General features: G+C 72.0%; 98 protein-coding genes and 1 riboswitch (2 of these 99 cut by a window edge). Of the genes, 68 read left to right on the top strand and 30 right to left on the bottom strand.

The window, feature by feature from the left end; genetic code table 11:
- The 10 genes from OG598_RS11185 to OG598_RS11140 form a co-directional block, all read left to right on the top strand.
- Positions 1 to 1,146 carry the 3' portion of an acetyl-CoA carboxylase carboxyltransferase subunit alpha gene (locus OG598_RS11185; protein WP_328654349.1) on the top strand. Its footprint begins 603 nt before the window's first position, so only the last 1,146 of its 1,749 coding nucleotides appear in the window; the start codon falls outside the window, past its left edge; the stop codon is at positions 1,144 to 1,146.
- The gene (locus OG598_RS11180) at positions 1,143 to 1,673 is read left to right on the top strand and encodes an acetyl-CoA carboxylase biotin carboxyl carrier protein (RefSeq protein WP_328654348.1); all 531 of its coding nucleotides are present in this window, start codon (positions 1,143 to 1,145) and stop codon (positions 1,671 to 1,673) included. The genes OG598_RS11185 and OG598_RS11180 overlap by 4 nt, the downstream gene beginning before the upstream one ends.
- A 19-nt stretch (positions 1,674 to 1,692) precedes the next feature.
- Complete coding sequence (locus tag OG598_RS11175; RefSeq protein WP_328654347.1) at positions 1,693 to 3,138, top strand: acetyl-CoA carboxylase biotin carboxylase subunit; 1,446 nt, start codon at positions 1,693 to 1,695, stop codon at positions 3,136 to 3,138.
- Positions 3,135 to 3,890: an SRPBCC family protein gene (locus tag OG598_RS11170; RefSeq protein WP_328654346.1), complete on the top strand. Its 756-nt coding sequence runs from the start codon at positions 3,135 to 3,137 to the stop codon at positions 3,888 to 3,890. The genes OG598_RS11175 and OG598_RS11170 overlap by 4 nt, the downstream gene beginning before the upstream one ends.
- On the top strand, positions 3,883 to 4,287 hold the full coding sequence (locus tag OG598_RS11165; RefSeq protein ID WP_112587250.1) for a cupin domain-containing protein: 405 nt from the start codon (positions 3,883 to 3,885) through the stop codon (positions 4,285 to 4,287). The genes OG598_RS11170 and OG598_RS11165 overlap by 8 nt, the downstream gene beginning before the upstream one ends.
- Positions 4,284 to 5,558, top strand: a complete 1,275-nt coding sequence (locus OG598_RS11160) for a beta-ketoacyl-[acyl-carrier-protein] synthase family protein (protein WP_328654345.1) — start codon at positions 4,284 to 4,286, stop codon at positions 5,556 to 5,558. The genes OG598_RS11165 and OG598_RS11160 overlap by 4 nt, the downstream gene beginning before the upstream one ends.
- Positions 5,555 to 6,829 (top strand): beta-ketoacyl synthase N-terminal-like domain-containing protein, encoded by a 1,275-nt coding sequence (locus tag OG598_RS11155; RefSeq protein WP_328654344.1) that lies wholly within the window; start codon positions 5,555 to 5,557, stop codon positions 6,827 to 6,829. The genes OG598_RS11160 and OG598_RS11155 overlap by 4 nt, the downstream gene beginning before the upstream one ends.
- Positions 6,826 to 7,143 carry an antibiotic biosynthesis monooxygenase family protein gene (locus OG598_RS11150; protein ID WP_328654343.1) on the top strand — a complete coding sequence of 106 codons (318 nt, stop codon included), beginning with the start codon at positions 6,826 to 6,828 and terminating at the stop codon, positions 7,141 to 7,143. The genes OG598_RS11155 and OG598_RS11150 overlap by 4 nt, the downstream gene beginning before the upstream one ends.
- Before the next feature lie 83 nt (positions 7,144 to 7,226).
- Positions 7,227 to 8,054: a M55 family metallopeptidase gene (locus OG598_RS11145; protein WP_328654342.1), complete on the top strand. Its 828-nt coding sequence runs from the start codon at positions 7,227 to 7,229 to the stop codon at positions 8,052 to 8,054.
- A 325-nt stretch (positions 8,055 to 8,379) separates the two neighbouring features.
- Entirely contained in the window at positions 8,380 to 9,729 is a 1,350-nt protein-coding gene (locus OG598_RS11140) for a class I adenylate-forming enzyme family protein (RefSeq protein WP_328654341.1), read from the top strand.
- Here the strand turns inward: OG598_RS11140 and OG598_RS11135 are convergent.
- Positions 9,657 to 10,343: a 4'-phosphopantetheinyl transferase family protein gene (locus OG598_RS11135; protein WP_328654340.1), complete on the bottom strand. Its 687-nt coding sequence runs from the start codon at positions 10,341 to 10,343 to the stop codon at positions 9,657 to 9,659. The two genes, OG598_RS11140 and OG598_RS11135, sit on opposite strands and share 73 nt — an antisense overlap.
- A gap of 15 nt (positions 10,344 to 10,358) precedes the next feature.
- On the opposite strand from OG598_RS11135, the gene OG598_RS11130 reads away from it, so the two are divergent.
- From OG598_RS11130 to OG598_RS11075, 12 genes are all read left to right on the top strand, one after another.
- Entirely contained in the window at positions 10,359 to 10,625 is a 267-nt protein-coding gene (locus OG598_RS11130; protein WP_203119726.1) for an acyl carrier protein, read from the top strand.
- Complete coding sequence (locus tag OG598_RS11125) at positions 10,625 to 10,870, top strand: acyl carrier protein (RefSeq protein ID WP_328654339.1); 246 nt, start codon at positions 10,625 to 10,627, stop codon at positions 10,868 to 10,870. Before OG598_RS11130 ends, OG598_RS11125 begins: the two co-directional genes overlap by 1 nt.
- Positions 10,863 to 12,002, top strand: a complete 1,140-nt coding sequence (locus tag OG598_RS11120) for a beta-ketoacyl synthase N-terminal-like domain-containing protein (RefSeq protein WP_328654338.1) — start codon at positions 10,863 to 10,865, stop codon at positions 12,000 to 12,002. The genes OG598_RS11125 and OG598_RS11120 overlap by 8 nt, the downstream gene beginning before the upstream one ends.
- Before the next feature lie 131 nt (positions 12,003 to 12,133).
- Positions 12,134 to 12,589 (top strand): beta-ketoacyl synthase chain length factor, encoded by a 456-nt coding sequence (locus OG598_RS11115; RefSeq protein ID WP_328654337.1) that lies wholly within the window; start codon positions 12,134 to 12,136, stop codon positions 12,587 to 12,589.
- Positions 12,586 to 14,202 (top strand): class I adenylate-forming enzyme family protein, encoded by a 1,617-nt coding sequence (locus OG598_RS11110; protein WP_328654336.1) that lies wholly within the window; start codon positions 12,586 to 12,588, stop codon positions 14,200 to 14,202. Before OG598_RS11115 ends, OG598_RS11110 begins: the two co-directional genes overlap by 4 nt.
- A 22-nt stretch (positions 14,203 to 14,224) precedes the next feature.
- On the top strand, positions 14,225 to 15,463 hold the full coding sequence (locus tag OG598_RS11105; protein ID WP_328654335.1) for a beta-ketoacyl-[acyl-carrier-protein] synthase family protein: 1,239 nt from the start codon (positions 14,225 to 14,227) through the stop codon (positions 15,461 to 15,463).
- 75 nt (positions 15,464 to 15,538) lie between these two features.
- A complete protein-coding gene (gene hppD, locus OG598_RS11100; protein WP_328654334.1) occupies positions 15,539 to 16,630 on the top strand; it encodes a 4-hydroxyphenylpyruvate dioxygenase in 1,092 nt (363 codons plus the stop codon).
- A complete protein-coding gene (locus OG598_RS11095) occupies positions 16,627 to 17,556 on the top strand; it encodes a phytanoyl-CoA dioxygenase family protein (RefSeq protein WP_328654333.1) in 930 nt (309 codons plus the stop codon). The genes hppD and OG598_RS11095 overlap by 4 nt, the downstream gene beginning before the upstream one ends.
- A 1-nt stretch (position 17,557) precedes the next feature.
- Positions 17,558 to 18,349, top strand: a complete 792-nt coding sequence (locus OG598_RS11090; RefSeq protein ID WP_328654332.1) for a DUF3050 domain-containing protein — start codon at positions 17,558 to 17,560, stop codon at positions 18,347 to 18,349.
- Positions 18,346 to 19,317 (top strand): thiamine pyrophosphate-dependent dehydrogenase E1 component subunit alpha, encoded by a 972-nt coding sequence (locus tag OG598_RS11085; RefSeq protein ID WP_328654331.1) that lies wholly within the window; start codon positions 18,346 to 18,348, stop codon positions 19,315 to 19,317. The genes OG598_RS11090 and OG598_RS11085 overlap by 4 nt, the downstream gene beginning before the upstream one ends.
- Position 19,318: 1 nt before the next feature.
- Complete coding sequence (locus OG598_RS11080; protein ID WP_328654330.1) at positions 19,319 to 20,287, top strand: alpha-ketoacid dehydrogenase subunit beta; 969 nt, start codon at positions 19,319 to 19,321, stop codon at positions 20,285 to 20,287.
- Complete coding sequence (locus OG598_RS11075; protein ID WP_328654329.1) at positions 20,284 to 21,642, top strand: hypothetical protein; 1,359 nt, start codon at positions 20,284 to 20,286, stop codon at positions 21,640 to 21,642. Before OG598_RS11080 ends, OG598_RS11075 begins: the two co-directional genes overlap by 4 nt.
- A 73-nt stretch (positions 21,643 to 21,715) precedes the next feature.
- Here the strand turns inward: OG598_RS11075 and OG598_RS11070 are convergent, their stop codons facing one another.
- Positions 21,716 to 22,399, bottom strand: coding sequence for an SGNH/GDSL hydrolase family protein (locus OG598_RS11070; RefSeq protein WP_328654328.1), 684 nt, complete (start codon positions 22,397 to 22,399; stop codon positions 21,716 to 21,718).
- A 39-nt stretch (positions 22,400 to 22,438) separates the two neighbouring features.
- Positions 22,439 to 23,377, bottom strand: a complete 939-nt coding sequence (locus tag OG598_RS11065) for a sialidase family protein (protein WP_328654327.1) — start codon at positions 23,375 to 23,377, stop codon at positions 22,439 to 22,441.
- Positions 23,378 to 23,598: 221 nt separating this feature from the next.
- Between OG598_RS11065 and OG598_RS11060 the strand changes: the two genes are divergently transcribed.
- Entirely contained in the window at positions 23,599 to 24,174 is a 576-nt protein-coding gene (locus OG598_RS11060; RefSeq protein WP_328654326.1) for a hypothetical protein, read from the top strand.
- Positions 24,175 to 24,195: 21 nt separating this feature from the next.
- Here the strand turns inward: OG598_RS11060 and OG598_RS11055 are convergent, their stop codons facing one another.
- On the bottom strand, positions 24,196 to 24,948 hold the full coding sequence (locus OG598_RS11055) for an aminoglycoside phosphotransferase family protein (protein ID WP_328654325.1): 753 nt from the start codon (positions 24,946 to 24,948) through the stop codon (positions 24,196 to 24,198).
- A 99-nt stretch (positions 24,949 to 25,047) separates the two neighbouring features.
- Between OG598_RS11055 and OG598_RS11050 the strand changes: the two genes are divergently transcribed.
- On the top strand, positions 25,048 to 26,262 hold the full coding sequence (locus tag OG598_RS11050) for a pentapeptide repeat-containing protein (protein WP_328654324.1): 1,215 nt from the start codon (positions 25,048 to 25,050) through the stop codon (positions 26,260 to 26,262).
- A 25-nt stretch (positions 26,263 to 26,287) separates the two neighbouring features.
- Here the strand turns inward: OG598_RS11050 and OG598_RS11045 are convergent, their stop codons facing one another.
- Positions 26,288 to 27,511, bottom strand: a complete 1,224-nt coding sequence (locus OG598_RS11045; RefSeq protein WP_328654323.1) for an MFS transporter — start codon at positions 27,509 to 27,511, stop codon at positions 26,288 to 26,290.
- Positions 27,508 to 29,073 carry an AMP-binding protein gene (locus OG598_RS11040; RefSeq protein WP_328654322.1) on the bottom strand — a complete coding sequence of 522 codons (1,566 nt, stop codon included), beginning with the start codon at positions 29,071 to 29,073 and terminating at the stop codon, positions 27,508 to 27,510. The genes OG598_RS11045 and OG598_RS11040 overlap by 4 nt, the downstream gene beginning before the upstream one ends.
- A gap of 313 nt (positions 29,074 to 29,386) precedes the next feature.
- Between OG598_RS11040 and OG598_RS11035 the strand changes: the two genes are divergently transcribed.
- The 6 genes from OG598_RS11035 (at position 29,387) to OG598_RS11010 (ending at position 35,698) form a co-directional block, all read left to right on the top strand.
- On the top strand, positions 29,387 to 30,664 hold the full coding sequence (locus tag OG598_RS11035) for an SGNH/GDSL hydrolase family protein (RefSeq protein ID WP_328655314.1): 1,278 nt from the start codon (positions 29,387 to 29,389) through the stop codon (positions 30,662 to 30,664).
- 69 nt (positions 30,665 to 30,733) lie between these two features.
- Entirely contained in the window at positions 30,734 to 31,945 is a 1,212-nt protein-coding gene (locus OG598_RS11030; RefSeq protein WP_328654321.1) for a cytochrome P450, read from the top strand.
- 7 nt (positions 31,946 to 31,952) lie between these two features.
- Positions 31,953 to 32,945 carry an alpha/beta hydrolase gene (locus OG598_RS11025; RefSeq protein WP_328654320.1) on the top strand — a complete coding sequence of 331 codons (993 nt, stop codon included), beginning with the start codon at positions 31,953 to 31,955 and terminating at the stop codon, positions 32,943 to 32,945.
- Positions 32,938 to 34,041, top strand: coding sequence for an alpha-hydroxy acid oxidase (locus tag OG598_RS11020; RefSeq protein WP_328655313.1), 1,104 nt, complete (start codon positions 32,938 to 32,940; stop codon positions 34,039 to 34,041). Before OG598_RS11025 ends, OG598_RS11020 begins: the two co-directional genes overlap by 8 nt.
- A 3-nt stretch (positions 34,042 to 34,044) precedes the next feature.
- Positions 34,045 to 35,370 (top strand): aminotransferase-like domain-containing protein, encoded by a 1,326-nt coding sequence (locus OG598_RS11015; RefSeq protein WP_328654319.1) that lies wholly within the window; start codon positions 34,045 to 34,047, stop codon positions 35,368 to 35,370.
- 67 nt (positions 35,371 to 35,437) lie between these two features.
- A complete protein-coding gene (locus OG598_RS11010; RefSeq protein ID WP_091397680.1) occupies positions 35,438 to 35,698 on the top strand; it encodes a hypothetical protein in 261 nt (86 codons plus the stop codon).
- A 102-nt stretch (positions 35,699 to 35,800) separates the two neighbouring features.
- Here OG598_RS11010 and OG598_RS11005 read toward each other — a convergent pair whose 3' ends face one another.
- Positions 35,801 to 37,237, bottom strand: a complete 1,437-nt coding sequence (locus tag OG598_RS11005; RefSeq protein ID WP_328654318.1) for a glycine hydroxymethyltransferase — start codon at positions 37,235 to 37,237, stop codon at positions 35,801 to 35,803.
- Between the two features lie 19 nt (positions 37,238 to 37,256).
- A riboswitch (ZMP/ZTP riboswitch) is annotated at positions 37,257 to 37,346 on the bottom strand.
- A 149-nt stretch (positions 37,347 to 37,495) separates the two neighbouring features.
- Here OG598_RS11005 and OG598_RS11000 point away from each other — a divergent pair.
- Positions 37,496 to 38,302, top strand: coding sequence for an SDR family NAD(P)-dependent oxidoreductase (locus tag OG598_RS11000; RefSeq protein ID WP_328654317.1), 807 nt, complete (start codon positions 37,496 to 37,498; stop codon positions 38,300 to 38,302).
- Between the two features lie 60 nt (positions 38,303 to 38,362).
- Here the strand turns inward: OG598_RS11000 and OG598_RS10995 are convergent, their stop codons facing one another.
- The 3 genes from OG598_RS10995 to OG598_RS10985 form a co-directional block, all read right to left on the bottom strand.
- The gene (locus OG598_RS10995) at positions 38,363 to 38,863 is read right to left on the bottom strand and encodes a hemerythrin domain-containing protein (RefSeq protein WP_238685752.1); all 501 of its coding nucleotides are present in this window, start codon (positions 38,861 to 38,863) and stop codon (positions 38,363 to 38,365) included.
- A 79-nt stretch (positions 38,864 to 38,942) separates the two neighbouring features.
- Positions 38,943 to 39,812 carry an NAD(P)H-hydrate dehydratase gene (locus tag OG598_RS10990; RefSeq protein WP_328654316.1) on the bottom strand — a complete coding sequence of 290 codons (870 nt, stop codon included), beginning with the start codon at positions 39,810 to 39,812 and terminating at the stop codon, positions 38,943 to 38,945.
- A complete protein-coding gene (locus OG598_RS10985; RefSeq protein ID WP_328654315.1) occupies positions 39,796 to 40,527 on the bottom strand; it encodes a histidine phosphatase family protein in 732 nt (243 codons plus the stop codon). Before OG598_RS10985 ends, OG598_RS10990 begins: the two co-directional genes overlap by 17 nt.
- Positions 40,528 to 40,650: 123 nt before the next feature.
- On the opposite strand from OG598_RS10985, the gene OG598_RS10980 reads away from it, so the two are divergent.
- Positions 40,651 to 40,977 carry a hypothetical protein gene (locus tag OG598_RS10980; RefSeq protein WP_328654314.1) on the top strand — a complete coding sequence of 109 codons (327 nt, stop codon included), beginning with the start codon at positions 40,651 to 40,653 and terminating at the stop codon, positions 40,975 to 40,977.
- Positions 40,978 to 41,074: 97 nt separating this feature from the next.
- On the top strand, positions 41,075 to 42,046 hold the full coding sequence (locus OG598_RS10975) for a DNA polymerase domain-containing protein (RefSeq protein ID WP_328654313.1): 972 nt from the start codon (positions 41,075 to 41,077) through the stop codon (positions 42,044 to 42,046).
- A gap of 9 nt (positions 42,047 to 42,055) precedes the next feature.
- Here the strand turns inward: OG598_RS10975 and OG598_RS10970 are convergent, their stop codons facing one another.
- Positions 42,056 to 42,562, bottom strand: a complete 507-nt coding sequence (locus tag OG598_RS10970; protein ID WP_124854498.1) for an Lrp/AsnC family transcriptional regulator — start codon at positions 42,560 to 42,562, stop codon at positions 42,056 to 42,058.
- Between the two features lie 105 nt (positions 42,563 to 42,667).
- On the opposite strand from OG598_RS10970, the gene pdhA reads away from it, so the two are divergent.
- The 4 genes from pdhA (at position 42,668) to OG598_RS10950 (ending at position 48,022) form a co-directional block, all read left to right on the top strand.
- Complete coding sequence (gene pdhA, locus OG598_RS10965; protein WP_442931468.1) at positions 42,668 to 43,834, top strand: pyruvate dehydrogenase (acetyl-transferring) E1 component subunit alpha; 1,167 nt, start codon at positions 42,668 to 42,670, stop codon at positions 43,832 to 43,834.
- On the top strand, positions 43,831 to 44,835 hold the full coding sequence (locus OG598_RS10960) for an alpha-ketoacid dehydrogenase subunit beta (RefSeq protein WP_328655311.1): 1,005 nt from the start codon (positions 43,831 to 43,833) through the stop codon (positions 44,833 to 44,835). The genes pdhA and OG598_RS10960 overlap by 4 nt, the downstream gene beginning before the upstream one ends.
- A complete protein-coding gene (locus tag OG598_RS10955) occupies positions 44,832 to 46,178 on the top strand; it encodes a dihydrolipoamide acetyltransferase family protein (RefSeq protein ID WP_442931467.1) in 1,347 nt (448 codons plus the stop codon). The genes OG598_RS10960 and OG598_RS10955 overlap by 4 nt, the downstream gene beginning before the upstream one ends.
- 164 nt (positions 46,179 to 46,342) lie before the next feature.
- Positions 46,343 to 48,022, top strand: a complete 1,680-nt coding sequence (locus OG598_RS10950; RefSeq protein WP_328655309.1) for a right-handed parallel beta-helix repeat-containing protein — start codon at positions 46,343 to 46,345, stop codon at positions 48,020 to 48,022.
- A gap of 104 nt (positions 48,023 to 48,126) precedes the next feature.
- Here the strand turns inward: OG598_RS10950 and OG598_RS10945 are convergent, their stop codons facing one another.
- A complete protein-coding gene (locus OG598_RS10945) occupies positions 48,127 to 50,226 on the bottom strand; it encodes a PQQ-dependent sugar dehydrogenase (RefSeq protein ID WP_328654312.1) in 2,100 nt (699 codons plus the stop codon).
- A gap of 23 nt (positions 50,227 to 50,249) precedes the next feature.
- Positions 50,250 to 51,215, bottom strand: a complete 966-nt coding sequence (locus OG598_RS10940) for a sugar phosphate isomerase/epimerase family protein (protein ID WP_328654311.1) — start codon at positions 51,213 to 51,215, stop codon at positions 50,250 to 50,252.
- Positions 51,216 to 52,454: 1,239 nt separating this feature from the next.
- Here OG598_RS10940 and OG598_RS10935 point away from each other — a divergent pair.
- Positions 52,455 to 53,723: a L,D-transpeptidase gene (locus tag OG598_RS10935; RefSeq protein WP_328654310.1), complete on the top strand. Its 1,269-nt coding sequence runs from the start codon at positions 52,455 to 52,457 to the stop codon at positions 53,721 to 53,723.
- Positions 53,724 to 53,843: 120 nt separating this feature from the next.
- Here OG598_RS10935 and OG598_RS10930 read toward each other — a convergent pair whose 3' ends face one another.
- Positions 53,844 to 54,860: an SMP-30/gluconolactonase/LRE family protein gene (locus tag OG598_RS10930; RefSeq protein ID WP_328654309.1), complete on the bottom strand. Its 1,017-nt coding sequence runs from the start codon at positions 54,858 to 54,860 to the stop codon at positions 53,844 to 53,846.
- A 182-nt stretch (positions 54,861 to 55,042) separates the two neighbouring features.
- On the opposite strand from OG598_RS10930, the gene OG598_RS10925 reads away from it, so the two are divergent.
- Positions 55,043 to 55,429 (top strand): STAS domain-containing protein, encoded by a 387-nt coding sequence (locus tag OG598_RS10925; RefSeq protein WP_328654308.1) that lies wholly within the window; start codon positions 55,043 to 55,045, stop codon positions 55,427 to 55,429.
- Between the two features lie 78 nt (positions 55,430 to 55,507).
- On the opposite strand, the gene OG598_RS10920 is transcribed toward OG598_RS10925, so the two are convergent.
- On the bottom strand, positions 55,508 to 55,900 hold the full coding sequence (locus OG598_RS10920; RefSeq protein ID WP_238685740.1) for an FKBP-type peptidyl-prolyl cis-trans isomerase: 393 nt from the start codon (positions 55,898 to 55,900) through the stop codon (positions 55,508 to 55,510).
- Between the two features lie 302 nt (positions 55,901 to 56,202).
- Here OG598_RS10920 and OG598_RS10915 point away from each other — a divergent pair, with 302 nt between their 5' ends.
- Entirely contained in the window at positions 56,203 to 57,159 is a 957-nt protein-coding gene (locus OG598_RS10915; protein ID WP_442931466.1) for a TerC/Alx family metal homeostasis membrane protein, read from the top strand.
- An 86-nt stretch (positions 57,160 to 57,245) separates the two neighbouring features.
- Here OG598_RS10915 and OG598_RS10910 read toward each other — a convergent pair whose 3' ends face one another.
- Genes OG598_RS10910 through OG598_RS10890 form a run of 5 tightly spaced genes read right to left on the bottom strand, consistent with a single transcriptional unit; the run spans position 57,246 to position 59,680 of the window.
- Positions 57,246 to 57,971, bottom strand: coding sequence for a helical backbone metal receptor (locus tag OG598_RS10910; protein ID WP_328654306.1), 726 nt, complete (start codon positions 57,969 to 57,971; stop codon positions 57,246 to 57,248).
- Between the two features lie 60 nt (positions 57,972 to 58,031).
- On the bottom strand, positions 58,032 to 58,592 hold the full coding sequence (locus OG598_RS10905) for a hypothetical protein (RefSeq protein WP_328654305.1): 561 nt from the start codon (positions 58,590 to 58,592) through the stop codon (positions 58,032 to 58,034).
- Positions 58,589 to 59,110 (bottom strand): DUF6286 domain-containing protein, encoded by a 522-nt coding sequence (locus OG598_RS10900; protein WP_328654304.1) that lies wholly within the window; start codon positions 59,108 to 59,110, stop codon positions 58,589 to 58,591. The genes OG598_RS10905 and OG598_RS10900 overlap by 4 nt, the downstream gene beginning before the upstream one ends.
- A 1-nt stretch (position 59,111) precedes the next feature.
- Positions 59,112 to 59,492 (bottom strand): Asp23/Gls24 family envelope stress response protein, encoded by a 381-nt coding sequence (locus tag OG598_RS10895; protein WP_328654303.1) that lies wholly within the window; start codon positions 59,490 to 59,492, stop codon positions 59,112 to 59,114.
- Positions 59,489 to 59,680, bottom strand: a complete 192-nt coding sequence (locus OG598_RS10890; protein WP_146754562.1) for a hypothetical protein — start codon at positions 59,678 to 59,680, stop codon at positions 59,489 to 59,491. The genes OG598_RS10895 and OG598_RS10890 overlap by 4 nt, the downstream gene beginning before the upstream one ends.
- A gap of 164 nt (positions 59,681 to 59,844) precedes the next feature.
- Here OG598_RS10890 and OG598_RS10885 point away from each other — a divergent pair, with 164 nt between their 5' ends.
- Both OG598_RS10885 and OG598_RS10880 read left to right on the top strand, forming a co-directional pair.
- The gene (locus OG598_RS10885) at positions 59,845 to 60,720 is read left to right on the top strand and encodes a hypothetical protein (RefSeq protein ID WP_328654302.1); all 876 of its coding nucleotides are present in this window, start codon (positions 59,845 to 59,847) and stop codon (positions 60,718 to 60,720) included.
- Positions 60,721 to 61,015: 295 nt separating this feature from the next.
- Positions 61,016 to 62,305 carry a hypothetical protein gene (locus OG598_RS10880; protein WP_328654301.1) on the top strand — a complete coding sequence of 430 codons (1,290 nt, stop codon included), beginning with the start codon at positions 61,016 to 61,018 and terminating at the stop codon, positions 62,303 to 62,305.
- Positions 62,306 to 62,431: 126 nt separating this feature from the next.
- Here the strand turns inward: OG598_RS10880 and OG598_RS10875 are convergent, their stop codons facing one another.
- Positions 62,432 to 62,779: a histone-like nucleoid-structuring protein Lsr2 gene (locus OG598_RS10875; RefSeq protein ID WP_210784867.1), complete on the bottom strand. Its 348-nt coding sequence runs from the start codon at positions 62,777 to 62,779 to the stop codon at positions 62,432 to 62,434.
- Between the two features lie 144 nt (positions 62,780 to 62,923).
- Positions 62,924 to 63,532, bottom strand: a complete 609-nt coding sequence (locus OG598_RS10870; protein WP_328654300.1) for a response regulator transcription factor — start codon at positions 63,530 to 63,532, stop codon at positions 62,924 to 62,926.
- A gap of 98 nt (positions 63,533 to 63,630) precedes the next feature.
- Here OG598_RS10870 and OG598_RS10865 point away from each other — a divergent pair, with 98 nt between their 5' ends.
- From OG598_RS10865 to OG598_RS10845, 5 genes are all read left to right on the top strand, one after another.
- On the top strand, positions 63,631 to 64,362 hold the full coding sequence (locus OG598_RS10865) for a sensor histidine kinase (RefSeq protein ID WP_328654299.1): 732 nt from the start codon (positions 63,631 to 63,633) through the stop codon (positions 64,360 to 64,362).
- An 83-nt stretch (positions 64,363 to 64,445) separates the two neighbouring features.
- Positions 64,446 to 65,315 carry a manganese catalase family protein gene (locus tag OG598_RS10860; protein WP_328654298.1) on the top strand — a complete coding sequence of 290 codons (870 nt, stop codon included), beginning with the start codon at positions 64,446 to 64,448 and terminating at the stop codon, positions 65,313 to 65,315.
- 141 nt (positions 65,316 to 65,456) lie between these two features.
- Positions 65,457 to 67,787, top strand: coding sequence for an endopeptidase La (gene lon / locus OG598_RS10855; protein ID WP_328654297.1), 2,331 nt, complete (start codon positions 65,457 to 65,459; stop codon positions 67,785 to 67,787).
- A 131-nt stretch (positions 67,788 to 67,918) separates the two neighbouring features.
- Positions 67,919 to 68,323, top strand: coding sequence for a DoxX family protein (locus tag OG598_RS10850; protein ID WP_328654296.1), 405 nt, complete (start codon positions 67,919 to 67,921; stop codon positions 68,321 to 68,323).
- 88 nt (positions 68,324 to 68,411) lie between these two features.
- Positions 68,412 to 69,611 carry a right-handed parallel beta-helix repeat-containing protein gene (locus OG598_RS10845; protein WP_328654295.1) on the top strand — a complete coding sequence of 400 codons (1,200 nt, stop codon included), beginning with the start codon at positions 68,412 to 68,414 and terminating at the stop codon, positions 69,609 to 69,611.
- Between the two features lie 93 nt (positions 69,612 to 69,704).
- On the opposite strand, the gene OG598_RS10840 is transcribed toward OG598_RS10845, so the two are convergent.
- Positions 69,705 to 71,438, bottom strand: coding sequence for a DEAD/DEAH box helicase (locus tag OG598_RS10840; protein ID WP_328654294.1), 1,734 nt, complete (start codon positions 71,436 to 71,438; stop codon positions 69,705 to 69,707).
- A gap of 105 nt (positions 71,439 to 71,543) precedes the next feature.
- Positions 71,544 to 72,473, bottom strand: a complete 930-nt coding sequence (locus OG598_RS10835; RefSeq protein ID WP_328654293.1) for a hypothetical protein — start codon at positions 72,471 to 72,473, stop codon at positions 71,544 to 71,546.
- A 131-nt stretch (positions 72,474 to 72,604) separates the two neighbouring features.
- Here OG598_RS10835 and OG598_RS10830 point away from each other — a divergent pair, with 131 nt between their 5' ends.
- The 4 genes from OG598_RS10830 to OG598_RS10815 all read left to right on the top strand — a co-directional run bounded on the left by OG598_RS10830 (position 72,605) and on the right by OG598_RS10815 (position 76,243).
- The gene (locus OG598_RS10830; RefSeq protein ID WP_328654292.1) at positions 72,605 to 73,759 is read left to right on the top strand and encodes a sensor histidine kinase; all 1,155 of its coding nucleotides are present in this window, start codon (positions 72,605 to 72,607) and stop codon (positions 73,757 to 73,759) included.
- Positions 73,756 to 74,361 carry a response regulator transcription factor gene (locus OG598_RS10825; protein ID WP_112673405.1) on the top strand — a complete coding sequence of 202 codons (606 nt, stop codon included), beginning with the start codon at positions 73,756 to 73,758 and terminating at the stop codon, positions 74,359 to 74,361. The genes OG598_RS10830 and OG598_RS10825 overlap by 4 nt, the downstream gene beginning before the upstream one ends.
- 102 nt (positions 74,362 to 74,463) lie before the next feature.
- Positions 74,464 to 75,663 (top strand): low temperature requirement protein A, encoded by a 1,200-nt coding sequence (locus tag OG598_RS10820; RefSeq protein WP_328654291.1) that lies wholly within the window; start codon positions 74,464 to 74,466, stop codon positions 75,661 to 75,663.
- A 61-nt stretch (positions 75,664 to 75,724) separates the two neighbouring features.
- Positions 75,725 to 76,243 (top strand): 2'-5' RNA ligase family protein, encoded by a 519-nt coding sequence (locus OG598_RS10815; RefSeq protein WP_328654290.1) that lies wholly within the window; start codon positions 75,725 to 75,727, stop codon positions 76,241 to 76,243.
- Positions 76,244 to 76,267: 24 nt separating this feature from the next.
- Here the strand turns inward: OG598_RS10815 and OG598_RS10810 are convergent, their stop codons facing one another.
- Both OG598_RS10810 and OG598_RS10805 read right to left on the bottom strand, forming a co-directional pair.
- A complete protein-coding gene (locus OG598_RS10810) occupies positions 76,268 to 76,912 on the bottom strand; it encodes a hypothetical protein (RefSeq protein ID WP_328654289.1) in 645 nt (214 codons plus the stop codon).
- Between the two features lie 197 nt (positions 76,913 to 77,109).
- Positions 77,110 to 79,080, bottom strand: coding sequence for a tachylectin-related carbohydrate-binding protein (locus OG598_RS10805; protein ID WP_328654288.1), 1,971 nt, complete (start codon positions 79,078 to 79,080; stop codon positions 77,110 to 77,112).
- A gap of 731 nt (positions 79,081 to 79,811) precedes the next feature.
- Here OG598_RS10805 and OG598_RS10800 point away from each other — a divergent pair.
- The 10 genes from OG598_RS10800 to OG598_RS10755 all read left to right on the top strand — a co-directional run bounded on the left by OG598_RS10800 (position 79,812) and on the right by OG598_RS10755 (position 101,689).
- Positions 79,812 to 89,309, top strand: a complete 9,498-nt coding sequence (locus OG598_RS10800; protein ID WP_328654287.1) for a LamG-like jellyroll fold domain-containing protein — start codon at positions 79,812 to 79,814, stop codon at positions 89,307 to 89,309.
- Positions 89,306 to 90,004 (top strand): hypothetical protein, encoded by a 699-nt coding sequence (locus OG598_RS10795; protein WP_328654286.1) that lies wholly within the window; start codon positions 89,306 to 89,308, stop codon positions 90,002 to 90,004. The genes OG598_RS10800 and OG598_RS10795 overlap by 4 nt, the downstream gene beginning before the upstream one ends.
- Before the next feature lie 254 nt (positions 90,005 to 90,258).
- Complete coding sequence (locus tag OG598_RS10790; RefSeq protein WP_328654285.1) at positions 90,259 to 92,532, top strand: hypothetical protein; 2,274 nt, start codon at positions 90,259 to 90,261, stop codon at positions 92,530 to 92,532.
- A gap of 139 nt (positions 92,533 to 92,671) precedes the next feature.
- Positions 92,672 to 95,035, top strand: coding sequence for a hypothetical protein (locus OG598_RS10785; RefSeq protein WP_328654284.1), 2,364 nt, complete (start codon positions 92,672 to 92,674; stop codon positions 95,033 to 95,035).
- 96 nt (positions 95,036 to 95,131) lie between these two features.
- Positions 95,132 to 95,875 carry an ArsR/SmtB family transcription factor gene (locus OG598_RS10780; protein WP_328654283.1) on the top strand — a complete coding sequence of 248 codons (744 nt, stop codon included), beginning with the start codon at positions 95,132 to 95,134 and terminating at the stop codon, positions 95,873 to 95,875.
- Positions 95,876 to 95,947: 72 nt separating this feature from the next.
- A complete protein-coding gene (locus OG598_RS10775; protein WP_328654282.1) occupies positions 95,948 to 96,982 on the top strand; it encodes a cytochrome P450 in 1,035 nt (344 codons plus the stop codon).
- Positions 96,979 to 97,776 (top strand): isocitrate lyase/PEP mutase family protein, encoded by a 798-nt coding sequence (locus tag OG598_RS10770; protein WP_328654281.1) that lies wholly within the window; start codon positions 96,979 to 96,981, stop codon positions 97,774 to 97,776. Before OG598_RS10775 ends, OG598_RS10770 begins: the two co-directional genes overlap by 4 nt.
- Before the next feature lie 461 nt (positions 97,777 to 98,237).
- A complete protein-coding gene (locus OG598_RS10765; RefSeq protein ID WP_328654280.1) occupies positions 98,238 to 99,206 on the top strand; it encodes a DUF5715 family protein in 969 nt (322 codons plus the stop codon).
- Between the two features lie 4 nt (positions 99,207 to 99,210).
- Entirely contained in the window at positions 99,211 to 100,800 is a 1,590-nt protein-coding gene (locus OG598_RS10760; RefSeq protein WP_328654279.1) for an asparagine synthetase B family protein, read from the top strand.
- Between the two features lie 61 nt (positions 100,801 to 100,861).
- Positions 100,862 to 101,689, top strand: coding sequence for a MerR family transcriptional regulator (locus OG598_RS10755; RefSeq protein ID WP_328654278.1), 828 nt, complete (start codon positions 100,862 to 100,864; stop codon positions 101,687 to 101,689).
- Positions 101,690 to 101,693: 4 nt separating this feature from the next.
- Here OG598_RS10755 and OG598_RS10750 read toward each other — a convergent pair whose 3' ends face one another.
- Complete coding sequence (locus OG598_RS10750; RefSeq protein WP_328654277.1) at positions 101,694 to 102,905, bottom strand: SLC13 family permease; 1,212 nt, start codon at positions 102,903 to 102,905, stop codon at positions 101,694 to 101,696.
- A 247-nt stretch (positions 102,906 to 103,152) separates the two neighbouring features.
- On the opposite strand from OG598_RS10750, the gene OG598_RS10745 reads away from it, so the two are divergent.
- The gene (locus tag OG598_RS10745; protein ID WP_328654276.1) at positions 103,153 to 104,169 is read left to right on the top strand and encodes a linear amide C-N hydrolase; all 1,017 of its coding nucleotides are present in this window, start codon (positions 103,153 to 103,155) and stop codon (positions 104,167 to 104,169) included.
- A 75-nt stretch (positions 104,170 to 104,244) separates the two neighbouring features.
- Here OG598_RS10745 and OG598_RS10740 read toward each other — a convergent pair whose 3' ends face one another.
- Entirely contained in the window at positions 104,245 to 105,690 is a 1,446-nt protein-coding gene (locus OG598_RS10740) for an LVIVD repeat-containing protein (RefSeq protein ID WP_328654275.1), read from the bottom strand.
- Positions 105,691 to 105,830: 140 nt separating this feature from the next.
- Between OG598_RS10740 and OG598_RS10735 the strand changes: the two genes are divergently transcribed.
- The 4 genes from OG598_RS10735 to OG598_RS10720 all read left to right on the top strand — a co-directional run bounded on the left by OG598_RS10735 (position 105,831) and on the right by OG598_RS10720 (position 111,082).
- Complete coding sequence (locus tag OG598_RS10735) at positions 105,831 to 106,538, top strand: DUF305 domain-containing protein (RefSeq protein WP_328654274.1); 708 nt, start codon at positions 105,831 to 105,833, stop codon at positions 106,536 to 106,538.
- Positions 106,539 to 106,577: 39 nt separating this feature from the next.
- Positions 106,578 to 107,798, top strand: a complete 1,221-nt coding sequence (locus tag OG598_RS10730) for a sensor histidine kinase (RefSeq protein ID WP_328654273.1) — start codon at positions 106,578 to 106,580, stop codon at positions 107,796 to 107,798.
- The gene (locus tag OG598_RS10725) at positions 107,795 to 108,460 is read left to right on the top strand and encodes a response regulator (protein WP_091397823.1); all 666 of its coding nucleotides are present in this window, start codon (positions 107,795 to 107,797) and stop codon (positions 108,458 to 108,460) included. The genes OG598_RS10730 and OG598_RS10725 overlap by 4 nt, the downstream gene beginning before the upstream one ends.
- Before the next feature lie 147 nt (positions 108,461 to 108,607).
- Entirely contained in the window at positions 108,608 to 111,082 is a 2,475-nt protein-coding gene (locus tag OG598_RS10720; protein WP_328654272.1) for an ABC transporter permease, read from the top strand.
- 107 nt (positions 111,083 to 111,189) lie between these two features.
- Here OG598_RS10720 and OG598_RS10715 read toward each other — a convergent pair whose 3' ends face one another.
- On the bottom strand, positions 111,190 to 112,452 hold the full coding sequence (locus tag OG598_RS10715; protein ID WP_328654271.1) for a nucleotide sugar dehydrogenase: 1,263 nt from the start codon (positions 112,450 to 112,452) through the stop codon (positions 111,190 to 111,192).
- Positions 112,453 to 112,564: 112 nt separating this feature from the next.
- Complete coding sequence (locus OG598_RS10710) at positions 112,565 to 113,929, bottom strand: serine/threonine-protein kinase (RefSeq protein WP_328654270.1); 1,365 nt, start codon at positions 113,927 to 113,929, stop codon at positions 112,565 to 112,567.
- Between the two features lie 538 nt (positions 113,930 to 114,467).
- Here OG598_RS10710 and OG598_RS10705 point away from each other — a divergent pair.
- Positions 114,468 to 115,100 (top strand): RNA polymerase sigma factor, encoded by a 633-nt coding sequence (locus tag OG598_RS10705; RefSeq protein WP_328654269.1) that lies wholly within the window; start codon positions 114,468 to 114,470, stop codon positions 115,098 to 115,100.
- Positions 115,101 to 115,116: 16 nt separating this feature from the next.
- Positions 115,117 to 115,343 carry the beginning of a hypothetical protein gene (locus OG598_RS10700; RefSeq protein ID WP_328654268.1) on the top strand. The gene runs 601 nt beyond the window's last position, so 227 of the gene's 828 nt are visible here — the first part of the coding sequence; its start codon is at positions 115,117 to 115,119; the stop codon falls past the right edge of the window.

Here is a 115,343-nt window from a genome sequence, read left to right as displayed (position 1 = left end):
ACCGATCTGGTGCTCGCCGAGAGTGGCGCCCGGATGGGCTTCGCCGGCCCTCGGGTGATCCGTCAGATCACCGGGCGGGCCCTGCCGGAGGGCTTCCAGACCGCCGACTTCCTGCTCCGACACGGGCAGGTCGACATGGTGGTGCAGCGGCGGTCGCTGCGCGGACGGCTGGCGGCGCTGCTCGCCGCGACCCGCGCCGGCCGTCCGGCGCGTCCGCCCGTACCCCGGCAGGAGCCGGCGTCGCACCACGAGCGCCTCGCCGACGACGGCGCGGTCCTGGCGCGGCCGACGGACCCGGCGGCCGAGGGAGACGCCGGCACCCCGGCGGTACGCGACGCGTGGGACACCGTCCGGATGGCACGGCACCCGGGGCGGCCCACCACACTGGACTATCTGGACTCGGTCTTCGACGGGTTCGTGGAGCTGCACGGCGATCGGCTCGGCGCGGACTGTCCGGCCATCGTGGGTGGGGTGGCGCGGTTGGCCGGCCGGCACGTGATGGTCATCGGTCACCAGAAGGGGCACACCACCGCCGAGTTGGTCGCCCGCAACTTCGGCATGGCCAGCCCGGCCGGGCACCGCAAGGCGCTGCGGCTCATGCGCCTCGCGGCCCGCCTCGGCCTGCCCGTTGTCACCCTGGTGGACACCCCCGGCGCCGACCCCGGTGTGAGCGCCGAGGAGCAGGGCCAGGCGGCGGCCATCGCCGAGAACATCCTCACCCTCACCGTGCTGCCCACGCCCGTGCTCGCGGTGATCACCGGCGAGGGCGGCAGCGGCGGCGCGCTGGCGCTGGCGGTGGCCGACCGGGTGCTGATGCTGGAGAACGCCGTCTACTCGGTGATCAGCCCCGAGGGGTGTGCGGCGATCCTCTGGCCGGACCGGTCCGCGGCGCCGCAGGCGGCTCGCGCGTTGCGACTGACCGCTCCCGACCTGCGCCGGCTCGGGGTGGTCGACGAGGTCGTGTCGGAGCCGTCGAGTGCCGCGCACGACGACCCGGCGGAAACCGCCCACCGCCTGCGTGCGGCCCTGCTGGCCAACCTCCTGCCGCTGTTGGACGTGCCGCCGGCCATGCTGGTCCGCCTGCGCCGGCAACGCTTCCGACGGTTCGGCGCGAACCGCGTCGGCGCTCGGGCAGGCCTGCGATGACCGCCGGCGACGGGGCGCTGTCGACAGTCGACGCGTCCGATGAGGTCGGGGTGGACGGCGAGGAGGCGCTGGCCGGGCTGCGTCGGCAGGCGCAGCACCTGATCGCCGAGCTGGCCGGGCCGGTGCGCCGGATCCGGTTGCGCAGCGGGCCGGCGGTGCTGGAGGTCGAGTGGCACCCCGAGGACGCGACCCGACCGGACGTACCAGTGCCCCGGGCCGAGGCGGCACCAGCGGTCGGGCCGGCGCCCGGTGCCCCACCTGCGGTGCTCCGGCCGCCGGTGCCTGGGCGCGTCGCGGTGCGGGCACCGATCGTCGGCACCTTCTACCAGGCGCCGGAGCCCGGCGCGCGGCCGTTCGTCGCGGTGGGCGACCTGGTCCGCCCCGGCCAGCCGGTGGCCATCGTCGAGGCGATGAAGCTGATGAACGAGGTGATCGCCGACCGGGCCGGCCGGGTGGCCGCGATCCTCGTCGAGGACGGCCAGCCGGTCGAGTACGACCAGCCGCTCGTCGAACTGGACCCGGCGTGACGGCGCGGGGTGGTTGATCATGTTTGAGACCGTGCTGATCGCCAATCGGGGCGAGATCGCGCTGCGGGTGCTGCGCGCCTGCAAGGAGCTCGGCGTACGAACGGCGGTGGTCTACTCCGCCGCCGACGCCGACTCGGCGGCGGTCCGCCTCGCCGACCAGGCCGTCCGGATCGGACCGGCGTCGAGTCGGCGCAGCTACCTCAACGCCGCCGCCATCGTGGAGGCGGCCCGTCAGGTGGGGGCGCAGGCGGTGCACCCCGGCTACGGCTTCCTCTCCGAGGACGCCGACTTCGCCGAGATCTGCGCCGACAACGGGCTGACGTTCATCGGCCCGCCACCGGCGGTGATGGCCGCGCTGGCCGACAAGTCCTCGGCCCGCGCACTGATGAGCCGCGCCGGCCTGCCGCTGTCGCCGGGCAGTGTCGCCCCGGTGCCGACCGCCGCCGCGGCGGCCGAGGTGGCCGACGCCGTCGGCTACCCGGTGATCGTGAAGGCCGCCGCCGGGGGCGGGGGCCGAGGGATGACAGTGGTGCACACCCCGGGCGAGCTACGCCGTGCGTACACCCGGACCCGGGCCGCCGCGCAGGCCGCCTTCGGCGACGACCGGGTGTACGTCGAGCGTTACCTCACCGAGGCGCGGCACGTCGAGGTGCAGGTGCTCTGCGACGCCCACGGCAACGGGGTGCACCTGGGCACCCGGGACTGCTCGGTGCAGCGCCGGCACCAGAAACTGGTCGAGGAGGCGCCCGCGCCGGCGCTGCCCGCCGCCGTTCTCGACACCATCGCCGAGACCGCCCTGCGGGGCGCGCTCCAGGTCGGCTTCGTCGGTGCCGGCACGTTGGAGTTCCTGGTCGACGCCGAGGAGAAGTTCCACTTCCTGGAGATCAACTGCCGGATCCAGGTGGAGCATCCGGTGACCGAGATGGTCACCGGGATCGACCTGGTGCACGAACAACTGCACATCGCCGCCGGCGTACCGCTGCGGTGGCGGCAGCAGGAGATCCGCCTGCACGGCGTCGCTGTGGAGTGTCGGGTCAACACCGAGGACCCCGACCGCGGCTTCGCCCCCACCCCCGGCCGGTTGGAGCGGTTCACCCCACCCGGCGGCCCGTTCACCCGCGTGGACACCCACGCCAGCGCCGGTTACCTGGTCGGCCCCTGGTACGACTCGCTGCTCGCCAAGGTGATCGTCTGGGCGCCCGACCGGGAGTTGGCCCTCAACCGGCTGGAACGTGCCCTGGACGAGTTCGACATCGCCGGTCCGGGCGTGCACACCACCATCCCGTTCGTCCGGCGGGTGCTCGACGACGCCGCATTCCGCAAGGGCCGCTACACCACCGGCCTGGTCGACCGTCTGCTCGCCGCGCCCGCGCCCGCGCCGGCACCGCCGGCACCGCCGGCCACTCCCGCACCGCGTACCGCGCCCGCCGCAGATCCCGATGCAACCCACAGGAGGACCCGATGACCGTCACCCATGGTCGCCCGATGACCACCGAGATCACCGACATCCTGGTGGCGCACTGCGGGCTGGACGCCGACGCCGCCGCCCGGGCGCCCGCCGCGTCGCTGGAGGAGCTGGGCATGGACTCGCTCGCCCTGCTGGAACTGTCGGCTGTCGTCGCCGACCGCTGGCAGGTGGCCATCCCCGAGCAGGCCGGACAGTTGAGCATCCCGGCGGTGGCCGACCTGGTCGCCCGCCGCGCCGACCCACCCGGGCACACCGAGAACAGCGTGGTCATCGACGCGCCGCTGGGGCTGGTCTGGGAGGTCACCAACGACGTGGCGAACTGGACCGAGCTGTTCACCGAGTACGCGGTGGTGGAGATCCTGCCCCGCGAGGGGCACACGGTGCGGTTCCGCCTCACCATGTACCCCGACGAGAACGGGGTGTCCTGGAGCTGGGTCAGCGAGCGCACCGCCGACCCGGTGAGCAGGCAGGTCCGGGCGCACCGGGTGGAGACCGGGCCGTTCGAGTACATGCGCATCCACTGGCGCTACACCGAGGAGGCCGGTGGCACCCGGATGACCTGGACGCAGGACTTCGCGATGAAGCCGACCGCGCCGGTCGACAACGCCGCGATGACCGAGCGGATCAACACCAACAGCGTGATCCAACTCGCGGTGATCAAGGACCGGGTGGAGCGGATCGCCTGGCAGCGCGCCGACCAGGGCAGCCCGACCGCCAGCGACGCACCGACGGAGGCCGACGATGAGTGACCTGAGCACCCGCCCGATCGCCGCCCGGGACGTACCCGCCGACCGCCGTCGCGGTGGTGAGCTGCGGGTGCTGCTCGGCCCCCGCACCGTCGGCAGCACCTCGGGTTTCCTCGGGGTCGCCACGCTCGAGCCGGGGGAGCGGATCGCCGAGCACTACCACCCGTACAGCGAGGAGTTCCTGTACCTGGTGCGGGGCGCGATCACCGTCGACCTGGACGACCAGCCGACGCTGCTGGCCGCCGGTGAGGGGCTGTTCGTGCCGGTGAACGTGCGGCACCGGCTGCGCAACACCGGCGTCGAACCGGCCGAGGTGGTCTTCCACCTGGGCCCGCTCGCCCCCCGGCCCGAACTGGGCCACGTCGACACAGAGTTGGTCGAACAGCGGGGCGGGTCATGACCCGACGCCGCACGGTGGTGACCGGGATCGGGGTGGTCGCCCCGGGCGGCGCCAGCCGGGACCGCTTCTGGAAGACCATCACCGAGGGGCGGACCGCCACCCGGCGGATCAGTTTCTTCGACCCGTCGGCGTTCCGGTCGCAGATCGCGGCGGAGTGCGACTTCGACCCGGTCGCGGCGGGGCTCAGCGAGGCCGAGCGACGCCGGGCCGACCGGTACGTGCAGTTCGCGCTGGCCTGCTCCGCCGAGGCGGTGGCCGACGCCCAGTTGGTGCTCACCGACGCGGAACGGGACCGGGCCGGGGTGGTGCTGGGCACGGCGGTGGGCGGCACGATGGCGTTGGAGCAGGAGTACGTCACAGTGAGCGAGCACGGCCGACGGTGGCTGGTGGACGGGGCGCGCGGTGGCCCGTACCTCTATCAGGCGCTGGTGCCCAGCAGCCTCGCGGCCGACGTGGCCTGCCGGCACGGGCTGCACGGCCCGGCGCAGGTGGTGTCCACCGGCTGCACCTCCGGCATCGACGCCATCGGGTACGCCCACCAGATGATCGTGGACGGTGAGGCGGACGTGATGCTGGCCGGCGCCGCCGACTCGCCGATCTCGCCGGTCACTGTCGCCTCGTTCGACGCGATCAAGGCGACCAGCCCGGACAACGACGACCCGGCACACGCCTCCCGCCCGTTCGACGCCGACCGGCACGGGTTCGTGCTGGCCGAGGGCGGGGCGGTGCTGGTGCTGGAGGAGGCCGGACACGCCCGGCGGCGGGGAGCGCACATCTACTGCGAGGTGGCCGGCTACGCCAGCCGCAGCAACGGCTTCCACATGACCGGGCTGCGGCCGGACGGGCTGGAGATGGGCCTCGCCGTCACCGACGCGCTCCGGCAGGGCCGGATCCTGCCCGAGCAGGTCTCCTACATCAGCGCGCACGGCTCGGGCACCCGGCAGAACGACCGGCACGAGACGGCCGCGTTCAAGCGGGCGCTGGGTCAGGCCGCGTACCGGATACCGATCAGCTCGATCAAGTCGATGGTCGGGCACTCGCTCGGCGCGATCGGGTCGATCGAGATGGCCGCGTGCGCCCTCGCCATCGAGTTCGGTGTGGTGCCACCGACGGCGAACTGGAGCACCCGGGACCCGGAGTGCGATCTGGACTACGTACCCAATGAGGCACGGGAGGTTCCGGTGGACGTGGCCCTCTCGGTGGGCAGCGGGTTCGGCGGTTTCCAGTCGGCGATGGTCTTCCGTCGGATGCTCGGCGCGGTGGCGGCGTGAGCGCCGCCTCGCACAGTGGCGGCGCGACGGCCCGGGCGGTGGTGACCGGCATCGGGGTGGTCGCACCGAGCGGCATCGGCGCGGACGCGCACTGGCGCACGGTCCTCGCCGGCACCCGCCGGACCGGGCCGATCACGTTGTTCGACCCGGCCGGCTATCCGACCCGCTTCGGCGGGGAGGTGCCCGGCTTCACCGCCGACTCCTACGCCGACAGTCGGCAGTTGGTGCAGACCGACCGGTGGACGCATCTCGGCTTCGCCGCCACCCGGCTGGCGCTGGCCGACGCCGGCCTGCCCGACCGGGCCCCCGACCCGTACGGCTACGCGGTGACCCTGGCCAGCTCGTCCGGGGGCAACCTGTTCGGTCAGCGGGAACTGCAACGGCTGTGGGGCGGCACGTCGCGGACGGTCGGGGCGTACCAGTCGATCGCCTGGTTCTACGCGGCCAGCGTCGGGCAGCTCTCCATCCACCACCAGTTCAAGGGTCCGAGCGGGGTGCTGGTCGCGGAGTCGGCCGGCGGGCTGGACAGCCTGGCGCACGCCGCCCGCGCGGTGCGCCGGGGCACCCCGGTCGTGATCGCCGGGGCCACCGAGTGCCCGTTGAGCCCGTACGCGCTCGCCTGCCAGCTGCGCTCGGGGCTGCTCAGTGACGTCGCCGACCCGGAGCGGGCGTACCGGCCGTTCGACGCCACGGCCAGCGGTTATCTGCCGGCCGAGGGCGGAGCGGTGTTCGTGGTGGAGGAGTTGGGGCACGCCCTGGCGCGGGGTGCCCGGGTCTACGGCGAGGTGAGCGGGTGGGGCTCCACCCACGACGCCGCGCACACCACGGCGGAGAGCAGCGGCGACCCGGCCCAGTACGCGCGGGCGATGCGGCTGGCTCTGGACCGGGCGGGCGTCGCCGCCGCCGGAATCGACGTGGTGCTGCCCGACGCTCTCGGCGTGCCCCGCTACGACCGCAGCGAGGCCGAGGCGTTGCGGGCCGTGTTCGCCGACCGGCCGCCCCCGGTGACCACCCAGAAACCGCTGACCGGTCGGGCGTACCAGGGCGGCTCGGCGTTGGACGTGGCCACCGCGCTGCTCGCCTTCGCCCACGACACGTTGCCCGCGTCGGCCGGACCGGACGAGGTGGCCGAGGGCTGCGAGCTGGACTTCCTGCGCGAGCACCGCCGACCGCGAAGCCGACTCGCCCTGATCTGCGCGCGGGGCTTCGACGGGTTCAACAGTGCGCTGGTCCTGCGCGGGGCCGCGCCGATGAGGGGAGAGGTGTCATGAGCGACAAACGAGCCCGGGTGGTCTTTCTGGTACGGGTGCCGGTGCCACGCACCGAGCAGTTCCTCGCCGCGTACGAGCAGGTGCGGCACCTGGTCGCCGGCGGTGTGCCGGGGCACCTGGTCGACCAGGTGTGCCGGTCGTCCACCGATCCGGAGCAGTGGTTGATCACCAGTGAGTGGGCGAGCCTGGCCGACTTCGAAGACTGGGAGCGCAGCCCGGAGCACCGGGAGTTGGTGCGCCCGATGCGGGAGTGCTTCACCGACGCCCGTTCGCTGCGCTTCCACATCCACGCCCAGACCCCGGCCCTGGCCTGACGCTCCGCGCTCGCCCCGCTTTCCGCGAGCGGTGGGGCGGGCGGGGTCGACATCCCGTCCGGGGCGCGTAGGGTCCTGGAGCCATGAAGGTACTGATCTCGGTGGACCTGGAAGGCATCTCGGGGGTCGTGCACCCCACCGAGACGAACCCGGATCGGTACGACTACGAGCGCGGTCGGGCGCTGATGACGGCCGAGGCGAACGCGGTGATCGCCGGGGTTCTCGATGCCGAACCCGACGCGGTGGTGTGGGTCGCCGACGCGCACGGAACGTTTCGGAACATCCTGCCGGAGGACCTCGACCGGCGTGCTCACCTCGTGCGAGGCAAACCCCGCCCGCTGGGCATGCTCGCGGGGCTGGACGAGCAGACGGATGCCGTTCTGCTCATCGGCTATCACGCTCGGGCCGGTGCCGGGCCTGCCGTGCTGGCCCACACGATAAGTGACGCCGTCCTCGACGTGCGGGTGGCCGGCCGGTCGTTGGGCGAGATCGGCCTCAACGTCGCCATGGCGGGACACCTGGACGCGCCGGTCGTCCTGCTCAGCGGAGACGACACGGCCTGCACGGAATTCAGTGAGCTGGTGCCCTCGGCAGTCACCGTCGCCGTCAAGCAGACCCTGGGGCAGGCCGCCGCGGTGGCACTGCATCCGCAGGAGGCACGGGAGCGGCTGCGTCGCGCCGCCGCCGACGCGATCGCCCGGCGCGCCTCGATCCCGCCGGCGAAGATGGCCGGGCCGTTGGACGTCGAGGTCGACCTGTACGGCCCGTACATGGTCGACCTCGCGACTCTGGTGCCGGGTGTGACCCGCGTCGGCGGCGGTCGGACGGTCGCCTTCCACGCCGCCGACGTCGCCGAGGCGTACCGGCTGGTTCAGCTGCTCGTCCAACTCGCCAGCATCAAACCGAGCTAGCGCCCGAGAACCCTCGGGCTCGGCCGACAACCGCGACGCCATCGGCCGTCCGGCTGGCACCGCGCGACGGTTGTACGAGGGGTCATGTCTCGGTGACGTTCTGCCAAATCGCCCGCCCGATCCTGTCCGCCGAACGGGCTGTCGGCAATCCGGCTGGCCGCTGCTTTTGATCCATCCATTCGCATCTAGCAATGGCCCTGTGGGCGTCGTATGGTTCCCCGCAGCACCCCGACAAGCGTACGTGATGGGCGGATTCGCCCTCTTTCATGCTGGGCGGTGAACGGCAGTGACGGCAGAAGATCCTACGGCGACCGACCCCGGCTGGGTGGACGAAGTCCTTTTCGCCGGCCACCCGACCGACGTTTGTCTCCGTCTGCCCGAGCCCGTCGACCGGGCCACGCTGCACCGGTTGGTCACCGCCGCACAGGACCGGTTGACCACCGTCGGACTGCGCCCCGGAGGTGCTGCGGCGCTGCGACTGCCACCGTCGCTGGCGTACGTGGTGAACCTGCTGGCCACCTGGCGCGCCGGGGGACAGGCCATCCTGCTCGACCACCGCCTCACCGACCACGAGGTGGACCGGGCGCTGGCCCGGTTGACCCCCCAGGTGGTGGTCGCTCCGGTGCGGACCGGTGGCGGCGCGCTGAAGATCTTCGTCGACGTCACCGAGGGCGTCACCCGGTACGCCGACGGCCCCGCGGTCAGCGGCCACGCCGTGATCCAGCTCAGCTCCGGCTCCACCGGCCCGTCCAAGGTGATCGGCCGCACCGCCGCCGACCTGGTCGCCGAGGTGCACCGCTACACCCGCATCGACGGGGTGGCGCTGCCCGGCGAGCGGATCATCCTGCTGCCCTCGATGGTGCACGTGCTCGGCCTGGTCGGTGGCCTGCTCTACGGGCTGCACGCCGGGGTCGAGCTGGTGCCGCCGGAGCGGCTCAGCGGCGACGCCGTGCTGGCCGCGATCAGCGCCGGCACCACGCCGGCCACCGTGCTCGGCGTGCCGTTCCACATCGGACTGCTCGCCTCCACCCGCCCGACCGGTCCACTGCCGCAGCTGCGGCGGATGACCACCGGGGGCGAGCTGGTCCCGGCCGCCGTCGCCCGGGCGTTCACCGACCGCTACGGGGTGCCGCTGGGCAACATGTACGGGATGACCGAGGTCGGGGTGATCGGCACCGACCTGCACGGGTCGCACCGACCGTCGATCGCCCCCGCGCCCGGGATCGAGGTCCGCGAGTCCGGCGGCGAGCTGTGGGTGTCCTGCCCGGCGTCGCCGTACGTCGGCCTGAGCGACCCGACCCGCTGGTCCGACGGTTGGCTGCACACCCGCGACGCCGGCACCGTCGATGAGGACACCGGCCTGGTCACGGTGCGCGGTCGACTCGACTCGCAGGTTTCCGTCGGCGGGATGAAGGTCGACCTGACCGAGGTGGAGGCCACCGTCGCCGAGCTGACCGGGGTCGCCGCCGCGGTGGTGGTCTGGGACGACGGCATCACCGCGTACGTCCAACCCGACGGTCCCCTGTCGGAGGAGACGCTGGACAAGCTCCTCGCCGAACGGTTGGCCGGCTACAAACGGCCCCGAGCGCTGCACCTGCTCGATCAGTTGCCCCGTACCACCACCGGCAAGCTGGTTCGCTCGACCGACGCGCTGCGCTCGGCGGTCACCCCGTGACCGGGCCGCTGCACCACCTCGACGTCGACCTGCGCGCTCGCCCGCGCGGCGACCGCCAGGACGAGGCCCCCGCCCAGCCGTGGGTGACCGACCCGCAGGAGCTCGGCGCCGGGAACCGGCCGCAACGGCAGCCCCGGTGGCGGCATCAACCGGCGCAGCCCGCCGCCGCGCAACCCCCGCCCGAGCGCCTTGCCGACCGCCTCCTTGGCGGTCCACAGGCGCAGGAAGTCCACCGTCCGGCCGGCCTCGGGCCGATCGCCCAACCAGGCCAGCTCGGCGGGCGCGAACCAGCGGCGGGCCAGCGCGAGCGCCGGCAGCGGGCGGATCCGCTCCACGTCCACCCCGACCGCGCCGGCCCGACGGGCGGCGACCACCACCAGCCCGGCGGTACGGCTGACGCTGACCGCCAACTCGACCGACCCGGCCACCTCGTCGACCCGGACGACCGGCCGTCCCTCGCGGTCGTGCGCCAGCACCAGCTCGGCGTCCGCGCGACCGAGCAGCAGGGCACCCGCCCGCCGCACCAGCACAGCGGCCCGATCCGGCTGACCGCCGGTGTCCCGGCCGACCCACACGTAGACGGTGTCCCGACCGGACACCGTCAGCTGAGCCACGCAGAGAGGGTATCCATGAGAGCCGAGGTCCGCGCCTTCGTCGTCGAGCAGCTCGCCGACATGAACTACGACGTCGAGGGGCTCGACGACGACACCACGCTCGGCCCGTCCGGCGTCGACCTGGAGTCTCTCGCCCTGGCCGACCTGTCCGTCCGGGTCGAGGACCGGTACGGCCTGACGTTCGCCGACGACGAGTCGGAACAGCTGGCCCTCATGACGGTCGGCGAGTTCACCACGATGGTCGCCAATCGCGTCACCGAGGCGACGAGCGACAAAGGCTGATGAGCGGTCAGCCCGATCTGGGGCGAGCTGACCTGATGACCATGCTCGCCGAACTCGCCGCGAAACCGGCTGCCGAGGTGTCCGACCGGATCGGCTCGATGGAGCTTGCCTGGCTGGTGCACCTCGTGGAGCAGCGCTACGAACGCCGGCTCGACCTCACCGACGACGAACTGGCCGGCATCCGCACCGTCGACGACGCACTGGTGGTGTTCCGGGCGTCGCTGACCGCCTCCGCAGATGGTTGAGGCGCGCGTCGCCCAGCTCACCGGTGTGTACGCGGTCAGCGCCCTGGGGCGGGGCGCCGACGCGCAGCTCGCCGGTGTGTTGGCCGGGGTGCCGGCGTTCGGACCGGTGGGCCGATTCGACACCGCCGCCCGCCGGGTCACAGTGGCGGCCACAGTGCCCGAGGTCGCTCCCCTCGCCGACGAGTTGGCCGCCGCTATCGACGCGGCCTGCCGGGCAGCCGGTCTGGACCGCGCGCAACGCACGGGGTGCGCCCTGCTGCTCGCCGTGCACGGCGGCCCAACCCTCGGTGCGGGCCCGGCCGCCGGCGCAGGCCCGGCCCTCGGTACGGCGCCGGCCGTGCTCGCCGGTCAGCTCGCCGCCCGATGTGGACTCTCGGGTCACACCCGGGTCTACACCAGCGCCTGCGTGTCGGCGAGCACGGCGGTGGCCGACGCCGCCGCCCGGATCACCCGGGGTGACGTCGAGCGGGTGGTGGTCGCGGCCGGCTACCTGGTGGAGTCGGACCAGTTCGCGCTCTTCGACGCCGGTCGTGCCCTCGCTGTCGACGGGGCGGTCCGTCCGTTCAGCGCCGGCCGCCGGGGGTTGCTGCTGGGTGACGGCGTGGCCGCTGTGGTGCTGGAGTCGAGCACCGTCCGACGACGCGGTGTCGATCCGGTGGCCACAGTGCTCGGTTGGGGGCGGGCCGGTGACGCGTTCCATCCCTGCCAGCCGGAGCCCGGTGGCACCGGGCTGGCCCGCGCGGTGGACGGCGCGCTGCGCCGGGCCGGGCTGCCACCACAGGCCGTCGGCTACGTCAACGCCAACGCCACCGGTACCGCGCAGAGCGACGCCGCCGAGGCGGCCGCCCTGCGTCGGGCCCTCGGCGGGCATGGCACCCGCGTCCCGGTCAGCTCGACGAAGTCGGTGCACGGGCACGCGCTGGAGGCGTCCGGGTTGCTCGAACTGGTGGTCACCGCGCTCGCGCTGCGCCACGGCGACCTGCCGGTCAACGCCGGCTGGCTGGGCCCCGACGACTCCTGCCCCCTGAACGTGGTCAAGGACCGTCCCCAGAAGACCGGAGCCACCCACGCCCTGACCCTGAACGCCGCCTTCGGCGGCGCCAACACCGCTCTCCTGGTCGGCGTCGGATGACCACCCCCCACTCCCCGCGATCGTGCACTTTCCGCCCCGACGAATCCGACCACGCACCCGGACCGACGACCGAAACCGCAAGATCGCCGGGGGAGAGGGCTCGGGCCTCCTGGCCCGAGGGTGAGGACGTCGTGGGCAGCGCGGCGGGGGTGCCGGGGTTCGTGCACTCGGACTTCGCGCCGGTGGTGGTGGCCGTCGCGGAACGGTGTCTGCGGCGGGGGTACGGGCCGGCGGGAGTACCCGCCGGGGTGCGGACGGGGATCGTGCTGGTCAGCGCCAGCGGTGATCTCGCCAGCGCCCGGCACGTACGGGCCACCGTCGAGGCCGGCGGGCGGATCGGCCCGCTGTTCTTCTTCCAGTCCGTGCCCAACAGCGTCGCCGGGCACCTCGCGGCCCGGTGGGACCTGCGCGGCCCGGTGGTCTGCCTCAGCCCGACGGGCGACCCGTACGCCGACGGCGTCGCCGAGGCCGACCTGCTGCGCGACGACGGCGACGCCGACGAGGTGTTGCTGATCCTGATCGAACAGGCACCCGACACGCCGACCGAGGCGGTCGCGGTGCTGCTGGGGGGAGGAGCACGACCATGAGGACACGGGGACTGCGCGGCGCACTGGCCGCCGACACCGAACTGGGTGCGGGCAACGTCCTGGCCCGGGTGCTGGCGCACGGCGCCGACCCGGACGGGCCCGGCCTGACCTTCGACACCGCCGTCGACGGGCACCCCGCCGAGACGCCACTGACGCTGGGGCGGCTCGACGAGCGGGTCGCCGCCCGCGCCGCCTGGCTGCACGAACAGGGGGTACGCCCGCGCGACCCGGTCGCCGTCTGGGCCACCGCCGCCGCCGACATGGTGCTCAGTTACCTGGCGCTGGCCCGGCTCGGGGCGATCCCGGCGCTGATGAACGGCAAACTCCGCCCGGAGATCGCCGCCGAGTACATCCGCCGCCTGCGGGGCGTCGGTGTGCTGGCCGACGACGAGCACACCACGCTGCTTGCCGGGCACGACCTGGGCGTACCCGTGCTCGGCACCCCCGCGCAGGCCGGCGCGGGCGATCCGGCCACGGCCCCGGAGCACTACCGGCACCACCCGGACGACCCGATCGTGATCACCCACACTTCCGGGACGACAGGGGTGCCCAAGGCGGTGCTGCACTCGCACGCCAGCCTCTTCGCGGCCACCCGGCACCTGCTCACCATGCCGCAGGCGCAGGGCACCACCCGGATCCTCAACGCGCTGCCCGCACCGCACACCGCAACGGTGCTGATGGTCAACCAGGCGCTGGGCAACCGCGCGCAGATGTTCCTGCTCTCTGAGCAGGGCGGCGAGCGGGTGCTGGACGCCATCCAACGCTGGCGCCCCGACGGGGTGTTCGGTTTCTCGGTCACCTGGGCGGAGTTGGCCCGCTTCGACCTGTCCGGGTACGACCTGGACTCGGTGCGGCTGTGGTTCAACACCGGCGACGCCTCGCACGAGCCGCACATCCGCCGCCTGGTCGCTGTCGGTTGGCACGACACCATCACCCGAGACGGGGTGGCGAAGGTGCCCGGCTCGGTCTTCATCGACGGGTTGGGCTCCAGCGAGATGGGGCACTCGATGTTCCACATCACCCACCGCGCCGACACCGACCGGTACGGCCGCTGCATCGGCCGCCCGTACCGGTTCGCCACTGTCGCGGTGCTCGACGCCGACGGCGAGCCGGTGCCGGTCGGCGAGGTGGGTTTCCTGGGCATCAACTCACCGTCGCTGTTCCGGGGCTACTGGAACGACTCGGTCACCACCTACCGCTTTCGCCAGCGCGGCTGGTACCTCACCGGTGACCTGGTCCGCGCCGACACCGACGGTCGCTACTACCACCTGGACCGGGCGGTGGACTCGGTCGACGCCGGTGACGGGCGGCGCTTCTACACAGCGCTGTCCGAGGAGCGCATCCTCGCCGCGTGCCCCGACGTCACCGACTGCACCGTGGTGATCGTCGCCGAGGCCGGCGCGGTCGTCACCGACGTGCTGCTGGAGTTGGCCGCCGGCGTCGACGAGACCGAGGACCGCACCGAGCGGGTGCGCGCCGCCCTCGGCCCGGACGTCGGCGCCACGCTGCGCCGGGTCGTGCCGGTGCGCTCCGCCGACATCCCGGTCACCGTGACCGGCAAGGTCCGCAAGGTGGTCCTGCGCGAGCGCTACCTCACCGAGGCCACGTCATGAGCGAGCGAAGCGGAGCGGCGGCGTGACCGCGTTGATCACGGGGATGGGTCTGTTCACACCGGTCGGGCGGGGTGTCGAGGAGACCTTCGACGCGCTGACCACCGGCCGGTCCGGGCTGACCCGCCCGCCCGAGGGGCACCCGGTGAGCACGTCGCTGGACGTCGCCGGCCTGCTGCCCGACATCGACCCGCGCACCGTCGCGTCCGGGCCGGAGACCCGGGTGCTGGACCGGGTCGTCGTCCTCGCCCTGCTCGCCGCCGCCGACGCTCTCACCGACGCCGGCATCGAGGTGGGCCGCGACGTCGAACCCGACCGCATCGGTGTGATCGTCGGTGGGGTCGGCGGGATGGCCACCCTGGAGTCGCAGGTGCTGGCCCGGGCGGCCCGGGGTCGGGCGGCGGTCAGCCCGTACCTGCTCACCGGGATCCTGCCGAACATGCCGGCGGCGCGGATCGCCATCGCGCACGGCATCCGGGGCTACAGCTCGTCGGTCGGCACCGCCTGCGCCTCCGGCGCCCAGGCGGTCGCCGACGGGGTGCGCCTCATCGCGACCGGAGAGGTCGACGTGGTGCTCTGCGGGGCCAGCGAAGCACCGCTCTTCCCGACCTTCGCCGACACCTTCGGCAACGCGCGGGCGTTGGCGCGCGCCGGCACCGACCCGGGCCGGGCGAGTCGGCCGTTCGACACCTCCCGCAGCGGGTTCGTCCTGTCCGAGGGTGCCGCGCTGCTGGTGCTCGAACGCGCCGAGCACGCCGCGGCGCGCGGCGTCGCCGGGTACGCCGAGGTGGCCGGCCACGGCGCGACGACGGACGCGTACCACCCGACCGCCCCCCGCCCGGACGGCGCGGGCGCGGCGGCGTGCATCCGCCGGGCGCTGCGCAGCGCCGGTGTGCCGGCGGCGGCGGTCGGTTACGTCAACGCGCACGGCACCGGCACGAAGCTCGGTGACATCGCGGAGACCACCGCGCTGGCTGACGTCTTCGGCGTCGGCGGTGTGCCGGTCAGCTCCACCAAGGCGCTCACCGGTCACCTGCTCGGTGCCTCCGGGGTGCTGGAGGCGGCGGCCACCGCGTTGGCGCTCGGTCGGGGGCTGCTGCCGCCGACGTACCACCTCGACGATCCGGATCCGGCCTGCCCGGCGGACCACATCCGTGGCACGCCCCGCAAGGCCGACCTGGAGTACGCGGTCACCAACTCGTTCGGGTTCGGCGGCCAGAACGTGAGCCTGCTGCTGGCCCGCGTCGCCGAGCCGAGGGGGTGATCGAGGCGGCATCCCGGGCGGGGTGTGCCCGGACGGCAACACAGGGGGAATCGGGTGGGAAGGGTTTCAGGGGACATGGACATCCGTGGTATCGACCACATCGAACTCTACGTGGGGGACGCCCGACAGGCGGCCTTCTACTTCAGCACCGCCGTCGGCTTCGAGATCTGTGGCCAGGGTGGTCCGGAGACCGGGCTGGCGGGACAGCGCTCGCTGCTGCTCTGCCACGGCGACATCCGGTTGCTGCTCACCTCCGGGCTGAGCGCCGAGCATCCGGCGGCGCGGTACGTGCAACGCCACGGTGACGGCATCGGCGTCGTCGCCGTCGAGGTCGACGACGTGCCGGCCGCGTACGCCGAGCTGGTGGGTCGGGGCGCGACCGGGGTGACGCCGCCGACCACCCACACCGGGGCGGACGCCGAGGTGGTGATCGCCGAGGTGGACGGCTTCGCCGACGTGCGGCACCGGCTGGTGCAGCGCCGTGGCGCGGGGCGTGCGTTCCTGCCCGGCGCCATCACCGCGGCGACGTCCACGACGGACGGTCACCCGCCGGTGCTCGCCGAGATCGACCACCTGGCGGTCTGCGTGCCGCCCGGCCAGCTCGACGAGACGGTCCGGCACTTCGAGGCGCTGTTCGACTTCGCGCAGATCTTCGAGGAGCACATCGAGGTCGACGGGCAGGGAATGAACTCCAAGGTGGTGCAGAGCCCGTCCGGGCGGGTCACAGTGGTGCTGCTCGAACCGGACCGCACCCGGCGGCCCGGGCAGATCGACGCGTTCCTCGACCAGCACGCCGGCGGGGGAGTGCAGCACCTGGGGCTGCGCACCGACGACATCGTCGGCGCGGTCGAGGCGCTGGGCCGGCGCGGGGTGCGCTTCGCCGGCACCCCCGCCAGCTACTACGACGCCCTGGAAGCGCGGGTCGGTCGGATCGACGCCCCACTGCACCGGCTGCGCGAGCTTGGTGTGCTCGTCGACTCCGACCACGACGGCCAGCTGTTGCAGATCTTCGCCGAGTCGATGCACGTGCGTCGCACGCTCTTCCTGGAGCTGATCGAGCGACGCGGCGCGCGCGGCTTCGGCAGCGGCAACATCAAGGCGCTCTACGAGGCCAAGGAACGGGAACTGGCCGCCGTGGCGGCCACACCACAGGGGGTGGGGGCATGACCGCGACCGACTACGAGCCGACGTTGACCGCCGAGGAGCAGGCGCTGCTGCCGTCCGACGACGACGTGCGGCACTACGCCGAGCACGGCTGGTACCTGTCGAAGAAGGTGTTCACCGACGACGAGGTGGACGCCCTCGCCGCCGCCACGCAGCGCTACTACGACGGGGAGCGGGACCGGCGGCTGCCGGTACGTCCACCGAAGCTGGCCTACTGGGAGCAGTCCAAGGGCCCGGTGCAGCGGCACAACGACTACGTCCACCACGAGCACGACGGGCTCGGCGCGATCCTGCGCAAGCCGCTGCTCGGCGCGGTCGCCGCCCGGCTCGCCCAGGCCGACGAGATCCGGGTCTTCCAGTCCACGCTGATCTACAAGCCGCCGATCTCCGGCGAGCCGAGCAACATCGTGCCCTGGCACTTCGACAAGCACTACTGGGCGTCCTCGTCGTCGGAGAAGATGCTCACCGCGTTCATCCCCTTCCACGACTGCGGGGAGGAGATGGGCACCATCACCATGGTCGACGGTTCGCACCGGTGGAAGGAGATCGGCGCGGACGACACGGTGGTGCGGCACTTCGCCGACCGGGACCGCAGCCAGCTCGAGGAGATGCTGGCCGAGAACGCCGCGTACAACGGCGCGGAGATCCGCAAGATCCCGATGGTGATCCCCAAGGGACACGTGAGCTTCCACCACTGCCGCACCTACCACGGCAGTGGCCCCAACGTCAGCGGTCGTCCCCGACAGGCGATCTCGCTGCACCTGCAGGACGGCGACAACGCCTGGCGGGAGTATCCGCTCTCCGACGGCACGCTCGCCGCGTACAACCACGACGTGTTGGTCCGCCGCACCCACGACGGGCGGCCGGACTACGCGGACCCCGACTACTGCCCGGTCATCTGGCGCCACCGCGCCCAGCAGGGAGGCTGACATGTCACGGTACGACTGGGGTAAGACGCACCCGGGCATCGAGCGGTTGGAGCGGGCGGTGACCGACCGGCGCGACGCCGTGGTCAAGCACCCGCTCTACGCCAACCTCGACACCCACGAGGCGCTGGTCACCTTCATGCAGCACCACGTCTTCGCGGTCTGGGACTTCATGTCCCTGCTGAAGTCTCTGCAACGGCAACTGACCTGCGTCACGGTGCCGTGGATCCCGACCGGCCCGACCGGTAGCCGCCGCCTCATCAACGACATCGTCATGGTCGAGGAGAGCGACGAACTGGGCGGCGGCTACATCAGCCACTTCGAGCTGTACGTGCAGGGCATGGCCGAGGCCGGCGCGGACACCACTGCGGTGAACGCGCTCATCGACCTGCTGCGCGCCGGCCGACCGGTCACCGAGGCGCTCGCCGAGGCCGGGGTGCCGGCCCCGTCGGCGAGGTTCGCCGCGACCACCTGGCAGATCATCGAGTCCACCCCGGTGCACTGCCAGGCGGCGGCCTTCGCGTTCGGTCGGGAAGACCTGATCCCGGACATGTTCACCCAGGTCGTCTCGGTCAACGAGCACAGCAACCGGCTGCACACGTTCGTCGACTACCTGGAGCGGCACATCGAGGTCGACGGCGAACAGCACACCCCGATGGCCATGCAGATGCTCGCCGACCTGTGCGGCGACGACGACACCAAGTGGCAGGAGTGCGCCGACACCGTCAACACCGCCCTCGCCGCCCGGGCTCGGCTCTGGGACGACATCCTGGCCGCCATCAAGGGGCCCGCGTGACCGACGCCGACCCGGTCCGGCTCTACCGCACGGTCCGGCTGATCCGCCGGTTCGAGGAACGGGCGGTGGAGCTGGTCCACGGCGGGCAGATCGTCGGCGGCATCCACCCGTACCTCGGTCAGGAGGGGATCGCCGCCGGCGTCTGCGCCGCGCTGGACGCCGACGACGTGCTCGCCGGCACCCACCGCGGGCACGGGCACGTCCTGGCCCGCGGGGCCGACCCGGCCCGGATGCTCGCCGAGCTGTGCGGCCGGGTCACCGGCCTCAACGCCGGCCGGGGCGGTTCGATGCACGCCGCCGACCTGAGCATCGGCGTGCTCGGCGCCAACGCGATCGTCGGCGCCTCCGGGGCGATCATCACGGGCGCGGTCTGGGCCCACCGCCGCCGGGGCCGCGACACCGTCGGGGTGAGCTTCTTCGGCGACGGCGCTGTCAACGAGGGGATGCTGCTGGAGGCGTTCAACCTGGCCGCCCTGTGGCGGGTGCCGGTGCTGTTCGTCTGCGAGAACAACGGCTACGCCACCACCATGCCGGTCGCCGGCGCGGTGGCCGGCAGCATCGCCGGCCGGGCCGCCGCGTTCGACATCCCGGCCGTGCAGGTCGACGGCCAGGACCCCGAGACGGTACGCGTCGCCGCGTGCGCCGCCGTCGACCGGATGCGCGCCGGCGGCGGCCCCGAGCTGATCGAGGCCCGGACCTACCGCTTCGACGTCCACCACACCTTCGAACACGCGGTACGCCTCGACTACCGGCCACCCGACGAGGTGACCCGTGGTCGGGCCCGGGACCCGGTGCGCATCCAGGGCGAACGCCTCACCGACACCGACCGCGCGGCAGTGGACGCCGATGTCGAGTCGACCCTCGACGCGGCGGTGCGGTTCGCCCTGGCCAGCCCGGAACCCGACCCGGCCGACGCGTTGACCTACCTGTACGCCAGCGGCATGACCGCCCGCACCGGAGGTGGCTGAGGTGCCCCGACTGTCGTACCGTCGGGCACTGACGCGGGCCCTCGGCGACGAGTTGGCCCGCGACGAGGCGGTGTTCCTGCTCGGCGAGGACGTCCAGGTCGGGGCGTCGCTGGTGACCACCGGGCTGGCCAAGCGGTTCGGCACCGAACGGGTCCGCGACACCCCCCTGTCCGAGCAGGCGTTCACCAGCTTCGCCACCGGGGCGGCGCTGGCCGGGCTGCGGCCGGTGATCGAGTTCCAGATCCCGTCGCTGCTGTTCCTGGTCTTCGAGCAGATCGTCAACCACGCGCACAAGTTCCCGTTGATGACCGGCGGGCAGTGCCGTGTCCCCGTCACCTACCTGGTGCCCGGGTCCGGTTCGCGTACCGGGTGGGCCGGGCAGCACTCCGACCACCCGTACAGCCTCTTCGCCCACGTCGGCGTGGTCACCGTCGTGCCGGCCACCCCGGCCGACGCGTACGGGCTGCTGGTCACCGCGATCCGCCACGACGACCCGGTGGTGGTGTTCGCGCCGGCCGGTGCAATGGACGTGCGGGACGACGTCGACGACCTGGCGCCGGTGCCGCTGGGTCGGGGCCGGATCCACCGCTTCGGCGACGACGTGACGGTGGTCGCGATCGGGCACCTGGTGCACGACGCGCTCGCCGTCGCCGAGGAGTTGGCCGAGCAGGTCTCGGTGGAGGTGTTCGACCCGCGCACCCTGTACCCGTTCGACATCGACGGTCTCACCGAGTCGGTGGCCCGCACCGGACGCCTCGTGGTGTTCGACGACGGCAACCGTTCCTGCGGGATGGCCGCCGAGATCATTGCGAGCGTGGTGGAGCGGGTCCGGCTGCTCGCCCCGCCGCGCCGGGTCACCCGCCCGGACGGGGCGGTGCTGCCGTTCGCCCCCGCACTGGACCGGGCCGTACAGCCCGGCCGGGACCAGCTCGCCGCCGCCATCCACCTGACACTGAAGGACGGATCATGAGCGACCCGAACTATCCGTGGCCGGCGGCCGACCGGGCCTGGACCGACCTGCCGGAGTCTGGCCGACGGGCCATGGTGGCCAGTGGGGCGGCGGCCTGGGAGCAGGTGTTCCACGGTCGGGCCACCTACAACAAGCAGTGGCGGTTGGCCCGCCCCCCGGTGCTCGCCGCCGACGCCTGGCGGCAACTCAACGAGGTCTGCGACCGGCTCGCCCAGCTCATCCTCGACGCCTGCCGTCGGCGGGCCGGCACCGCCGGTGAGCTGCGCCGCCTGCTCGGCGTACCGGCGGGGGAGACCCGGCTACTGGACGAGGCCGAGCCGCTGACCGAGGCGCTGCTGGCCGCGTACCGCCCGGACGTGATCTTCTCCGCCGGGGTGCCGAAGTTCGTCGAGTACAACATCGACAGCAGCCTCGGCGGCGGGTTCGACGCGGACACCGTGATCCAGCGGTACGAGGGCCTCTACCGGGAGCACGGCATCCTCGACGACCTGCCGGTGCGGGCCGCGCCGTCGCTGCTGGACCAGCGGTTCGTGGCGATCCGCGAGGAGCTGCGGCTGCCCGAGGGCGCCCGGGTGGCGCTGCTGATGGACTTCGACGGCGACTACCCGGGCCTCGACGACCCGCAGACGTTCATCCGGATCCTCGACCCCCTCGCCGTACGGGCCCGGGACTTCGGCATCGACCTGGTCATCGCGCCGGTCGCCACCGCCACGGTGGACGTCGACAACCGCCTGGTCGTCGACGGCGCGCCGGTCGACGCGCTGTTCCGGTTGTTCGTGCCCAACCGGGTCACAGCGACCGCCGGTCTGGACGCGGTGGCAGTGGCCCTCGCCGCCGGCACCCTACCGATGTTCGTGTCGGCGGCGGCCTGGCTGCTCGGCAACAAGACCACGTTCGGTTGGCTGTGGGAGGACGTGGACGGGCTGCCCGCCGACGACCAGGCGCTGATCCGCCGGCACGTGCCGTACACGGTGCCGTTGACCGCCGCGGTGCTCGACCGGGCCATCGCCGAGCAGGCCACGCTGGTGGCGAAGCCGGCCGACGGTTCGGCCGGGCACGGCGTGCTGCTCGGCCCGGAGTTGAGCGCGGCGGACTGGGCCGACGGTGTGCGGGCCGCCGTCGACCAGGGCGGCGCCATCCTCCAGGAGTACCTGCCGACCGACCGGGTGTCGATGGACTTCGTCCAGATCGAGACGGGTGAGACGGTCACCGCCGACGTCCCGTACTCCCTGGCTCCGTACCTGTTCGGTCGGCACGCCTCCGGCGGCCTGGCCAGGGTCGGCTACCCAGGCTGCGACGGCATCCTCAACCTGGCCCACGGCGTCCTCCTAACCGGAATCCTCCTGACCGACTGACCCCGCCCTCCCTCCCGGTTGATCATGGGGTTAGCGGGGCGTCGGGCCGCTCCCGGCCCCGCCAACCTCATGATCACTGCGGCCGGGGGAGCCGGTGAGAGAGGGTGCGGAGGGTTTGGGCTGTCGCTATGGCGTCGCTGCGGGCGCTGCCGTGGCGGCCGTCGGTGCTGTAGAGGGTGGGGTCGGCCGTCAGGGGATGGTCGGTCAGGTGCACGTGAATCGTTCTCAGCCGTTCGGCGAGGGTGGCCGTGTGGGCGGACAGGCGGCGCATTCGTTCGCCCAGGCCGGGCCGGACGTGCTCGGGCACCGCCGGGCTGTGCGAGACGTCGAACATGCCCACTGTGATCACTTCGGCGCCCACATCCCGCAGCGCGCTGATCATCGCGGTCAGCTCCGCGTCCACCGCCTCCGCGTCGTACGCCCTGTGGAAGGCGTCGTTGCCGCCGCAGACGACAAGCGCCAGGTCAGGTGCGAAGGCCAGCGCCGAGGCGAGCTGGGTGGCCCGCACCTGGTACGCGCGCAGCCCGCGTCGACCCAGATTCCGGTACGCCAGCTCGGGGCGTACGGCGGTCAGCTCGGCGGCGACCCGGTCGACCCACTGCACGTCCGGGTAGCCCGGTGTCGGCTCACACATGCCCTCCACGACGCTGTCGCCGAGCGCCACGAACCGCCGCCACGGGTGCCCGTTCAGCAGTTCGGCGGCCTCCCCGGGGCGCAGGCAGTACGGGTCCGTCGATTCGGTGAGCGTCGATGGCATGCCGGCACGCTAGCCGACCGCCGGGCTGCCCTGCCAGGCTCAGCCGGTCAGGCTGACCTCGGCCAGGTAGACACAGGTCCGCCCCTCGTGCGACGAGTAGTAGCTCACCCACAGCAGGCCGTCGTGCCAGACCAGGCCGGGGTAGCTGGTGTCGCCGCCGGACGGCAACGCGACCAGCTCGGTCAGCTCGCCGCGGTCCGGGTCGACGACGCAGATCGCGGTGCGGACCTCGCCGTCGTGCAGGCGCACCCCGGCCAGCAGCAGCCCGTCGGGCAGTCGGAGCAGCGTCGGCCCGCCCACCTGGACACCCAGATCCGTCCAGGTCCAGTCCCGGTACGGCGGCTCGGCCCTGCCGAGCTGCGCGCTCGCGGTGGCCGCGTCCCGTCGCAACAGGCAGAGGGCGGTGCCGTCCGGGGCGAAGACCAGACCGGACTCGTTGGGGTACCCGTCCTCGAACAGCGTCGGCACCAAGGGCCGCAGGTCCACCCCGTCAGTGCTGCGGTAGAGCCGGGCGAACCTCGGCTCCCGGGTGGCGTAGCCCACGCCGTACATCGTGTCGTCGTGCCAGGCCGCCCGCCACACCCAGACGCCCGGCTCGCCCACCGGGGTCGGACCGCCCCAGGTGTGCCCGTCGGTGGAGAGCCAGGTCACCGTCTGAAACGTCTTCGTGGCCGCGCCGGTGGCGGCCGCCGCCAGCAGTTGCAGCCGCCCGTCGGGTCGCGACACGAAGCGCGGATCACGTAGGTCGGCGCCGGCCTGCGCGATGACGGTCGCGGAGGTCCAGGAGCGGCCGTCGGCCGACGTCAGCACCCGGATCACGCCGTCGTCGCTGAGGTGGGTGCGGGCCTCCCGGAAGGCGCAGAACCAGCTTCCGGCGTACCGGACGAGGTCGGTGAACGCGCTGTGCGGCGCGCTGTCGCCGATGCGGCGCACGGCGGTGACCTCGGCGGTGCGGCGGCGGGTGGGTGACGACGTCATACGCGGCGGCCTCCAGGTGCGGTGACGACGGTCGACGCTAGCCGTCCCCGGCCGACGCCCGCGCGGCCAGCAGCCGAACGTCCGACGAACAACGCGCGGACGCTGTCGGATTGGCGTCGTGGACGGCGCCGCGTCGGCGCGCTGCTGTGGGCTGGTGGCACCTGCCGCCCACCATGGGCGGTGGGCCGACGGCAGAGTCCATCGGCGAGGGAGGTGACCGCGTGCTCGGTTCGTTCCTTCAGGCCCTCGCGTCGAAACTGGTCGAGGAGATCCTCAAGCTTCTGGTTCAGTGGCTGGCGCCGAAGGCGCTGCGGTCGGTGCCGCACCCGGCCTCGCCGAACTGCCCACGCTGCGGCGGGTACGGTGTCCGCCGCTGGGCGCCCGGCGGCATCTGGATGTTCCTGCCGTCACTGCTGGCCTTCGCCTGGGGTTTCGGGTTCACGCTGCTGGGTGTGCCGGTGGTCGTGCTCACCGTGGTCGCGGTGGTGGTCTCCGACGGCGTCGGCGGAGTACCGACCGCGCTGCTCGCGCCACTTGGCCTGTTGGTCCCCGCCGCGCTGATGGTCGCGGGCGCGTTCGGCCTGGCCCACTACCACAGCTACCCGCCGAAGTGGTGCGCCCGTTGCCACGGTCGGTGGCCACGCCGGGACCGGGACGAATACCTACGGGCGTCGGCGCCGGTGGTGACCTGCGGCTGCGGTCAGCGGCTCCGGGTGCCCCGGACGGCAGCCGGGACGCGACTGCGCTGCCCGCGCTGCCGTACCGAACACGCCACCCCGGCTGCCGCCGAGCGCTGACGGGCCGGGGCCTCCACGGGTTCAGCGCGCCACGCTGTGCTCGGCGAGAAGTTCGCCGTCGCAGGCGGGGTCGCCCACGCCGGAGCAGCCGAAGTCGATGACCGCGGCGAGCCGGCCGTCGCGGACCAGCAGGTTGCCGTCCGCGACGTCGCCGTGGAACCAGACCGCCGGCCCGGTCCAGGTGGTGTCGAGGGCGGCCTGCCAGATGCCGGTGACGACGTCGACGGGCACCCGGTCGCGATGCGTCTCGATCGCCGCGCGGGTCTCGGCGTCGTAGGTGGACAGCGGACCGCCCCGCCAGGCGCTGTGCGGGCCGGCCGCCGGGCCGTCGGTGGCGTCCGCTGCGCGCAGGGCGCGCAGGAAGGCGGCGAGGTCGGTGGCGAACCGGGTCAGGTCGTCGATCCGCTCAGCGCGGGCGGTCCGCCCGTCGATCCACCGGTACACCGACCACGGGTACGGGTAACCCGCCCCGGGCCGGCCGTGACCGAGTGGGGTCGGCACCTCCACCGGCAACTGTGGCCCGAGCACCGGCAGCCAGCGCTGCTCCTTGGCGACCTGGAGGGCGTACCCGGCGCCGCTGGGCAGCCGCACGCTCATGTCCTCGCCCAGGTGGAACGTGCGGTTGTCCCAGCCGTCCACAGCGACGGGGCGGATCGGCAGCTCCGCCCACCGGGGAAACTGCTCGGCCACCAGTCGGCGGACCACTGCCACGTCGATCCGGTCGGCCACGGCATCGTCGGTCACGGGGACGCCCGGCGGCGGCTGCGCGCTCATCGGTCCGAGCCTGCGGCAGCCGCGCCGGGCCCGCAACCGGTTTGCCGCGCGTCCGGGTGGTGACGGCAGGAGTGGCGCAGGTCGGGTCAAATGGAGGTCGTGGCGACCATCCGCGCTCGACTAGCCGCCGTCCGCGCCGCCTGGCGTACCGGTGCCCCCACCGCAGCCCCCGTTCGCCCGACCCGCGGTGGACGGCCTCGGCCGGCTACCGTCGCACCGCGCGCCCTACACCCCCGCCGACCGTCGACAACCCGGCTGGAGTTGGCCCCGAGCGCCTCCCTGGAGCTCAGACCGGACCCGTGGCAACGGTTGCTCGGCCTGGGGAGCATCCTGTCGGTGATCGTCCTCGCCGTCGGGCTGTACGTCACCAACGCCGCCAACCGGGCGCAACAGGAGGCCGACCGGGAGCAGCGACGCCTCACCGCGCAGGGGCAGATCACCGACCGTTTCACCGCCTCGATCGAACAGTTGGGGCAGCCCGGCGCCGAGAAGGTGGACGTGCGCCTGGGTGCCATCTACGCCCTGCGACGGATCATGCGTGACTCCGCGGCCGATCGTCCTGCCGTGGTGGAGATCCTGTCGGCGTTCGTCCGCGTCCACTCCGTCGGCGGGACGGCCGCTCGCACCCCGGCCCGCAGCGACAAGACCACGGGGGCGGCCGCCGTCGAGGACACCTTGGCACTGCCCCCGGTGGACATCCAGGCCGCCCTGGCCGCGCTGGGCGACAGTGACTCGATCGGCGGCCGGCCGGATCTGACCCGTGTCGACCTGTCCCGCACCGACCTGCGCGGGATGGACCTGGCCGGAATGGACCTGAGCCTGGCGAATCTGGCAGGGGCGAACCTCTCCGACGCCGACCTGACCGGCGCAGACCTGGCCGGGGCCAACCTGACCGACGTCGAACTGATCGACACGCAGTTGCGCGGCGCCAACCTCAGCGGGGTGGACCTGCAGGACGTGCAGATGGACCGGGCGCGACTGGACCACGCCACCTTGACCGGGTCGAGCCTGGTCGAGGCGAGCCTTCGTTTTGCCGTGCTGACCGACGCGGACCTGTCCGCCGCCGACCTGACCGACGCGGACCTGACCGGCGCGGACCTCACGGGCGCGGACCTGTTCGGCGTCGACCTGCTCGGCGTCGTTCTGACCGAGGCGAACGTCGAGCGGGCGAGACTGCTCTCGGATTGGAACATCCGGTGCGCTGTCGTGGACCAGACGCGCCTGCCGCCCGGAGTGACCCGGCCGGCAGCCGACGCCCACCGCAACGACCCCGAGTGCCGGGCCCGTCGGGCAGAGTGGGCAGCGGTGCGGTAGGACCTCCGAGGCAGGTCAGGGTCGGTCACTGTGTGGTGACGGGGGTGGGCCGCGCCGGCGTCTCCGGGCCGGACGCCCTGCTGAGCAGCGGGTACGCGGTGACCACCAGGCACGCCGCCGCCATGGTCAGCAGGGCCGGGGTGAATCCCAGGGCGTCCACCGACCAGCCGCCGAGCAGCGCGCCGACCGGCAACCCCACGAACGCCAACGAACCGGCGATGCCGATCACGCGGGTCTGCAACTCCGGCGGCACCCGCTCGTAGAGCGCCACCCCGAGCAGCGGGTTCACCGCCGCGATGCCGATTCCGGACAGGAACGTCACCACGAGCACCACCGGCAGCTCGTCGCTGATCGCCAGCGCCACCAGCCGGGGCGTGCCGGCGACCAGCGCGCCGACCAGGAACGTCAGCCGCCGGGGCAGCCGGGGCCCGAGCGCGGTGAACACCAGGTTGCCCAGCAGCGCGCCCGCCGAGAACGCGGCCAGCACCAGGCCGAGACCGCTCGGACCGGGCAGCTCCCGGGCGACCCAGACCGGGATGTAGACGGCCACGCTGGCGTTGGCCACCATGTTCAGCGCCGAGATGACCGCGAGCATGCCGAGCAGCGGCCGGTCCCGGCCCAGGTAACTGAAGCCACCCCGCAGGGCGCGCAGGTAGCTTTCCGGCTGGGCGGGTTGCGCCGGGACGGCCGGCGGGCGGACCAGGACGCCGATGAGCAGCGCGCAGACCCCGAAGCTGGCCGCGTCGATGAGGATCGCCTCGGTCACCCCGAAGACGGCGATCAGCAGCCCGCCCACTGCGGCGCCGAACAGTGTCACCACCCGGCTGAGCCCGTCGTACGCGGAGGTCAGGCGGATCAGCGGCACTCCGGCGGCCTCCGCGACCGGGCGGAACATCACGTGCTTCACCCGGTCCCCGATGCCCCGCAGCGCGCCGGCCACCGCGACGAGCGCCACCAGCGGGACGAAACCCAACCACGGGGTCAGCGCCACGACGACCATCACCACCGCGCTGCCCGCGTCGCAGAGGATCGAGGTACGGCGCAGGCCGATCCGGTCCGCCCAGGGCGTACCCAACGCGCTGGACAGCAGGTAGGGCAGGGTCTCGGCGAACGCGACAAGACCCATCTTGGTGGGGCTGCCGGTGGTGACAAGCACCAGCCACGGAATGGTCACCACCGAGATGCGGGTACCCAGGTTGGAGATCAGGTCCGCGCTGACCAGGACGACCAGTTGCCGGCGGGGGGTCACGCCCCGACCGCCGCCGCCCGACGGGCCGCGTACCGTGCGCGCAGCGCCCGCTTGTCCACTTTCATCGACCGGTTCACCGGCAGCCGGTCGAGGAACGCCACACCGGCCGGCGCCCACATCTCGTTGAGTTCGGCGGTCACCAGCTCGATCAGTTCCGCCCCGGTGACCGTCGCGCCCGGCCCGAGCACCACGTACGCGTACGGCACCTCGCCGACCGTCTCGTCCGGCACGCCGATCACGGCGGCGGCCCGTACCTGGGGGTGCCCGACCAGCACGTCCTCGATGGGACGGCAGAAGATCGCCCAGTTCCGGCGATGCGTGACGATCATGTCGTGCGCCCGGTCGACGAGGTAGAGGTAGCCGTCGTCGTCGAGGTGGCCGATGTCGCGGGTACGCACCCACCCGTCGACGAGCGTCTGCGCGGTCAGCTCGGGCTGACCGTGGTAGCCGGCGAAGCTCAGTCGGGTCCGCACCCACACCTCGCCGTCGCGGCCGGTCGGCAGGACCGCGCCGTCGTCGTCGCGGATCTCGACGCGGACGTCGCCGTAGGGCCGCCCGCAGGAGCGCAGCCGCTCCGGGTGCTCCGGATCGTCGGTCAGCCCGGGCAGGGCGGTGATCACGACCGCCTCGCTGAGGCCGTACACGATGCGCAGCACCGGACCGAACCGCGCGATGGCCTGGCGCAGCCGGGCGGGCGCGGCGGGCCCGGCGCCCACGTTGAACATGAACATGGCGGAGAAGTCCGCGCCGACCAGCGCCGGGTGGTCCAACACCTCGTAGAGCATCGGCGGGGTGACGAAGGTCGAGTTGATCCGCTCCCGTTGCACGGTGTCCACGAAGGCCACCGGGTCCCAGTCGTCGCGCAGGAACAGCACCCCGCCGGTGAACAGGTTGAACAGTGTGGTGATCTGCCCGCTGGCCAGCCACATCGGCGAGTGCGAGAGGTGCCTTAGCAACGGGAACCCGGCGGCGCGGAAGTCGCCGGCCAGGGCGAGGATCTGGGCGTAGAAGCTCTCCCGGTGATGCACCAGCTTGGGGCTGCCGGTGGTGCCGCTGGTCTGCAGGAACGACTCGGGCGCCGGCACGGACGCCGGCAGCTCCGCCACGTCGGCGTCGGTGTCGGCGGTGAGGTCGGGGCCGGCGCCGCCCGCGCCCAGACAGCAGACCGGTGTGCCGGGCAGCGCGGCCGCCAGCTCCGGGCCCAGGCTGGCCCGGTCCCGGGCGTCGTAGACCAGGGCGTCCGGGTGGGCCAACCGGATGAACTCGTCGACCTCCCGGCGCGCGGTCACCGGGGCGACCCACATCGTCCGGCAGCCGAGCAGGTGCAGGGCGAGTTGCAGCAGTGGACCCTCCACCGCGTTCGCGACGGTCACCAGCACCGCCGACCCGGGCCGTACGCCGTGCCGGGTCAACGTCGCGGCCATCGCCCGGACCCGCGCGGCGGCCTCGGTGTAGGTGAGTCGCCGATCGGCGCCGACCAACGCCTCCCGGTCGCCGAATTCGGCGAAGAGGTCCAACACCCTGTGCACGTAGGTAGTGGTGTGCCCGGGTCCGTCAGTCATCCGGCAGCCCCCATCCGAGAAAGCGGCGGTCCCCGGGCAGCTCCCGGGAACGACGCGACGGTGGCGCGCTTGGGCGACCGCACCGCCGCCGCCTGGAAGCCTAGGCGGGAAACGGCTGGTCGGAACCGTGCCGACGGGCGGTCCGAGCGGCCCGCCGGACATTTGATCGCGTCGATCAGGTTGATTGACGCCCGTCAGCGGCGGCGGCTAGGTTTCTGGACCATCGTCCAGGCGGGCGCCGTCAGCGGACGGCCCTGGGCTGCCACACGATGGAGGTTCCATGGCAACGGCAACCCCGAAGAGATGGCCTGTCATCGCCGCTGCGGCCGCGCTGTTGGTCGCCGGCGCACCCGCCGTCGTCGCCAGCGCCGGTCCGTCCGGCACCGCCGCCAGCCGGCCCGACCGCGCCGAGTGGGCGGGCAGTTGGGCCACCGCTGTCACCCGGGGCAACTCGGTCGGGTTGACCAACACCGGCCTCAACAACCAGAGCGTCCGGATGATCGTGCACGTGTCGGTGGGCGGCCCGGCGCTGCGGGTCCGCCTGAGCAACCTCTACGGCGAGCAGGCGGTACAGGTCGGTCGCGCCACAGTGGCCCGGCCGAACACCGGCACCCCCGACGACCTCTCCGACATCGACGCCGCCTCGGTACGCCCGCTGAGCTTCACCGGTGCCACCGCGGCGACCATGAACCGGGGCGCCGAGTTGCTCAGCGACCCGTTGACCTTCCCGGTCGCGGACGACAGCGACCTGGTGGTCACTGTGCACTTCCCGACGCCGACCGGCCCGACCACGTTCCACGGGCAGTCCCAGCAGGCCAACTTCATCGGTGCCGGGGATCTGACCGGGGTGGCCGAGGGCACCGGGTTCACCACCCGTCCCACGTGCTGCTGGTTCTTCCTCTCCGGCGTCGACGTGCAGCGCAAGGGCAGTCCCGGCGCGCTGGTAGTGCTCAGCGACTCCATCGGTGACGGCAACGGCAGCACCGTCAACGCCAACCGGCGCTGGCCCGACCTGCTCTCCGACCGGCTGCTCGCCGACCGGCCGGACAAGCGCACCCCGGGCGTGCTCAACCTGAGCCTGGCCGGGAACCGGCTCAACCACGAGGGCACCGAGCCGGGCGACGGCAACTACCCGGGCTACTACCAGCTCGGCCCGAACGCGGCGGCCCGGCTCAACGAGGACGTGTTCGGCCAGACCGGGGTGCGTACCGTCGTCACCCACCTGGGCATCAACGACATCTGGATGTCGAACGACTCGCCCGAGGCGATCATCGGCACGCTGCGGCAGATCAACCAGCAGCTCCAGCAGCGCGGGCTGACCAGCCTGGTGGCCACGCTGACGCCGTACGAGGGGCACGGCGCGCCGGGCGTGTGGACGCCGCAGAAGGAGGCCACCCGCCAGGCGGTGAACGCGTACCTGCGCGGCAGTCGGGAGTTCGACGGGCTGCTCGACTTCGACCGGGTGCTGCGCGACCCGGCACGGCCCAGCCAGCTGCTGCCCGCGTACGACTCGGGGGACCACATCCACCCGAACGACGCCGGCAACCAGGCACTGGCAAACGCCGTGCCGCTGCGGCTGCTCGATCTGTGACATCGGCCGGGGGCGGCGGGTGATCCCCGCTGCCCCCGGTCACCGACATCGGCGGGGGAGGAGTTGGCCGTGGACGTGGACGAGATACTCACCGGCCTGTACAGCGAGGAGGGCCGACAGGACCCGTACCCGTGGTACGCGGACCTGCACCGGCTCGGCCCGATCAGCGCGGTGCCGGCGCGCGCCGAGCACCGGACGGTGGCCGCCGTCGCGGTCGGCTACGACCTCGTCGACGGGTTGCTGCGCGACCCGGAGTGGACGAAACAGCCGCCGCCGGGCTGGGAGGAGCAGGAGATCCTGCAGACCTTCCAGACCTCGATGATGTTCGTCAACCCGCCCGATCACACCCGGATGCGGCACGTCTTCGCCCGCACCTTCACGCCGCGCCGGCTCGGCGCGCTGGAACCGGTGATCCTGCGGGTGGTCGACGAGCTGCTGGACCGGATGGCGGACGCCGGGGATGGCGTGGTCGACTTCGTGGCCGACTTCGCGTACCCGATCCCGGCCCTGGTGATGGCCGAGTTCATCGGCATCCCGGCCGCCGAGTTGCAGTGGTACCGCGAGCGGGTGGAGTGGATCGACGAGTTCCTGGACGTGGCGGGGAAGACCCCGCAGCGGCTGGCCGCCGCCAACACCGCCGCCCGGGAGTTGCGGGCCTTCTACCGGGAGCTGCTCGGGCACCGCCGCCGGGTGCCCGGGGACGACCTGCTCACCGCGTTGGTCGAGGCGCTCGACTCCGGGGAGGTGGAGCTGACCGAGGAGGAGCTGGTCAGCAACCTGATCGTGCTGTTCAACGCCAGCTTCGTCACCACCGTCTACATGTTCAGCAACGGGCTGCCGATGCTGCTGGCCCAACCGCAGACCGTCGCGGCGCTGCCCACCGACGCCACGCTGGCGCAGGGCTGCGTGGACGAGGTGCTGCGGTTGGCGAGCCCCGTGCACTTCCTGGCCCGCGCCGCGCCCGCCGACACGGTGCTGCACGGCGTGCCGGTCGCCACCGACGACAACGTGCTGATCATGATCGGGGCGGCCAACCGGGACCCGGCCCGCTTCCCGGCCCCGGACACCTTCGACCCGACCCGTTCCGGCCCCCCGTCGCTGGCCTTCGGGGTCGGCCCGCACTTCTGCCTCGGCGCGGCGGTGTCGCGGTTGGAGGGCCGCCTCGCGTTGCCCCGGCTGTTCGCCCGGTTCCCCGCGCTGACGGTCACCGAGACGCCGACGTACAGCGGCAGCCTGTTTCTGCGCGGCATCGACACGTTGCTGGTCAGCACCGGTGGATAGGAGCGACATGGCAGTGCACCCGGAGGTGGCGGCCTACCGGGCGGCCCGCGCCGCGGCCGGCACCCCGCCGCTGTACGCACAGACCCTGTCCGAGGCGCGCGCCGCGGACCTGGCCGCGATCCGCGCCGGCAGCGGCGCGGTCGAGCCGGTGACCGAGGTACGCGACGAGCGGATCCCCGGCCCCGCCGGGGAGCTGCCGCTGCGGGTGTACCGGCCGGCCGGGTCGGGTCCGCTGCCCACAGTGCTGTACTTCTTCGGCGGCGGCTGGACGCTCGGCAGCATCGACACCGCCGACGGCATCTGTCGGCGCCTGGCCAACGCCGTGCCCTGTCAGGTGATCACCGTCGGGTACCGCCTCGCCCCGGAGCACCCCTTTCCGGCGGCGGTGCACGACTGCCACGCCGCCACCTCGTGGATCGCCCGGCACGCCGACGAGTGGGGAGTGGACCCGACCCGGCTGGCGGTGGGCGGGGACAGCGCCGGCGGGAACCTGGCCGCCGCGGTCACGCTGCTCAGCCGTACGGACGGGCCGCCGCTCGCCGCGCAGCTGCTGGTCTACCCCAACACCGACCAGAGCGGCGAACCATCCGGGGACGACGATTCGGCGTTGTTCAACCGCCGTTCGGTCGCCTGGTACCGGACGCACTACCTGGCCGACCCGGCGCACGCCAAGGATCCGCTGGCCTCGCCACTGCTCGCCGACGACCTGTCCGGGTTGCCGCCGGCGCTGGTGATCACCGCCGAACTGGATCCCCTGCACGCCGAGGGGCAGCGGTACGCCGAGCGGCTGCGCGACGCTGGTGTGTCCACCCGGCTGGAGCACTACCCGGGCATGATCCACGGGTTCTTCGCCATGCCGGGCACCTTCACCGACGGTCGGCGCGCGCAGGAAAGCGCCGCGGCCTTCCTCCGCGAGCGCTTCGGACTGCCGCCCGGGGGCGGAGCGGATGACCCGGCCGAGCTGGATGCCGCGACGGGCCCGGGGCCGGGCGATGGGTGAGCGGGTGTTGGCCGACCTGCCGGCCGTGTCGCTCGCCGACTACGCCGAGCGGGCCCGGGCCGTGCTGCCGCCGGACGTGTGGGACTACCTGGCCGGCGGCAGCGCGTCGGAGGTGACCCTCGCCGCGAACCGCCGCGCGCTGGACCGGGTCGCGGTGCTGCCCCGGGTGCTGCGCGGGGTGGACACCGTCGACCTCGGCACCCACCTGCTCGGCCGTCGGTACGCCATGCCGGTCGGGGTGGCGCCGATGGCGTACCAGCGGTTGGTGCACCCGGACGGAGAGCTGGGTCTGGCGGCGGCGGCCGGCGCGGCCGGGATCCCGTACCTGGCCAGCACGCTGGGCAGCACCCCCATCGAACAGGTCACCGGGGCGGGCGCGGACGTCTGGTTCCAGCTCTACTGGCTGCGCGACCGGGCGCTCGTCCGCGACCTGCTGGACCGGGTCGTCGCGGCCGGCTGCCGGGCGCTGGTCGTCACGGTGGACGTCCCGGTGCTCGGCCGACGCCCCCGGGACCTGCGCAACGCGTTCCGACTGCCGGCCGAGGTGGTCGCCGCGAACCTCCCCGACGGTCGCGACGCGCTGGCGCACTCCGGTGCCCCCGGGGTGTCCGCGATCGCCGCGCACACCGCCGCGTCGTTCGCGCCGGCGCTGCGCTGGGCGGACCTGGCGTGGCTGCGCGAGCAGGTCGACCTGCCGCTGGTGGTCAAAGGGCTGCTGGACCCGCGCGACGCGACCGAGGCGGTACGGGCCGGCGCGGACGCGGTGGTCGTCTCCAACCACGGGGGGCGGCAACTGGACGGCTCACCGGCGAGCGTCACCATGCTGCCGGAGGTCGTCGACGCGGTCGAGGGCCGCTGCCAGGTGCTGCTGGACAGCGGCATCCGGTGCGGCACCGACGTGCTGCGGGCCCTGGCGTTGGGTGCGGCCGGGGTACTTGTCGGCCGGCCGCTGCTCTGGGCCCTCGCAGCCGGTGGCGAACCGGCCGCCCGGGACGCGTTGGGACTGCTCGTCGCCGAGCTGACCGACGCGCTCACCCTGGCCGGCTGCGCCGACGTGGCGGCGGCCGGCGAGCTGCGTACCCTCGGGGTGGGCTGAGCGATGAGCGCCGCCGAACCGGTCGACCTGACCGTCGCCGACCTGCACCCCGCGCTGGGCGATCCGGCGCTGACCTCGATGAACTTCCTCAACGAGGTGTCCGAGCGCTACCCGGCGGCGGTGTCCCTCGCGGCCGGCCGGCCGTACGAGGAGTTCTTCGACCTCGCGGCGGTGCACCGCCACCTCGACACCTTCCACCGGCACCTCGTCGACGACCTGGGGCACCGCCCCGAGCAGGCCCGGCGGCTGCTGCTCCAGTACGGCCGGACGAAGGGCATCGTGCACCACCTGATCGCCCGCAACCTCGCTGTCGACGAGGGGATCACCGTCGACCCGGAGGACGTGGTGGTGACCGTCGGCTGCCAGGAGGCCATGTTCCTGGTGCTGCGGGCGCTACGGGCCGGGCCGACCGACGTGCTGCTCGCTGTCGCCCCGACCTACGTCGGCCTGACCGGGGCGGCCCGGCTGGTGGACCTGCCGGTGTGGCCGGTCGCCGGTGGGCCGGCCGGGGTCGACCTGGCCGACCTGGCCGCCCAGGTGCACCGGGCCCGGGCGGCGGGGCTGCGGCCGCGCGCCTGCTACCTGATGCCGGACTTCGCCAACCCCTCCGGGATCAGCATCGACACCGCACACCGGCAACGGTTGCTGGACCTGGCCGGGCAGGAGGATCTGCTGCTGCTGGAGGACAACCCGTACGGACTGTTCCACAGCGACGACGGGCCGCGCCCGCCCACCCTCAAGGCGTTGGACACCGGCCGGCGGGTCGTCTACCTCGGCTCGTTCGCCAAGACCGTGCTCCCCGGCGCGCGGGTCGGGTACGTCGTCGCCGACCAGCGGGTGGCCGGCCCGGACGGGCGGGTCGGCCCGCTCGCCGACCAACTCGCCATGATCAAGAGCATGGTCACCGTGAACACGTCGCCGATCGCGCAGGCCGTGATCGGCGGCCGGCTGCTGGAGCACGGATGCAGCCTGGTGGCCGCGAACACCCGGGAGCGGTCCGCGTACACAAGGAATCTGCGCCACCTGGTGGCCGGCCTCACCCGGCGCTTCCCCGATCAGCCGGACCGGCCCGCGGTGCGGTGGACGGTGCCGGCCGGCGGGTTCTTCGTGGTGGTGACAGTGCCGTTCCCGGTGGACGACGCGTTGCTGGACCGCTCGGGGCGCGACTACGGGGTGCTGTGGACGCCGATGGCGCACTTCTACGACGACACAGTGCCGGTCCACGCGTTGCGGTTGTCGGTCAGCGCTGTCACACCGGAGCAGATCGACGTCGGGCTGGATCGCCTCGCGGTGCTGATCACCGACGAGTTGGCTCGCCGGGCGGGTTGACACACCGCGTTCATCGGATGGCAATGCGCGACGACCCGCGTGCCGCCGTCCTGGTTGGACGGTCATAATAAGCCGCATGGTTGCCTGGGAGTACGCCCTGCTCGTCCGTCGCTATCAGGGACAGGGCCGCAATTTTCACGTCTCGTTCGTCTGGTACGCGCCGGACGGGTCACGCAAGGACATCACCGCCTACGGCGACACCGCCATCGCGCACCTCAACCGCGCCGGCCGGGAGGGGTGGGAGCTGGTCTCCGCCGCCGAGGACGTCAACAACGTCCAGGGCAGCACCGAGGTCCACCGCTACCACCTGAAGCGCCCGATGGCCTGACGGTCGCACCCCTCGCGTCGATCATGGGGTTGTGGTGGTGGACGAAAGTCGTTTACCAGCCCGGATCGGGCACCACAACTCCATGATCGACGCGGTTGAGGGCTAGCTCAGGTCGATGCCGGGGTAGAGGGGGTACGTGGCCAACAGGTCGGTGGCCTGGCGGGCGATCTTGTCGGCCAGGCCGGCGTCCAGGTTGTACTTCGCCTTCGACGGGGTGCCGTCGGCGTTGGCGCCGGCGGTGGTCTGGGTCAGCACGGTGTGGATCAGCTCGGCGGTCTGGTCCATCTCGGCGGCGCCCAGGCCCCGGGTGGTCAGCGCCGGGGTGCCGATCCGGATGCCGGACGTGTACCAGGCGCCGTTCGGGTCCTGCGGGACCGAGTTGCGGTTGGTGACGATGCCCGAGTCGAGCAGGGCCTGCTCGGCCTGCCGGCCGGTGAGCCCGTAGCCGGACACGTCGATCAGCACCAGGTGGTTGTCGGTGCCGCCGGTGACCAGCGTCGCGCCCCGGCTCAGCAGCCCCTCGGCGAGCGCCTGCGCGTTGTCGACGATCCGCTGGGCGTAGTCGGCGAAGTCGGGCCGGCGGGCCTCGGCGAGCGCTACCGCCTTGGCGGCCATCACGTGCGGCAGCGGACCGCCGAGCACCATCGGGCAGCCCCGGTCCACCTGGTCGGCCAACTCCGGCTGGCAGAGCACCATGCCGCCGCGCGGGCCGCGCAACGACTTGTGCGTGGTGGTCGTGACGATGTGCGCGTGCGGCACCGGGTCGAAGTCGCCGGTGAACACCTTGCCGGCCACCAGGCCCGCGAAGTGCGCCATGTCGACCATGAAGGTGGCGCCGACCGAGTCGGCGATCTCGCGCAGGATCCGGAAGTTCACCTTCCGGGGGTACGCCGAGTAGCCGCCGACCAGGATCAGCGGCTTGAACTCACGGGCGGCCTCGGCCACCCGGTCGTAGTCGATCAGGCCGGTCGCCGGGTCGGTGCCGTAGCTGCGCTGGTCGAACATCTTGCCGGAGATGTTCGGCCGGAAACCGTGGGTGAGGTGGCCGCCGGCGTCCAGCGACATGCCGAGCATCCGCTGGTTGCCCAGCTCGCGGCGCAGCGCGAACCAGTCGGCCTCGGTGAGGTCGTTGACCTGGCGGACCTGAGCCTTCTTCAGGGCGGGGGACTCCACCCGGTCGGCCAGCACGGCCCAGAAGGCGACCAGGTTGGCGTCGATGCCCGAGTGCGGCTGCACGTACGCGTGCGCGGCGCCGAACAGCTCCCGGGCGTGCTCGGCGGCCAGCGCCTCGACGGTGTCGACGTTCTGGCAGCCGGCGTAGAAGCGGCGGCCGACGGTGCCCTCGGCGTACTTGTCGCTGAACCAGTTGCCCATGGCCAGCAGGGTCGCCGGGGAGGCGTAGTTCTCGCTCGCGATCAGCTTGAGCGACTCCCGCTGGTCGGTCAGCTCGGCGCCGATGGCGTCGGCGACCCGCGGCTCGACAGCCCGGATCACCTCAAGGGCACTCCGGAATGCGGTGGATTCGGCGTTGCGGGACATGCGACCTCCAACAGACGTGCGGGAAGGCCCAGGCGCTCGGCAAACGTCCACGTGACGAGGCCGCTCCCCGATGGTTCTCCATCCCCACGCGCCAGTAACGGCCCGGGAGGATCCTACCGGGCCGGAACCGGCCGGTCGGGCCACCCTCCGGGAGGCGACCCCGCCGACGTGATTGGGCGGTGCGTCGCGGGGCACACGGTAGGAGACCACCGCACCGTCACGGGTGCGGCCAGGGTTCGCACAGAAGGAGTCGAGACCATGACCACACCCACCTCCGACCGGCCGCTCGCCCTGGTCACCGGGGCCTCCAGCGGGATCGGGTACGAGCTGGCGGCGCAGTTCGTCGAGCACGGCTTCGACCTGGTCATCGCGGCCGAGGACGACGGCATCGAGGCGGCCGCGCAGAAGCTGCGCCGCGACGGCGGCCCGCAGATCTGGTCGGTCCGCGCCGACCTGGCCCGCGAGCAGGGCGTGACGGAACTGGTGTCCGCCGTCACCGCGACCGGACGGCCGCTGGACGCGCTGGCGCTCAACGCCGGTCGGGGCGCCGGTGGCGCCTTCGTCGGCGGCACCGACCTCGCTGACGAGTTGGAGATCGTCGACCTCAACGTGCGCTCGACGGTGCACCTGGCGAAGCGGCTGCTGCCCGGGATGGTCGAGCGGGGCACGGGCCGGGTCCTCTTCACCTCGTCGATCGCCTCCACCATGCCGGGGCCGTTCCAGGCGGTCTACAACGCGTCGAAGTCGTTCGTGCAGTCCTTCGCCGAGGCGCTGCGCAACGAGCTGAAGGACACCGGTGTCACGGTGACCTCGCTGATGCCCGGGCCGACCGACACGGAGTTCTTCGACCGGGCCGACATGGAGGACACCCGGGTGGGCTCGGGCAAGAAGGACGACCCGGCGAAGGTCGCCGAGCAGGGCTTCGAGGCGATGATGAGGGGTGATCAGACGATCACGGCCGGCTCGCTGATGAACAAGGTGCAGACCGCCGCCGGCAAGATCATTCCGGACAAGCTCAAGTCCGAGCAGCACCGCCGGATGGCCGAGCCGGGATCGGGCAGCTGACCCGTGGCGCACGACGAAGGGCCCGGCATCGTGCCGGGCCCTTCGGTGTGAACGGGTGCCTCAGGCCGTCACCGCATCGAGCGCCTTCTTGATCGCCTTCGGCGCGGTGGGGGTACGCGGCGCGTCCGCGCGCAGCGCGATCATCTTCTCGCCGATCTCCTGGAGCTGTTTGCGGCCCAGCGCGTCGCGGACCTTGGGGAACCACTCCTGCTCTTCCTCCTCGACGTGGTGGGTGACGTTCTCGATCAACACTGTCGTCTTGGCGTTGAACCGCTCGTCGTCGGCGTCCATGCTGGCCAGCTCGGCGCAGAGCACATCGGCGACGTGGTGTTCCTCGTACGACTCGAGGATGTCGTCCTCCAGGTCGGGCAGGAGTCGGCGGACCTCCGGATACATCACCTCGTTCTCCAGGTAGGTGTGCACGGTCAGTGCCTCCAGGATCTGGTCCACCAACTTCTGCCGCTGGCTCGCCGGCCCCTCCTCGGCGTCCTGGAAGGCCTTGAACAGGCGGCGCATTTCCTTGTGGTCCTCTTTGAGCAGGACGATGGCATCGGTCGACACCGGTATGACCTCCCTGAAGAGTCTCGGCTGGTGGGGTTCCGGTACCCCGACGCCGGATGCGGAAACAGGTGAAACCGCCTCAGACCATCGCCAGGGTGCGGGGGATCTCGTCGAGCAACTCCCGAGCCAGAAAACCGATCCGGCCGTAGCGGGGAATCAGTCGCTGGCCGCTCACCGAATGCGAGAACGAGCCCCAGCAGGCCGCCTGCGCCGGGTCGGCACCCCGGGACAGCAGCCCCGCCAGCAACCCGGCGAGCACGTCCCCGCTGCCGGAGGTGCCCAGCCCGGCGTCGCCGCTCTCCTCCCGCCAACCCCGACCGTCCGGGGCGGCCACGTGCCCGTACAGCGACACGACCGCCTCGTACCGCGCTGCCAACTCGGCCGCCTCGGCGTCCAGGTCGTCGCCCGGCTCCCGCCCGAGCAGGTGCCCGGCCTCGGTGACGTTGGGGGTGAGCACCACGGGTCGACCCGAGCCGACCAGCAGGTCCGGTGCGTGGCTGAGCGCACCGAGGGCGTACGCGTCGAGCACCAGCGACGTGTCCGGACGGGCCGCCTCCAGGACCAGGCTCAGCAGGCGGTTGGTCTCGTCGATCGCCTTCAGGCCGGGGCCGATCGCCACCACGTCGGCCTGCGCGACCAGGTCGCCGAGCTGGCCGTCCCGGTCGGCGGCCACCGCGCCGTCGGCGGTCTCCGGCAGGCCGACCACCAGCGCCTCGGGCACCTGGATGCTCAGCGCGGCTGCTGTGGACTCGGCGGCGGCGAGCTGGAGCACCCCGGCACCGGCGCGCAACGCGGCCACCCCGGCGAGCAGCACCGCACCCGGCGTGAAGCGGGAACCGCCGACCACCAGCACCGTGCCCCGGCTCTCCTTTCCACCGACCGGCACCGGCAGCGCCCAGTCCCGCAGCAACGCCGGGGTGATCACCTTCACCTCAGACCGGCTCGGCATGGATCTCGTCCTCCCTGGTCGGCTGGGCGCCCTGCTGACGCAGGTGCGCGACGTCGTTGAAGGCGGTGAGGGCCAGGCCGTCCTCGCCGTCCGCCGACCACTCGGTGATCGAACAGTTGGCGATCACGTCCTGTCGGGTGAGCGCCATCAGCTCGTCCTCGGTCAACCCCTCCAGCAGATAGCGAAGCAGGAAGACCAGCGCGTCGTGGCCGAAGAGCAGCACGCGGCACCCCTCGTGGTCGCGGCGCAGATCGCCCAGCAGCGTCCGCAGCCGCAACGCCACGTCCGTCCAGGACTCCCCGCCCGGCGGCCGGTAGTAGAACTTGCCCAACCGCTCCCGGCGCTCGGCCTCGTCCGGGTACCGCCGGCGCACCCCGTGCCCGGTCAGCCCGTCGAGGATGCCCAGCTCCCGGTCGCGCAGCCGCTCGTCGCGGTGCACGGCAATGTCGGTGCCGGCCAGCGCCAGCCGGGAGGTCTGCACCGCGCGCAGGTACGGCGAGACCACCGCGACGTCGGGGCGCCTCGCGTCCGGCAGCTCGGCCAGCCAACGGCCGGTCGCCCGAGCCTGCTCCTCTCCGGTCGGAGAGAGTGGCACGTCGGCGTCGCGGTGGGTGAGGTCGATCAGCTCCGCGCCCGACGCCTCGGCGTGCGTCGCCGCGACGTTCGCGGTGCTCTCGCCGTGTCGGACGATCCAGAGGGTTGCCAGTTCCGCCATGCGGCCCCCCTACCCGGGCGCCGCCGACGGTAACCGTGTCCGGTCTTCGCTGTCGGTTTCGGGGCAGCGCCGCGATCTGGTGATGCGAGACAATGTGTGCCGGACAGCCGACGGGGGGCGACAATGACTGTCTTGCGAGGGCTGCGGGAAGCGCTCCTGTTGTTCGCGGTGGTCGGGGCGCTGGTCGCGGTCGCGGCAATGATCTGGGTGGCGGTCGCTGGCGGTGACTACACCGCTCGGTTGGGCATCGGGTTGGTTGTGGTGGGCGGGCTCCTCGGTGTGACGGGTGACCTGACGATGAGTCGGATCGGCATGCTGGGCCCGCGCGCCATGTTCGGCGCTGCAGTGGAGCGCGAGACCGCTGGCGGTGGGCGCGTGCTCACCGGGGTCGGCATCTTCCTCTTCGTCGGGCTGCCACTGATCGTGGTCGGCGTGCTGCTGCTCACCTGACCGAGCGCATCATCGCTGCGGAAGACAGCTCCGCCGGCGCCGCGCCAGTGTCCGTCCGGTGGCCGTGCGGCGCGCTTGTGCGTCGTACCCTCAGGGCGTGGCCACGGCGGCGGAGGAGATCCAGGTGGGGGAGCGGCTGGTCCGCGTCTCCAGCCCCGACAAGCCGTACTTTCCCGAGCGTGGGCTGACCAAGCTGGACGTGGTCCGCTACTTCCTGGCGGTCGGTGACGGGATCCTGCGGGCGCTGCGGGACCGGCCGACAATGCTGGAACGCTGGCCGCGCGGTGTCTTCGAGGGCGCGACGATCGCCACCCGCCAGACCAACCGGGGCGACGCGTTCTACCAGAAGCGGTTGCCGGCCGGCGCGCCCGAGTGGGTGCGGACCGCGCACATCACCTTCCCCAGTGGCCGTACCGCCGACGAGGTCGCGCCGAGCGAGTTGGCAGTGGTCATCTGGGCGGCCAACCTGGGCACCCTGCGGTTCCACCCGTGGCCGGTCACCGCCGCCGACGTGGAACGCCCCGACCAGCTGCGCATCGACCTGGACCCGATGCCTGGCGTCGGCTTCGAGCAGGTGGTGCCGGTGGCGCACGAGGTGCGGGCGTTCCTCGCCGAGCTGGGCATGACCGCCTACCCGAAGACCACCGGCGGTCGGGGGCTGCACGTCTACCTGTCGATCGAGCCGCGGTGGAGCTTCGGTGACTGCCGCCGGGCGGTGCTGGCACTGGGTCGGGAGATGCAGCGTCGGCTGCCGGACCTGGTCACCACCACCTGGTGGCGCGAGCAACGGGACCGGCCGGTCTTCGTCGACTACAACCAGATGGCCCGGGACCACACGGTGACCTCGGCATACTCGATCCGGCCGACGCCGGCCGCGCTGGTCTCCGCGCCGCTGGACTGGTCGGAGCTGGACCAGGTCCGTCCGGAGGACTTCGACGTGCTCAGCATGCCGGCCCGGTTCGCCGAGCGCGGCGACCCGCACGCCGGCCTGGACGGTGACCGGCACTCGCTGGAACCGCTGCTGGAAATGGCCGACCGCGACGGGCTGGAGGCCCCGCCGGAGCGCTGAGCCGGACGGTCACGCCCAGGGGCTGCCAAGCCCGTCGAACTCCTCGAAGACCAGCCAGGTGCGGGTGGACAGCACCCCGGGAATGCTCTGCACCCGGCCCAGCACCACGTCGCGCAGCGCCGCGTTGTCCGGGGCGCGCACCAGCGCGAGCACGTCGTGGTCACCGCCGAGCAGCGCGGCGTGCTCGATGTAGCGCACCCGGGCCAGCTCGGCCGACACCTCCCGCCAGGTGTTCTGCTCGATGGTCAGGGCGATGTACGCCGACGTGCCCAGCCCGGCCGCCTCGGGCGCCACCTGGGCCCGGAACCCGGTGATCACCCCGTCGCGGAGCAACCGCTCCACCCGCGCGTACGCGTTGGTGCGGGAGATGTGGATCCGTTCGGCGAGGGTGCGCACCGACGTCCGACCGTCGCGGACCAGCTCGTCGAGGATGCGCCGGTCGACCTCGTCCAGGGCTCGGGCCGATCGTCCCGATCCCGCGCCCCGGCTCGCTTCGTCGGCGGTCTCCTGGCTCACTGCTGGGCCCTCCGCATGCCAACCGTCCCGCCTTCCGTGTCGATCTTGAGTCAATCATCCACAAGCGGAAGCATAGGCTCACCACACGTCCCAGGAGGTTCCGCCGTGACGACCACTCCCCAGGCGGTCCGCAGGGCATCCCCGCGCACCCGTCGAACGGTCACCCCGCCCGACCCGGCGCGCTCGTTGCTACCGGACGCCGAGCCGGTCCGCCTGCTCGCCGAGAACGGCACACCGCTGCCCGCCCGCGCCGACTACCCCGAACCACCCGCCGAGGTGCTGCGCGAGCTGTACCGGCGGATGGTGCTCGGCCGCCGGTTCGACACCCAGGCGACCGCACTGACCAAGCAGGGCCGGCTCGCCGTCTACCCGTCCTCGCGGGGCCAGGAGGCGTGCCAGGTCGGCGCGGTCCTCGCGGTCCGCGACACCGACTGGGTCTTCCCCACGTACCGCGAATCGATGGCGCTGGTTGCCCGAGGCATCGACCCGGTCGAGGTGCTCACCCTGCTGCGCGGCGACTGGCACTGCGGCTACGACCCGACCGCTGTGCACACCGCGCCGCAGTGCACCCCCCTCGCGACCCAGTGCGTGCACGCCGCCGGGTTGGCGCACGGCGAGGCGTACCAGGGTCGCGACACAGTGGCGCTGGCCTTCATCGGCGACGGCGCCACCAGCGAGGGCGACTTCCACGAGGGGATCAACTTCGCCGCCGTGTTCAAGGCGCCGGTGGTCTTCTTCGTACAGAACAACAAGTACGCCATCAGCGTCCCGCTGTCGCGGCAGACCGCCGCGCCGTCGCTGGCCTACAAGGGCGTCGGCTACGGCGTACCCAGTGAGCAGGTCGACGGCAACGACCCGGTCGCGGTGCTCGCCGTGCTCACCCGCGCGGTCGCCCACGCCCGGGCCGGCAAGGGACCGTTCCTGGTCGAGGCGCACACCTACCGGATGGAGCCGCACACCAACGCCGACGACGCCACCCGCTACCGCGACGGCGCCGAGGTCGACGCCTGGCGGGACCGGGACCCGGTCGCTCGGCTGGAGACCTACCTGCGCGCCCGCGGTGTGCTCGACGACGCGGCTGTCGCCGAGATCGCCGAGCAGGCCGAGGCGTACGCGGCGGACCTGCGGACCCGGATGAACGAGCAGCCCACCGTCGACCCGCTGAGCCTCTTCGACCACGTCTACGCCGAGCCCACCCCGCAGCTGATCGAACAGCGTGAGCAGGTCCGCGCCGAGCTGGCCGCCGCCCACGCCGAGGAGGGTGACGCCTGATGGCCACCACCATGGCGAAGGCGCTCAACACCGCGCTCGCCGACGCGCTCGCCGCCGACGACCGGGTCGTCGTCTTCGGTGAGGATGTCGGCGCGCTCGGCGGCGTCTTCCGGATCACCGACGGCCTCCAGGCCCGCTTCGGCGAGAACCGCTGCTTCGACACACCCCTCGCCGAGGCCGGCATCGTCGGCTTCGCCGTCGGCATGGCCATGTCCGGCCTGCGCCCGGTGGTCGAGATGCAGTTCGACGCGTTCGCGTACCCGGCGTTCGAGCAGATCGCCTCGCACGTGGCGAAGCTGCGCAACCGCACCCGGGGCGCGCTGAGCGTGCCGATCGTCATCCGCGTGCCGTACGCGGGCGGGATCGGCGGAGTCGAGCACCACTGCGACTCGTCCGAGGCGTACTACGCGCACACCCCCGGACTGAAGGTGGTCACCCCGGCGACCGTCGACGACGCGTACTCGCTGCTGCGTGAGGCTATCGAGGACCCCGACCCGGTGATCTTCATGGAGCCCAAGAAGCTCTACTTCGCCAGCGCCGAGGCGTCTCTGCCGACCCGCAACGAGCCGTTCGGCCGGGCCGTCGTGCGCCGGCCCGGACGCGACGCCACCCTCGTGGCGTACGGGCCGGCGGTGCCGGTCGCGTTGGAGGCCGCCGAGGCCGCCCGGGAGGAGGGGTGGGACCTGGAGGTCGTCGACGTGCGCACCATCGTGCCGTTCGACGACGAGACCATCATCGCCTCGGTCCGGCGTACCGGCCGGTGCGTGGTGATCCAGGAGGCGCCCGGCTTCGCGGGCGTCGGCGCGGAGATCGCCGCCCGGGTGCAGGAGCGCTGCTTCCACGCGCTGCACGCCCCGGTGCTGCGGGTCGCCGGACTGGACATCCCGTACCCCGCGCCGATGCTGGAGCACACCCACCTGCCCGGCGTCGACCGGGTGCTCGACGCGGTGGCCCGCCTCCAGTGGGACGACCAGCCGGACGCGCGTTGGGCGGCGGCATGACCATCGTCGAACGGACGCAGGTCTTCCTCCTGCCCGACCTGGGCGAGGGGCTGAGCGAGGCCGAGATCGTCGAGTGGCGGGTCGCCGTGGGTGACGTGGTCACCGTCGACCAGAGCGTGGTCGAGGTGGAGACCGCCAAGGCCGTCGTCGACGTGCCCTGCCCGTACGCCGGACGGGTGGTCACCCTGCACGGCGCGGCCGGTGAGGTACGCCCGGTCGGCCAGCCGTTGATCACCATCGCGCCGCTGGACGGGGGCGACGAGCCCGCCGGGCACGCCACCTACCGCGAGGAGGAGCGGGCCGGTTCCGGCAACGTGCTGATCGGGTACGGCACCGGCCACGGCACCGCCACCCGCCGTCGGCGTCGACCCCGCCTGGCGGTGGCCCCCGACCCGGCCGACGTCGGCCCGACCGGCGGCACCGGCGCGGCTGCGGCGTCCGGCGACCCGGCACCGCCCACCGCCGCCCTGGTCATCTCACCGATCGTGCGGCGGCTGGCCCGTGAGCACGGCGTCGACCTCGACACGGTGCGGGGCACCGGACCCGGAGGCGTGATCCGCCGCGCCGACGTGCAGGCCGCGCTGACCGCGCCCGCCACCCGGCTCGCCGCCGTGCCGGACCCGCAGGTCGGGGCGGCCCCGGTCGGGGACGGCGACGTCATCGTCCCGCTGACCGGCGTCCGCAAGGTGATCGCCGACAAGCTCTCCCGCAGCCGGCGGGAGATCCCGGAGGTGACCATCTGGGTCGACGTGGACGCCACCGGGCTGCTGGAGACCCGCGCCGCGATCAACGCCGCGACGCCCGACGCGCCGGTGAGCATCCTGGCCCTGCTGGCCCGGATCTGCCTCAGCGGACTGCGCCGGTTCCCGCAGCTCAACGCCCGGGTCGACACCGAGGCGCAGCGCATCGTCCAGTCCGCCGGGGTGCACCTCGGCATCGCCGCGCAGACCGACCGGGGGCTCCTGGTGCCGGTGCTGCGCGACGCCCAGCGGCTCACCACCGCCGAGCTGGCCGCCGAACTGGCGGCGACCACCGCCGCCGCGCGGGCCGGCAGCCTGCCCCCGGCCCGGCTGACCGGTGGCACCTTCACCCTCAACAACTACGGGGTGTTCGGCGTCGACGGCTCCACACCGATCATCAACCACCCCGAGGCGGCCCTGCTCGGGGTCGGGCGGATCGTGGACAAGCCGTGGGTGGTCGACGGGCAGCTCGCCGTCCGCAAGGTGACGCAGCTCAGCCTCACCTTCGACCACCGGGTCTGCGACGGCGGGGTGGCCGGCGGCTTCCTGCGGCACGTCGCCGACTGCGTGGAGCGCCCGGCGCTGCTGATCGCCGCCGTCTGACGCGTACCCCCTCGGCCCCGGCGCTGCCCCCGTGCGGCGCCGGGGCCGGCGCACGCCCGGGGCTCCCCGGCGGTGTCATCGGGCCGGGGTTTCCCGGCGGCCTCACCGGGAAGTCGGCCCCGCCGGAGCGCACCGAACGCGTCGAAGGGAGCCCGCCCGTGGCCGTGGCGAACGAGCTGCTACTGAACTCGGTCCGGGTACGACGGCCCGCCTCGGCCGGCGCGCCGCTGTACTGCGACGCGCTGGAGTACGGGCTCACCGGTGACGGCGCGACAAACGACCAGCCGGCGCTGGCCGCCCTCGTGGACCGCCTCGGCGCCGGATACGCCTCGGACGGACGGGCCCGGGTCATCTACTGCCCGCCGGGCATCTACTCGATCCGGGACGCGGGCACTGTGTGGCGCAGCGGTGTGTCGCTGATCGGGGCCGGCCCAGCGGCGACCCGGTTCATGCTCAGCAACGAGGGCAACCGGGCCGACCCCACCCCGTTGGCCTTCTGGACCACAGTGCAGCACGGCGCCGACCGGGACCGGCACATCGCCGACTGCACCTTCTCCGACTTCCAGATCGACGGCTCCGGCGTCGCCATGGCCGAGTACAACTACCTGGCCAAGGGCCTCGGCATCCAGTACATGGTGCGGGGCGTCTTCCGCAACCTCTACATCCACCACACCGCGGCCACCGGGCTGGGCTGCGACTTCCTCCAGGACTCCCTCATCGACGGCGTGGTGGTGGTCGGCTGTGGCCGACTGGACAACGGCGAGCAGATGGGCGGCGCCGGCATCGGGATCGGCATCGGCGGCTGGGGCACCGTGGAGCGGCTGACCATCGCCAACTGCACCGCCCTGGCCAACGGCACCAACGGCATCTTCCTGGAGCTGCAGAAGGACTACTGGCCGCCGCCGCGCGGCTACCGCATCGTCGGTTGCCACAGCCAGGGCAACCGCTTCGGCATTTCCGACTGGGGCGCCGACGGCCTGATCGTCTCCGCCTGCACCATGACCGGAAACCTGGAGACCGGGTTCGACGTGTCCGCGCAGGGCACCTCGTCGGTGGCCGGCCGGGGCGGGCTGCTCACCGACTGCGTCATCGACGGCAACATGTGCGACGGAATCAGCATCGGCAACAGCCCCGGCCCGTACACCGTCCGGGGCAACCGGATCAGCGGCAACGGCCGGCACGGCTATCACTCGCACGACCTCGGACGCGGCTACCGGGGCTCCATCCGGGACGTGGTGATCGAGAGCAACGAGTTCTGGGGCAACGGCCTCGACGCGATCCGGATCGACCACCAGATGACCGACGCGGTGCTGCTCAACAATCGGATCCGCAACAACGGACGGCAGTACGGCGAGGCCACCGGCGGTACCGGCGACGCCGTCCGCTACAGCGAGCGGTGCCTGGTGGACCGGTCGGCCAACTGGCCGCACGACGGGCACCGGGGCAAGGTCCTGCGGGTCGGGAAGGCCGTGGCCATGGTGGCCTCCAACACCGGTGACGAACTCACCCTCGCCCCGGTCCGCCCGGACGCGTTCACCGCGTGGAGCGGGGACGTGCCACCGCCGGGATGCGGATACGAGCTGGCCGCCGCGCCAGAGCTGCGGGCCGGCATCACCATCGACGCGCCGTTCGACTCGGCGACCATCCGGGGCAACCGGGTCTGGGACAACCACGACAACCCGACCCAGACGCACGGGCTGTGGATCACCGAGCGGGGCAGTTGCGTGGACTGCCGGGTCGAGGACAACGACCTGGCCGGCAACGCCGACGAGGGGATGCGACTGGACACCCCGCCGGTGGGCGGACGGTGGCGGGACAACCACGTGGACAGCGACTGGAGCTGACCGGCCGCCGTCCCGACGCCCCGACGATTCCAGACCTTGGAGTTGAACGACGTGTGGCGGCGGCCGGAACACTCCGGCCGCCGCCACAGTCGTGGTTGAACCGATCAGCCGGCCAGACCCGCCACCGGGGTCGGGTCCAGCACCACCGTCGCCGAACCGGACTGGGCGGGTACGCCCGGGTCGGTCGGCGCGTCGGTGTACTCCGCGACGAACACAGCGGTCAGGTTGTCCGCGCCGCTGTGCCCACCGTCCAGGAAGGTGGGAATGGTCCCGGAGCAACCCGTCGAGGTGGAGAGCGGGTGCCCGTGCTCATCGTGCCCGAGCACGTAGGTGACCTTCACCCGGGAGCAGTCCACCGGCAGGTCGTCGGTGACCTTCACCTCGTACGCGACCGTCTGCCCGAACTGGAACGGCTGCCCGGCCTCCGGGGTGACGAACTCGACGACCGGCGCGGTCGGCCCGACCACCAGCGGCAGGGACGCCGAGGCGGACCGTCCGGTGCGGTCGGTGACCTTCAACGTCGGCGTGTACGAGCCGTTCTCCGGGAACGTCCAGCTCGCGTTCGGAGCGGTGCTGTCCACCGAGCCGTCCGCGTTGAAGTCCCACGCGTAGCTGAGCTTGTCACCGTCCGGGTCGGTCGTGCCGGCGCTGGAGAACGCGACGGTCAGCGGGGCCTGCCCGACGGTCGGGGTGCCACTGATCTTCGGGATCGGCGTCCGGTTGCCCCGGACGAAGTCGATCCGGGACAGCTGCGCGTCCGGGTTCTCGGCGAAGTAACCGTCGCCGTACTCCAGGACGTAGAGCGCGCCATCCGGGCCGAACTCCATGTCCATCGGGTTGTCCACTACCAGCGACGGCACCACCGGGCGGATGTCGTCGACGTCGCCGTCCTCGTCGAGGCGGAACTCCTTGATGTAGTCCCGGGTCCACTCGTAGAACAGCGGCACCCCGTCGTAGTAGGCCGGCCAGCGGGTACGCGACGTGCTGGTCCCGTCGTAGTCGTACGCCGGGCCGCCCATCGGGCCGATGCCGCCGGTGCCCAGCTGCGGGAAGTCACTCGACGCGGCCGAGGGGTACCAGACCTCCGGCTGCTCGACCGGCGGCAGCACGCGCTTGCCGGTGTTGTGCGGTGATTCGTTGACCGGGCGCTTGCAGTTGAACGGGGCGCCGGACTCGCCGGTCGCGAAGTCGTAGTCGCGGTAGGCGATCGTCGGCGTCACACAGTACGGCCAGCCGTAGTTCGCCGGCTTGTCGATGCGCATCCACCGACCGTGCCCGGCCGGCCCGCGCTCCGGGTTCGGGTTGGAGGCGTCCGGGGAGTAGTCGCCCAGGTACACGTCGTCGGTACGCCTGTCGACCGCGAACCGGAACGCGTTGCGCAGCCCCATCGCGTAGATCTCCGGGCGGGTCTGCGCCGTGCCGGGCTTGAACAGGTTGCCGGCCGGCACCGTGTAACCACCACCGGCCTTCACCTTGATGCGCAGCAGCTTGCCGCGCAGGTCGTTGGTGTTGGCCGAGGTGCGCTGGGCGTCGTACGCCGGGTGGCGGTCGGCCCGCTCGTCGATCGGGATGTAGCCGTCGGAGGCGAACGGGTTGGAGTCGTCACCGGTCGACAGGTAAAGGTTGCCCTTGCTGTCGAAGTCGATCTGGCCGCCGACGTGGCAGCAGATGCCCCGGTCGGTGGGCACGTCGATGATCTGCTGCTCGCTGGCGAGGTTCAGCTTCATCCCGTCCAGCTTGAACCGGGACAGCCGCAGCGCGCCCTTGAACCGCTGCCAGTCCGCCTCGGTGCCGGTCTCCGGCGCGTCCCCCTCGTTGACGCCGGGGGTCGCCGGGTCGTCCACCGGAGTGTCCATCGGCGGCGAGTAGTAGAGGTACACCCACTTGTTCTGGGCGAAGTTCGGGTCGATGGCGACGCCCTGCAAACCCTCCTCGTCGTGCTCGTACACCGGAATGTCGGCGGCGAGGGTGTTCAGCCCGGTGCGCGGGTCGTGGATGCGGACCTCACCGGTGCGGGAGGTGTGCAGCACCCGCAGGTCGGGCAGGACGGCGAGGCTGATCGGCTCGCCCGGGAAGTCGTTCAGTGTCACTTTCTGGAAGCTGCTGTCCGGCGGCGCGGCCGGCGCTGCGGAGGCTGCCGACGGTGGTACGACCAGACCGGCCGTCACCAACAGCAGGGCGGACGCAAATGCGGTCCTGTTCATCAGGTGAGTCCCCCGGGGTGGTTTCAGTACCGAAGTGAAGCGAGATAGTCGAAGCCGACGCGAGCGGTGTCCAGGGCGTCGGCGGGGGAGCGCGGCGCGGTGCCCGCGTCGTCACGCTCCACGATGTACTCCTCGATGCTGGCCTCCCGCTCGTGGGCGAAGATGCGGCCGAAATCGATGACGCCGTCGCCGAGGTCGGCGAAACCACCCTCGACGTCGAGGTCCTTGACGTGCACCTGGCGGATCCGACCGCGGTTGGCCCGGATCACGTCGACCGGGTCGTGGGCGCCCCGCCAGGTCCAGTAGAGGTCGAGCTCGAAGTGGACCAGCCGGGAATCGGTCTGCGAGCTGAGGATGTCGAACCCGGTCGAGCCGCCGGTCAGCGGCACGAACTCGAGCTGGTGGTTGTGATAGCCGAAGTCCAGCCCCGCGCGTTCGGCGAGCCGACCGGCGCGGTTCAGGTCCCGGGCCAGGGCCCGGTAGACGGCGGGGTCGCGGATCGGCTGACCGGCCGCGTCCCGACCGAAGTACGGGTGGACGATCTTCTTGCAGCCCACCACGTTGGCGTCGGCGAGAGCCTGCTCCCAGGTGGCGGCGTCGAACGGCTGCGGGATGCCGACGTGCCCGGAGGTGGAACGCAGCCCGGCCTCGTCGAGCGCGGCCCGGAACTGTGCGGCGGTGCGTCCGACGAAACCGGCGTGCTCCACTCGCCGGTAGCCGATCCGACGCAGCGCGTCCAGAGTGCCGGGCAGATCGGCGGCGAGCTGATCACGCAGCGTGTAGAGCTGAATGCTGATCCGGTCCACCGGCACCCGTCGGCGGCCCTGGGCCTGCCCGGCGGATGCGGTGGGCGCGGCGACGGCCGGGCCGCCGAGCAGACCGGCGGCGCCGACAGCGGCTGCGGAGACGGTCGCGGCGCGCAGCACTCCACGCCGGCTGACCGGCTCGGACGCCGGCGTCGGCCCCGGTCGGTTGAGTTGTTGATCCATGGTGGTGGTCCCTTCCTGACGGCTGGTACGCCGTCGGCGGCGGTCGACCTGACTGCCGTCCGCCGGGCGCGCCGAACCGGCCGGAGGCGGGCTCCGGCTGGACGGTGAGGGACGGCGCGGGTGCGGCCCGGACCCATCGGGAGCGGAACGCGGCGACCCGGCAGAGGTGGCGGCAAGTTGATCGACGAATGGGCAACCCTCTATCTAGATCGAGACCTTACCCTTGCCTCCGGACGAAGGCAAAGCTTTGTCGCGTTCGCCGGAAGTTTCGCTTCAACTGACAAAAGTCCGCCCACGAGGTGCGCCACCCGGCCTGACCTTCTACTTCCCGTGCCCACCGCGCCGCGCGCGATCGGCGTCTCGGCCGCCCGCCCCGCCCGGCCCGCCCCGCCCGGCCCGCCCGGCCCGCCCCGCCCGGCCCGCCCGGCCCGCCCCGCCCGGCCCGCCCCGCCCGGCCCGCCCCGCCCGGCCCGCCCGGCCCGCCCCGCCCGGCCCGCCCCGCCCGGCCCGCCCGGCCCGCCCCGCCCGGCCCGCCCGGCCCGCCCCGCCCGGCCCGCCCGGCCCGCCCCGCCCCGCCCCGCCCGGCCCGCCCCGCCCCGCCCCGCCCGGCCCGCCCCGCTCGGCCCCGCTCGGTCCGCCCCCGCCCGGCCCCCCGCCCCGCCCCGCCCCGCCCGGCCCCGCCCGGCCCCGCTCGGTCCGCGCCGCCCGGCCCGCCCGCCCCGCCCGCCCCGCCCGCCCCGCTCGGTCCGCCCCCGGTGCGTGATCCACTCGGGTTCATGTAAGTCGCGGTGTCAGGGCGACCGGGATGCCGCGACTTCCTTGAAGTCGAGTCGATCATGAAGCGCGTCGACCCCATCGGCGATCCGGAACCGGACAAACGTCGCGGCTCGGATCCGGGTAGCTCGGATCCGGGTAGGTGGTGACACGCCGGGCGTTGCAGGCGGACCGGGACGGGTCGCGTCTTGGTGGCGTCAACTCCCCACGCAACCGCTTCCCTCTGCTGCGTGCGCACCGAGCCCGCCCTCAGGTGCCCCCGGCCATTCGGACAGTCGACGTTGCGTCGCTCAAGCGGAGCAAAGCGCATGACACGGGTCGGTTGAACCCCTGTTCCGGCCAAGCGGAGCATTGTCGGAAAATGCGTCGATAAATGCGCCGCCGATTATTTCCGAATGCCGCGAATGGTCCCCTCAAGCGGGCAAGAATGTGGCGGAGGGAAGTCGAAAACGGGGGGACTGAAACATGACGTCTAGGCGGCGATTGACGCTGTTGGCGGTAACCATCGCGGCGGCACCACTCGTCCTGGGTGCGTGCACCGTCGACCGGGGTTCGGCGACCGGCTCGGCCAAGAAGCACGCCGCCCCACCGGAGCTCGCTGTGACCCCGGGGGACAAGGCCCGGGACGTCCCGGTCAGCGCCGAGGTGGGCACCGTGGTCAAGGGCGGGCGGGTCACCGGCGTACGCCTCACCGACGACAAGGGCAAGCAGGTCGACGCCGAGCCGCGCGAGGACGGCTCCGGCTGGGTACCGAGCGCACCGCTGCAACCACGACGGACCTACACCGCCGAGGTGACGGCGACCGGTGACTCCGGTGCCACCACCACCCGCACCACCACCTTCACGACGATGGCCAAATCGACCAAACCGCAGATCACCAGCACCCTCTATTTCAACGGCAATCGGACGTACGGCACGGCGATGCCGGTAACGGTGGCGTTCGACCCAGGAATTCCGAAAGAGGCCAGGGCGGATGTCCAGCGGCGGTTGTTCGTAAAGACGAATCCACCGCAACCGGGCGCTTGGTCGTGGCTCGAGGATGGAAGTCAGGTCTATTACCGTGCCCCCGATTTCTGGAAACCGGGGACCACCATCAGTGTCCGGGCCGGTCTGGAGGGTCTGCCGATCGGAAAGAAGCTGGTCGGCGACGCCGAGCGGACCGCGACCTCCAAGATCGGACGGCAGGTCTCGCTGGAGATCGACAACGCCACCAAGCAGATGACAGTGCTGCGCGACGGCAAGCAGGTCCGCCGGATCCCGGTGAGCCTGGGTAAGCCGAGCACGCCGAGTTCCAGCGGCAAGATGGTGATCATGGAGAAGCACGAGCGGGTCACCTTCGACACCCGGGGTGAGCCGAACGGTGGCTACGTGGTCGACGTCGACGACGCCCAGCGCTACACCTGGGGCGGCGAGTTCATCCACTCCGCCCCCTGGTCCGAGGGGGACCAGGGCAGCACCAACGTCTCGCACGGTTGCGCGAACGTCTCCGCCACCGCGGCCGACTGGTTGATGGGGGTGACGCAGGTTGGAGACCTGGTCACCGTCAAGGGCACCGAGGTGGAGTTGCAGCCGGGCAACGGCTGGACCGCGTGGAACGTGAGCTGGGACGAGTTCGCCCGGGGCAGCGCCCTGCCGGTGCCGCCCGGGCTCAAGCCCGCGCCGGTTGCCCCGGCGCACCCGGGCGCGGTGGCCGGCGGATCGCCCGCTCCGGCGCCCTCGGTCAGCGGCCGCTGAGACACCACCTGCGGCAGGACAGGGCCGGCCCGCCACGACGGCGGCCCGGCCCTGTCGCCGCCCGTGGCCATCAGTCGATGGGTACGCGGGCGGGGCCGGCCCTGTGGCCGCCCGTGGCCGTCATCCGAGGGGTACGCGGGCCACCCCGGACCCGGTCAGGCTGCCCAGCCAGAGGTGGTCGCCGTGCTGGCGTACCCCGGTGATCATCGAGTAGTGCCCGTTCGGACCGTGCAGCGTCCGGTGGACCGTTCCCGCGTCGTCGACAAGCGCGACCAGCCCGTAGCGGCGTGGCTGCGGCTGCATCGCGTCGGGCAGCAGGGCGGCGATCTGGCGCAGCCGCGGGTGGGGCAGCAGCCGTTCGGCGATCGGCACCCGGGGGCTGGGCAGCGCGATCCAGTACGTCCCGTCACCTACCGAGGCGAGATTGTCCGGGTACGCGGGCAGGTCGGCGAGGACCCGCACACCGCCGCTGAGCTCGACCCGCAGGAGGCGGTGGGTGCTGGTCTCCACGAGCATCAGCGCCGACTCGTCCGGGGTCAGCGCGATCCCGTTGGGGAAGTACAGCCCGTCGGTCACCACCTCGGTGCGGCCGCTGCCGGGATGGTGGGCCAGCACCCGACCGTTGGGACGGTGCTCCAGCAGGTCCCGCTTCCAGTGCGAGACCGGAAACCGGTCGGAGCTGTCGGTGAAGTAGATGGTGCCGTCACGGCCCACCGTCGCGTTGTTGGCCAGGTGCACAGGGGGTGCCGTTCCGGTCAGTTCGCGTACCGCGCCGTCCGGGGTGACCCGCAGCAACCCGCGGTACGCGTCGCAGACCACCAGGGCCTCACCGGACGGGTCCAGCTCGATGCCGAGCGGACGGCCCCCGGTCTCCGCCAGCAGGTGGGGTGGGGTGCCGGCCCGCGCGTCGACAGGCCACCACCAGAGCCGACCGTCCTCGTCGCCGCTGATCACCCGCCCGGCGCCGTCGACAAGCACGTCCTCGGGGCCGATGGCGCCCGCGGGGAGGGGTAGCAACTCGGCGTCGTCGAGCCGGCGGTCGGTGGGGGCCCATGGCCCGGCCAGCGCCGGAGGGCTGGTCGCCGGCTCGCGGACGGGGCGGATCAGCCGGGGCGGCCGGGGCCGGGGGATCAGCATCGACCTATTCTCCACCCGAATGCTGGCCGCCCCCAGGGTTCGAGCCCACGCGGCGCGCCGCCCGGGCCCCCTGACTCCACCCCGAGGGGGAGGTGGGGTACCTCGGGGTATGCCCCTGGGCGTACCCGGAATCACTCCGTGGAGGGGCGAAAGTGTCGGAGGTGGCGGCTAGATTTCTGGGCATGGAAGAGCGCAGCGACCGGCTGGACGTGCAGGTCAGCGTGGGTGACCAGATGGTCCTCGTGCGGGTGGCCGGCGAGATCGACATCGCCACCGTGGCCGCGTTCCGGTCCGCGCTGTGGTCCGCGCCGGCCCGCCCGGTGCTTCAACTGGAGTTGTCCGGGCTGCGGCTGCTCTCCGCCGCCGGCGTTCGCACGCTGCTCGCGGCGCATCTGCGCGTGCGGGCCTGCGGTGGCGAGCTGGTCCTGGTCGACCCGAGCCCGGTGGTGGCGCGGGTGCTGCGCGTCAGCGGGCTGCACCGCGTGATGCCGATTCTGGAGCTGACCTCGCCGATCGAGGCCGCGCGTCGCCCGGTGGTCGCGACCACGGACCTGCAACTGGCCGCCTGACCTCGGTCGACGAGGTGGCCGCCACTGTCGCACCCGGGCGCGGGGCCGCCGGCGTGGGCCGGCGACCCCGACAGTCGGTCAGCTCACGCCGAGCAGGTCGACGACGAAGACCAGCGTCTCGCCCGGCTTGATGACGCCGCCGGCACCCCGGTCGCCGTACCCCAGGTGCGGCGGAATGGTCAGGCGGCGGCGACCGCCGACGCGCATGCCGGCGACGCCCTGGTCCCAGCCGGCGATGACCTGACCGCCGCCGAGCGGAAAGTCGAACGCCTCGCCCCGGTTCCACGACGAGTCGAACTCGCCGCCCGTGGAGTGCGACACGCCGACGTAGTGCACGCTGACCAGTTGGCCCGGCTCGGCCTGCGGGCCGTCGCCCACGGTGATGTCCTCGATCACGAGGTCGGCCGGCGGTGCACCCTCGATCGGACCAACCTCGGGCTTGCCCGACTGGGCGCCTGCTGCCTGGGTCATGCGGGGATCTCCTGCCGTGTTGGGTGATGTGTCCGGTCACCGTCGATCCTGCCGGATCACCCCTCACCGATGTGCGGCGGACCCGCAAAGCGCCAGGACCGCCGGCCAGGCCGACCATGAGGAACCGCTCGGACGTTCGACCGCCTCGGTTGCGCAGGCGCCGCCGCGCTCGTCGGGTAGCTGCCAGCTCGTCGTCGTGGGGCCCGACCCCACTTCGTTCGACCGTCCGATGCCCGGTCGGGCGTTCACCTAGGCTCGGAAAGGGCCGGCCGGCCTGGTTGACGGGCGGTGCGCGGTGGTCGATGCGGAGGGCGTCGGTGGCTGAGGCGACGGTCGCGGTCCCGCTGTGGGCCTGGGCGGCGGTCGGCGCGGTGATCGCGGTGTTGCTCGCCGTGGACGTGCTCCTGCACCGGGACAACCACGTCATCGAGCTCCGCGAGGCGCTGCTGTGGAGCGCCGTCTGGATCGGCGCGGGTCTGCTGTTCGGGTTGGTCGTCTGGTGGGGCCTCGGCGGTGACCCGGCCATCGCGTACTTCTCCGGCTACCTGCTGGAGAAGGCGCTCTCGGTGGACAACGTGTTCGTCTTCGCGCTGCTCTTCGGCTACTTCCAGGTGCCGTCGGGCTACCAGCACAAGGTGCTGTTCTGGGGTGTCGTGGGGGCGCTCGTCTTCCGGCTGCTGTTCATCTTCGCCGGTGCCGAGTTGCTGAACCGGCTCGCCTGGGCCGGGTTCGTGCTGGGCGCGTTCCTGATCTGGACCGGCTGGCGGCTGGCCGTACGCGGAAAGCCGGACGTCGACCCGGAACGCAACGTCGTGGTCCGGCTGTTCCGGCGGCTGGTGCCCACCGACGCCCGCTACCACGGCGACCGGTTCACCGCCCGGGTGGCCGGCCGACGGGTGGCGACGTTGCTGCTGGTCGCGCTCGTCGCCATCGAGGCCACCGACGTGGTCTTCGCCATCGACTCGGTGGCGGCGATCCTCGCCATCACCACCAACACCTTCCTGGTCTGGACGGCCACCGCGTTCGCCGTCCTGGGCCTGCGCAGCCTCTACTTCTGCCTCGCCGGCCTGCTGCGCCACTTCGGTTACCTGCGGTACGGGTTGGCGCTGCTACTGGCGTTTGCCGGGCTGAAGCTGATTCTCGCCGAGACGCCGGTGGGCAAGCTGCCGGTCTGGTTGACCCTGGCCGTGGTGCTGCTGACCCTGGTGGTCTCCATCGGCGCCAGCACCCTGGCCGCCCGCCGCCGAACCGACGGCTGAGCCGCCTGGCTGAGCCGCCGGGCCGCTGGCCGAGCCGTTTCGCCGAGCCGCCGGGCCGCGTGCCGACCGCCGGGCGGTGGCCGGGGTCAGCCGACCAGCACCGGCCGGGACAGCTGGTCGGCGAGCAGCGCGGGCGCCTCGGCCAGGGACGGGCCGTACCAGGTGAGGTGCCGCCCGGAGAGCAGGGCGCACGGTACGCCGGGGAACGCCTCCGGCCCGTCGTCGGCGGTGAACCGGTACGGCTCGTCGGGCAGCACCACCAGGTCCGGCTGTCGTTCGCGTAGTTCAGTGAGGGTCGGGCGGGGATAGCGTTCGGGGTGCTCGTCGTAGGCGTTGAGCACCCCGAGGCGGCGCAGCACGTCGCCGGCGAACGTGTCGCCGCCGAGCACCACCCACGGCCGACGCCAGACCGGCACCACCGCGCGGCGGGTCGTCGTCAGCCGGGGTGGTGTGGCCCACGCCCGCCGGGCGGCCCGCAACCAGGCCGGCTCCGTCGGCGCACCCAGTTCGGTGAGCAGGTCGCCCAGCTCGGTCAACGCGCCGGCAACGGTCCGCGGATAGGTCACCCGCACCGGTACGCCGGCCGCCCGCAGCGCCTCCGCGTCGGCCCGGCGGTTCTCCTCGACGTTCAGCAGCACCACGTCCGGACGCAGCGCGCGTACCCGGTCCAGATCGGGGTACTTGCTGCCGCCGACCCGGGCCACGTCGAGCCCGGCCGGGTGGCTGCACCAGTCGGTGGCCCCGACCAGCGCTCCCGGCACTGTCAGCGCGACCGCCTCGGTCAGGGACGGCACCAGCGACACCACCCGCACCCGCGTACTCCCTTCGCCGCCGACACCGACACCGATCATGCCCCTCGGGTCGGCGTCGGGTCAGGGGCGGCCGGCCTCGATGCGGGCGGTCACGTCGAGGTGCGCGGGCTGGCAGTCGGTCGTCGCCGCGAATCGGCGGACCGCGGCGCGAACGTGTTCGCGTACGCCGGCGGTCGGCGCGTCGGCGGTGAGGTCCACCCGGATCCACACGTCGGGGTGCGGTGGCGCGCCGGTGAGCACCACCCGGGCCCGACGTACCCCGGGGTTGCCGGTCAGGTCACGTACCAGCGCGTCGGTGAGGACGTCGGCGGCCAGCCGGGTCCGGCCCGGCCGGCGTCCGGGGCGGCTCAGGGTGCCGCGCAGCGTGCCGTCCGGGCCCCGCAGCTCCCGGGTCAGCAGACGATGCCCGGCCAGCGCGAGCAGCGCTCCGGCGACGGCCGCGGCCACGGTGCTCCACGGCGCGGCGATCCGCCACCTGTCGACTAGTGCGGGGCTGAGCAGCACCGCCGCGGGGTCAGCACCGGGCAAGGTGCCGAGGCTGGCCGTCAGCGCCGCCGCGCCGCCCGCGACCAGCAGTAGCGCGATGATGGTCCACAGCAGTCGGTGTCCGGCGTTGGTCACGCCGGCCGTCGCCGAGGTAGCAGCCGGACGTCGATCCGGGCGGGGCGGGGTGCGGTGAGGTGGCGCAACTCCTGGTGCACGGCGAACTCGATCTCCGCCCGGGCCGCCGGGTCGCCGGTCGCGCGGACCCGGGGGCGCCACTGGCCGCCGCGCCGTCGGACGCGGACCCGGGCGCGGCGGACGCCCGGCACCGCGCTGGCGGCGTCAGCGAGCCGCCGTTCCACACAGCGCCGGTGCAGATACCAGCCGTCGCGTTCGTCGGCGCGCAGGCGGACCGGCGTCCAGCGGCGCAGCTGGGCGACGAGGATGGCCAGGCCCAGTAGGAGAGCCCCGGCGGCCACGGCCCGGACTGTGGGGTCGCGCCACCGGGTGCCGCTCAGCGTTTCGAGCCAGCCGCTGGTGTCGAGCGGTGTCGGTCGGTGCACTGTGAGCAGCAACGCTTGGACGGCCGCCGCCGCTCCACCGAGGAGCAGAGCGGTGGCCAGCAGCAACGAGGCGACCCGGTTGGCGGTGCGCATCTCAGCCGTCCTCCGGTGTGGCGGTGCCGACGCCGGAGGAGTCGACGCCGGGGACGAGCAGGTCGTCCACGGTGACGGTCACCACCGCCACGCTGAGCCCGGTCTGGGCGGCCACCCGTTCGGTGACCACCGCCCGGACCGTCTCGGCGATCGTGGGCACGCTGTGCCCGTACCAGGTGATGAGGTGCAGGTCGAGTCCGACGGACCGGTCATCCAGGCGGACCGCCGCCGGGCGGACGACGGACACGCCCGGCACGAGGCTGGCCGCCTGCACCGCGATCCGCGCGACGTCCGCGGTGTCGCCCGGGCGGCGTTCCGGACCGCTCGTCCCGGCGGCCAGTCCGGTGCTGGGGTTCGTCCCCGCGGACGGGCGGGTGGTCATCGGCGCCGCCGAGCGTCGGCGCGGCGGTCACCGAGACCGGTCACCGCGAGGTCGCCGTCGAGCACCCGGACGACCAGCCAGCCGAGCAGGCCGGCGAGCACGGCGAGGGCGGCGACTCCGACGCCGGCGAGCGCCCAGACCGCCACGGCGAGGAACCCGGCGAGGAAGCCGAACTGCTGTCGCGACATGGTCACCTCCGGGCCGGTCCGGTACCGGCGGTCGCTGGATACACCTGGCGGCCATCTCTGGAACGTCGGCACTGCTGTGATCCCCGTCACAGGAGAAGTCGGTGGCCCATGATCGACCACCTAGACTCGGCCCGGCTCGACGGACCGGCGGATGGATCAGGCAGATGACGAGCAGCGGGAGCGACGAGCGCGGTTGGCTGCGGGCGATGCCCGCCGAGTCGGGGCGCGACGCGCTGCTCAGCCGCGCCGGCCATCGGGTCCTGGCGGCCCGCCGGCTCACTGATCTGGTCCAGGGCCGCCCGCCCGGCGTCACCGGCAGCCAGTGGACCTCGGCGAGCCGCGCCAGCTTCGATGTCGTGGTCCACGCCGCCGACACCGGCCGTCCGGTCGTCGCCGTGCAGATCGGCCCGGTGCCGTCTCCCGGTTCGGCGGAGCAGCGCGTGGAGCGACTCACGGACGCGGTGAGCGCGGCAGCCGGCCTGCCCGTTCTGCGGATCGGGTCGTCCACGTTGAGCGCCGCCGAGCACGGGCGCCGCCTGGTCGAGTACGTGATCGACGCGCGCGCCTACGCCGCGGGCGGGGCCTCCGCCGCCGGGACCGAACCGGCGCCGGTGGGCTTCCGGGACATCCTCGGACGATTGCCGGACGGGCGTACCGGGCCGGTCAACGACCTCGGCGCGCTGACCCGCGCTGCGGCGGTCGAGGCGTACGTGGCCGGGCGGGTGGCCGACCCGATCGTGCGAGGGCTGCACGTCCGCTGGGTGGACGGGCCGGCGCAGGGGTGGAGTTGGGTGCAGGTACGCCCCGACGCGTGCCTCGTCGAGGAGGTCTCGGTGACCGAACACCGTTTCTCCTGCGGCATCGACGCGGCCCGGCTGGCCGAGGATCTCGCCGCCGTCGCCGTGGGGGAACGACTGCGGGAGAGCGCCGTCGCCGACCTGCTGCCGCGCGCCGAGTGGACCGCGCAGATCGCCGCGCTGAGCGAGCGCCGCCACGAACTGGTCGGCGGGTTCGCCTTCGACCACCTCTGCGCCGACTGACCAGCGCCCGTTTCACCTGCTGATCCCTGCTCCGCGCCGGCTCCGTGTCGGGTCGCGGCAATTTCCTGTGCGTCTGTTGAACCTTCCCGGCCGCCGCCCCGTACTCCTGCGCGAATGAACAGGATCTCCCCATCCGCGTCCACCGGGCGCGGGAGACGGTGCGGAAAGGGCATCGTCGGCCATCGACGCATTACCGGGTAGGTCACGGTGGGTCGCCACCGCGGCGTGCCACCTCACATCCGTCGGTCCGCCGAGGGCAGAAATCCACTACCGGATCGAGAAGGAGAGCAATTCGATGCGCAGGTCCACTCGGGCGCGCCGGCCTTCCGGCAACGCGCGGAGCAAGCGTCTGCTGGCAGTTGTCGGCACGCTCGCGGTCTTCGGCGGAGTTGTCGCCGTGACTCAGATTTCGTCGGCCCAGGACCGGCGGACAAATAAGCCACGTCCGGCTTCCGGGCAGTGCGTGGAGCCGAGCCCCGGCGCTACCGCGCCGACCGGTGGCGGCTCGACCAGCCGGACCTGGCAGAACGGTCGGTGGGTGCGTAATCACTGGGGTGACGGACAGCAGTCCGTTCCCGAGTGTGAGGACGGCAAGGACGGCACTGTGGGCACCGGCACGGCCATCGCCTGTCCGGACGTGACGGCCAAACTGCCGCAGGTGCCGAACCGGGCTCGGGCCGAGGTGGACCGCAACCTCGCCCAGTTGCAGACCCAGATCGCCGAGGCGGACCGCCGGCTCGCCGCCGAGGGCAACAAGGGTGAGGCGTTCATCCGCACCGCGATCCTCCAGCCGTTGGCCGGCAAGCGCCGCGCCGTGCTGGACCGGATCACGACCGCCATCGACCGGGTCGGACCCCGGCCGCAGGGCCTCGCGCAGCTCGCCGAGTGCCAGGTGCAGCCCACCGGCGGCACGGGCGGCAACAACGGCGGCGGCACCACGCCCACCACCACCCCCGGCGGTGGCAACAACGGCGGTGGCAACAACGGTGGCGGTAACAACGGTGGCGGCAACAACGGCGGCGGCACCGAGCCCGGCGCCGGGCTCGGCGTGCTCGCCAACGACTGCGACGAGAGCCGGCTCCAGCCACACGACGGTTTCCAGAACGGCAACCGCTGCGTGAGCACCGAGTTCGGTGAGGTCGGCGCGGCGGCCAACAACCCGTCGCTGCTGATCACCCAGTTCCCCGAGCAGGTCGGCCAGAACCAGGCCTTCACCCTGCGGGTCAGCACCCGCAACCTGGTCCGGGACCGTTTCCTGGCCGCCGGTCAGGGTGGCTACTACGTGGAGAGCTCGCTCCTCAACGACCAGGGCCTGGTCCGCGGTCACTTCCACACCGCCTGCCGGATGCTGGACAGCCTGACCGCTCCGCCGGAGCCGCAGGAGGTGCCCGCGTTCTTCGTCGCGACCGAGGACGGCCGCGGTGGCGCCCAGCCCGACGAGGTGACGATTCAGATTCCGGGCCTGCCGGAGTCCGGTACCGCCCAGTGCTCCGTCTGGGCCGGTGACGGCTCGCACCGCCTGCCGATGATGGAGCGGGCCAACCAGACCCCCGCCTTCGACTCGGTGCGCATCGACGTCAACTGAGCTGACGTACCAACGGCGGCCGGCCATCCGGGGCGACAACCCGGGGTGGCCGGCCGCCGCTTCGTTTCGGGCGTCCGGACAGACGACGGGGCCCCGCCGTTTCCGGCGGGGCCCCGTCGAGTCGCGTCAGCGGCTCTTGTACGCCTCGACGACCTCAACCGGGATCCGGCCGCGCTCGGAAATCTTGTAGCCGTTCTTGACGGCCCATTCCCGGATCGCCCGGTTCTGCTCGCGATCCATTCCCGCGCCGGTGGGTCGCCCGGGCCGCCGGACTGAACGGGTGCTCTCCACCGGACCGCGCCCGATCCGCCGACCCGCATTGATGTACGGATCGAGCGCCTTGCGCAGGACGCCGGCATTCTCGTCGGAGACATCGATCGTGTAGGCCACGCCGTCGAGACTGAACTCAACCGTCCGGTCGGCCTTCCCACCGTCGAGGTCGTCGGTCAGGACCGTGATTACTTTTCTCGCCATTGCCGATTACTCCCTGTGTGCGGCGGGATGTGTCCAAAGTCTGACCTACCACCCCGGTAATCCGCAACAATATGCCTTCCATTCATTCGGCGCGTCGCGATTCCGTTACCGAGCAAAACCGTGAATCGGTTCGGTGCCGAGGCTTCATTCCCCGAGGATGCCGCTGTGACCGGCGACGGCAGCCGCCTCGGCCCGGTTCGAGACCCGCAACTTGCGCAGCAACGCGGCGGTCATCCGTTTCACCGTCCGTTCGGAGACGTGCAGTTCTTCGGCGATGTCGACGGTGCTGCGGCCGGCGGCGATCGCTCGCAGCAGTCGCCGTTCCTCGCCGTCCAGGTCGACGGACGCGAAGCGCGTGGGTCGCAGCATGGCGCGCAGCAGTTCGGCCGGCAGCACCGCCCAGCCGTCGAGGATCGCCAGCAGCGGGGGCAGCAGCTCCTCCGGTTCGCTGGTCTTGGGCAGGAACCCCTCGGCGCCGGCCCGCAGCGCCTCCACCGCTGGCTCTGGGTCGTCGGAACCGGACATCGCGACCACGCGTACCCGTGGGGTGGTCCGCCGGATCGCGGCCACCGCCCGGATGCCGCCGGGCGGCGGCATGTGCAGGTCGACCAGGGCCAGGTCGGGGCAGTAGTTGCTGACCAGGGCCGCCGCCGCTGCCGCGTCGCCGGTCGAGGCGACCACCTCGGCCCGGCCGTTGGTGGTGATCGGGAGCAGCAACTCCAGGCCGCGGACGAAAAGGGGGTGATCGTCCACGACGACGAGTCGCAAGGTGGAGGCTCCCGGCATGTCTGCGCCGTTCCCCAGCGGGTACCGATCATGCGGGTTCGCACCGAACGAGGGGAGTCGGGTGGATGCGCGTACGGCACGGTTTGCGGGACCTGCTGCGAGGGTTGCGCCCCATTGAGCCGACACCCGGCGAGAGACGGCCGGCGGCGGCCGATTCGGAGTTGCTGCTGCGGGTGTTGTGCCACGAGTTCCGGACGCCGATCAGCACCCTGACCTCGCTGACCCGCGCGCTGGCCGACGAGCGTCGGGAGCTGACCGGGGACGATCGGCGGGCGATCAGTGAGCTGGCCCGCGACCAGGCCGCCCACCTGCAGAGCCTGCTGCGCGACGCGACCGCCGGCACCGGCGTGCTGACGCCGACCTCGCAGCCGGAGCCGGCCGTCGCGCTGTCGGGCATCCTGCGGGAGGCCGCCGCGTTGGTGCCGGTCGGACGTCGGCGGGCGCGGGCCACCCGGGAGGCGGCCTCCTGCCCGGTGCCGGCCGGACGAACCAGACAGGTGCTGGTCAACCTGGTGCAGAACGCGTTGCGGCACGGGCCGCCGGACGGACAGGTCGGGCTCTACGCCACAGTGCGCGGCCCCGGTCTGAGCATCCTGGTCACCGACGAGGGTCGGGTCGACGATGCGCTGCTGGTGGCGCTGCGGCGTCCGGCGCCGGCCGTCGGGATGTCCGGTCTGGGCCTGTGGATCGCGCGGCAGCTCGTCGCGACGGATGGGGGAGCGTTGCGGGCGCACCGGCTACGGCCCCGTGGAGTGGCGCTGGAGGTGCTGCTGCCGATGGCTCGCCCGGTGCGCTGACCCGGGCGGGACACCGGTTGGCCCGCTCGGGTCATCGGGGCGGGAACGGCCTCGCTACCTATTTGCGGTACCGAGGAGGTTGGATGTTCAGCCACGTCAAGGATCTGCAGTTCGAAGCCAAGCCGGACGGCCCGGATGCGGCGTTCGCCCGCCGGTTGCAGGAGGTGCTGGGCGGCAAGTGGGGCGAGATGACGGTCGCCAACCAGTATCTCTTCCAGGGTTGGAACTGCCGCCTGCCCGGGAAGTACAAGGATCTGCTGCTCGACGTCGGCACGGAGGAGATGGGCCACGTCGAGATGATCGTCACGATGATCACCCGGCTGTTGGACAACGCGCCGCTGTCGCTGACCGAGGGGATCGCGGAGGATCCCGGTGGTGCCGCGACCTACGCCGGTGAGAACCCGGCGCACTTCATCCACGGCGGGGGTGGGGCCCTGCCCACCGATTCCAACGGGGTGCCCTGGAACGGCGCGTTCATCACCGCCAGCGGCAACCTGTTGGCCGATTTTCAGCTCAACGTCACCGCCGAGGCGCAGGGTCGGCTCCAGGTCGCCCGGTTGTTCCACATGACCGACGACCCGGGCGTCAAGCAGATGCTGCGCTTCCTGCTGGCCCGCGACACCATGCACCAGAACATGTGGCTGGCGGCGATCGAGCAGCTCAAGGAGGACGGGCTGGAGGAGATGCCCGTGCCGGAGGCGTTTCCGGACTCGGGCGAGTTCACCGCGGAGTACGGCTACACCTACCTGGGTTTCTCGTCGGGCACGGACGCCGCCCAGGGGCGCTGGGCGTCCGGGCCGTCGCCGGACGGCAAGGGCGAGTTCCGGTACGACGACAACCCGCGGGCGAACGCGCCGGAACCGGTGCTGCCTCCGGGTGACCCTCGGTTGTACGGCACCAACCCGGGGGTGGCCGGCTCGGTGGTGAACACGGTGAAGAGCAAGCTCACCTGAGGTGCCTCGTCGGGTCGCCCGCCGGTCCCGGGCGGCCCGACGGACCGGGGAGAAGAGTGGTCTGGGTCACAGGCCGGAACAAGGGGAACGCTTTGTTACTTGAGTGAGACACGCTCAACTCAACGCGATGGCAGGTGTTCGATGGCAACTCTTCCGGTACTTCCCCTGACCGACGCCGTGCTGCTGCCCGGGATGGTCATCCCGGTAACCCTCGACCCCACCACCCAGGCCGCGATCGACGCGGCGCGGGCGACCGGCGACCGCAAGCTGCTGGCCGTGCCGCGCATCGACGGCGAGTACGGCCCGGTGGGCGTGGTCGCCACCATCGAAAAGGTCGGCCGGCTGCCCGAGGGTGAGCCCGCCGCCGTGATCCGTGGCCTGTCCCGGGCCCGGATCGGCTCCGGCGTGCCCGGCCCCGGCGCCGCCCTCTGGGTCGAGGCGACCGAACTCGACGAACCCGCCTACGCCGGTCGGGCCCGGGAACTCGCCCGCGAGTACCGCGCCCTGGTGACCTCCGTGCTCCAGCAGCGGGGCGCCTGGCAGGTCATCGACGCGGTGGAGCGGATGACCGACCTCTCCGAGCTGGCCGACTCGGCCGGTTACGCGCCCTGGCTGACGCTGGAGCAGAAGACCGAGCTGCTCGCCGCGCCGGACGTCACCGCCCGGCTGGAGCTGCTGGTCGGCTGGGTGAAGGACTACCTGGCCGAGCAGGAGGTCACCGAGCAGATCAACAGTGACGTTCGCGAGGGGCTGGAGAAGTCCCAGCGCGAGTTCCTGCTGCGCCAGCAGCTCGCCGCGATCCGCAAGGAACTGGGCGAGGACGAGCCGGACGGCTCCGCCGACTACCGGTCCCGCGTCGAGTCCGCCGAGCTGCCGGAGAAGGTACGCGAGGCGGCCATGCGCGAGGTCGGCAAGCTGGAACGGGCCAGCGACGCCTCCCCGGAGGCGGGCTGGATCCGTACCTGGCTGGACACCGTGCTCGAGATGCCGTGGGGCACGCGTACCGAGGACAACACCGACCTGGCCGCGGCCCGGGCGGTGCTCGACGCCGACCACGCCGGCCTGGCCGACGTGAAGGACCGCATCCTGGAGTACCTGGCGGTGCGCAACCGGCGTGCCGAGCGCAACCTCGGTGTGGTCAGCGGTCGCGGCTCCGGCGCGGTGCTCGCCCTCGCCGGTCCTCCCGGGGTGGGTAAGACCAGCCTCGGCGAGTCCGTGGCGCGGGCGCTCGGGCGTAACTTCGTCCGGGTCTCGCTCGGCGGCGTCCGCGACGAGGCGGAGATCCGCGGGCACCGGCGTACGTACGTGGGGGCATTGCCCGGTCGGATCGTCCGCGCGCTGCGCGAGGCCGGTTCGATGAACCCGGTCGTGCTCCTCGACGAGGTGGACAAGCTGGCCGCCGGCTACGCCGGCGACCCGGCCGCCGCCCTGCTGGAGGTGCTCGACCCGGCGCAGAACCACACCTTCCGGGATCACTACCTGGAGGTCGACCTCGACCTGTCCGACGTGCTCTTCCTGGCCACCGCCAACGTGGTGGAGTCCATCCCCGGCCCCCTGCTGGACCGGATGGAGCTGGTCACCCTGGACGGGTACACCGAGGACGAGAAGGTCGCCATCGCCCGCGACCACCTGCTGCCCCGGCAGCGGGAGCGGGCCGGCCTGACCGTCGACGAGGTCACCGTCGCCGACGAGGCTCTCGCGCTGATCGCGGGGGAGTACACCCGGGAGGCCGGCGTCCGGCAGCTCGAGCGGGCCCTGGCCAAGATCCTGCGCAAGGTGGCGGTGACGCTGGCGACGGACCCGACGCCGGCACGCGTGGGCACCGACAACCTCGCCGGTTACCTGGGTCGGCCGAAGTTCACACCGGAGTCGGCCGAGCGCACCGCGGTGCCCGGCGTGGCCACCGGTCTGGCCGTCACGGGCACCGGCGGGGACGTGCTCTTCATCGAGGCGACCAGCATGGAGGGCGAGCCGGGGCTGACCCTGACCGGCCAGCTCGGTGACGTGATGAAGGAGTCGGCGCAGATCGCGCTCTCCTACCTGCGCTCCAACGGGCGGCGGTTCGGCATCGACCCGAACGCTCTCGCGGGACGCCGGATCCACGTCCACTTCCCGGCGGGCGCGGTCCCCAAGGACGGTCCGAGCGCCGGCATCACCATGGTCACGGCCCTGGCGTCGCTGGTCACCGGTCGCCCGGTCCGCCCCGAGTTCGGGATGACCGGTGAGGTGACGCTCTCCGGCCGGGTGCTGCCGATCGGTGGGGTGAAGCAGAAGCTGCTCGCCGCGCACCGTGCCGGCCTCACCGAGGTGATCATCCCGGCGCGCAACGAGCCCGACCTGGACGACCTGCCGACCGAGGTGCGCGAGGCGCTGACCGTGCACACCCTGGCCGACGTGGCCGACGTGCTCGCCCTGGCGCTGCGCCCGGCCGACGTGAAGACGCTGGACGGTCCGGCGCTCTTCGCGGTCTGACGCTCCGACCATCCGGGCCCCCGCCGTCTCCCGACGGCGGGGGCCCTTTCGGTACGCGGGGGAAGGTCTACTGTCTCGTCTGCACCGTCAACCACCTCTCCGCCGCGAGGCGGCCCCCTGGAGGAACCCCCGTGAACGTGGTGCTCTGGATCATTCAGATCCTGCTCGCCGCCGTCTTCGCCGGCGTCGGACTGGCCAAGCTGAGCCAGCCCAAGGAGAAGTTGCGCGACGTGATGCGGTGGGTGGACCCGGTGCCGCCGTCGCAGGTCAAGGCGCTCGGCGCTGTCGAGTTGCTGGCCGCCGCCGGGCTCGTGCTGCCCGCTGCCACCGGCATCGCCACGGTGCTCACCCCGCTCGCCGCCGTCGGACTGGTCATCGTCATGATCGGCGGCCTCCTGGTGCACCTGCGCGCCCGCAAGCAGCAGACCACCCAGGACGGACGTCGCACCGAGATCCAGGGCGCTGTCGCCTGCGCCGTGCTGCTCGTCCTCGCCGCCGTGGTGGCCTGGGGCCGTTTCGGCCCGTACGCCCTCTGATCCGCGTCGGCCGGCACGCGACAATGCACAGTAGAGTCTGCCCGCCGCTCGATGTGGCACTCCACGGGGGAGAGGTATGGAACCGATCGTGAGCGCACCTGCTGCGGTGCCGCCGGTAGTGCCACAACGGTCAGATCCACCGGGCCGACGGTTGGGGCGACGGATGCTCTTCGCCGGCGGCGCGGGCGCCGCGGTGGCGACGACGGTGGCCACCCTCGCGGGTGCCGAAGAGGCGGGATCGCCGCCCGTCACGACCGTTCGGGAGGCCCCGCTCAGCCTCCGGGACCCCCGGGTCGGCTGCCGGCTCGACGGCAGTGACGAGTCGGACAAGGTCACCGCCGCGCTGAACCTGCTGCCGGCCGGTGGCGGGGAGATCTTCCAACCGGTGGGCGCACTCGGTCTCGGATCGGAGGTCCGCTTCCCGACGAGTGTGACCTGGACCGGCGAGAACATCGGCGCGGCGATCATCCAGCCGGCCCCGGGCTACACCGGTCGTCTGGTCTCGAGCGGTAAGTACAACCAGATCTCCAACGTGCACTTCTACGGCATGCGGACCTCCAACGTGCTGTTGACCGTCCGTGGCCCCCGGTCGACCTTCCACCACCTGCACTTCGGCAACTCGGGCAGCCACGCCATCGAGTTCCTCGGCACGGACGCGGAAACGAGTGCCCACGCCAACAAGATCACTGACATCAACATCGAGGACTGCCTCGGCGTCGGCATCCTCGTGAACAAGGTCGCGTACGACAACGAGTTCCTCAACGTCTGGGTCGGTGAGTGCCAGACCGGGATACGGCTGCTGGACAGCGCCTGCTTCTTCGACAACCTGCACGTCTGGGGTTGCCGGGGCAACGGCGTGGAACTGCGCGAACCCGCCCATCGCAACATCTTCCAGAACGTCTACCTGGAGTCGAACGGCACCAGTGGCACCGGCAGCGGCGCCGACCTACGGCAGGTTTGGGGGACCCAGTTCATCGGTGGCCGGCTGTGGCGCAACGCCACCAACGGCATCGAGGTCTCCTCGTCCGGACGGACCCGGATCATGGGGCTCGACATCCACGACAACGGCGCGAACGGGATCCTCGGCCGTGACGCCGACCTGTGCCAGGTGATCGGCAACCAGTTCTACGACGACGCGACGCCCCGCCGCCAGGACCGACCGATCATGACGGTCGGCACCAGCAACAACTGGATCGTCACCAACAACGTGATGCGGGCGTACGACCACCGGTCCGGGGGCGCGTCGCTGGCCGGGGCCGACAACGTGGTCAACGGAAACATCGGCTAGCACCGGCGGGCGGCGGGTCCTCGACGTTTCCCCGCCGCCTGCCGGGCAGTGTCGTCGGTGACCGTCGTACTCCGGCGGTCGCCGACGGCGTGTTCAGCGCTCGTCGCCGCCGCGGTCGCGGCGCACGGTGGCCTTGCGGCCCTTGATCGTGCTGGAGCGCAACCCGGAGATGACCTCGTCGGCCACCCCCTGCGGCACCTCCACCAGTGAGAACCGGTCGGCGATCTCGATCGAGCCGATGTCCCGGCCGCGGATGCCGGTCTCCCCGGTGATCGCGCCGACCAGATCCTGCGGGCGCACCCCGGCGCGTCGACCCAGGCCGACGAAGACCTGGACGGTGTTGCCGCTGCCGGAGCGTGGCCGGCCCCCGCCCCGCCGGTCGCCGCCCCGGCCGCCGGCCTCCGGTCGACCCTCGCGCGGCCCACGGACCGGAACCTGCGGGATCTCCTCCTCGTCGTCGGAGCCCGGCGACGTCACCTCGTGGGCCAGCTTCACTGCGGCGAGGGCGACCTCCATCAGGTCGAACTCGTCGGTCAGCGTCTCCACGATCACCCGGAACGGGTCGAGGTCGTCCTCCAGCAGGCTTTCCCGCAGGGCCGCCTGGGTCAGCTCCAGCCGCCGGGTACGCATGTCGGCCACGGTGGGGATCTTGTCGATGGTGATCCGCTGGCCGGTCACCCGCTCGATGGTCTTGAGCATCCGGTGCTCACGCGGCTCGGCGAGGGTGATCGCCACGCCCTCCCGGCCAGCCCGACCCACCCGACCGATCCGGTGCACGTACGACTCCGGGGCGGACGGCACGTCGTAGTTGACCACGTGGGTCAGCTGCTCGACGTCCAGCCCACGGGCCGCCACGTCGGTGGCCACCAGCAGGTCGGCGGTGCCCGCCCGCAGCCGGCCCATGACCCGGTCGCGCTGCTCCTGGCTCATGCCACCGTGCAGCGCCTCGGAGCGGTAGCCCCGACCGTTCATCGTCTCGGTCAACCGGTCGACCTCTTCCCGGCTGCGGCAGAACACGATCGCCGCGGTCGGGGACTCCACGTCCAACACCCGACCCAGCGCGGCTGGCTTGTGCGCCCGGGTCACGATGTACGCGCTCTGCCGCACCCGGGGCGCCTCACCCGCGACCTGCTGCTCCCGGCCGATCTCGATCCGCACCGGTTCGCGCAGGTGCTGGCGGGCCATCCCGTCGATGCGCGACGGCATGGTGGCCGAGAAGAGCACCGTCTGACGCTGCGCCGGTGCGTGCTCCAGGATCGCCTCGATGTCCTCGGCGAAGCCCATGTCGAGCATCTCGTCGGCCTCGTCGAGCACCACCGTGGCCAACCCACCGAGGCGCAGGGTGCCCCGGGCGATGTGGTCGAGGGCCCGACCCGGGGTGGCCACCACCACGTCGACACCGCTGTCCAGTGCCCGCAACTGCCGCCCGATCGGCTGCCCACCGTAGATCGGCAGCACCCGCGCGCCCAGGTCCTTGCCGTAGCGGTGGAACGCCTCGGAGACCTGTACCGCCAGCTCCCGGGTCGGCACCAGCACCAGGGCCACCGGGTCGCCGCCCTGGCGGTGTGCCGTCATGAGGTTCAGCAGCGGCAGCGCGAACGCGGCCGTCTTGCCGGTGCCGGTGGCTGCCTGACCCAGCAGGTCCCGACCCTCCAGCAGCGGTGGGATAGCCTCCCGCTGGATCGGGGTCGGCTCCTCGTACCCGAGGGCGGCGAGGGCGCCCAGCAGCTCGGCGCGGAGCCCGAGCTCGGTGAAGGCGCTCACCTCGTCGGTGCCGTCGGGGGTGGCGTCGATCGGTGCGTCGTGCTGTGCAGGTGCGGAACTCATGTGCCAAGCCTTTCATCACGCCGTCCGGGCCGTTGCGGCGACCGCCACAAGAGCTGTCCCCGAGCTCGTGCTGCGGCTGTTCCGCGACCCCGACGGCGGCCTCGGTCAGGCGTCGGTGGTCAGGATGGCCAGCACCATCACCGCGGCGAGGGCCACGTCGAGCACCACGCAGAACTCGGCGTAGCCGCGCGGCACCACCCGGCGGTTGCGGTGGTGCACCACGTCCCAGCCGGCGTGCGCCAACCACCCGAACGCCACCAGCCAGTCGGCGGTCCGTCCGCCGGCCAACACCGCGACCAGTATCAGGGCGACCCAGATGGCCAGACCGACGAGTTGGGTGGCGAGCATGCCCCGCCCGCCCAGCGTGCGGCGGGCCATGCCGATCACCAGGTAGCCGCCGGGCAGCACCAGCATCGTCCACGGGCTGAGCACGCCCGGGTCGACCCACATGTCCGCGGTCAGCAGCAGCGCCAACCCGGCCGGCCAGCGGTGGGCGAGTGCCACCACGACCCGGTGTCGACGTACCGGCGTCGACGCCTCGTGTCGGTGTCGGACCGCCACCAGCACCATCGCGGGGATCATCAGCAGGTGACCGCCGAGCATCAGCGCGTCGGCGTCGACCAGTCCGGCCCGAAACGGCACGAGCAGCAGCAGGAACGGGACGTACATCGCGGCGGCCATCTCGCCGACCGCGTGCCAGGGGTGCGCCCGGTAGCGCATCGCCACCGTCATCCCGACTGTCATGTTCGTGGCCATCACCAGCGCGGCGACCTCCGGCCGGGCCAGCGCGTCGCCGACGCCCAGGGCGGCGCCGGCCAGCTCCCACAAACCTCCGAGCAGCAGCATCCCGGCGATCATCGCCACTGCCATCTCGCCCAGATGCCACAGCAGCCGCCGTCTGCTGCTGGCCGGTGCCGCGGCGGTCGGTGCCGCCGTGGCCGGTGTCGGGGCCGAGGGGGTCGGCTCGTCGGTGGGCACTGGGGCGGGCGACGGTACGGCGGTGAGGCTGTCCGCGTACATCCGGGTGTTTTCCATGCCTCGACCATGCCGGTGCCCCCGGTGTGGCCGGCAGACCCGTTCGTCACGGGAAAACCGTGCGGATCGCACGGCGCGACCGTGACAGGTCGCATGGGTGGACGGTGCCCGGGCGGTCCTAGGATCGGTGCGTGGCGAGCGAGGCGGTGACTCCGCGGGCGGACCGCCGGCTGCGCCGCGCCCGGCGGGCGACGCTGGTGTCGCTGGCCACCGGCGTGTGGGCGAGCGTCCTGCTACCGGCGGTCGGTCTGACCCGTGAGCCCGACCCGGGTCGGGTGACACTCGGCGCGGTCGGGATCCTCGCCTTCGTGATCGCCCAGACCGTCGTCCTGTACGCGGCCGTGACGCCGTGGCTCGACCCGCGCTGGCGGCGTCGGGCGGAGCTGAGCCTGGTCGGGGTGGCGGTGCTGACCGTTCCGCTGGTGGGTCCGGTGGCGGCCGGCAGGTGGCCGACCTGGGCCTGGCTCGGTGCGGCGCTGATCGGCATGACGCCGCTGCTGGTGCGGTGGCGGGCCGCGCTGGCTGTCGCGGTCGGCGTCCTGGCGGTGGCTGTCGCGGTGGCCTGGTGGACCGGCGGTTCCGTTCCGCGCCACCTTGCCGTGACCGGTGGGATCGGCGCGGCAGTGGCCGCCGTCAACGGGCTCCAGGTCTGGTTCTGGGACCTGCTCGTGGAGGCCAGGCAGGGCCAGGCCGCCCAGGCCCGGCTGGCCGCCGCCGAGGAGCGGCTGCGCTTCGCCCGCGACGTGCACGACGTCCTGGGGCACCGCCTCACGGTGATCGCGTTGAAGGCCGAACTCGCCGCCCGGCTCGCCCCGGTCGACCCGGAACGGGCCGGGCGGGAAGCCGCCGAGGTGCAACGGTTGGCCGCGTCCGCGCTGAGCGAGGTACGGGAGACCGTGCACGGCTATCGGGCCGTCGACCTCGACGAACAGCTCGCCGCGGTGGTGGGGGTGCTGCGCTCCTGCGGGGTGCGGTGCACGGTTCTGCCACTGCCGGCGGACCTGCCGCAGCCCGCCGCCATCGAGCTGGCGGCGGTGCTGCGCGAGGCGAGCACCAACGTGCTGCGGCACAGCCGGGCCGACTGGTGCCGGATCCGCATCGATCGGGAGGATGACGTGGCCAGGATGACGGTGGCCAACGACGGGGCCGACGACCGCGGCCCGGACGCGCACAGCCACGGCCTGCGCGGGCTGGCCGACCGACTCGCCGCTGCCGGGGGCGAGTTGCGGGTACGCCGGGAGGACGCGATCTTCACCCTCGAAGCCACAGTGCCGGCGCCGTCGTGATCCGCGTCCTGCTCGCCGACGACGAGGACCTGATCCGGGTGGCCGTCGCCGCGTTGCTCGCCCTGGAACCGGACATCGAGGTGGTGGCGCATGCCGCCGACGGGAAGACGGCAGTCACCGCGGCGCTGGCGCACCGCCCGGACGTGGCAGTGGTGGACCTGGAGATGCCGGGCCTGGACGGCATCGCGGTAGCCGCCGAGCTGACCCGGGTCCGACCCGACTGCGCGGTGGTCGTGCTGACCGGGCACGGTCGCCCCGGGCACCTGCGCCAGGCGTTGACCGCCGGCGCCCGAGGGTTCCTGCCGAAGGGCTCGCCGGGTGGGGCGCTCGCCGACGTGATCCGCCGGGTGCACGCCGGAGGGCGCTACGTCGACCCGTCGCTGGCCGCCGACGCGTTGACCCTGCCCCCGTGCCCGCTGACTCCCCGGGAACTGGAGACGCTGCGGCTGGTGGAGGTCGGCGCACCGGTCGCGGTGATCGCCCGTCGGGTGCACCTGTCCACCGGCACCGTGCGCAACCACCTCTCCGCCGCCGTGCAGAAGCTCGGCGCCGCCGACCGCGCCGAGGCCGTCCGTACCGCCCGTGACAACGGCTGGCTCTGACCGTCGGCGCGCCTCGCGGACGACCGAAGCGTGAGTGGACGGAAGCTGATCAATAAGGGGCAGTCGACTCCTGGCCTCCCGGCCGGCTGCGAAGATGGACAAATGCCCAGGAAAGTCGCGGCGGGTCCGGTCGACCCGGTGCGCTCCAGTGCCGTCGAGCTGTTCTTCGACCTCGTCTTCATCTTCACCCTCGGCCGCTTGTCGGCGACCCTGGTCGAGGAGCCCAGCCTGCTCGCCGACGCACAGGCCGTGATCTTCCTGCTGGCCTTCTGGTGGATCTGGTACAACACCAACCTGGCCACCGACAGCCTCGACTGCGAGCGGCCCACAGTGCAGATCCTGATCATCGGCGTGATGCTCGGCAGCCTGCTGATGTCCATCAACGTTCCGGACGCCTTCGGTGACCAGGGCTTCGTCTTCGTGAGCGCGTACCTCGGGATCCACCTCGGCCGGACCCTGGTCATGGCCCTCTACCTGCGCGGCACCCCGGCCTGGCGTCGGCCGGTACGGGGAATCGTCTGGTATCTGCTGTCCGCGACGGTCTGGTTCGCCGGGGCGGCGGCCAGCGGCGGCGAAGCCCGAGTCCTGCTGTGGGCATGCGCGCTGGCGATCGACTACTCGGGGCCGATCCTGGGATGGCCGGTGCCGTGGCTCGGCCGGGCGCGGGCCAACGAGTGGCACCTCTCGGGCGAACACCTCAACGAGCGGTACCGGCAGTTCATCATCCTGGCCCTCGGCGAGACGATCCTGGCCACCGGCAACTTCTACCGGCTGTCGACGCGGGACCTGGCGGACACCACAGCATTTCTGCTCACCTTCTGGACGGTGGTCTTCCTCTGGTGGACCTACTTCTATCGCACCACGAGCAGCCTCGCCGTGAAGATCGACACCGCGAGGGATCCGTACCGGCTCAACCTGCGGGCGAGCTACACCCACCTGGTGATGGTGGCGGGCATCCTGCTCACCGGCATCGGAGGCGAGTTGATGCTGAAGGAGCCCAACGCGCAGCGGTCGGCCGGCAACGTCGTGGCGATCCTGGTCGGGCCGCTGACCTTCCTCATCGGGCGGATGATCTTCGAGATCTGGGTGTTCGGCCGCCTGACGAGGCACTGCCTCGCGGCCGTGGTGGCGTGCCTGATCCTGAGCCCGGTCGCGGCGCGACTCCCGCCGCTGGCGGTGGGCCTGCTGGGCGCGGCCACCATCACCGTCGTCGCCATCTTCGACCTGACCCACCGTGCCCGGATCGCGGGTGAGGTCAACCCGGTGTCGGCCGGGGACGCTCACCGCCGCCACCCGGCCTGACGGGTGTGGCGCGGTCCCGATCCGTGGGGGGTGGCGTGGACCGTCCGGCTAGCGTGGGCGCGTGCGTACTGTGGAACTGGTCTGCTCGCCCGGCCTGGAGGTCGCGGTCCGGGCGGTCTGGGGCCGGCTGGCCGCCGCCGGGTTGCCCAGCCTGGCCCGCAACATCCACCCGACCAACCGGCCGCACCTCACCCTCGCCGCCGTCGACGAGTTCCCGCCGGGGGTCGAGCACCGCCTCGCCGAGCTGTTCGACGCCGCGCTGCCGGTGCCGGTGACGCTCGACCGGGTCGTCGTCCTCGATGGCAGCGCCCCACTGGTCTGGCTCGTCCGACCCACTCCGGCGCTGACCGCGCTGCACGCCGCCGTCTGGGACGTTCTCGCCGAGGCCGACGGACACCGCCCGTGGCATGCGCCCGAGGTATGGGTGCCGCACCTGAGCCTGGCCCTGCGGTTCCGCAACGCCGACCTGCGGGTGGCTCGTGCCGTCGCCGGTGGGCAGCGACCGACGGGTGACTTCGACGCCGCGCGCAGCTACGACGGCACGGACCGGACGGTGATCCCGCTGACCGGCCTCGGCTGAGATCGTCGTGCGTCGTCCGAAACCTCAGTTGCTGCCCCCACCGCCGTCACCGCCTCCGCCATCGTTCCCGCCGTTGAACTCGCCGCCACCACCGCTGCCACCTGCACCGCCGGCGTAGCCGTGGCGGCCGTCGAGGAAGGGCAGGTCGCCACGAATGCCGCGGGGTTTGGGCCGCTTACCGGGTCCGGCGAGGTGTTGCAGGCAGACCCGGCCAGAGACCGGGAAGCATTCGCCACGGCCTCCGCAGTCGGCCAGGTAGCGGTTGCCGTCCTGGATGTCCAGTTCCTGGTCCACTCGGAACAGCAGCGGAAGGCCGGTCGGGCCGCATCCCTCGTCCCGCCGGCCGTGGCCCAGCGTGGCGAGCAGGAGAGGCCCGCGATCGGCGTCGGTCGTGTCGCCGCTCGTCGCGGACGTCGGTCGGTGGTGCGTAGAGCGCCCGAACGCGGCGTCACAGAAGGTGGCGTAGTCCCGCGCATGGAGGGTCAGCTCCTGCCACAGGCCGTCCACGACCACCGAGGGCATGGCCAGCTTCGCGTTGGGCTGGCGGGCGATGATCCGGAACCACTGCCGGGTCGCGGTCTCGACGAGAACGATGTCGTCGTCGCTGAGATGGGGATACCGATTTCGTAGATGGTGACGTCCGCTGGCAGGAAACCGCAGGTCAGACACGGCGCGGAGTCGGCGAGGGGTGCGGTCGCTTCTGAACTTCGTCCAGATCATCCGGTTACTTCTATCCGCCCGGCGGTGCAGGCGCTAAGGCCCCGACTTGCCGAAGTGGCGTCGCGGCCCCTTCAGAGTAGGGACAGCAGGCAAGCCGAGGCGACCGTCGGGGCGTGTCGCCCCGACGGCCGCCGGCCCGATCCTGGTCAGTTGTCGCGCGGCTGCGGGATCTCCTGCCTGGTGAACGAGATGCCCGCGGCTGGGGCGGCCCGAGTGGCGAGCGAGGCAGCCGACTCGTCCGTGTCGTAGAGCCGAACCGAACCGTTGGCGGTCCGACTCACGAACCCGAGTCGGATGCCACTGGAGTTCTGGAAGACGAATGCCGTCGGGTCGGTCGGATAGGTCTCGTCCGGTACCGTCGCCGTGGCCCAGTTGCCCCACGCGGTGGAGCCCGCGGCGGTCTGTCGGCTGTGCTGGATGGTGTCGTCGGTCGTCCGGGTGAACACCGAGATGCGGCCGGTGTTGGGGCTCAGAACCGCGGTCGGGGAGCCGACCGGCGTGACACCGCTGTCTCCCACCGCGTTCCAGGTGCCGGGCCAGGTGCCGTCGAGGTTCTGCAACTGGCTCTTGACCACTCCGTCGGTGTGCCGGGCGAACACCATCAGGCGACGGCCGGGCAGTGTCACCACGCTCGGCGTGTCCACGAAGCCCGCGCCACCCAGCCCCGTCCAGGCGGAGGTCAGCGCGCCACCCTTGTACGTGGCCGTCTGCAGGGTGCCGGCCGCGTTGGCCACCAGGAGTGCGGCCGTGCCGTCCGCGCCCGGCACGGCGACCGGCGTACCGGTCAGGCCGGTGCCACCGAGCGGCGTCCACGGAAGCAGATCCCCGGCCGTGCCGTCCTGGCGGCGGTGCCACAGTGCACCCTCGGCGTCCAGGGCGAAGACCGCGCGGGTGTCGTCGGAGAGCCGGACGGCGGTCGGCTCCGAGCGCATCGCCCCACCGAGGGCGAGCCACGGGTTCCAGTCCGGCATGGCCGGCGTCTTCTGGGTCAACGAACCCACGTTGCTGGTGGTCTCGTGGGCAACGATGGTGACCCGGTTCTGGGCGTCCGAGACCAGCGACGGCCTGCCGGTGTACGCCTCCGTGCCGGGCACCGGTGACCACTGGACCGAGAACAGCGAGTCCGGGTTCGCGCGTCCGTGCCGCAGTTGACCGATGTTGTCGGTGTAGGCGATCTCCAGGCTGCCGAGCGCGGAGCCGGCGGGCGGGGCCTGCACGACCGCCAACGGGGCGTTCTGCTGCGCCGGAGTGGCGGGCAGCGCGGGGCTGGTGATCGCCCCCTGCCGGCAGGTGTTGGTGGTGGTGAAGACGTTCGGGAAGCCCTCCCAGCCGTTGCCGATCTGGTCGGCGGTCAGCGCCCAGGACAGGTTGTCCTCGCGGAAGCGGTACTGGAACAGGTCGCCGTCGGCCTGGATGCCGAAGAGCGTGTCCCCGCCGGCGGAGAAGAGCCCCCGGGTGAAGGCTCCCCAGCCGCTCGAACCGACCTGGCGGTCACGGAGGAGCCACCGCTGGCTCGCCGGGTCGAACCGGTGTCGGTAGAGCTTGCCATCGGCCGTACGGGCGTAGAGGGTGCCGGGGGCACCGGCCACGATCAGGTTGTACCGGTCCCAACCGGTGTCGATGACGCGCGCGTCGATGGTCCACTTCCGCGTCGACTCGTCGAACCGGTACCAGCGCAGTTTGCCCTGGGCGTCGACGGCGTAGAAGTCGCCGATCTGGTCCACAGTGATCTTGTTGCGGAAGGCAGCCGTCGCGTAGTTGGTGAAGCTCGTACTGATGTTCCAGCTCTGCTTGCCGTCGACGGTTTCCCAGACGCTGCCCGTCCACCGGTAGCGGTTCAGCCCGGTCGAGTTGATGCCGTAGACCCGGCCGTCCGGCCCACCCAGCAGGCGGCCGAACGTCTGCCAGCCGGCAGGGCCGACGGTGGTGGCGGCGGTGAAGACGCCGCCGTCCCGGCCCGGGGTGCTGTACTGGCGGCGGACGAGCGTGCCGGTCGTTGTCGAGTTGAAGAACGCCGCGGCTCCGGTGCAGCTGAAGGCGTCGGTTGCCGCCTGCGCGGGAGACGCCGGCAGCGGTGCCACGAGGCCGGCGGCGCCGATGAGTGCTGCGGCGGTCAACGCCAGCGATCGACGCCGAGAAGACGTCCGTGGAGTGGTTTTTTTGGTCAAGTGGGACACGTTTGTGTCATCCTCCCCCGAGAATAATAAAACGACCGTGGTGAATCGATCAGTCTGCGGTTACCGTCACATTCACAAAGAGTTCACTGTGCTCGGTGAGTGATTCGTCCGCCACGGTCGCGGCCCATCATGCACGACCATGGGTCGCCTGCCAAGCGCGGAAGCTCGGCCCGGATCGAGGGCGCCGGGAGGGTTCCCGGAGCATCCACGATGGACGTCCGGAAGCGGGCCGGGGCGAGCCGAAAACGGACTTAAGCCTTCAAATAACCGAAGTCTTGACGGAAAGTAATCGTCCCAGGTCGTAACGCTGATCAGGAAGACCGCCGCCACTGTGGCTTGACAGCCGATCGGGCGTGCTGCAACCTACAGCGGCATATCGATGAGTAGCAGCACACGGGGGTGTGAAGCTGTGACCGCTGACTTGGCGGCATTTTGCCGTGCCGAGGCAATATTGGTTCTGTTGGACGATCCGCTCCGGCGTGAATTCCGTCCACGCGAGTTGCCTCTTCGTACCTCCTGACATTTCCGTCGACTGATGGGTCGACGCCGTAACGCCGTGCCCGTGAAGAGGTAACGGCGATCACATACCCGGCTTCGCGGGCCTTCGCAGGTCTCGCGGCCCTCGCTCGTCTCTCTCCGCCTCTCAGCCCGTCCTCGATCCAGGGGTGACCATGTCCTTCAGCATTCGCCGTCTGCCCGACCCGCGCGGTCGGCTGACCGATCTGCGTGGTCGGTTACCCCGGCAACGCTCGGTGTTCGGCTCTGGCACCACCCGGTCCGTCCTGGCTGCCGCCCTGGCCGGCGTGCTGATGCTCAACCTGGGGGGCAGCGGGGTGACCGCGCTGCCGGCGGGCGGTGCCCGGGACCGCGACGGTGTCGCCTCCACCGGTCGGGGCGCCGGCGGCGCGAAGCCGAACCAGGCATGGGGCTCGGCGGCGGGCAAGGCGCACGTGACGTCCGGACGCCCCAACCGTGACCTGCCGAAGTCGCTGCGCGGGCAGTACCCGCTGCACAAGCTCGCCGACAAGCCCGAGCCGGGGCGCAACAAGGCGTCCGTGGCGACCGCACCCGTCGACGACACCCGCGGCTTCGACAAGCGGACCAGCCGGGAACGGCCGGCCGAGCGCGACGTCAACCAGCGGGTGTTCGACAACGCCGACGGCACCCAGACCACCGAGTTCTCCTCCTCCCCGATCAACTACCGCAAGCCGGACGGCACCTGGGCACCCATCGACCACTCCCTGGTACCGACCGCCGACGGGTGGGGGACCGCCGCCGACTCGGTCGGTCTGCACCTTGCCGGCAACGGCGCAGCGAGTCAGTTGGCCCGGCTGAGCTTCGACGCCGACACCGAGTTCGGGTTCGGTCTGGCCGAGGCGTCCAACGCGCCGGGCCGGGTGGACGGCAAGGCCGTCACCTACCCCGGCGTACGCCCCGACGTCGACCTGCGCCTGGAGCCCCGGGCCGGTGGCGTGAAGGAAACCCTGGTCCTGCGCTCGGCCAAGGCGCCCGCGTCGTACGTGTTCCCGCTGAGCCTGCGCAACCTCACCGCGAAGCTGGTCGACGGTCAGGTCGTCCTCAGTGACCGCGACGGGCGCCAGCGCGGGGTCATCCCGGCGGGTTACATGGTGGACGCAGGCTCCGGCACGGCCGGTCCCGCCACCTCCACCAAGGTCGCCTACGAGCTGGTCACCACGGGTGGGCAGACGGCGCTGAAGGTCACCCCCGACCGGGCCTGGCTGACCGACCCGGCCCGGCGGTACCCGGTCGAGGTCGACCCGACCGTCGGCCCGCCCGTCGCTGCGATCAACGCCGACGGCAGCATGTCCGTGCACGGAGGCAGTTCTACCTCCGGTAGCGGTGAGCTGCTCGTTGGGCGCTTCCCCTCATCGGCGTGTCCTGGTGGCAGCTGCGGCGGCGAGTTCAACGCGGCGGCCTACCTCAAGTTCGGCAACCTGGTCAGCCGACTCCAGAACCACACCATCCACGGTGTGGCGCTCTCCGCTGTCAACTTCGACGCGGCTTCCTGCAAGGCGCGCGCGGTCAGCGTCCACCCGGTCACCGGGTCGTGGTCGGCCGGCACCGGCTACTCGTACCCGGGGCCGGCAGTGGGTGGCGCCCTGGTCAGCCGCTCGTTCGCCCACGGGTACGTCGCTCTCGGCCAGTCCCAGTCCTCGTGCCCAGCGGCCGGGGAGATGTTCGACCTCGGTGTTGGCGGCCGTAACCTGGTGCAGCGCTGGGCCAACGGCCAGCAGGCCAACAACGGTCTCTCGCTGCGCGCGTCCACCACCGACACCTCGGCGTGGAAGAAGTTCGCCGGTACCGGCACGGCCAACCCGCCGGCGCTCTACGTCACGCACAGCCCGTACAACGCCGGGTACGCGATCCCGAAGCCCACCCCGGAGCCGGCCGTCCTGCGTAACCAGGACGGCAAGGTGAAGGTGACGGTCACCAACCTCGGTGCCGAGGCGTGGACGCCGGCCAACTACTACCTCGCCTACCGGGTCTACAACGCGCAGACCGGCGCGGCGGTGACCCAGCAGCGGGCGGCGAACCTGCCCACCACCCTGGCCCGTGGCGCGAAGGTGACCCTCGACGCGACGGTCAAGCGGTTGGAGCCCGGCTCCTACTTCCTCGACTTCACCATGGTGCGTACCGGCGGCGTGGTCTTCACCGACCACCAGGTGCCACCCGGTCGGATCGTGCTCCAGGTGTTCGACGTTCCGCCGGTGGTGCAGGAGCTCTACCCGGACAACGGCTACCAGGCCCCCACGCTCACCCCGTTGCTGTGGGCCCGGGCCGTGGACACCGACGCCGCACCCGGCGCCACCCTGTCCTTCAAGTTCGAGATCTGCGACCAGACCGACGCCGGTGCGGCGACCAACTGCACCAACTCCGGGTACCAGGCCAAGCAGTCCTGGGTGGTGCCCGCCGGCCGGATGGTCTGGGGCAAGAGTTACCTGTGGCGCTCCTACGTCAAGGACAGCGCCAACGAGGTCATCTCGCCGTACTCGACCATGATCAGCTCGGTGCCGCAGCCGGACCTGCTGTCCCGGATCGCCACCTCACCCAACGCCGAGCAGGGCCGCGAGTTCGACGCCCAGACCGGCAACTTCGCGACCTCCGCTGTGGACGCCACGGTCGTGACCGTCGGGCCGGAGCTGAACCTCGTCCGCACCTACAACAGCCTCGACCCCCGGACGACCGGCGTCTTCGGCGCCGGCTGGTCCAGCCGGTACGACATGACGCTGATTCCCGACAACGACGGCTCCGGCAACGTGGTGGTCCGTTACCCGGACGGTCAGGAGGTGCGGTTCGGCAAGAACCCGGACGGCACGTACGCCCCGCCGCCGGGCCGGGTCGCGAAGCTCAGCGTCGACAGCAGCAGCTGGAAGCTCGTCGACCGCACCGGCAGCACCTACCAGTTCTCCCTGCTCTACAAACTCCAGAAGATCACCGACAACTCCGGGCACTCGGTCAACCTGACCCTCGACCCGATGACCGGCAAGCTCGCCCGGGCCCAGGTGTCCAACAGCCAGAGCAACACGGCCGGCCGTTCGCTGACCTTCACCTGGAACGGCAACCGCATCGCCACGGTCAGCACCGACCAGGTCAACGGCGCGAAACTGACCTGGAACTACACCTACAACGGTGACCTGCTGACCAAGGTCTGCGGCCCGGAGTCCGCCTGCACCAACTACGACTACGCGGCCGGTTCGCACTACCGCACCGCCGTTCTCGACGCCAAGCCCGACTCGTACTACCACCTCGGCGAGGCCGAGGGCACCGGCGCCGCCAGCGACGTGGCGATCAACCTGGGCAAGGACGCCGGCACGTACCGCAACAACGTCACGCTGGGCCAGCCCGGCGTGCTGGAGGGCACCAACGGCACCGCCGCCGCCTTCAACGGCACCTCGGCCTACCTCGAACTGCCCAAGGGCCTGGTCAAGAAGAGCCGCGACGTCTCCGTCGAGCTGTGGTTCAAGATCGGCCTGACCCAGACCGGTGGCCCGCTCATCGGCTACCAGGACAAGGCCGTCGGCACCGCAGCCGCCAGCGGCGTCCCGCTGCTCTACACCGGCACCGACGGCAAGCTGCGCGGCCAGTTCGCCACCGGCACGATCGCACCGATCACCTCGGGCATCACGGTCAACGACAACAAGTGGCACCACGTGGTGCTCTCCGCGATGGCCAACACCCAGACCATGTACCTCGACGGGGTGAAGGTCGGTGACCTGACCGGGCAGCCGATCGAGCACTCGCTGCTGACCTTCAACCAGGTCGGCCTCGCCTCGGCGACCACGCCCACGTCGTGGCCGGGCTGGGGCAGCACCGCCCAGCGGTACTTCGCCGGCACGATCGACGAGGTCGCCGTCTACTCGCGCCCGATCGGCCCGGACACGGCCAAGGCGCACTTCCAGTACGCGAAGCCGGCCGCCCAGCAGCTGACCCGGGTCACCCTGCCCAGCGGCCGGGTCGCCACCGAGGTCGAGTACGACACGGCCACCGACCGGGTCAAGGAGTACACCGACGACAACGGCGGCACCTGGAAGGTGGGTCAGCCCACCGTCTACGGCGGCGACACCGACCTGCGGCGCAGCGTCCAGGTCCTCGACCCGGCCAACCGCCCCTACCTGTACGAGTACGACGCGCTCGCCGGTCGACTGCTGCGCTCCGGCACCCCGCTCGGACTGGAGACCCGCGAGGAGGACCGACCCGGGCAGACCAGCCCGCCGCCGAACCCGCCGCCGACCGAGGTCTGCACCCAGCCCGACCCGAACGACCCGGCCTTCTGCACGGTGATCCCCGGCGACTCCGGTGGGCCGATCTTCGTGCGGCACCCGTTGGACGGCATGGCCATCCGCTCGTTCTCCTACAACGCGGACGGCCAGCAGAGCAAGGTCACCAACGAGAACGGTGACACGGTGGAGATGACGTACGACAGCAGGGGTCGTCTCGCCACCCGCAAGAGCTGCCGTACGTCCACCCAGTGCTTCACGAACTACTACACGTACCCGGCCTCCATCACCGACCCGTTCGACCCGCGCATCGACCTGGCGGTGGAGCAGCGCGACGGCCGCTCCAGCGGTCCGACCGACAACGCGTTCCTGACCACCTTCACGTACCGCGAGCGCACCGGACAGCCCCTCACCCAGACCAACCCGGACCTCAGCAAGGTCACCCACACCTACACCACCGGCGGCGAGGCCGGTGTCAACGGCATTCCCCCGTCCGGGTTGCTGGCCAGCAGCATCACCAACGGGCAGAGCAAGCCCACCACCTACGCGTACTACGCCAACGGTGACCTGTACAAGGTGACCGAGCCGTCCGGGCTGGTGACCGAGTACACCTACGACGCGCTCGGCCGGCGGATCACCGAGAAGGAAATCTCCGACACCTATCCCGCGGGCGTCACCACCACGATCACCTACGACGGGCACTCACGGGTCGCCACCGTCACCGGCCCGGTCACCACCGACGCCGTCACCGGCAAGCAGCACCAGAGCCGGACCGTCAACGAGTACGACGCCGACGGCAACCCCACCAAGGTCACCGTCTCCGACCTGCTCGGCGGTGACCCCGAGCGGGTCACCAGCACCGAGTACGACGACGAGGGACGGCCGGTCCGGGTCGTCGACCCGGAGGGCAACGAGACCAGCTACGGGTACGACAGGTTCGGCAACAAGACGACCATGACCGACGCCAACGGCAACCGCTACGACTGGGCGTACACCGCCCAGAACAAGGTGGCCGAGGTGCGGCTGCGGGACTGGCGCAGCGACCCGGCCGGCACCCCCGGCACCGGCACCGGCGACTACCTGGTCCTGCACTCCTACTCGTACGACTTCGCGGGGCGGCTGGCCAGCGACACCGACGCCATGGGACGGCGACTGGAGTACAAGTACTACCGCGACGACCTGTTGGAAAAAATCACCCTCAAGGACTTCCGCAACCCGGACGGCTCCAAGCGGGACTACGTCGTGGAGCAGAACACCTACGACGGGGCCGGCAACGTCACCCGCAAGGTCGGGGCCAACGGCACCCAGATCACCGACCACACGCCGGACAAGGCCGGCAAGGTGGCGAGCACCGTGCTGGACCCGACGGGGGTGCGCCGGACCAACACCTTCACCTACGACTACAACGGCAACGTCAAGCAGACCGTCCGGACCGGCAACCCGTCGAACCTGAACTGGGAGGTGCTGGCCACCTCCGAGGTCGTCGACTACACCTACGACGACGCCGGCAACGTGCTCACCGAGAAGGTCACCGCCGGCAGCAGCACCCGGGTGACCAGCTACACGTACGACAGGCGCGGCCTTCGCACCTCGGTCACCGACCCGCGTGGCAATGTGAGCGGCGCCGACAAGGCGAAGTACACCGACACCTTCCGCTATGACGAACTCGGCCGTCAGATCGGACAGAGCGGCCCGGCCGTCCTTGCCGAGAGCGACGGCAACGCTGCCGTCTCCACCAACCCGAGCAGCTCGGTGGGCTACAACACCTTCGGCGAGCAGGTCGCGGTCAAGGACCCGCTCGGACGGGTCTCCACCTCCGAGTACGACAAGCTCGGCCGGGTGGTGCGCAGCCTCGCGCCGACGTACCAGGCGCCCGGCGTGACCCAGCCGGTCACCCCGGAGCACAAGCGCCGCTACGACGCCCTGGGCAACGTGTTGGAGGAAACCGACCCGGCGGGTATCACCAGCTACACGTACGACCAGCTCAACCGGTTGACAGTGCGGGACGAACCGTCGAAGACCAACGACGACCGGGCGCTCACCCGCTACACCTACACCCGTACCGGTGAGGTTCTCTCGGTCACCGGCCCGACGGGCGCCCGGGTGGAGTCGACCTACGACGATCTCGACCGGCAGGTCACCCAGACCGTCGTCGAGCGCCGGCCGACCACCCGCAACCTGGTCAGCAAGCTCGCCTACGACGACGCGGGCAACCTGACCTCGTCGTCGTCACCGACCGGGGCGACCACTGTCAACACCTTCAACGGGGCCGGCGACATCACCCGCAGCACCGCGCCGACCGGCGAGGCCATGATCTTCGGGTACGACTTCGCGGGCCGCCAGGTCCGGACCTCCGACGGGCTCGGCCGCACCACCCGGGTCGGGTACGACCAGTTCGGCAACCGGGTCAGCACCTTGAACCTCAAGGCCGACGGCACGGTCCTGCGCACCCAGAGCTACGGCTACGACGTGGCCGGCAACATGACCTCGTCGAAGGACCCCTACAACACCGTCACCACCTACGAGTACGACGCGGCGGACCAGCTCGTCAAGCAGATCGAGCCGACCGACGCCGACCCGATCACCACCACGTTCGGGTACGACGCCGCCGGCAACCGGACCCGCTACACCGACGGCCGCAACAACTCCACCACCTACACGTACAACACGCTGGGTCTGCCGGAGTCGGCGATCGAGCCGTCCACGGCGAGCCACCCGACCGCCGCCGACCGGACCTGGACGGTCGCGTACGACGCCGACGGCAACGCGGTGCGGCTCAGCGCCCCGGGTGGGGTGAGCCGCACGCGGACCTACGACGCGGCCGGCCGACTCACGGTGGAGACGGGTTCCGGGGGTGACACCCCGACCGCGACCCGCACCCTGGACTACGACCAGGACGGCCGGCTGACCAGCGTCAACGCCCCCGGTGGCAGCAACACGTACAACTGGAACGACAGGGGCGGGCTGCTGTCCACCGCTGGTCCGTCCGGCACGGCGAGCTTCGACTACAACGACGACGGCCGGGTGACCAGCCGCACCGACCTGACCGGCACGGCCAGCTTCGGCTACGTCAAGGGTCGCCTGGACACGCTCACCGACAGCATCACCGGCCAGCAGCAGAAGCTTGACTACGACGCCGCCGGTGACGTCAAGACCGTCGACTACGGCGCCGGCCGCGTCCGCACCTTCGGCTACGACGACTACGGGCGGGTCGCCAGCGACGTCCTGCGCAACGCGGGTGGCCAGACGGTGGCATCCGTCACCTACGGCTTCGACCTCAACGGCCACCTCACCAGCAAGAACACCACCGGCACCGCCGGTGCTGGCAACAACACCTACGACTACGACAAGGCCGGCCGGCTGATCTCCTGGACCAGCCCGGCCGGGACCGTCACGTACGCCTGGGACGCCAGCGGCAACCGGGTCCGGGCCGGGTCCAAGACCGCTACGTTCGACGAACGCAACCGGCTGCTCTCCGACGGCGACTACACCTACGCGTACACCCCGCGGGGCACCCTGCGGACCCGCACCAGCTCGGTCCTGGCCGAACAGTTCTCGTTCGACGCCTTCGACCGGCTCACCGGGGCGCAGGACCAGACCTACACCTACGACGGCCTGGACCGGGTCGCGTCTCGCACCGGCAACTCCTTCGTCTACGCCGGTCTGGGCGACGAGGTGGTGCACGACGGGTACGAGTACTACGGTCGCGGCCCGAACGACGAGCTGCTCGCCACCGCCCAGGCCGCCAACAAGCGGCTGTCGCTGACCGACGCCCACGGTGACGTGGTGGCGGCCATCAACCCGGCCGACACCCAACTGTCCACGCTGAACGACTCCACCGCGTACGACCCGTTCGGCAAGAAGGTGACCAGCACCGGCAGCACCGGCCGGCTGGGCTTCCAGGGGGACTGGACCGACCCGGACACCGGGCAGGTCGACATGGGCGCCCGCTGGTACCAGCCCGGCACCGGCACGTTCACCTCACGGGACAGCGTCAACTACACCTCCGGCGACTCGATCCTGGCCAACCGCTACACCTACGGCGCTGGCGCCCCGCTGGACTTCGACGACCCGGACGGCCACTGGCCGCGCTGGATGAAGCGTGCCGCGAGCGCGGCCGTGAACATCACGTCCAATGTCGTCAACACGGCGTACAACATCGGCAGGAACTTCGTGTCCACCGTCGCTCACTACGCGTGGTCCGGCATCAAGGCGGTCGGCCGAGCGATCTCCAGCACCGCGAAGTGGATCGGCGAGAAGACGATGAGCGCCGTCCGGTACGTCGGGAGCAAAATCCAGTCCGGACTCAACCAGGTCGCCCGCGGCGCCGACTGGGCCAAACAACAGGCCAAGATGGTCGCGCAACGCATCTACCAGGCCAAGGTCGCGGTGACAGCCGCCGCGAAGTCGGCCATCAAACAAGCTGTCAAGTTCACCAAGCTAGCGGTGATTCCCGCCCTGACGAAGCCGCTCATCACGCTCGGCAAGGTGGTGTCCACCGGCTTCAAGATGGCGGCGAGCGTCGTCGCGGTCACCACAATGGCCATCCAGGACCCACAGAAGTTCAAACAGAACCTTTGGCTGGCGGCCGCACAGAAGTTGGCACCACTCGTCGAGGGCGCCGAGAAGATGTGGGACAAGGCGACCCAGTTCGTCGAGGACCATGCGGCCGAGATCGCCGGCTTCGCCGTCGGTGCCGTCGTCGGCCTGGGCTGCGGTGCGGCGATCGGCTGGACTGGTGTCGGCGCGGTGGCCTGCGGGGCGCTCGCCGGCGCGGTCGGCTCGGCGGTCACCGGCTACATGGACGGCAAGCGCGGCTGGGACCTCGCCGGAGCCACCGCCATGGGCGGCCTGTTCGGCGCCGCTGGCGGTGCGCTCGGTGCGGTTGCCGGGCAGGCCATTGGTGCCGGGGTCCGCGCCCTCGGAAGTGGCCTCCGAGCCGGAATGGGCCGGGTCAGCTCGGTTGCCGGTGGGGTGGCGGAGCGGGCGTTTGGCGGTGCGCAGCGAGCCACTCCCCAGATCTCTTGGGGCCAGATGTCCGGGGGCGCAAAGCGTCTCGTGAACGCGTTTCAGACCAACGGCACGGTAAGCCTTGGCGGCGGTGTCCGCCCGAGAGCCGTGGCTCAGGCTTCGGAGTGGCTGAACAGCGAGATCGGTGTTTCCCAGAGCCGAACTGGCGCGTTACGCGCCACCCTCGGCGTAGCGAATCGGGTACGATTCCCGCGTGGGGATGTTCCTATCCTGCACACGCACCCAACCTTCACGACCGTTGCTGCCGACCTTACCGAAGACATCTCCCGGGCCGGATCGGCAACGGAGGCGGTCATTGACTGGGGCGGAAATCTAACCTACTTCAACAAGAGCGGCATCATGGAAGAGCCAGTAGACTCGATCATCAATGGCCTTGGCTATCTGGTGGGGCGGCGATGAGTGAGCTACGTGATGGTGGTGTTCCGGAGCAGTGCTTCATCTGTGGTCAGCTGGCCCTTGGCCTGATGGGTCAGGATTTCTACCTGGCGCCTTACATGCTCGGGCAGGATAGATCATTCACAGATGACCGGTACGGTTATTGCCACCTCCGATGCCTTCAGGAATCCGGCCTGGCGGGTAAATGGGCGACGGGAGTGAGCGACCACTTCTGCGAGCGGTGGCCGGACTACATCGAACTTGATGATGGCGACCGACGGGTACACGCAAGCTTTCCGGCGCGGAGCCTCACACTGTGGTCGGTTGAAGGGTGGTTCGCCACCATTCCCTTTGGCTTTCTTCGCACTTCAGGCGTTGAGGCTGCCGCTATTGAGCCGTTGCCGGGGAAGAGGCTGTTTGCCGTAGCCTCGGTCGTGGGGTTCGTGAACGGTCCTTACGAGGCAATATTTGGCGACCTCCGTGGCGGGCGGCAGCGAGAAATTGATTTGGTGCGCCTTCTTGATGAAATAGGGTCACTCGATCACGTCCTTGAGCCCCGGCTGTTGACGGGCGGGCGAATCGAGCGGGTTCCCTCTGATAATGCCGCCTTGGACGACGAATATCAGGCGAATCACCTCCTCGAAGTGGCCGACAATGTTGTTGAGGCAAGCGCTTCGTTGATCAATCGTGCGACGGGATGGAAGCGCCGGCGTCGCTAAGGCCCGCTATCCAGCGACACTGATTTCACTTACTGGCTCATTGGGCTCGGCGCAATTGCGCTGCAAGTCGCAAGCCGGGGCCATGCAATGGAATCCGACCTGGAGTTTAACTCCCTTAACAAAATCGACAGGTGCTAGCAGCGTGCTTTGATGGCACGAGAAGAGGTCTTGTTATGGCTCAAAGGGTTTCCTCAAGGAAGGGCGCTGTGGCCAGCTGGCTGGCGTTCCTGATGATCATACTTGTTGGGGCTGCGGTGCCTGGGCGTGCTCTCGCTGACGCCGCCGGCAGGGGTGGTGACTTCGTACCGATCGACAGCGTCCCCCTTCTGGACACGCGCGACGGCACCGGCGGCACTACCGGTGTTCGGGGCGCCAAGTCCGTCACCACGTTCAACGCCGTCGGCATCGCCGGTATCCCGACCAGCGGGGTCAGCGCGTTGATGGTGGACGTGACGGCGATCTACCCGACCGCCAACACGTTCCTGACCATTTACTCGGACCTGACGGACCCGAAGGCTTCGGCCATGAACGCCTCGGTCGGTGAGGTCATGACCAACTCGGCGGTGGTCAAGCCCGGTACGAATGGCAAGCTCGCGGTGCGCAACGCGGGCGGCAACGTCCACATCAGAGTGGACGTGGTGGGCTACTTCACCACCGCCACCGGCAGCACCGGTTCCGGTTTCGTGCCGGTGGACCACACCCGGGTGGTCGACAGCCGGACCGGACAGGGGATCACCGCCGGCACCATGCCCACCCGTGGAACGCGTACCGCCAACATCTACGGCGGTGGGCTGGTGCCCAGTTCCGCGACGGCGGTCATGCTGGACGTCGTGGTGATCGGCGCGACCGGCAACGGCTGGATGACCCTCGGGTCGAGCACGGCTGCGGAGACCGGAATCGACTACGCCAAGGGCGCCACCTCGTTGGGGATGGTCGTCAAGCTGAACCCCGGTGCCAGCTCTGTGACGTTGGAGAATCGCGGTTCGGCCGTGCACGTCGCCATCACCGTCCAGGGCTACTGGACCGGCAGCCCGACCACCGGCGCCGGCCTGCGCACGGTTCCGGCGACCACCCTGTACGACAGCCGTTTCCCCAGTGGCGCCCAGCCGGTGCCCGCCTTCGGCGCCGTCGATGTCGCTGTCGCGGGCACCAACGGCCTGCCGACCCGTGGCATCGCCGCGGCCGTCCTCAATGTGCACGCGGTCGCCTCGACGGTGGACGGGTTCTTCAACGTCACGCCCCTGGGCGGCGTCGAGAACACCGCGTCGACGACGAACTTCCCCGCCGGGCACGTCGCCCGGTCCAGCATCGTGGTGACCAAGCTGGGCACCGAGGGGAAGGTCCGGATCAAGAACAGCAGCGGCGGTACGGTGCACATCGTCGTCGACCTGCAGGGCTGGTTCGCCGACCCGATGCCGTTCCTGCCGACCGAGTCCTTCTCCCGCTCGACGGCGTTGCAGGGGGAGCCGAGCGACGGCAGCTCGCTCGGAGTCATCGTCTACGCGCACACCGACAACACCGGGCAGGTGCGGGTCGTCCACCAGCAGAACCCAGACGATTTCAGCAGCGTCCAGCACATCCCCCAGTTCGGCGCGGAGGCGTTCACCGGGCAACCTTCCTTGAACGTGCAGAGCGGCACCAAGCAGGTGCAGATCAGCGCCCTACACACCACCGGCACCGTGTGGACCGGCGCCCAGACGGCGGCGAACGCGGCGACCTGGGCAACGACCGGGGACCTTGGCGGCACCATGGTGGGCCGACCCGTCACGGTCACCCTCGCCGACGGCACCAGCGTGGTCTTCGCCGTGGATGTCGACGGTCGCCTGTGGCACTACCGCCAGGCCGGGACGAGTGCGTGGAAGAGCCTCGGTGACGTCGACCTCACCGGCGGAATCACTCTGGTGAATGTTGATGCCGCCGGTGTCCGACTGGTTGCCACCACCATGACCGGCACCATCAAGACCGCGCTCTACTCCACCGACGGCACCCTCAGCGCCTGGGTGGACCTGGGCGGGAACGTGACCGGGGTGCCGGCGGCCTTCATCAACCAGGGCTATCGCACCGGCGTGGTGGCCCGTGCGGCCGACGGTGCGCTGGTGATGAAGAAGCAGGAGCTGGGTGGGGCCTGGCCGACCACCTGGCAGACGGTGGGCACGTTCACCGCCGCCGGTTCCCCGGCCGCGATCGTCGACCCGGCGCTGAGCCGTATCGCCGTCGTCGCTCGGAGCACCGACAACGAGATGTACCGGGTGTACGAGACCGAGCAGGGCTCGGGCACCTTTGGTGAGTGGCTGCGTCTGTACGTGAACGATAGCGACCCGACGGCTGCCACCGCCGCCACCGATCCCACGATCGCGCCGATCGAAAACTCCGGCGGGCCCGGCTTCGTGGTGGTCTACCGCAACCGGAACAACACCACCATCGCGCTGGACCGGCGGTTCGCCGCCCCCGGCGGGATGGCGGCAGCGAAGGTGAGCCCGTCGGCGGTCAGCTTCGCCGCGCACCTCATCCCGACGCCGCCGGCCTGATCCTCGGCACTACCAGCCCGGGGGCCTCCGTCCACGTGACGGAGGCCCCCTAGCGTCCGAGAGTTGGCCACACCGCTGGCCCGCATGTTCGCACGGTTTCCGACCACCTTCGCCGTTGCTTCCTCTAGAAGGAATTTGCATGAACGAATTATTGACCTCACGTTTGCGCGCCCGTGTCGGTAGTGGATTAGCTACCCTTGGTGTCGTGCTGGCAATGGTTGTCTCGCCGACCCCTGCCCACGCCGACGCCGCGGGCCGGGGCGGTGACTACGTACCGATCGACAGCGTGACCCTGTTGGACACCCGTAACGGCACCGGCGGCACCACCGGTGTTCGGGGCGCCAAGTCCGTCACCACGTTCAACGCCGTCGGCATCGGCGGTATCCCGTCCAGCGGCGTCAGCGCGTTGATGGTGGACGTGACGGCGATCAGCCCGACCGCCAACACGTTCCTGTCCGTCTACCCGGACCAGACGAGCCGGACGACCTCGGAGCTGAATGCCGCGGTCGGCGAGACGATCACCAACTCGTCGGTGGTCAAGCCGGGCGCGAACGGCAAGATTGCGGTTTACAACCTGACCGGCAGTCTGCACATCAAAGTGGACGTGGCGGGCTACTACACCACCGCCACGGGCAGCGTCGGCTCGGGCTTCGTGCCGGTGAACCACACGCGGGTGGTCGACAGCCGAGTAGGGCTGGGGATCGCCACCGGCACCCTACCCACGAGCGGGACCCGCACTGCCAACCTTTCCGGTGGCGGGCTGGTGCCGAGCACCGCGAAGGCGGTCATGCTCGACGTGGTGGTGACGGGTTCGACCGGCAACGGTTGGGTGACGGTCGGGTCGAGCGCGACCGCGAAGGTCGGCATCGACTACGTCAAGGCCACCACGTCCATGGTGATGGCGGTCAAGCTCAACTCCGATGGCAGCCGTAACGTGCAACTGGAGGCTCGCGGGCCCGCCGTGCACGTCGCCATCACGGTCCAGGGGTACTGGACCAGCAGCCCGACCACCGGCGCGGGTCTGCGTCCGATCCCGGCGACAAGGTTGTACGACAGCCGCTTGCCCACCGGCGCCCAGGCGGTGCCCGCGGGCGGCTCCGTCGACGTCGCGGTTGGCGGCACCAGCGGCCTGCCGACTCGCGGCATCGCCGCCGCCGTCCTCAACGTGCACGTGGTCGGTCCCGCGGCCGCCGGTTATCTCACCGTCACGCCGCTCGACGGCACTCCGAACTCCGCCTCGACTGCCGACTTCCCCGCCGGGCTCAACAACACCCGATCGAGCCTCGTGGTGACCAAGCTCGGCACCGAGGGGAAGGTTCGGATCAAGAACGTCAGCGGCGGTACCGCGCACATCCTGGTCGACCTGCAGGGCTGGTTCGCCGACCCGATGCCGTTCCTGCCGACCGAGTCCTTCTCGCGCTCGACGGCGGCGCAGGCCGAGCCGATCTCCGGCGCCACGCTCGGGCCGATCGTCTACGCGCACACCGACAACATCGGTCAGGTGCGGGTCGTCCACCAGCCTGACCCCGACGACTACACCGCCGTCCAACACGTCCCCCTGTTCGGCTCGGAGGCCTTCACCGGGCAGCCCACGCTCAACGTGCTGAGCTCCAGTAAGCAGGTGCAGATCAGCGCCCTGCACACCACCGGGATGGTGTGGACCGGCGCCCAGACGACGGCGAACGCCGCGACGTGGGCGTCCAACGGGAGCCTCGGCGGCTCCATTGCCGCCCCGCCGGTAGCGGTCACCCTGCCCAACGGCACCAGCGTGATCTTCGGCGTGGACGTCGACGGTCGCCTGTGGCACTACCGTCAGACCGGGACGGGTGCGTCGTGGAAGAGCCTGGGTGACGTCGACCTCGCGGGCGGCGTCACCGTCGTCAAGGTCGAGGCCGGTGTCCGGTTGGTCGCCACCACCACCGTCGGCACCATCAAGACCGCGCTCTACTCCAACGACGGCATCCTCAGCGGTTGGACCGACCTGGGCGGGAACGTGACCGGCGTGCCGGCCGCCTTCATCATTCAGGGCTATCGCACCGGCGTGGTGGCCCGTGCGGCCGACGGTTCGCTGGTGATGAAGAAGCAGGAACTGGGCGGGGCCTGGCCGGCCACCTGGCAGACGGTGGGCACGTTCACCGCCGCCGGTTCCCCGGCCGCGATCGTCGACCCGGCGCTGAGCCGTATCGCCATCGTCGCTCGGAGCACCGACAACGAGGTCTACCGGGTGTACGAGACCGAGCAGGGCTCCGGCACCTTTGGTGAGTGGCTGCGTCTGTACGTGAACGATAGCGACCCGACGGCCGCCACCGCCGCCACCGATCCCACGATCGCGCCGATCGAAAACTCCGGCGGGCCCGGCTTCGTGGTGGTCTACCGCAACCGGAACAACACCACCATCGCGCTGGACCGGCGGTTCGCCGCTCCCGGCGGGATGGCGGCAGCGAAGGTGAGCCCGTCGGCGGTCAGCTTCGCCGCGCACCTCATCCCGACGCCGCCGGCCTGATCCTCGGCACCACCAGGCCCGGGGGCCTCCGTCCACGTGACGGAGGCCCCCGGTCGCTGTTCACCGGCTCGGCGTCGGCCTTCCTAGACTGGGGCGATGAGCGTTGGCACCGATGGTCGGGGGATGGCCGAGCTGGCGGCCCTGCTGGCCGACGGCACCCGCGCCGGAATGTGTCTGGCGCTGCTCGATGGGCGGGCGTGGACCGCCGGCGAGCTGGCCCGGCGCGCCGGGGTCGCCCCGTCGACGGCCAGCGACCACCTCACCCGACTCGTCCGCGGTGGGCTGCTCGTCGAGGAACGCCAGGGCCGCCACCGTTACCTGCGTCTGGCCGGGCCGTCGGTGGCCCAGCTGATCGAGGACCTGGCCGGCCACGCCCCGGCCACGCCCACACCGACCGGGTCGCTGCGCGCGGCGACCGCCACCGCCTCCCTGGCGTACGCCCGGACCTGCTACGACCACCTGGCCGGGCGGCTGGGCGTGCTGATGTACGACGCGCTGCTGGTCGGGCGCCGACTCGACCGGTCCAGCGGGCTGGCCCTGACACCCGACGGGTGGGCCTGGGCGGCCGGGTTGGGCGTACCCGTTGACGTGCTGCGCGCCGCCCGCCGCCCGGTGGTCCGCGACTGCCTGGACTGGACCGAACGCCGCCCGCACCTGGCCGGGGCGCTCGGCGCGGCGCTCTGCCGCCGCTTCACCGACCTGGGCTGGATCAGCCAGGGCACCGGCCGGGCCGTCCGTCTCACTACCGCCGGCCGCCCCGGCCTGGCCGCGGCCCTGTCCATCCCCGAGCACACCCTGGACCCGCCGGTGGCCTCGCCGCCCACGAGCGGCCGCGCCTGACCGGCGAGCGGCGGGCGGCCGCGCCTGGATCGTTCGGTGTGGGGCGAACGGTTCGCGCCCTACGGTCGGGCGGTGACTGACGACTGGCCGCACATTGCGCCCGCCCCGGGAACACCGGCGTGTGGGCCGCCCTCGTTCCACCCGGAGCGCGGTTGGTGGGTGACCCGGCACGCCGACGTGCGCGCGGCGCTGACCGACAGGGCATTCCAGGTGCCGGCCGTCGACACCGGTCCGCCCGGCACCCTCGCCTGGCTGCGCGCCACGGTCAGCCGCTTCAGTCCACAGCGGCGGCACGCCGACCGTCGGGCGGTCGCGGTGAGCGCGCTGGCCCCGCTGGAACCGGACGACCTGCGACACGACGCGGCACGGCTGACAGCGGCCGTTCTCGACCGCGCCGGCGAGCGCGTCGACGTGATGCGGGCATTGGCTCGGCCGGTGCCGCTGCGGGCGTTGGCCGATCGCCTCGGTTTCGCTGATCCGGCAGCCGCCGGGACGGCGGTCGCTGTCGTCGCGTCGGCGTACCACCCGGGGGTGGACCCGGCCTTGGCCGCGCGGGCTGACCGGGCGGTGACGGCGCTGCTGGCGCTCGCGCCGCAGGGTCCGCCGGAGGTACTGGCGAACCTGATCGGTCTGCTGGTCCAGGCGTGCGACGCGACCGCCGGCCTGATCGGCGCCGCCGCCCATCACCTGCTGCCCCCGGCCGGCCCGCGAGCGCCGGCCACGGCACGGACCGTCGACCTGCTGGCCGAGGTGCTGCGCCTCGACCCACCGGTCCGGGCCACCCGACGGGTCACCGTCGAGGAGGTACGGCTGGGCGGGCGGGATCTGCCGGCAGGCGCCCCCGTGCTGCTGCGCTTCGACGCGGCCAACCGTGACCCGCAGGCGTTCACCGAGCCCGCGAGGTTCCAGCCCGGTCGGTCCGGTGCCGGGCTGTTGACCTTCGGGACGGGGGAGCGGGGTTGCCCCGGCGACCGGCACGCCCTGGCGCTGGCCAGCGGGGTGCTCGACGTGCTGCGGGAACGCTGCCGGCGTGGTCCCACCCCGATGCGCCATGAACCGCACCCGACACTGCGGGTGCCGACGACTCTGGAGGTGAGCGTCCGATGATCGAACGTCGTGCCGCGTTCCACGCCCTGCACCGCGCCGGCCGCCCCCTGCTGTTGCCCAACGCGTGGGACCACGCCTCGGCGGCGGCGCTCGCCGCGCGTGGACATCCGGCCATCGGCACCACCAGCCTCGGGGTCGCCGCGACCGCCGGCCTTCCCGACGGCACCGCGGCCACCGCCGGGGAGACGCTCGCCCTGGCCCGCCGGCTGGCTCGGCTGCCGGTGCTGCTCAGCGTGGACGTGGAGGCCGGGTTCAGCGACGACCCGGCCGAGGTCGCCGAGTACGTGGCGGAGTTGGCCGGGCTCGGCGTGGTCGGGATCAACCTGGAAGACGGGCGTGCCGACGGCACCCTCGCCGACACCGGGTCCACCGCAGCCAAGGTCGCGGCGGTGAAGGCGGCGGTGCCGGACCTGTTCGTCAACGCCCGCACCGACACCTGGTGGCTCGGGGTGGACGACCCACTGCCGCAGACCCTCGCTCGTGCTCGTGCCTACCTGGTGGCCGGTGCCGACGGAATCTTCGTGCCCGGGACCGTCGACCTGGCCACCCTGCGCGTCCTCACCGAGGGGATCGACGCTCCGGTGAACGCGCTGTACCAGCCGGGCGGCCCGGGGATGGTTGAGTTGGGCGGGGCCGGGGTGGCCCGGGTCAGCACCGGCTCGCTGCTGTTCCGGGCAGCGCTGGGCGCCGCGCTCGCCGCCGCCGACGCCGTCCGCGACGGCGGGTCCACCACTCCGGCGGGACTGCCGTCGTACGCCGAGGTGCAGGCCCTGGTGTCGACGGACGGCGACTGACCCTTGCTGCCGGCGTTCCGGCGGTGGTTGCCGGTGTTCCGGCGGTGGTTGCCGGGCCGGGTCCGGCCCGCGCCGGGCGGCCCGTCGGCGGGCGCCATGCTCGGCTCGCTCGATGTGGGCCCGGCCGGCGGTGGGCGGCGGCTGGGGGGTGGGCGGTGTGTTGGTCGGTGCCTTTGGAGCTGAATCGTTTGTGACATCACTGGGTGGCGCCGTCGGCCCGGGCCGAGTGCGCCGCCTGGAGCACCGCCTCGTCGGCATCACGGTCCGCTTGCGAAGCCGGCGGCGTTGATTCGTCTGCGACATCAGCTCCAAAGCGCCAAACCCAAGGATCCCCCGGGTGCGTCGTCCACGCTCCGTTAGGGGGGAGATAGGAGGAATGTTCGGTCCCGCTCCGGTCCCGATGATTACGGTGTGTTTCAGGGCGAACCACCCAGTGCCGTGACCGGAGAGAGGGACCCGTCATGCGAGTGCCCAGCCGTAGCCCGGGACAGCAGCCCGGTTCGCCTGCGTCGCCCACCGCTCCGGCCCGCCGTCGACCCTCCGGTGCGAGCCCCCGCCGCGTTCCCGCCCCCGCCCCCGACCTGCCCGCTTACCGGGCCGCCGTCGCCGAACTGCTGGTCGAGGTCGGGGCCCTGGCCGACGCGGCGAGCACCCGGGCCCGGCAGGTGCTCATCGACGAGCGGCTGCGGGAGCCGGCGCTCGCCGCGGTCCTCGACGCCACGCCGCAGGGGTTGATCGGCGCGCGCGAGACGCTGCTGCTGGAGATGGCCCGCTACCAACCGAACGACCGCACCTCGGCAACCGACCTCCGCGCGCTGGTCCGGATCTACCTGCTCTCCCGCATCGACGTGCTGTGGTGGCAGGACGCGCCGACCTTCGTCACCGACGACCAGGTCAACGGGAGCCCCGACCTGGTCGACCTGGAGTGGCTGCGCCGCCGCGACCTGCTGCGCTTCCGCTACCAGGAGCAGCCCGCCACGATACTGGGCCGGGCCGCGCGCGGGCTGCGTCGCCGGCTGCGTCCCGACGCCACCCCGCGCACCGCGGGGCTGCTGTTCCGCCGCGCCCGGCGCGAGGTGGTGGCGCTGCTCAACGACATCGGACGGGAGTTCACCGCCGTCGCGCCGGCGGCCACCCCGCCGCTCTGGGTGACCAGCCTGGTTCGCAGCGCCGAGCACCAGTACCGGCTGCGCCGCCTGGGCTACGCGGCGATGCTGCCCAGCGGGCACTGCCTCGGCTACTCGGTCGACGTCGAGCTGGCCTGGTTCGAGCGTTTCGGCGCGCGCGAGGCCCTGGCGGAGCTGCTGCTGAGCCGGCAGGAGGCCGGTGAGCTGAACGTGATCGACGAGGGGCAGGCCTGGCACCTGTGCCTCGCGCCCACCGCCCGGCGTCGCCTACGCCGGGCGTACGAGGCCGAGATGGGGGTCTGAGCCGGTGTGCGGCATCGCGTTGAGCATCGGCCCCGAAGCCGACCCGGCGACCTTCCGGCGGATGCTCGCCGCACTGGCCCCGCGCGGGGAGGTCACCGAGACCCGGTCCGAGAGCGGGCTGCTCGCCGGCACCCGCCGACTGCGGGTCGTCGACCGGGACCGGGCGGTGCAACCGTGGACGTCGACCGACGAGCGTTGGCTGCTCTGCTTCAACGGCGAGATCTTCAACTACCGGGAGTTGCGGGCGCAGCTGACCCGCCTGGGGCAGGCCTTCCGCACCGAGAGCGACACCGAGGTGCTGCTCGCCGCGTTCCAGCAGTGGGGCGAGGCGGCGGTGACCCGACTCCGTGGCGAGTACGCCTTCGCGGTCGTCGAACGGGCCACCGGCCGGGCGTACCTGGCCCGCGACCCGCTCGGGGTCAAGCCGCTGTACTGGTCCCGTCGACCCGGCTGCCTGCACCTCGCGTCCGAGGTCAAGGCGCTCGTCGGGCACGGCGCCCCGATCGCCGAGGTGCCGCCCGGGCACCACGGCTGGGCGGAGGCGGACGGGCACGTGCGGCTGAGCCCGTACGTCGACCTGCTCACCCTCGGCGACGGCCTGCCGGTCATCGACGACCCGGACGAGGCCGCGCTGCTGGTCCGCGCCGCGCTCAGCGACGCGATCCGGATGCGGGTGGAGACCGACCTGACCGTCGGGGTGGTGCTCTCCGGTGGGCTGGACAGCTCGTTGACCCTGCGGCAGGTGCGCGACATCCACCCGGACTGCGTCGCGGTGACCGTCGGCGTGGCCGACAGCCCCGACGTGGCGTACGCCCGGCGGCTCGCCGCCGACCTCGACGTGCCACACGTGGTGGTCGAGCTGCGACCGCGTGACATCCGGCTCGCCGACGTCCGCGAGGCCATCCGGATCTCCGAGCTGACCGAGTACGGCGACATCATCAACGCGGTCGTCTCGGTGCCGATCTTCCGGCGGCTCCGCGACCTGGGCATCAAGGTGGTGTTGACCGGCGACGGCTCCGACGAGCTGTTCGGCGGGTACCCGATGTACCACCAGGTCGCCCCGGCGGCGGCCCGCCGACTGTTCCTGCACCGGATCCGCAACCTGTGCCGCACCGAGTTGCAGCGCGTCGACCGGGCCGCCATGGCGTACGGCGTGGAGGCCCGGGTGCCGTTCCTCGACCTCAGCGTGGTGGAGCTGGCGATGCGGTTGCCGGTGGATCTGAAGCTGCGCCACGGGCAGGAGAAGTGGATCGTCCGGCGCGCGTTCTCCGACGTGCTGCCGGACTACGTCCTCCGCCGTCCGAAGAACCCGATGTCGTACTCGTCGGGGTTGCACGAGCGGGTCCGGCTGTACAAGCCGCTCTTCGCCCGGCTGCACCGCTCGTTCGGCTACGACCTGCAGGAGCCGGTCCGTCGGGACTTCGACACAGTGCTGAGCCGCTGCGGCAACGACCTGGACCGGGCCATCGCCGACGGGCTGACCCGACCCGACTACACGGTCCTGGAGCACGCCCGCGACCTGGTCGGCGCGGCCAAGTGGAACGCCGCTCCGATGGTTCGCCGGCTGGTCGGCCCGCGCCCCGCCCGCCACTGACGGTCGCCCCGCACGCCACGCTTGACTCTGACACGGTGTCAGGGACGAGTGTGAGGGGACCATGTTCACCATCGGAGACTTCGCCAGACTCGGCCGGGTGTCGGTGCGGATGCTGCGCCACTACGACAGCATCGGCCTGCTGCCCCCCGCCAGCGTCGACCCGCACACCGGCTACCGCTTCTACCGCGCCGACCAGCTGCGCCGGCTCAACCGGGTGATCGCCCTCAAGGAGTTGGGCCTCACCCTCGAACAGGTGCGCGCGATCGTCGACGACGCCGTCGACGTGGCCGAGCTGCGCGGCATGCTGCGGCTGCGCCGGAGCCAACTGGCGGAACAGTTGGCCGCCGACACTGCCCGGCTCACGGCCGTCGAGGCGAGGCTCCGAATGATCGAGTCGGAGGGTCGGATGACCACCCAGGACGTCGTCCTCAAGGAGATCGCGCCGGTTCGCGTCGCGGAGCTGACCGCCGTCGCGCCCAGCTACCAGGGCGAGGACATCGGCCCGGTGATCCAGCCGCTCTACCCGGAGCTGTTCCGTCGACTGGACGCCGCCGGAATCACGCCGACGGGGCCGGGCATCGCCTGGTACGAGCCGGCCGACTCGGGCGGCGACGCTGTCGTCGTACACGCCGGTGTGCTCGTCGACGCCGAGCCGTCCGCGGCGCCCGACGTCACGGTGCGCGACCTGCCGGAGCTGCGCAACGCTGCGACGATCATCCATCACGGTGCGATGGACGACGTCGAGCCGAGCATGCAGGCGCTCGCCCGGTGGATCGAGGAGAACGGCTACCGCACCGACGGCTTCGCCCGGGAGGTCTACCTCGACTACTGCCCGGACACCCCCGAGAAGGGCGTCACCGAACTTCAGGTCGCCGTGTACCGCGACTGAGCGCTCAGCTCACCAGCAGCAGCGCGCCGACCGCGGCGAGCGTCGCGGTGACCGCGAGCAGGGTGCTGGTCAGCACGAACCGGGTCACCGGCACCGCCACCCCGGCCGCCCGGCAGCGCTCGAACCACAGCAGGGTGGCCAGCGACGCCCAGGGGGCGGCCAGCGGGCCGACGTTGGTGCCGATCAGCAGGGCCAGCAGGCGGGTGTGGTCACCGGTCGGCAGCACCGACTCGCCGGCCAGGTAGGCGGGCAGGTTGTTCACCGCGTTGGCGAGCAGCGCTCCGGTGCCACCGGCGCGCAGGGCACCCAGCGCGCCACCGTCGGCGCCGACCAGGGTGCCGACCAGGTCGTCCAGCCCGTGCCGGCCGAGGGTCTGCACCACCAGGAACAGGCCGGTGACGAAGAACAGCAGGCGCACCGGGACCAGCCCCGGGCGAAGCGTGGCGGGGGAGCGGACCAGGAACCCGACAAGCACCAGCGCGAGCCCGACGGTGGAGGCGATCTCGATCTCCACGCCGGCGAGGATGCCGACGACGAAGATCAGGCAGCCGGCGAGCGCCGTACGGTGCAGCACCCTGTCGGCCGGCACGTGCCGGGCCGGCGGGACGAAACGCCCACCGAAGGGCCGGTCCTTCCGCCACCACCCGAACCAGAGCACTGCCATGGTGACCGCCACTGCGGCGAGCTGCGGCAACGCCATCCGAGCCGCGTACGCCAGGGGTGCCAGCCCGACGCGGTCGGCGGCGAGCAGGTTGGTCAGGTTGGACACCGGCAGCAGCAGGCTCGCGGTGTTCGCCAGCCAGACCGTGGTGACGGCGAGCGGGGCGGCGGGGATCCGCAGGTTCCGGGCCAGCGCGAGCAGCACCGGGGTGAGCAGCACGGCTGTGGTGTCGAGGTTGAGCACGAGGGTGGTCAGCGTGGCGAGACCACCGCAGAGCAGGAACAGCACCGCCCACCTGCCCCGGGAGGCGATGGCCAGTCGGCTGGCCAGCACGTCGAAGACACCGGCCACGGCGGTCAGCTCGGCGAGCACGATCACGGTGCCGAGGAACAGCAGCAGCGGCAGGATCCGGTGCAGGGTGGCGGTGGTCTCCGCGCGGGGGAGCAGCCCGCTCAGCGCGCAGGCCGCCCCGACCACGGCGAGGACGGCCGCCACCAGGTCCAGCGGGTGGGGCCGCCAGCGCGTGGTCGGTTCGGGCGGGGCGGCAACTGTCACATCTGTTCACGTTGGCACAGCGTCTGACCAGCCGGTTCGCAACCCCCGTCCTGGTGACGGGCCCCACCGTGCCCGCCCGCGAACCGGTCCGGGCCCGTCACGTCCGGCAACGCCAGGTCCGATCCCCGCCAGCAATCCATCGGCGGCGGGCTGCTTCATGTTCGCCGTGGAGCGGGCCGACAGGTGACGACACCAGCCGCACCGGGCGGCGCAGGCGAGCAACCGTCGACCGGCCCCATCGCGTCCTATGGATATGCGCAAGACCCTGCCGGCCGCCGCGACGGCCCTCCTGCTTGCCCTCACCTCCTGTGCCCCGTCAGAGCCGCCGGGGCCGCCGGGGCCGCCGCGCGCCGGCCCGCCGCCGGCCACCCCGGCCGCCTCCCGCCAGGACCCGGAGCAGGCCGAGCGGACCATGGCCAGCCTGCGCCGGGTGGACGACCTGCCGCTGTACGAGATGACCTACGTCGGGGCGTACGACCCGACGGTGGGCACCGACGCGCCGCCACCCAGCCCGTTCGGGTGCTCGCTGTTCGTCGCCGCGGGCGACCCCGACCGGCCGGTGTTCGCCCGCAACTTCGACTGGGACGCCAACCCGGCGCTGGTGCTGCGGACCGACCCGCCGGACGGGTACGCGTCCCTCTCGCTTGTCGACATCTCCTACCTCGGGGTCGGTGCGGACCCGGCCGGTGACCGTCGGCTGCTCAACGCGCCGCTGTTGCCCTTCGACGGGATGAACGAGCGGGGCCTCGCGGTGGGGCTGGCCGCCGACGACGCGGCCACGGCCCGCCCCGTGCCGGGCAAGCCCACCGTCGGCTCGGTCCGGATCCTGCGGCTGGTGCTGGACCGGGCCGCCACCGTCGACGAGGCGATCGCCGTCTTCACCGGGCACAACCTCGACTTCGACGGCGGGCCGCCACTGCACTACCTGCTGGCCGACGCGACCGGAGCGTCAGCGGTGATCGAGTTCGTCGATGGTGAGCTGCGGGTGGAACGGGGCGCGGGCGGCTGGCAGGCGCTGACGAACGTGCCGGTCGTCGGGGTGCCCGAGCAGCGGCGGCGTGCGGACCGCCGGTACGGGCAGATCGCCGCCGCGCTGACCGACGCCGGCGGGGTGCTGGACGTCGCCGCGGCGCACCGGCTGCTCGCTGCCGTCCGTCAGGGGCACACCCGCTGGTCCGTCACGTACGGCCTGCGCAGCGGCGAGGTCCGGCTGGTCACCGCGACCGGTGCGGGCGAGCGGCGCTACCGACTGCCGATGAGCTGACCGGTCGGCTCTCCCGGACGTGGCCGGGCCCGGCCCCCGACGATCGGGGACCGGGCCCGGTGTGGTGCGCGGTGCTTACCAGCCCAGGTAGCTGGGCTGGGTCTGCACGTTGAGCTCCTGGTAGCGGGTCAGCTTGGCCGACCAGGTACGCCAGTCGTTCAGCTCCAGGACGTCCAGGCCCTTCACCATGTCGTTGGAGTAGATGTGGCCGTTGTAGTAGTACGCGGACCAGGTGCCGCCGCCGACGAACGTGTCGGCCGAGAGCGGGCCGCGCTCCCAGAAGGCGATCTCCTTCGGGTTGGCCGAGTCGGTGAAGTCGAACACCGAGATGCCACCCTGGTACCACGCCTGGACCATGATGTCCTTGCCGAGCACCGGGATCAGCGAGCCGTTGTGCGCCACGCAGTTCTCGGTGTCGGCGTTCGCCCGGGGGATCTTGTAGTAGCTGCGGAAGGTCATCGTCCGGGCGTTGCCGCGGCCGGCGATGTCGTAGATGGCGTCCGCGCCGCGGTTCGGGCCGACGGTCTCGTTGCAGGTCGCCGCCCCGCCGCCACCCAGCTCGTCGGTGAAGATCACCTTGGTGCCGGAGTTGTTGAAGGTGGCCGAGTGCCAGAACGCGAAGTTGACCTCGTCCCGGACCCGGTTGATGACCCGGGGGGCCTCGCGGTTCTTGATGTCGAGGAGGATGCCGTCACCCATGCAGGCGCCGGCGGCCAGGTCCTTCGACGGGTAGGCGGTGATGTCGTGGCAACCGGTGGTCGCCGAGCCGGTCTGGCTGCCGGGGAAGCCGCCGTCCGGGAAGAGGTTCGGCGTCGCGACCACTGCCGCGTCGGTCGGCTTCTTCACCGGCACCTTGATGATGGAGATGGAGTCGTGCGGCGGCTGGCAGTCCGGGAATTCGGCCCGCGGGCTGTACGACGAGACGTACAGGTAGACGGCCTTGCGGTCCTTGCCCGGCACCAGGGTGTGGGTGTGTGAGCCGCAGGCCGTCTCGACGGACTTGATGTAGCGCGGGTTGGCCTTGTCCTTGATGTCGAAGACCTTGATGCCCTCCCACGAGCCCTTCACGTCCGCTCCCTGCGTGGTGCTGTTGCAGGAGTCGTCGCTGCGCGACGAGTCGGTGGAGAGGAAGAGCAGGTCACCGTGGACGGAGATGTCGTTCTGCGACCCCGGGCAGAGCACCCGGGCCTTGACCGTCGGCGCACTGGGCCGCGAGATGTCGTAGATGACGAAGCCGTTGTAGTTGCCGGCGAACGCGTACTTGCCCTGGAAGGCGATGTCGCTGTTCGTCGCGTCCAGTGGGGCGACCTTGGGCAGGTTGGCGATCTGGCGCAGGTTGGGGCTGCTCACGATCTCGTCGACGCCGGGGATCGTGTTGGTGAGCGCGGGGGCCTTGGCCGCCTGCGGCACCGTCTGGGCGTTGCTCGCCGGGGCGACGAGGGCGCTGGCGACGAGGAGGCCGGTCGTGGCGAGCGCCACGACACGCAGTTGTCGTAACCGTGGCTTGTGGAATCTGATCATCGGCGGGGGGCCCTTCGCAAGGGGGAGACGATTGTTGACACGTTACCGTCCGACGAAGAACGTCGATGTGAGCTGGATCACATGAAAGCGGGTTCTTCAATGGATAACATCGCGGTGACCTCGACTGCAGGGAGTGGCCCATGACCAACCGGCGCGCACGCATCCTGGCGGTCGTCACACTGGCTCTCGTGTTGCCGCTGGTGGTGTTCTTGGTGATCCGCCTCGACGGCGACACCGGTACGAGCGCACCGCAGCCGGTCTCCGCGCCCGCCACCTCCGCCGCGTCGCCGACGGTCAGCCCCGTCCCCACCGACCTGACCGTCATCGCGCCCGGCCGTCCGGGCGAGACGGCGGCAACCCGCCCGGCGCACGAGGTCCGCGACGCCGGTCCTGCCCCGCACAACTCGCTGGACGTCTGGTTCGTCCGGATGATGATCCCGCACCACGCGCAGGCCCTGGCGATGGCGGAGCTCGCCCCCGACCGGGCCGCCGACCCCGACGTCCGGGCCATCGCCGAGCGCATCCGGGCCAGCCAGGGGCCGGAGATGGGCATGATGCGCGGCTGGCTGCAGACCCGTGGCCTCCCGGCGGAGGTGCAGGGGCACGACCACGGCACCATGCGCGGCATGCAGTCGCCAGAGGCGATGCGGCAACTCGCCGCGGCCCGCGGCGCGGACTTCGACAGGCTCTTCGTCCGGATGATGACCGAGCACCACCAGGGCGCCATCGAGATGGCCACCAACCTGCTCACCGTCGGCTCCGACCTGACGCTCAACGAGTTCGCCAACTCCGTCGCCACCGAGCAGACCGTCGAGATCGACCGCATGCGCGAGGTCCTCGGCGGCTGAGCCGAGGCGAAGGGCCGAGCGTCCCGGCACGTACGCTGGGTGACCGTGAGACGCACAGTGTTCGGTCGCCCGCTGCGCGGCGTCGCCTTCGACGTGGCCGTCGCCGCGCTGGTGGTGCTCGTCTCCCTGGCCGCGGCGGTCAGCCAGCCGGGCGGTTGGGCGGCCACGGCCGTCGGCGTGGGGATGGCGGTGGCGCTGCTGTTCCGCCGCACCCACCCGAGCGCGGTGACGGTGGCGGTCGCGGCGCTCGCCCTGATCCAGGTGATCGCCCGCTGGGGTCCGCTCATCTACGACGTGGCAGTCCTGATCGCGCTCTACAGCGTGGTGAAGTACGGCCGGCGGCTGCGCGACGGCGTACTGGCCGGCGCGGTCGCGGCCGTCGGCGTGCTACTGGCCGCCGCACAGACTCCCAACGTCATCCAGTGGTGGGTGACCGCGCTGTGGTACGCGCTGGTCACCGGCGCGGTGTGGCTGGTCGCGCTGAACGTGCGGACCCGCCGGCTCTACGTGCTCAGCCTGGAGGAGCGGGCCACCACCCTCGAACGTGAGCGGGAGGCCGAGTCCCGGGCGGCGGTCGCCGAGGAGCGCACCCGGATCGCCCGTGAGCTGCACGACGTTGTCGCCCACAGCATGGCCGTGATGATCGTCCAGGCGGACGGGGCCCGTTTCATGCTCGACCGTGACCCCGCCCAGGCGCGTACCGCCGTGAAGGTGGTCGCGGACACCGGCCGGCAGGCGCTGGAGGAGATGCGCCGCCTGGTCGGCGTTCTGCGCGACGCCGGCCCGGCCGGCGCGGACGGATCCGACGGGCTGGCGGTGGCGGCCGACCCCGAGCACCGACGCCTCGCGCTGGCCGAGCTGCCCGACCTGCTGGCCCGGTTCGACGACGCCGGTCTGCACGTCCGCAGCACCGTCACCGGTGCGCCACCGGCCCTGCCGCCGGGCCTGGAGCTGACCGTCTACCGGGTGGTGCAGGAGGCGCTGACCAACGCGCTCAAGCACGCCGGCGTCGGCGCCGGCGTCGAGGTCGTCCTGTCGTACACCGCCGAAGCCGTCGCGGTCCGGGTGGTCGACGACGGTCGCGGCCGCCCGCTGGTCAGCCCGGCGCCGTCCGGCGGTCACGGCCTGCTCGGCATGCGGGAGCGGGTGACGGTGTACGACGGCAGCCTCACCGCCGGTCCCCGGCTGACCGGGGGCTGGCAGGTCGAGGTTCGGCTGCCGCTACCGTCAGAGCCGGCAACGGAGGTGATCGCGGCATGACGGTCCGGGTAGTGATCGTGGACGACCAGGCGCTGGTCCGCGCCGGGTTCCGGATGGTGCTGGAATCCCAGCCCGACCTGGAGGTCGTCGGGGAGGCGATCGACGGCGCCGACGCCCTGCGGGTGCTCGCCCGCACCGAGGCCGACGTGGTCGTGATGGACATCCGGATGCCCACCATGGACGGGGTGGAGGCGACCCGTCGACTCTGCGCCGAGCGGCCCGCGGGCGGCCCTCGGGTGCTGGTGCTGACCACCTTCGACACCGAGGCGGACGCGTTCGCGGCGCTGCAGGCCGGGGCGAGTGGCTTCCTGCTCAAGAACGTCCCGCCGGAGGAACTGCTGGCCGCGATCCGGGTGGTCGCCCAGGGCGACTCGGTGGTGGCTCCGTCGATCACCCGGCGCCTGCTGGACCGGTTCGCCGGGCAGCTCGGCGCCGCCCCGAGCGCCGACCCTCGACTCGCGCAGCTCACCGAACGGGAACGTGAGGTGCTGCTGCTGGTCGCCCAGGGGCTGTCCAACGCGGAGATCGCCGCCCGGGTGCACGTGGCCGAGGCGACGGTGAAGACCCACGTCGGGCGGATCCTGGCGAAACTCCAGCTGCGCGACCGGGTCCAGGCGGTGGTCCTGGCGTACGAGAGCGGGCTGGTCACGCCGGGCGGATGACACCGCGTACGACCTGGGTCGTAGCGGTCGGTGGGTGCACCGCGACCCGGGGCGCACGCAGGTCGAGCGCTCAGGTGGAGATCGACGGACCGGTGCCGGCCATAGCGTCGGAGGGGTCTGATCCGCCACCTGCACCGGGAGCCCCGCATGATCCGCCTGACCCTGCGTTCGCTGCGCGCCGAGGCGCTGCGCATGCTGCTCTCGGCGCTCGCCGTCGTGCTCGGTGTCGCGTTCGTCGCCGGCACGATGATCTTCGTCGACGGGATGCGGGCCGGGGCGTACGAGCGGGCCGGCACCTTCGACCGCCACACCGACCTCGGGGTCTACTCGGCCGGCCGGGAGGTGTTGCCCCCGGCGCTGGTCGACCGGGTGCGGGCGGTCGACGGGGTGGCCGCCGCCGCCGGTGAACTGACCAACACCGCCGGGATCGTCGGCGCCGACGGTCGGCCGGTGCTCGGCTTCACCATGCTCGTCGCCATCCCCACCGAGGACGCGCTGCGCTCGTACGACGTGGTGGCCGGTCGGTTGCCCGACCGGGCCGGGGAGGTGGTGCTCGACGCGCCGACGGCGGCCGAGCAGGGCTTCGGGCTCGGCGCGGCGGTCCGGATCGGCGCCACCGGTGCAGCGGCCCGCCCGTACACGGTGGTGGGCACCGTCGACGTGGCCGGCACCGCCCGCGACGTCGGCGGTCCGTTCGTCGGCATGGTCGGGCCGGACGCCTTGGCCCTCACCGGCGAGCGGGGCTACGGCCGGATCATGGTGGCGGCCCGACCAGGTGCCGACGTCGCGGCGCTCACCGAGAAGGTACGCGCCGTGTCCGGCGCCGAAGCCACTGTGAAGAGTCGCCAGCAGATCCTCGACGAGGCGGTGGAGGACGCGGTCCGCAACGTGGACCAGTTCCGCATGCTGCTGTTGATCTTCGTGGGGGTCGCGATAGTGGTGGCCGGCTTCGTGATCGCCAACACCTTCGCGATCGTGCTGGCCCAGCGCACCCGACGGACCGCGCTGCTGCGCCTGATCGGCGCCACCCGGGGGCAGGTCTTCCGGGCCACAGTGCTGGAGTCGGCGGTGCTGGGGCTGGTCGCCTCCGCGCTCGGGGTGCTGCTCGGGGTGGCCCTCGCCGCCGGGTTGCGGCTGTTGCTGTCCCGACTGGACGTGCCGGTCACCGGTGGGCTGACCGTGACCGGTTCGACAGTGCTCACCGGCCTGCTGCTGGGCACCGGGCTCACCGTGTGCGCCGCCCTGCTGCCGGCCTGGCGGGGCACGCGGATCGCCCCGGTGGCCGCGCTCACCGACGCCGCGGTGCAGCCCAGCCGGGGCGCTGGTCGGGTTCGGCTGAGCATCGGCGCGGTGGTCCTCGCCGTCGGCGTGGCGGCGTTGGCCGGCGCCGCCAGCGCCGCTCAGCTTCTCCTGGTGGCGGTCGGTGGGGTGCTCACCTTCTTCGGGATCGTGCTGTTCGGGCCGGTGCTCGTCCCCGCGCTGGCCCGGGTGTTCGGCTGGCCGGTCCGGCGAGTGCTCGGCACCATCGGTGAACTGGCTGTCAACAACACGGTGCGCAATCCGCGGCGGGTCGCCGCGACGGCCACCGCCCTGGTGATCGGTATCGGACTGGTCTCGGCGTTCATGGTCGGTGCACGCAGCACCAAGGACGGCATCGAACGCAGCGTGGACGCCCAGATCGGGACGGACTTCGTGGTCAGCGGAATCGGTCAGGACCTGCCGGCCGCGCTCGTCGGTGAGCTCGCCTCCCGTCCCGAACTGGGTGTGGTGCACGAGCAGCGCAGCACCGTCGTCGACGACGTCGAGATCCGCGCGGCCCACCCGGCGCTGGTCGGCCGGACGCTGAGCGGGGTGCTGGCCGGCGACGCCGAGCGGGTCGGGCCGGGGCAGGTGCTGGTGCACAGCGAGTTGGCACGGGCCCGCGGCTGGCAGGTCGGCTCCCCGGTGACAGTCAGGGGGAAGGCGTTCCGGGTGGCCGCCGTGGTGACCGACGACAGCCCCGGCGGTGAGGTGCCCGCCGGTCACGTCATCGACGTGTCCGACCAGGACTTCGCCGCGCTCTTCCCCGCCCGGCGCGGCTACCTGGCCGAGATCGACCCCGCCGCCGGGGTGAGCCCCGAGCGGGCCCGCGACGCGATCACCGCGGTGCTGGGCCGCTACCCGACGGTGAACCTGATGGACCAGGGCGCCTACAAGAAGATGCTCACCGGCACCGTGGACATGCTGCTCGCCTTCGTCACCGCGCTGCTCGGTCTGGCCGTCGTGATCGCCCTGGTCGGCGTGGCGAACACCCTGAGCCTGTCGGTGGTCGAACGGACCAGGGAGAACGCCGTGCTGCGGGCGGTCGGGCTCACCCGAGGGCGGATGCGCGCGGTGCTCGCCGTCGAGGCGGTGCTGATGGCGCTGGTCGGCGCGGTGCTCGGGGTCGGGCTCGGCACCGGAGTCAGCGCGTCCACGATGGCCCTGCTGGACCGCCTCGGCGGTGACTTCCACGTGGTGCTGCCGCTCGGCCAACTCGGGCTGATCCTCGGTGTCGCGGTGCTCGCCGCACTGCTCGCCTCGGTGCTGCCGGCCCGCCGGGCGCTGTCCCGCCCGGTCGTCGAGGCGCTCGCCGACCAGTGACCCGGTCGCGGTCCGGACCGGCCGGTCCGACCTCGGTGACCGGACGGACATCCGCCGGCCGGTCCCGCCATCTTCCCCGGCGGCGGGACCGGCCAGCGGTGCCGGGTCTACAGGCGCTCGACCATCGGGCCGACGCACCGGTTGCGGGTGTCGAAGACGTAGCGGGCGTGCCTGACCACGAGGTCGTAGTCGAAGGTGTCATGGTCGGTGACCACCACCACCGCGTCGGCCGCGCGCACCTCACGCTCGCTGAGCCCGACCACTGTGATCCCGGCGGGGATCTGGTGCGCCTCGGCGTACGGCTCGACGGCGTGCACCTCGGCGCCGAGGGCCTGCAACCGACGGGCCACGTCCACGGCGGGGGAGTCGCGCATGTCGCCGGTGTTCTTCTTGTACGCCAGACCGAGCAGCAGCAGTCGGGCGCCGCTGACGGCCCTGCCGTCCCGGTTCAGCCCTCCCATGATCCGCTGCGCGACGTGTTCGGGCATCTCGTGGTTGACGTCGTTGGCCAGCTCGATGAACCGGAACTGCCGACCGAGGCGGCGCTTGACCTGCCAGGACAGGTAGCACGGGTCGATCGGCAGGCAGTGCCCGCCGACGCCGGGGCCGGGCCGGAACGGCATGAAGCCGAACGGCTTGGTCGAGGCGGCGTCGATCGCCTGCCAGACGTCGATGTCGAGGTGGTGCGAGAGCATCGTCAGCTCGTTGATCAGCGCGATGTTGACCTGGCGGAAGGTGTTCTCGATCAGCTTGGTCAGCTCGGCGACGCGGGTGGAGTCCACCGGCACGGTGCGTTCCACGAGGAGCTGGTAGAACCCGTCCACCCGGGCCAGCGCCGCCGGGTCCACACCGGAGACCACCTTCGGGGTGTTTTCCAGGCGCCAGGTCGGGTTGCCCGGGTCGATCCGCTCGGGGCTGTAGCCGAGGTGGAAGTCACCGGGGCTGGTCAGGCCGCTGGCCGACTCCAACAGAGGGCGCAGCAGCTCCTCGGTGGTGCCCGGGTAGGTGGTCGATTCCAGGATCACCGTGCAGCCCGGGCGTACGTAGGGGCCGATACCGATGCCGGCCTGCTCGACGAAGCTCAGGTCCGGCGTCCCGTCACGCAGCGGGGTCGGCACCGTGATGACGCAGATGTCGAACCCGTCAGCGTCGGTGTACTCCGTGCTGGGGTGGTAGCGGCCACTGCCCAACGCGCGGCCCAGCCGGTCGGCCGGAATGTCCTCGACGAACGACTCGCCGGAGGCGAGGCGCTTCACCCGGTCGGCGTCGACATCGAGACCGACCACGTCGAACCCCGCCTCCACGGCCCGCATGGCCAGCGGCAGTCCGACGTACCCCTGACCGATCACGACCAGCTTTTCAGCGCTCACGCAGGCTCCTGCAGCAGATGGGGTAAATAGCCTGCTGAGAGCCTAGAGGCGTCTTCGGCGTCGTAAGTCCGTTTTGGGGATATCGGTGCTGGTGGGACTGACGGGGGTCGGCTCAACCGCCCGCCGGCACCTCCGGATCGAGCGGCGGGCTGGAGGTGGCGGGTGGATCAGGAGGCGCGCTGGTCGTCGGCGGCGCGCCCGTCGTGGGCGCCGCGCTGGTCGGCGGCGCCGTGGTGACGCCCGCCGTCGGCGTCGGCGAGTTGACGGTCTGGCTCGGCTGCACGCTCGGCGTGGCGGAGACCGAGGCCGACGGGGAGTTGCCGGGGACGTTCGGCCGGTCCGGCCGGCCCGGCTCGACGCTGGTGATCTGCTCGTTCGCCGCGGGCAGGTCGACGGGACCGCTCGGCGCCGTCGTCGGCGAGGTGGCCGGCAGATTGACCGCCGGGTCCTCGCCGACGCCACGCGTCGCGGCCAGCGCCGCGCCGAGCCCGACCAGCGCGACCAGCATGGCCGCCGCCGCGCCGACGAGCGGACCCCGCCGTCGCTGGCGCCCGTCGGCCACCGCCGCCCCGGCCGGCACGTCCGTGCGCGTGCCCGGCCCGGCGTCGCGCAGCGCGACCGGCCCGGCCATCGCCGTCGGCGGCTCGCCGCCGGTGACCGCCGTCCGAGCGGCCTCGGCCATCGCCGCTCCGCTCGTGAACCGCTCCAGCGGATCCTTGGCCAGGGCCCGCGACACCAGGGCGCGGACCGCCTCCGGAATGTCGTGCGACAGCTCCGGCGGCTCGTCGTCCAGGTGCCGCACGGCGACCTGGAGCGGATTGTCACCGGTGAACGGCGGACTGCCGGTCAGGCAGCAGTAGGTGACAGCGCCCAGGGCGTAGATGTCGGTGGCGCCGCTGACCGGCCGACCGGCGGCCTGCTCGGGAGCCATGTAGAGGGCGGTGCCCGGCACCGCGTTGGTGCTGGTGATGCTGGTGATGTCGGTGGAGCGGGCCACGCCGAAATCCACCAGGACGACAGTGCCGTCCTCCTGCACCAGCAGGTTGCTGGGCTTGACGTCGCGGTGCACGATGCCGCCGCGATGCGCCGCGTTGAGCGCTGCGGCCGCCTGGGCCACGATCGACATCGTCTCGGCCACGTCGAGCCGCCCGGCCGCCTCGATCCGCTTGGACAGCGGCTCGCCGGCGACGAACTCCATGACGAGGTAGTCCGCCCGCCCGCCGTCGGGGAGGTCGTCCGCACCGCAGTCGAAGACCTGCACGATGCCGGGGTGCCGCAGCGCCGCCATGATCCGGGCCTCGGCGCGGAACCGGGCGATGAAATCGGGATCGGAGACCAGCGCCGGCAGGAGAACCTTGACCGCGACCTGCCGGCCGAGGATCAGGTCGGAGGCACGCCAAACGTCGCCCATGCCGCCCGTGGCGACACGTTCGTCCAAGCGGTAGCGACCGCTGAGCACGACCTCCGATGACAACACCGCATTACCGTACCTAGAGTGGCGCGGGGCGGCGCGCCGTGGCAGGGCCGCCGGGTGGCTGGTTCAGACTGGCCGATCCGGCCTGACCTGTGTGGACGCTCGCCCTCAGTGACGCTGTGGATGTGTGGTGTCACGAAAAGCGACTATTTTCGTCGCTCGGGTGGTCGACGGTCGCAAGAAACCGCCTCCAGGCGTGGTCGGCGTCTGCTGCGTACTGGCCGTTACGACGACGCGCCGTCGGCCCGGGTTGATAATTGTCACTCTTCCGTGACACGACGCCGACTTGTCGCGTCGTGAGCCCCCTCTTAGCGTTAGCCCGGCTCGGGCCCTCCCGGCTACCTCGGCGCGCAGCGCGCCGATCGACCACCCTGGCGTTGGCCCCCGGACACGTCGCCCCGACAATCGGGGTCGCGGGCACAATCGGAGCGGTGGAGGGCGGTGCGGTGCTGGTGCTGATCGGGCGGACGACTCGTGCCGCGTGGCGTGCGCCAGCCCGGTTGGTCGGGCCGACACGCCCCGAACGCTGCGTGGGCCGCGCATGACCGCCGACCTGTCGCAGGTGGTGACCGCCGCGCAGGCCGGGGACGAGGAGGCGTTCCGCTTTCTCTACCGCAGCCTCCAGCCCGGGCTGCTGCGGTATCTGACCGCGCTCGTCGGCGCCGATGCCGAGGACGTCGCCTCCGAGACCTGGCTCCAGATCTCCCGTGACCTGCCCGGCTTCACCGGGGGCGAGTTCCGGGCCTGGGCGGTCACCATCGCCCGTAACCGCGCGATGGACCACCTGCGCCGGATGCGCCGCCGCCCCTCGCTCCCGGTCCCGGTGCAGGCGCTGGTCGAGCTCGCCAGCGACGCGGACACGGCCGAGCGAGCCAGCGAGACGATCGGTACCGAGACCGCTCTCGCGCTGATCGCCACCCTCCCGCCCCGGGAGGCCGAAGCAGTCCTGCTGCGGGCCGTGATCGGGCTGGACGCGGGATCCGCCGGCCGGGTGCTGGGCCGACGGGCCGGCGCCGTGCGGACGGCCGCTCACCGTGGCCTACGCCGGCTCGCGGTCCTGCTGGAGCGGCAGAGCCCGGCCGAGTCGTCGGTCGGGGTCGAGGGGGTGCCACCGCCGCGTGCGGGGGGCGGCCCCGCCCTGCGGGCATCGCACGTCGAACCGGCGGACGGCTGACGTGAGGGGACTCCCGATGAACCCGTTCCGGCGGGCCGACCACGCCGACACCGAGCGGCTGCTCGACTCGGCCCCTGCCCGGGTGGATGCCACCCTGGATCAGGGCCCCTCCATCACGCCCGCAGAAGTGGACGCGAACTCACCCGAGGCTCACCTGAGCGCCCCGAACGTGCCCCCGGCCGAGCCGGTGGCGGCGTTGCTCGCCGCGGCGGCCGGACCCGTCCGCCCCGGCGAGTTGGCCGG

The sequence above is a fragment of the Micromonospora sp. NBC_00330 genome, from assembly GCF_036136635.1.
Lineage (GTDB): Bacteria > Actinomycetota > Actinomycetes > Mycobacteriales > Micromonosporaceae > Micromonospora > Micromonospora salmantinae.
Note: the sequence above shows the minus strand (reverse complement) of the source record. Positions and strands in the feature narration are given on the sequence as shown.

Coding starts and splice junctions, on each gene's coding strand:
- OG598_RS11020 (WP_328655313.1), top strand. CDS start 32,938: ATGGGTGAGCGGGTGTTGGCCGACCTGCCGGCCGTGTCGCTCGCCGAC.
- OG598_RS10895 (WP_328654303.1), bottom strand. CDS start 59,492: ATGACCACCCGCCCGTCCGCGGGGACGAACCCCAGCACCGGACTGGCC.
- OG598_RS10900 (WP_328654304.1), bottom strand. CDS start 59,110: ATGCGCACCGCCAACCGGGTCGCCTCGTTGCTGCTGGCCACCGCTCTG.
- lon (WP_328654297.1), top strand. CDS start 65,457: ATGGCAACTCTTCCGGTACTTCCCCTGACCGACGCCGTGCTGCTGCCC.
- OG598_RS10745 (WP_328654276.1), top strand. CDS start 103,153: ATGGATATGCGCAAGACCCTGCCGGCCGCCGCGACGGCCCTCCTGCTT.
- OG598_RS11110 (WP_328654336.1), top strand. CDS start 12,586: ATGAGGACACGGGGACTGCGCGGCGCACTGGCCGCCGACACCGAACTG.
- OG598_RS10755 (WP_328654278.1), top strand. CDS start 100,862: ATGTTCACCATCGGAGACTTCGCCAGACTCGGCCGGGTGTCGGTGCGG.
- OG598_RS11015 (WP_328654319.1), top strand. CDS start 34,045: ATGAGCGCCGCCGAACCGGTCGACCTGACCGTCGCCGACCTGCACCCC.
- OG598_RS10935 (WP_328654310.1), top strand. CDS start 52,455: ATGACGTCTAGGCGGCGATTGACGCTGTTGGCGGTAACCATCGCGGCG.
- OG598_RS10885 (WP_328654302.1), top strand. CDS start 59,845: ATGACGAGCAGCGGGAGCGACGAGCGCGGTTGGCTGCGGGCGATGCCC.
- OG598_RS11170 (WP_328654346.1), top strand. CDS start 3,135: ATGACCGTCACCCATGGTCGCCCGATGACCACCGAGATCACCGACATC.
- OG598_RS10765 (WP_328654280.1), top strand. CDS start 98,238: ATGCGAGTGCCCAGCCGTAGCCCGGGACAGCAGCCCGGTTCGCCTGCG.
- OG598_RS10985 (WP_328654315.1), bottom strand. CDS start 40,527: ATGGCGGAACTGGCAACCCTCTGGATCGTCCGACACGGCGAGAGCACC.
- OG598_RS11180 (WP_328654348.1), top strand. CDS start 1,143: ATGACCGCCGGCGACGGGGCGCTGTCGACAGTCGACGCGTCCGATGAG.
- OG598_RS10780 (WP_328654283.1), top strand. CDS start 95,132: ATGAGCGTTGGCACCGATGGTCGGGGGATGGCCGAGCTGGCGGCCCTG.
- OG598_RS11160 (WP_328654345.1), top strand. CDS start 4,284: ATGACCCGACGCCGCACGGTGGTGACCGGGATCGGGGTGGTCGCCCCG.
- OG598_RS11130 (WP_203119726.1), top strand. CDS start 10,359: ATGAGAGCCGAGGTCCGCGCCTTCGTCGTCGAGCAGCTCGCCGACATG.
- OG598_RS11150 (WP_328654343.1), top strand. CDS start 6,826: ATGAGCGACAAACGAGCCCGGGTGGTCTTTCTGGTACGGGTGCCGGTG.
- OG598_RS10705 (WP_328654269.1), top strand. CDS start 114,468: ATGACCGCCGACCTGTCGCAGGTGGTGACCGCCGCGCAGGCCGGGGAC.
- OG598_RS10840 (WP_328654294.1), bottom strand. CDS start 71,438: ATGAGTTCCGCACCTGCACAGCACGACGCACCGATCGACGCCACCCCC.
- OG598_RS11005 (WP_328654318.1), bottom strand. CDS start 37,237: ATGTCCCGCAACGCCGAATCCACCGCATTCCGGAGTGCCCTTGAGGTG.
- OG598_RS10915 (WP_442931466.1), top strand. CDS start 56,203: ATGCGGAGGGCGTCGGTGGCTGAGGCGACGGTCGCGGTCCCGCTGTGG.
- OG598_RS11095 (WP_328654333.1), top strand. CDS start 16,627: ATGACCGCGACCGACTACGAGCCGACGTTGACCGCCGAGGAGCAGGCG.
- OG598_RS11090 (WP_328654332.1), top strand. CDS start 17,558: ATGTCACGGTACGACTGGGGTAAGACGCACCCGGGCATCGAGCGGTTG.
- OG598_RS10980 (WP_328654314.1), top strand. CDS start 40,651: ATGACTGTCTTGCGAGGGCTGCGGGAAGCGCTCCTGTTGTTCGCGGTG.
- OG598_RS11000 (WP_328654317.1), top strand. CDS start 37,496: ATGACCACACCCACCTCCGACCGGCCGCTCGCCCTGGTCACCGGGGCC.
- OG598_RS10800 (WP_328654287.1), top strand. CDS start 79,812: ATGTCCTTCAGCATTCGCCGTCTGCCCGACCCGCGCGGTCGGCTGACC.
- OG598_RS10930 (WP_328654309.1), bottom strand. CDS start 54,860: ATGCTGATCCCCCGGCCCCGGCCGCCCCGGCTGATCCGCCCCGTCCGC.
- OG598_RS10925 (WP_328654308.1), top strand. CDS start 55,043: ATGGAAGAGCGCAGCGACCGGCTGGACGTGCAGGTCAGCGTGGGTGAC.
- OG598_RS10835 (WP_328654293.1), bottom strand. CDS start 72,473: ATGGAAAACACCCGGATGTACGCGGACAGCCTCACCGCCGTACCGTCG.
- OG598_RS10955 (WP_442931467.1), top strand. CDS start 44,832: ATGACCATCGTCGAACGGACGCAGGTCTTCCTCCTGCCCGACCTGGGC.
- OG598_RS10990 (WP_328654316.1), bottom strand. CDS start 39,812: ATGCCGAGCCGGTCTGAGGTGAAGGTGATCACCCCGGCGTTGCTGCGG.
- OG598_RS10740 (WP_328654275.1), bottom strand. CDS start 105,690: ATGATCAGATTCCACAAGCCACGGTTACGACAACTGCGTGTCGTGGCG.
- OG598_RS11120 (WP_328654338.1), top strand. CDS start 10,863: ATGGTTGAGGCGCGCGTCGCCCAGCTCACCGGTGTGTACGCGGTCAGC.
- OG598_RS11145 (WP_328654342.1), top strand. CDS start 7,227: ATGAAGGTACTGATCTCGGTGGACCTGGAAGGCATCTCGGGGGTCGTG.
- OG598_RS10875 (WP_210784867.1), bottom strand. CDS start 62,779: ATGGCGAGAAAAGTAATCACGGTCCTGACCGACGACCTCGACGGTGGG.
- OG598_RS10940 (WP_328654311.1), bottom strand. CDS start 51,215: ATGGATCAACAACTCAACCGACCGGGGCCGACGCCGGCGTCCGAGCCG.
- OG598_RS10725 (WP_091397823.1), top strand. CDS start 107,795: ATGACGGTCCGGGTAGTGATCGTGGACGACCAGGCGCTGGTCCGCGCC.
- OG598_RS10785 (WP_328654284.1), top strand. CDS start 92,672: ATGAACGAATTATTGACCTCACGTTTGCGCGCCCGTGTCGGTAGTGGA.
- OG598_RS11165 (WP_112587250.1), top strand. CDS start 3,883: ATGAGTGACCTGAGCACCCGCCCGATCGCCGCCCGGGACGTACCCGCC.
- OG598_RS11025 (WP_328654320.1), top strand. CDS start 31,953: ATGGCAGTGCACCCGGAGGTGGCGGCCTACCGGGCGGCCCGCGCCGCG.
- OG598_RS11065 (WP_328654327.1), bottom strand. CDS start 23,377: ATGACGTCGTCACCCACCCGCCGCCGCACCGCCGAGGTCACCGCCGTG.
- OG598_RS10860 (WP_328654298.1), top strand. CDS start 64,446: ATGTTCAGCCACGTCAAGGATCTGCAGTTCGAAGCCAAGCCGGACGGC.
- OG598_RS10735 (WP_328654274.1), top strand. CDS start 105,831: ATGACCAACCGGCGCGCACGCATCCTGGCGGTCGTCACACTGGCTCTC.
- OG598_RS10865 (WP_328654299.1), top strand. CDS start 63,631: ATGCGCGTACGGCACGGTTTGCGGGACCTGCTGCGAGGGTTGCGCCCC.
- OG598_RS10945 (WP_328654312.1), bottom strand. CDS start 50,226: ATGAACAGGACCGCATTTGCGTCCGCCCTGCTGTTGGTGACGGCCGGT.
- OG598_RS10880 (WP_328654301.1), top strand. CDS start 61,016: ATGCGCAGGTCCACTCGGGCGCGCCGGCCTTCCGGCAACGCGCGGAGC.
- OG598_RS10770 (WP_328654281.1), top strand. CDS start 96,979: ATGATCGAACGTCGTGCCGCGTTCCACGCCCTGCACCGCGCCGGCCGC.
- OG598_RS11040 (WP_328654322.1), bottom strand. CDS start 29,073: ATGACTGACGGACCCGGGCACACCACTACCTACGTGCACAGGGTGTTG.
- OG598_RS11125 (WP_328654339.1), top strand. CDS start 10,625: ATGAGCGGTCAGCCCGATCTGGGGCGAGCTGACCTGATGACCATGCTC.
- OG598_RS10920 (WP_238685740.1), bottom strand. CDS start 55,900: ATGACCCAGGCAGCAGGCGCCCAGTCGGGCAAGCCCGAGGTTGGTCCG.
- OG598_RS11055 (WP_328654325.1), bottom strand. CDS start 24,948: ATGAGCGCGCAGCCGCCGCCGGGCGTCCCCGTGACCGACGATGCCGTG.
- OG598_RS11070 (WP_328654328.1), bottom strand. CDS start 22,399: ATGCCATCGACGCTCACCGAATCGACGGACCCGTACTGCCTGCGCCCC.
- OG598_RS10795 (WP_328654286.1), top strand. CDS start 89,306: ATGAGTGAGCTACGTGATGGTGGTGTTCCGGAGCAGTGCTTCATCTGT.
- OG598_RS10890 (WP_146754562.1), bottom strand. CDS start 59,680: ATGTCGCGACAGCAGTTCGGCTTCCTCGCCGGGTTCCTCGCCGTGGCG.
- OG598_RS11175 (WP_328654347.1), top strand. CDS start 1,693: ATGTTTGAGACCGTGCTGATCGCCAATCGGGGCGAGATCGCGCTGCGG.
- OG598_RS10720 (WP_328654272.1), top strand. CDS start 108,608: ATGATCCGCCTGACCCTGCGTTCGCTGCGCGCCGAGGCGCTGCGCATG.
- hppD (WP_328654334.1), top strand. CDS start 15,539: ATGGACATCCGTGGTATCGACCACATCGAACTCTACGTGGGGGACGCC.
- OG598_RS10820 (WP_328654291.1), top strand. CDS start 74,464: ATGCCCAGGAAAGTCGCGGCGGGTCCGGTCGACCCGGTGCGCTCCAGT.
- OG598_RS11075 (WP_328654329.1), top strand. CDS start 20,284: ATGAGCGACCCGAACTATCCGTGGCCGGCGGCCGACCGGGCCTGGACC.